Annotated in this window: 96 protein-coding genes and 2 pseudogenes (2 of these 98 cut by a window edge); 56 read left to right on the forward strand and 42 right to left on the reverse strand. The window is 71.6% G+C overall.

What is annotated here, in order from left to right; translation table 11 throughout:
• A protein-coding gene (locus ACFYM2_RS09905) for a tautomerase family protein (RefSeq protein WP_388834871.1) crosses the window boundary here: on the reverse strand, positions 1–386 show its 5' portion. It extends 25 nt beyond the left edge of the window; the window shows 386 of its 411 coding nt (coding positions 1–386); it begins with the start codon at positions 384–386; its stop codon lies off the left edge, out of view.
• A 98-nt stretch (positions 387–484) separates the two neighbouring features.
• On the opposite strand from ACFYM2_RS09905, the gene ACFYM2_RS09910 reads away from it, so the two are divergent.
• The gene (locus tag ACFYM2_RS09910) at positions 485–826 is read left to right on the forward strand and encodes an ArsR/SmtB family transcription factor (protein ID WP_388834874.1); all 342 of its coding nucleotides are present in this window, start codon (positions 485–487) and stop codon (positions 824–826) included.
• Positions 827–891: 65 nt separating this feature from the next.
• The gene (locus ACFYM2_RS09915) at positions 892–1,104 is read left to right on the forward strand and encodes a hypothetical protein (RefSeq protein ID WP_388834877.1); all 213 of its coding nucleotides are present in this window, start codon (positions 892–894) and stop codon (positions 1,102–1,104) included.
• A 28-nt stretch (positions 1,105–1,132) separates the two neighbouring features.
• Here ACFYM2_RS09915 and ACFYM2_RS09920 read toward each other — a convergent pair whose 3' ends face one another.
• Entirely contained in the window at positions 1,133–1,906 is a 774-nt protein-coding gene (locus ACFYM2_RS09920; protein WP_388834880.1) for a class I SAM-dependent methyltransferase, read from the reverse strand.
• Positions 1,907–2,186: 280 nt separating this feature from the next.
• Here ACFYM2_RS09920 and ACFYM2_RS09925 point away from each other — a divergent pair, with 280 nt between their 5' ends.
• Positions 2,187–3,830, forward strand: coding sequence for a tetratricopeptide repeat protein (locus ACFYM2_RS09925; RefSeq protein ID WP_388834883.1), 1,644 nt, complete (start codon positions 2,187–2,189; stop codon positions 3,828–3,830).
• Between the two features lie 603 nt (positions 3,831–4,433).
• Here ACFYM2_RS09925 and ACFYM2_RS09930 read toward each other — a convergent pair.
• From ACFYM2_RS09930 to ACFYM2_RS09940, 3 genes are read right to left on the reverse strand one after another with little or no spacing between them, the layout of a single operon-like run.
• Positions 4,434–4,727, reverse strand: coding sequence for a hypothetical protein (locus ACFYM2_RS09930; RefSeq protein ID WP_388834886.1), 294 nt, complete (start codon positions 4,725–4,727; stop codon positions 4,434–4,436).
• A gap of 19 nt (positions 4,728–4,746) precedes the next feature.
• Positions 4,747–5,268, reverse strand: coding sequence for an AAA family ATPase (locus ACFYM2_RS09935; RefSeq protein ID WP_388834889.1), 522 nt, complete (start codon positions 5,266–5,268; stop codon positions 4,747–4,749).
• Positions 5,265–5,510, reverse strand: a complete 246-nt coding sequence (locus ACFYM2_RS09940) for a histidine phosphatase family protein (protein WP_388834892.1) — start codon at positions 5,508–5,510, stop codon at positions 5,265–5,267. Before ACFYM2_RS09940 ends, ACFYM2_RS09935 begins: the two co-directional genes overlap by 4 nt.
• A 298-nt stretch (positions 5,511–5,808) precedes the next feature.
• Between ACFYM2_RS09940 and ACFYM2_RS09945 the strand changes: the two genes are divergently transcribed.
• Complete coding sequence (locus ACFYM2_RS09945; RefSeq protein WP_388834895.1) at positions 5,809–6,660, forward strand: DUF3592 domain-containing protein; 852 nt, start codon at positions 5,809–5,811, stop codon at positions 6,658–6,660.
• Positions 6,661–6,878: 218 nt separating this feature from the next.
• Here the strand turns inward: ACFYM2_RS09945 and ACFYM2_RS09950 are convergent, their stop codons facing one another.
• Positions 6,879–7,283 (reverse strand): hypothetical protein, encoded by a 405-nt coding sequence (locus ACFYM2_RS09950; protein ID WP_388834898.1) that lies wholly within the window; start codon positions 7,281–7,283, stop codon positions 6,879–6,881.
• Positions 7,284–7,429: 146 nt separating this feature from the next.
• On the opposite strand from ACFYM2_RS09950, the gene ACFYM2_RS09955 reads away from it, so the two are divergent.
• Together ACFYM2_RS09955 and ACFYM2_RS09960 are read left to right on the forward strand one after the other, a co-directional pair.
• Positions 7,430–7,873 carry a hypothetical protein gene (locus ACFYM2_RS09955; RefSeq protein WP_388834901.1) on the forward strand — a complete coding sequence of 148 codons (444 nt, stop codon included), beginning with the start codon at positions 7,430–7,432 and terminating at the stop codon, positions 7,871–7,873.
• Positions 7,851–10,820, forward strand: coding sequence for a M48 family metalloprotease (locus tag ACFYM2_RS09960; RefSeq protein WP_388834904.1), 2,970 nt, complete (start codon positions 7,851–7,853; stop codon positions 10,818–10,820). Before ACFYM2_RS09955 ends, ACFYM2_RS09960 begins: the two co-directional genes overlap by 23 nt.
• A gap of 272 nt (positions 10,821–11,092) precedes the next feature.
• Here the strand turns inward: ACFYM2_RS09960 and ACFYM2_RS09965 are convergent, their stop codons facing one another.
• The gene (locus tag ACFYM2_RS09965; RefSeq protein WP_388834907.1) at positions 11,093–11,677 is read right to left on the reverse strand and encodes a CGNR zinc finger domain-containing protein; all 585 of its coding nucleotides are present in this window, start codon (positions 11,675–11,677) and stop codon (positions 11,093–11,095) included.
• Positions 11,678–11,911: 234 nt separating this feature from the next.
• On the opposite strand from ACFYM2_RS09965, the gene ACFYM2_RS09970 reads away from it, so the two are divergent.
• Together ACFYM2_RS09970 and ACFYM2_RS09975 are read left to right on the forward strand one after the other, a co-directional pair.
• Entirely contained in the window at positions 11,912–13,033 is a 1,122-nt protein-coding gene (locus tag ACFYM2_RS09970) for an epoxide hydrolase family protein (RefSeq protein ID WP_358998961.1), read from the forward strand.
• 266 nt (positions 13,034–13,299) lie between these two features.
• Positions 13,300–14,333, forward strand: a pseudogene (locus ACFYM2_RS09975) (alpha/beta hydrolase).
• Positions 14,334–14,820: 487 nt separating this feature from the next.
• Here ACFYM2_RS09975 and ACFYM2_RS09980 read toward each other — a convergent pair.
• Positions 14,821–15,789: a LysR family transcriptional regulator gene (locus ACFYM2_RS09980; RefSeq protein WP_388459522.1), complete on the reverse strand. Its 969-nt coding sequence runs from the start codon at positions 15,787–15,789 to the stop codon at positions 14,821–14,823.
• 113 nt (positions 15,790–15,902) lie between these two features.
• On the opposite strand from ACFYM2_RS09980, the gene ACFYM2_RS09985 reads away from it, so the two are divergent.
• Positions 15,903–16,748: an alpha/beta fold hydrolase gene (locus ACFYM2_RS09985; RefSeq protein WP_358998969.1), complete on the forward strand. Its 846-nt coding sequence runs from the start codon at positions 15,903–15,905 to the stop codon at positions 16,746–16,748.
• A gap of 140 nt (positions 16,749–16,888) precedes the next feature.
• Here ACFYM2_RS09985 and ACFYM2_RS09990 read toward each other — a convergent pair whose 3' ends face one another.
• Complete coding sequence (locus ACFYM2_RS09990; RefSeq protein WP_358998972.1) at positions 16,889–17,407, reverse strand: MSMEG_6728 family protein; 519 nt, start codon at positions 17,405–17,407, stop codon at positions 16,889–16,891.
• Positions 17,408–17,482: 75 nt separating this feature from the next.
• On the opposite strand from ACFYM2_RS09990, the gene ACFYM2_RS09995 reads away from it, so the two are divergent.
• Positions 17,483–17,980, forward strand: a complete 498-nt coding sequence (locus ACFYM2_RS09995) for a hypothetical protein (RefSeq protein ID WP_388834910.1) — start codon at positions 17,483–17,485, stop codon at positions 17,978–17,980.
• Positions 17,981–18,139: 159 nt separating this feature from the next.
• Here the strand turns inward: ACFYM2_RS09995 and ACFYM2_RS10000 are convergent, their stop codons facing one another.
• The 3 genes from ACFYM2_RS10000 to ACFYM2_RS10010 form a co-directional block, all read right to left on the reverse strand.
• Positions 18,140–18,781 carry a polysaccharide deacetylase gene (locus tag ACFYM2_RS10000; protein WP_388834913.1) on the reverse strand — a complete coding sequence of 214 codons (642 nt, stop codon included), beginning with the start codon at positions 18,779–18,781 and terminating at the stop codon, positions 18,140–18,142.
• A 271-nt stretch (positions 18,782–19,052) separates the two neighbouring features.
• Positions 19,053–22,571 carry a carboxylic acid reductase gene (gene car, locus ACFYM2_RS10005; RefSeq protein ID WP_388834916.1) on the reverse strand — a complete coding sequence of 1,173 codons (3,519 nt, stop codon included), beginning with the start codon at positions 22,569–22,571 and terminating at the stop codon, positions 19,053–19,055.
• 62 nt (positions 22,572–22,633) lie between these two features.
• Positions 22,634–23,326, reverse strand: a complete 693-nt coding sequence (locus ACFYM2_RS10010; RefSeq protein WP_388834919.1) for a FadR/GntR family transcriptional regulator — start codon at positions 23,324–23,326, stop codon at positions 22,634–22,636.
• 215 nt (positions 23,327–23,541) lie between these two features.
• Between ACFYM2_RS10010 and ACFYM2_RS10015 the strand changes: the two genes are divergently transcribed.
• The 5 genes from ACFYM2_RS10015 to ACFYM2_RS10035 all read left to right on the forward strand — a co-directional run bounded on the left by ACFYM2_RS10015 (position 23,542) and on the right by ACFYM2_RS10035 (position 31,605).
• Entirely contained in the window at positions 23,542–24,522 is a 981-nt protein-coding gene (locus tag ACFYM2_RS10015) for a hypothetical protein (protein WP_388834922.1), read from the forward strand.
• A gap of 224 nt (positions 24,523–24,746) precedes the next feature.
• Complete coding sequence (locus tag ACFYM2_RS10020; RefSeq protein ID WP_358998977.1) at positions 24,747–26,609, forward strand: HSP90 family protein; 1,863 nt, start codon at positions 24,747–24,749, stop codon at positions 26,607–26,609.
• The gene (locus ACFYM2_RS10025) at positions 26,610–29,603 is read left to right on the forward strand and encodes a tetratricopeptide repeat protein (protein WP_388834925.1); all 2,994 of its coding nucleotides are present in this window, start codon (positions 26,610–26,612) and stop codon (positions 29,601–29,603) included.
• Positions 29,604–29,677: 74 nt separating this feature from the next.
• Positions 29,678–30,550, forward strand: a complete 873-nt coding sequence (locus ACFYM2_RS10030) for a uracil-DNA glycosylase (protein WP_388459531.1) — start codon at positions 29,678–29,680, stop codon at positions 30,548–30,550.
• 98 nt (positions 30,551–30,648) lie between these two features.
• Positions 30,649–31,605: an alpha/beta fold hydrolase gene (locus ACFYM2_RS10035; RefSeq protein WP_388834927.1), complete on the forward strand. Its 957-nt coding sequence runs from the start codon at positions 30,649–30,651 to the stop codon at positions 31,603–31,605.
• 257 nt (positions 31,606–31,862) lie between these two features.
• Here ACFYM2_RS10035 and rfbB read toward each other — a convergent pair whose 3' ends face one another.
• Both rfbB and ACFYM2_RS10045 read right to left on the reverse strand, forming a co-directional pair.
• Positions 31,863–32,900, reverse strand: a complete 1,038-nt coding sequence (rfbB, locus tag ACFYM2_RS10040; protein WP_388834930.1) for a dTDP-glucose 4,6-dehydratase — start codon at positions 32,898–32,900, stop codon at positions 31,863–31,865.
• A pseudogene (locus tag ACFYM2_RS10045) lies at positions 32,897–33,019 on the reverse strand (glucose-1-phosphate thymidylyltransferase); the annotation flags it as partial. The pseudogene ACFYM2_RS10045 and the gene rfbB, both read right to left, overlap by 4 nt.
• A gap of 96 nt (positions 33,020–33,115) precedes the next feature.
• Here ACFYM2_RS10045 and ACFYM2_RS10050 point away from each other — a divergent pair.
• Together ACFYM2_RS10050 and ACFYM2_RS10055 are read left to right on the forward strand one after the other, a co-directional pair.
• Positions 33,116–33,454 (forward strand): hypothetical protein, encoded by a 339-nt coding sequence (locus ACFYM2_RS10050; RefSeq protein ID WP_388834933.1) that lies wholly within the window; start codon positions 33,116–33,118, stop codon positions 33,452–33,454.
• 85 nt (positions 33,455–33,539) lie between these two features.
• The gene (locus tag ACFYM2_RS10055) at positions 33,540–35,120 is read left to right on the forward strand and encodes an AMP-binding protein (protein ID WP_388834935.1); all 1,581 of its coding nucleotides are present in this window, start codon (positions 33,540–33,542) and stop codon (positions 35,118–35,120) included.
• 70 nt (positions 35,121–35,190) lie between these two features.
• On the opposite strand, the gene ACFYM2_RS10060 is transcribed toward ACFYM2_RS10055, so the two are convergent.
• Entirely contained in the window at positions 35,191–36,735 is a 1,545-nt protein-coding gene (locus ACFYM2_RS10060; RefSeq protein ID WP_388834938.1) for an immunity 49 family protein, read from the reverse strand.
• A 139-nt stretch (positions 36,736–36,874) separates the two neighbouring features.
• Here ACFYM2_RS10060 and ACFYM2_RS10065 point away from each other — a divergent pair, with 139 nt between their 5' ends.
• A complete protein-coding gene (locus tag ACFYM2_RS10065; protein WP_388834941.1) occupies positions 36,875–37,804 on the forward strand; it encodes an aldo/keto reductase family oxidoreductase in 930 nt (309 codons plus the stop codon).
• Between the two features lie 172 nt (positions 37,805–37,976).
• Here the strand turns inward: ACFYM2_RS10065 and ACFYM2_RS10070 are convergent, their stop codons facing one another.
• The 5 genes from ACFYM2_RS10070 to ACFYM2_RS10090 all read right to left on the reverse strand — a co-directional run bounded on the left by ACFYM2_RS10070 (position 37,977) and on the right by ACFYM2_RS10090 (position 43,129).
• On the reverse strand, positions 37,977–40,157 hold the full coding sequence (locus tag ACFYM2_RS10070) for a hypothetical protein (protein WP_388834944.1): 2,181 nt from the start codon (positions 40,155–40,157) through the stop codon (positions 37,977–37,979).
• Positions 40,158–40,205: 48 nt separating this feature from the next.
• Positions 40,206–41,474, reverse strand: coding sequence for an APC family permease (locus tag ACFYM2_RS10075; RefSeq protein WP_388834947.1), 1,269 nt, complete (start codon positions 41,472–41,474; stop codon positions 40,206–40,208).
• Positions 41,475–41,604: 130 nt separating this feature from the next.
• A complete protein-coding gene (locus ACFYM2_RS10080) occupies positions 41,605–42,078 on the reverse strand; it encodes a hypothetical protein (RefSeq protein WP_388834950.1) in 474 nt (157 codons plus the stop codon).
• 53 nt (positions 42,079–42,131) lie between these two features.
• Positions 42,132–42,584 carry a hypothetical protein gene (locus ACFYM2_RS10085; protein ID WP_388834952.1) on the reverse strand — a complete coding sequence of 151 codons (453 nt, stop codon included), beginning with the start codon at positions 42,582–42,584 and terminating at the stop codon, positions 42,132–42,134.
• 62 nt (positions 42,585–42,646) lie between these two features.
• Positions 42,647–43,129, reverse strand: a complete 483-nt coding sequence (locus ACFYM2_RS10090; RefSeq protein WP_358999013.1) for a hemerythrin domain-containing protein — start codon at positions 43,127–43,129, stop codon at positions 42,647–42,649.
• Positions 43,130–43,334: 205 nt separating this feature from the next.
• On the opposite strand from ACFYM2_RS10090, the gene ACFYM2_RS10095 reads away from it, so the two are divergent.
• Positions 43,335–43,694 carry a hypothetical protein gene (locus ACFYM2_RS10095; protein WP_388459541.1) on the forward strand — a complete coding sequence of 120 codons (360 nt, stop codon included), beginning with the start codon at positions 43,335–43,337 and terminating at the stop codon, positions 43,692–43,694.
• Between the two features lie 137 nt (positions 43,695–43,831).
• A complete protein-coding gene (locus ACFYM2_RS10100) occupies positions 43,832–45,022 on the forward strand; it encodes an acetyl-CoA C-acetyltransferase (protein WP_358999019.1) in 1,191 nt (396 codons plus the stop codon).
• Positions 45,023–45,178: 156 nt separating this feature from the next.
• Here ACFYM2_RS10100 and ACFYM2_RS10105 read toward each other — a convergent pair whose 3' ends face one another.
• Entirely contained in the window at positions 45,179–46,651 is a 1,473-nt protein-coding gene (locus ACFYM2_RS10105; protein WP_388834955.1) for an MFS transporter, read from the reverse strand.
• A 634-nt stretch (positions 46,652–47,285) separates the two neighbouring features.
• Here ACFYM2_RS10105 and ACFYM2_RS10110 point away from each other — a divergent pair.
• From ACFYM2_RS10110 to ACFYM2_RS10140, 7 genes are all read left to right on the forward strand, one after another.
• The gene (locus ACFYM2_RS10110; protein ID WP_388834958.1) at positions 47,286–59,507 is read left to right on the forward strand and encodes an amino acid adenylation domain-containing protein; all 12,222 of its coding nucleotides are present in this window, start codon (positions 47,286–47,288) and stop codon (positions 59,505–59,507) included.
• The gene (locus tag ACFYM2_RS10115; RefSeq protein WP_358999028.1) at positions 59,504–60,847 is read left to right on the forward strand and encodes a hypothetical protein; all 1,344 of its coding nucleotides are present in this window, start codon (positions 59,504–59,506) and stop codon (positions 60,845–60,847) included. Before ACFYM2_RS10110 ends, ACFYM2_RS10115 begins: the two co-directional genes overlap by 4 nt.
• 74 nt (positions 60,848–60,921) lie before the next feature.
• Entirely contained in the window at positions 60,922–61,716 is a 795-nt protein-coding gene (locus tag ACFYM2_RS10120; protein ID WP_388834961.1) for an alpha/beta fold hydrolase, read from the forward strand.
• A gap of 98 nt (positions 61,717–61,814) precedes the next feature.
• Entirely contained in the window at positions 61,815–62,618 is an 804-nt protein-coding gene (locus tag ACFYM2_RS10125; protein WP_388459544.1) for an alpha/beta hydrolase, read from the forward strand.
• Positions 62,615–63,880, forward strand: coding sequence for a cation:proton antiporter (locus tag ACFYM2_RS10130; protein ID WP_388834964.1), 1,266 nt, complete (start codon positions 62,615–62,617; stop codon positions 63,878–63,880). The genes ACFYM2_RS10125 and ACFYM2_RS10130 overlap by 4 nt, the downstream gene beginning before the upstream one ends.
• Positions 63,881–64,025: 145 nt before the next feature.
• Positions 64,026–64,415: a cold shock domain-containing protein gene (locus ACFYM2_RS10135; protein WP_358999040.1), complete on the forward strand. Its 390-nt coding sequence runs from the start codon at positions 64,026–64,028 to the stop codon at positions 64,413–64,415.
• A 108-nt stretch (positions 64,416–64,523) separates the two neighbouring features.
• Positions 64,524–65,762, forward strand: a complete 1,239-nt coding sequence (locus ACFYM2_RS10140) for a nitrate/nitrite transporter (RefSeq protein ID WP_388834967.1) — start codon at positions 64,524–64,526, stop codon at positions 65,760–65,762.
• 45 nt (positions 65,763–65,807) lie between these two features.
• Here ACFYM2_RS10140 and ACFYM2_RS10145 read toward each other — a convergent pair whose 3' ends face one another.
• The 4 genes from ACFYM2_RS10145 to ACFYM2_RS10160 form a co-directional block, all read right to left on the reverse strand.
• Complete coding sequence (locus ACFYM2_RS10145; protein ID WP_388834970.1) at positions 65,808–67,865, reverse strand: HelD family protein; 2,058 nt, start codon at positions 67,863–67,865, stop codon at positions 65,808–65,810.
• Positions 67,866–67,987: 122 nt separating this feature from the next.
• Positions 67,988–68,623, reverse strand: coding sequence for a TetR/AcrR family transcriptional regulator (locus ACFYM2_RS10150; RefSeq protein WP_388459548.1), 636 nt, complete (start codon positions 68,621–68,623; stop codon positions 67,988–67,990).
• Between the two features lie 22 nt (positions 68,624–68,645).
• Positions 68,646–69,020, reverse strand: coding sequence for a toxin Doc (locus tag ACFYM2_RS10155; protein WP_350228818.1), 375 nt, complete (start codon positions 69,018–69,020; stop codon positions 68,646–68,648).
• Positions 69,020–69,259 carry a hypothetical protein gene (locus ACFYM2_RS10160; RefSeq protein ID WP_350228819.1) on the reverse strand — a complete coding sequence of 80 codons (240 nt, stop codon included), beginning with the start codon at positions 69,257–69,259 and terminating at the stop codon, positions 69,020–69,022. The genes ACFYM2_RS10155 and ACFYM2_RS10160 overlap by 1 nt, the downstream gene beginning before the upstream one ends.
• A 137-nt stretch (positions 69,260–69,396) precedes the next feature.
• Between ACFYM2_RS10160 and ACFYM2_RS10165 the strand changes: the two genes are divergently transcribed.
• The 7 genes from ACFYM2_RS10165 (at position 69,397) to ACFYM2_RS10195 (ending at position 76,705) form a co-directional block, all read left to right on the forward strand.
• Positions 69,397–69,909, forward strand: a complete 513-nt coding sequence (locus ACFYM2_RS10165; protein WP_388834972.1) for a carboxymuconolactone decarboxylase family protein — start codon at positions 69,397–69,399, stop codon at positions 69,907–69,909.
• A gap of 552 nt (positions 69,910–70,461) precedes the next feature.
• On the forward strand, positions 70,462–71,325 hold the full coding sequence (locus ACFYM2_RS10170; protein WP_388459549.1) for an ArpA protein: 864 nt from the start codon (positions 70,462–70,464) through the stop codon (positions 71,323–71,325).
• Positions 71,265–72,698, forward strand: coding sequence for an APC family permease (locus tag ACFYM2_RS10175; RefSeq protein ID WP_388834975.1), 1,434 nt, complete (start codon positions 71,265–71,267; stop codon positions 72,696–72,698). The genes ACFYM2_RS10170 and ACFYM2_RS10175 overlap by 61 nt, the downstream gene beginning before the upstream one ends.
• A 13-nt stretch (positions 72,699–72,711) precedes the next feature.
• Entirely contained in the window at positions 72,712–73,698 is a 987-nt protein-coding gene (locus ACFYM2_RS10180) for an ornithine carbamoyltransferase (RefSeq protein WP_388459551.1), read from the forward strand.
• Entirely contained in the window at positions 73,695–74,477 is a 783-nt protein-coding gene (locus ACFYM2_RS10185; RefSeq protein WP_388834978.1) for an SDR family NAD(P)-dependent oxidoreductase, read from the forward strand. The genes ACFYM2_RS10180 and ACFYM2_RS10185 overlap by 4 nt, the downstream gene beginning before the upstream one ends.
• A 397-nt stretch (positions 74,478–74,874) precedes the next feature.
• Positions 74,875–76,218 carry an efflux RND transporter periplasmic adaptor subunit gene (locus ACFYM2_RS10190; protein ID WP_388459553.1) on the forward strand — a complete coding sequence of 448 codons (1,344 nt, stop codon included), beginning with the start codon at positions 74,875–74,877 and terminating at the stop codon, positions 76,216–76,218.
• 73 nt (positions 76,219–76,291) lie between these two features.
• A complete protein-coding gene (locus ACFYM2_RS10195) occupies positions 76,292–76,705 on the forward strand; it encodes a hypothetical protein (protein WP_388834981.1) in 414 nt (137 codons plus the stop codon).
• Positions 76,706–76,769: 64 nt separating this feature from the next.
• On the opposite strand, the gene nadE is transcribed toward ACFYM2_RS10195, so the two are convergent.
• Together nadE and ACFYM2_RS10205 are read right to left on the reverse strand one after the other, a co-directional pair.
• Positions 76,770–77,600, reverse strand: a complete 831-nt coding sequence (gene nadE / locus ACFYM2_RS10200) for an ammonia-dependent NAD(+) synthetase (RefSeq protein WP_358999074.1) — start codon at positions 77,598–77,600, stop codon at positions 76,770–76,772.
• 139 nt (positions 77,601–77,739) lie between these two features.
• On the reverse strand, positions 77,740–78,321 hold the full coding sequence (locus ACFYM2_RS10205) for a PadR family transcriptional regulator (protein WP_388834985.1): 582 nt from the start codon (positions 78,319–78,321) through the stop codon (positions 77,740–77,742).
• 87 nt (positions 78,322–78,408) lie between these two features.
• Here ACFYM2_RS10205 and ACFYM2_RS10210 point away from each other — a divergent pair, with 87 nt between their 5' ends.
• The 7 genes from ACFYM2_RS10210 to ACFYM2_RS10240 all read left to right on the forward strand — a co-directional run bounded on the left by ACFYM2_RS10210 (position 78,409) and on the right by ACFYM2_RS10240 (position 85,175).
• The gene (locus ACFYM2_RS10210; protein WP_358999080.1) at positions 78,409–78,840 is read left to right on the forward strand and encodes a nuclear transport factor 2 family protein; all 432 of its coding nucleotides are present in this window, start codon (positions 78,409–78,411) and stop codon (positions 78,838–78,840) included.
• A 180-nt stretch (positions 78,841–79,020) separates the two neighbouring features.
• Complete coding sequence (locus ACFYM2_RS10215; protein WP_358999083.1) at positions 79,021–79,533, forward strand: 2Fe-2S iron-sulfur cluster-binding protein; 513 nt, start codon at positions 79,021–79,023, stop codon at positions 79,531–79,533.
• Positions 79,530–80,534, forward strand: coding sequence for a xanthine dehydrogenase family protein subunit M (locus tag ACFYM2_RS10220; protein ID WP_358999086.1), 1,005 nt, complete (start codon positions 79,530–79,532; stop codon positions 80,532–80,534). Before ACFYM2_RS10215 ends, ACFYM2_RS10220 begins: the two co-directional genes overlap by 4 nt.
• A gap of 162 nt (positions 80,535–80,696) precedes the next feature.
• Positions 80,697–80,945: a DUF5133 domain-containing protein gene (locus ACFYM2_RS10225; RefSeq protein WP_350228832.1), complete on the forward strand. Its 249-nt coding sequence runs from the start codon at positions 80,697–80,699 to the stop codon at positions 80,943–80,945.
• A gap of 207 nt (positions 80,946–81,152) precedes the next feature.
• Positions 81,153–82,703: an MFS transporter gene (locus ACFYM2_RS10230; protein ID WP_388834989.1), complete on the forward strand. Its 1,551-nt coding sequence runs from the start codon at positions 81,153–81,155 to the stop codon at positions 82,701–82,703.
• Between the two features lie 314 nt (positions 82,704–83,017).
• Positions 83,018–84,406, forward strand: coding sequence for an FtsW/RodA/SpoVE family cell cycle protein (locus ACFYM2_RS10235; protein ID WP_358999165.1), 1,389 nt, complete (start codon positions 83,018–83,020; stop codon positions 84,404–84,406).
• A gap of 118 nt (positions 84,407–84,524) precedes the next feature.
• Positions 84,525–85,175, forward strand: a complete 651-nt coding sequence (locus ACFYM2_RS10240) for a hypothetical protein (protein ID WP_388834992.1) — start codon at positions 84,525–84,527, stop codon at positions 85,173–85,175.
• Positions 85,176–85,217: 42 nt separating this feature from the next.
• Here ACFYM2_RS10240 and ACFYM2_RS10245 read toward each other — a convergent pair whose 3' ends face one another.
• From ACFYM2_RS10245 to ACFYM2_RS10260, 4 genes are all read right to left on the reverse strand, one after another.
• Positions 85,218–86,417, reverse strand: a complete 1,200-nt coding sequence (locus ACFYM2_RS10245) for a cytochrome P450 (RefSeq protein WP_358999095.1) — start codon at positions 86,415–86,417, stop codon at positions 85,218–85,220.
• The gene (locus ACFYM2_RS10250) at positions 86,410–87,480 is read right to left on the reverse strand and encodes a cytochrome P450 (protein WP_358999098.1); all 1,071 of its coding nucleotides are present in this window, start codon (positions 87,478–87,480) and stop codon (positions 86,410–86,412) included. Before ACFYM2_RS10250 ends, ACFYM2_RS10245 begins: the two co-directional genes overlap by 8 nt.
• A gap of 519 nt (positions 87,481–87,999) precedes the next feature.
• Entirely contained in the window at positions 88,000–89,475 is a 1,476-nt protein-coding gene (locus ACFYM2_RS10255; RefSeq protein ID WP_388834996.1) for a condensation domain-containing protein, read from the reverse strand.
• A gap of 412 nt (positions 89,476–89,887) precedes the next feature.
• Positions 89,888–90,295, reverse strand: a complete 408-nt coding sequence (locus ACFYM2_RS10260) for a hypothetical protein (protein WP_388834999.1) — start codon at positions 90,293–90,295, stop codon at positions 89,888–89,890.
• Positions 90,296–90,466: 171 nt separating this feature from the next.
• On the opposite strand from ACFYM2_RS10260, the gene ACFYM2_RS10265 reads away from it, so the two are divergent.
• Positions 90,467–90,961 carry an NUDIX domain-containing protein gene (locus ACFYM2_RS10265; protein ID WP_358999107.1) on the forward strand — a complete coding sequence of 165 codons (495 nt, stop codon included), beginning with the start codon at positions 90,467–90,469 and terminating at the stop codon, positions 90,959–90,961.
• A gap of 8 nt (positions 90,962–90,969) precedes the next feature.
• Here ACFYM2_RS10265 and ACFYM2_RS10270 read toward each other — a convergent pair whose 3' ends face one another.
• The 3 genes from ACFYM2_RS10270 to ACFYM2_RS10280 form a co-directional block, all read right to left on the reverse strand.
• Positions 90,970–91,257 carry a hypothetical protein gene (locus tag ACFYM2_RS10270; protein ID WP_358999110.1) on the reverse strand — a complete coding sequence of 96 codons (288 nt, stop codon included), beginning with the start codon at positions 91,255–91,257 and terminating at the stop codon, positions 90,970–90,972.
• 245 nt (positions 91,258–91,502) lie between these two features.
• Positions 91,503–92,216: a hypothetical protein gene (locus tag ACFYM2_RS10275; protein WP_358999113.1), complete on the reverse strand. Its 714-nt coding sequence runs from the start codon at positions 92,214–92,216 to the stop codon at positions 91,503–91,505.
• Positions 92,213–92,848, reverse strand: a complete 636-nt coding sequence (locus tag ACFYM2_RS10280) for a hypothetical protein (RefSeq protein WP_358999116.1) — start codon at positions 92,846–92,848, stop codon at positions 92,213–92,215. Before ACFYM2_RS10280 ends, ACFYM2_RS10275 begins: the two co-directional genes overlap by 4 nt.
• 301 nt (positions 92,849–93,149) lie before the next feature.
• Here ACFYM2_RS10280 and ACFYM2_RS10285 point away from each other — a divergent pair, with 301 nt between their 5' ends.
• Positions 93,150–93,389: a chaplin gene (locus tag ACFYM2_RS10285; RefSeq protein WP_350228843.1), complete on the forward strand. Its 240-nt coding sequence runs from the start codon at positions 93,150–93,152 to the stop codon at positions 93,387–93,389.
• Positions 93,390–93,510: 121 nt separating this feature from the next.
• Positions 93,511–95,394, forward strand: a complete 1,884-nt coding sequence (locus tag ACFYM2_RS10290; RefSeq protein WP_388835002.1) for an ABC transporter ATP-binding protein — start codon at positions 93,511–93,513, stop codon at positions 95,392–95,394.
• A 48-nt stretch (positions 95,395–95,442) separates the two neighbouring features.
• Here the strand turns inward: ACFYM2_RS10290 and ACFYM2_RS10295 are convergent, their stop codons facing one another.
• Positions 95,443–96,051, reverse strand: a complete 609-nt coding sequence (locus ACFYM2_RS10295) for a TetR/AcrR family transcriptional regulator (protein WP_388835005.1) — start codon at positions 96,049–96,051, stop codon at positions 95,443–95,445.
• Between the two features lie 88 nt (positions 96,052–96,139).
• On the opposite strand from ACFYM2_RS10295, the gene ACFYM2_RS10300 reads away from it, so the two are divergent.
• Positions 96,140–96,577, forward strand: a complete 438-nt coding sequence (locus ACFYM2_RS10300; protein WP_358999125.1) for a DUF4345 domain-containing protein — start codon at positions 96,140–96,142, stop codon at positions 96,575–96,577.
• Between the two features lie 205 nt (positions 96,578–96,782).
• Positions 96,783–97,895 (forward strand): alpha/beta hydrolase-fold protein, encoded by a 1,113-nt coding sequence (locus tag ACFYM2_RS10305; protein ID WP_358999127.1) that lies wholly within the window; start codon positions 96,783–96,785, stop codon positions 97,893–97,895.
• A 137-nt stretch (positions 97,896–98,032) separates the two neighbouring features.
• Here ACFYM2_RS10305 and ACFYM2_RS10310 read toward each other — a convergent pair whose 3' ends face one another.
• Positions 98,033–98,692, reverse strand: coding sequence for a peptidylprolyl isomerase (locus ACFYM2_RS10310; RefSeq protein ID WP_388835009.1), 660 nt, complete (start codon positions 98,690–98,692; stop codon positions 98,033–98,035).
• Positions 98,693–98,898: 206 nt separating this feature from the next.
• Between ACFYM2_RS10310 and ACFYM2_RS10315 the strand changes: the two genes are divergently transcribed.
• The 6 genes from ACFYM2_RS10315 to ACFYM2_RS10340 all read left to right on the forward strand — a co-directional run bounded on the left by ACFYM2_RS10315 (position 98,899) and on the right by ACFYM2_RS10340 (position 106,871).
• Positions 98,899–99,282, forward strand: coding sequence for an SH3 domain-containing protein (locus tag ACFYM2_RS10315; RefSeq protein WP_358999132.1), 384 nt, complete (start codon positions 98,899–98,901; stop codon positions 99,280–99,282).
• Positions 99,283–99,552: 270 nt separating this feature from the next.
• Positions 99,553–101,280 carry a TIGR03767 family metallophosphoesterase gene (locus tag ACFYM2_RS10320; RefSeq protein ID WP_388835013.1) on the forward strand — a complete coding sequence of 576 codons (1,728 nt, stop codon included), beginning with the start codon at positions 99,553–99,555 and terminating at the stop codon, positions 101,278–101,280.
• A 145-nt stretch (positions 101,281–101,425) separates the two neighbouring features.
• Positions 101,426–102,961 carry an FAD-dependent monooxygenase gene (locus ACFYM2_RS10325; protein WP_388835016.1) on the forward strand — a complete coding sequence of 512 codons (1,536 nt, stop codon included), beginning with the start codon at positions 101,426–101,428 and terminating at the stop codon, positions 102,959–102,961.
• 507 nt (positions 102,962–103,468) lie between these two features.
• Complete coding sequence (locus ACFYM2_RS10330) at positions 103,469–104,716, forward strand: alpha/beta hydrolase family protein (RefSeq protein WP_388835019.1); 1,248 nt, start codon at positions 103,469–103,471, stop codon at positions 104,714–104,716.
• A 273-nt stretch (positions 104,717–104,989) separates the two neighbouring features.
• On the forward strand, positions 104,990–106,165 hold the full coding sequence (locus tag ACFYM2_RS10335; RefSeq protein WP_388835022.1) for an alanine--tRNA ligase-related protein: 1,176 nt from the start codon (positions 104,990–104,992) through the stop codon (positions 106,163–106,165).
• A gap of 85 nt (positions 106,166–106,250) precedes the next feature.
• Positions 106,251–106,871 carry an L-threonylcarbamoyladenylate synthase gene (locus ACFYM2_RS10340; RefSeq protein ID WP_350228854.1) on the forward strand — a complete coding sequence of 207 codons (621 nt, stop codon included), beginning with the start codon at positions 106,251–106,253 and terminating at the stop codon, positions 106,869–106,871.
• A gap of 14 nt (positions 106,872–106,885) precedes the next feature.
• Here ACFYM2_RS10340 and ACFYM2_RS10345 read toward each other — a convergent pair whose 3' ends face one another.
• Together ACFYM2_RS10345 and ACFYM2_RS10350 are read right to left on the reverse strand one after the other, a co-directional pair.
• Positions 106,886–107,104 (reverse strand): ferredoxin, encoded by a 219-nt coding sequence (locus ACFYM2_RS10345; protein ID WP_358999147.1) that lies wholly within the window; start codon positions 107,102–107,104, stop codon positions 106,886–106,888.
• Between the two features lie 5 nt (positions 107,105–107,109).
• Complete coding sequence (locus ACFYM2_RS10350; protein WP_358999150.1) at positions 107,110–108,300, reverse strand: cytochrome P450; 1,191 nt, start codon at positions 108,298–108,300, stop codon at positions 107,110–107,112.
• 111 nt (positions 108,301–108,411) lie between these two features.
• On the opposite strand from ACFYM2_RS10350, the gene ACFYM2_RS10355 reads away from it, so the two are divergent.
• Positions 108,412–109,008, forward strand: coding sequence for a TetR/AcrR family transcriptional regulator (locus tag ACFYM2_RS10355; RefSeq protein WP_388835026.1), 597 nt, complete (start codon positions 108,412–108,414; stop codon positions 109,006–109,008).
• A 418-nt stretch (positions 109,009–109,426) separates the two neighbouring features.
• Here ACFYM2_RS10355 and ACFYM2_RS10360 read toward each other — a convergent pair whose 3' ends face one another.
• Both ACFYM2_RS10360 and ACFYM2_RS10365 read right to left on the reverse strand, forming a co-directional pair.
• The gene (locus tag ACFYM2_RS10360) at positions 109,427–109,618 is read right to left on the reverse strand and encodes a (4Fe-4S)-binding protein (protein WP_359006192.1); all 192 of its coding nucleotides are present in this window, start codon (positions 109,616–109,618) and stop codon (positions 109,427–109,429) included.
• Between the two features lie 20 nt (positions 109,619–109,638).
• Positions 109,639–110,859, reverse strand: a complete 1,221-nt coding sequence (locus ACFYM2_RS10365) for a cytochrome P450 (RefSeq protein WP_388835030.1) — start codon at positions 110,857–110,859, stop codon at positions 109,639–109,641.
• A gap of 124 nt (positions 110,860–110,983) precedes the next feature.
• Between ACFYM2_RS10365 and ACFYM2_RS10370 the strand changes: the two genes are divergently transcribed.
• The gene (locus tag ACFYM2_RS10370) at positions 110,984–111,649 is read left to right on the forward strand and encodes a TetR/AcrR family transcriptional regulator (protein ID WP_388835033.1); all 666 of its coding nucleotides are present in this window, start codon (positions 110,984–110,986) and stop codon (positions 111,647–111,649) included.
• 129 nt (positions 111,650–111,778) lie between these two features.
• Here ACFYM2_RS10370 and ACFYM2_RS10375 read toward each other — a convergent pair whose 3' ends face one another.
• Together ACFYM2_RS10375 and ACFYM2_RS10380 are read right to left on the reverse strand one after the other, a co-directional pair.
• Positions 111,779–112,495 carry a DUF305 domain-containing protein gene (locus tag ACFYM2_RS10375; protein WP_359006183.1) on the reverse strand — a complete coding sequence of 239 codons (717 nt, stop codon included), beginning with the start codon at positions 112,493–112,495 and terminating at the stop codon, positions 111,779–111,781.
• A gap of 97 nt (positions 112,496–112,592) precedes the next feature.
• A complete protein-coding gene (locus tag ACFYM2_RS10380) occupies positions 112,593–113,021 on the reverse strand; it encodes a hypothetical protein (protein ID WP_388459577.1) in 429 nt (142 codons plus the stop codon).
• Between the two features lie 328 nt (positions 113,022–113,349).
• Here ACFYM2_RS10380 and ACFYM2_RS10385 point away from each other — a divergent pair, with 328 nt between their 5' ends.
• Both ACFYM2_RS10385 and ACFYM2_RS10390 read left to right on the forward strand, forming a co-directional pair.
• A complete protein-coding gene (locus ACFYM2_RS10385) occupies positions 113,350–114,267 on the forward strand; it encodes a MurR/RpiR family transcriptional regulator (protein WP_388459578.1) in 918 nt (305 codons plus the stop codon).
• A 348-nt stretch (positions 114,268–114,615) separates the two neighbouring features.
• On the forward strand, positions 114,616–114,783 hold the 5' portion of the coding sequence (locus ACFYM2_RS10390) for a hypothetical protein (protein WP_350228868.1). 237 nt of this gene lie beyond the right edge of the window; only the first 168 of its 405 coding nucleotides appear in the window; the start codon lies at positions 114,616–114,618; its stop codon lies off the right edge, out of view.

The following is a 114,783-nucleotide window of genomic DNA, read 5'->3' on the forward strand; positions in this document are numbered from 1 at the left end:
ACGGCACCCAGTTCGACCAGCTGTGCCCTGCCGTTGCCCACCGACCAGTTGTCGAGGGCGTTCTCGATGAGCGTGACGAACACGTCCTCGGGCCGTACGCCGACGTCGGTCAGATTGGCTGTGATCTGGCGGTACAGGTCACGCTTGAGCTCCCGAGGCCGACCCGCCACCAGGGTGATCTGGACGTAGACGACGTCTCGGCGGGCCACGTCGAGGTAGTTCGGGTCGAAGATCAGCTCTTCGGGATCGTGCGGGGTGACGATCTGGAAGCGGTCACCGGCCGGGATGCCGATGGCGTCGACGAGGGCCTGATGCACGCCGTCGGCGATGGCGCGTCGGATGGCGGGCGGCCGGGTGGCGGACAGGTCGATGCGGACCAGAGGCATGAGAACGCTCGCTTTCCGGAAGGCTCAGGTACAGTGTTCGATGAGCATCGACCATATCAGTGTATGGCGATCGTCGAACACTCTGCAAAGGATCAACCGTGTCCGCCCGCACCCGCAGCCTCACCCATGCCCATCCGTCCGAGGTGTCGTTCCAGGACGCGCTCGACGCGGTCGGCGACCCTGTGCGACGCGCCATCCTCAGGGAGTTGGCCGACACCCCTGATTGGACCCGCGCCTGCGGTACGTTCGACCTTCCCGTGACCAAGGCGACGCGCAGCCACCACTTCGCCGTGCTGCGGGCCGCCGGCCTCATCGAGCAGCGCGACGAGGGACCACGCCGGCTCAACCGCCTCCGTCGCCCCGAATTCGACCGGCGGTTCCCCGGTCTCCTCGATCTGATCCTGGCCGAGCCCGCCACGGAAGAGTGCGGTTCCGCGTAGGTTCGCGTAGGGGTGTCGGCGAGCGCGACTTGCGGCCCGTCGTCTTCTTGGCCGCAGCCTTCTTGGTGGCTGTCTTCTTCACCGGGGCCTTCTTCGCGGCGCGCGTGTTCGGCAGGTCATGGGCGGTGGCGTCGCCGACCGCGCCTCGGGCCTTCTTCGCCGACTCCATGGACGCGGTCAACGCTGCCATCAGGTCGACGACCTTCCTGGCCTGCTCGGGCGCCGCGCCCTCTACCGGCTTCGGCCGCCGACGCTCCGCCTTGGGCTTGCGGCCCTGAGGTGACGGGGTGTTCGTTGGGTGTGCGGTCAGGCCACAGGCCGCGCGATCAACACCGGCTGGAAGAAGTGCGTCTCCTCGACACCGTGCCAGGTGACGTTGCCGAACCCGCCCTCTTCCACAAGTGCCGCCAGCTCCTCCAGCGCCCAGGCCCGCGACGTCGCGCGCCGGACCCGGACCTGCCAAGCGTCGCCATCCGGCAGCAGTTGCACGTGATCGAAGTCGTAGACGCCGTCGTCGTGCCAGTGCCACAGCTGGAACGTGACCACCTGCCCGGCGTCGCTGTTCGTCACTTGCGGAACCGTGGACTGCCGCCGAGCCTGTCGGGCGTCGCCGTAGTCCCTTGCCGAGAGCACCAGCAGGCCGCCGTCTCGCACGACTCGCCGCATATCGCCCACCGCGCGGCGGACATCGTCCTCGGTCAGCAGGTGCGCCAGCGAGTTGTCCGCACTCAGCACGACGTCGAACGAGGCGTCGGCGAACGGCAGCGAGCGCATGTCCGCCGCCAACGTCGCTACCGCCAACCCGCGACGCTGCGCTTCCGCAGCCGCTCGGACCGCGGCAACCGGACTCAGATCGCTGCCCACGATGCGGTGCCCGTGCTCGGCCAGGCCGATCGCCTGCGTCCCGATCCCACATGAGCAGTCCAGGACTTCCAGTGGCTCGGCACCGTCCAGATACCGGCGGACCAGCGCGTCCAGGGCATTTCCCTGCCGCGATACCGACAGCGACCAGTCCGCGTAGATCAGGTGGTAGTCCTCGGCAAGCTGATCGTAGAAGTCCAGCGCGGAGTGGGAGGCCATGGCGGAACGCTACTGCCGATGGTCTGTGAACTGGCCCCGAAGTGAGAGGCGCAGCAGGAATCGGCTCTAGCCCAGCGCCGTGGTGGCGATCGGCGGCGCGCCGAAGGGGCTGGCCCGAAACACCAGTTGGTGTTCCTGGATCGGCTGCTGGTGACGCTGGTGAAAGTACGCCATGTCCTGCCGGACGCCGCGCTCCCCCAGTCGTTAGCGATGCCATTTCAGTCCGGGCGCCTACAGCTCCGCCGTAGGCTGGCGGCCTCGCGACGAGGGGAGAGAAGCAGTGAGTGAGCACGACAGGCCAGAGGCGAAAGGCGGCATCGATGAGGGCGACGAGGCCGGCCGGAGGACGCTCGACAACGCAGCCCCCGCCCCGCGCAAGGACGGCAACCACATCACGGGCGGCCATTTAGGCAACGTCGTCATGGCAGACACAGTGCATGGCGGTGTGACCTTCCACCACGGTGGCGGCGACACTCCGAGTGACCTGGAGGACCCCGTCATCGCCTCCGTGCAGCTGAGGCCGGGCGGGACCCTCGCTGACTTGGTCGTGGACGCAGATCCGCCACGAGTGATGGTGCCCAGCGGCACGATTCACATCATCACTCTGGAGGCCAGAACGAGCCGGGCTGTGGTCCTTGACGCTGCGCGCCCTGTCGTTCTGGCTCGCAGGCCACCGCGCCCCGCCTGTCTGTCACTTCGCATCGGGGCGAAGGTCGAACCCCGCCGTTTCCTAACGGACTTGGACGTCCGGGTGCCGCAGATGCAGGCCCAGGGCGCCGACTTTCCGTTCTCCATCAGCGCAACCGACGTGGAACAGTTCTGGTTCGAGCCGATCGCCCGCACACACGAGATCTCGTGGCAGCTGGAACTCGACTGGACCTGCGCGGGTCGTCGCGGCTCCACCATCATCAACAACAACGGGGAACCGTTCGAGGTGTATCCCGTGGCCGCGTTGTACGACGGCCGGGAGCCCTCGGTTCTGAGTTCCGGCTGTAGCCTCGGCCATGCGCGGGGGTGCCCGTCCCTTCTTCTCAAAGAATCAGGGGCTCCCACATCTCTGTGGACGTCGGCTGTCTCGTCCTCGCTCCCGTCCTACCCTGCGGTGGGCGGACCGCGAACCGCCGACGCTTCAACCCCGCCACCGAACCGCTCCGAGGACGACGACCCGGAGGATCTCCAACGTCGCATCCTGGCTCTGCACGCCGGTCTTGCCGTCAGCGACCCCGAGCTTCCTGCCTCCTGGCCCGAGTACCGCAAGCTCGCCTCACTCGTACGGGTCCTGTTCAATCGCCCGGACTACCGCAGCCATGAACCACAGGAATTCCGGGCCCTGCTCGTCCAGGTGCTGCGCTACCTGTACGTGTCCGGCCAGCACGAACCCGGTGTGACTCTCGGCCGCATAATCAGAGCATCTTGGAGCGAAACGCTCGGGGAAGACCATCCGGACACGTTGGCGGCGACCAACAGGCTCGCTGGGTGCCTGCTTGGCCTCAGGAAATATGCGGAGGCAAGAGATCTGTTGGTGGATCTTCTCCCGCGCTGCGAGCGGGCGCTGGGCTGGGAGGACCCCCTGACCCTGACCGTCGCCAGCAACCTTTGCGGGGGCCTCTCCGCGCTAGGTGCTCACGAAGAGGCCCGGCAACGGTGCGAGGACGTTCTGCGTCGAAGCCGCATCGCGCTCGGCCCCGACGATCCCCGCACATTGCGCGCGGCATCCAATCTCGCGCTCTTCCTGCGGCGTCTCGACGATCATCAGGCTGCCCTTGCCGTCATGGAAGAGACCCTTCTGCGGTACAGGCGCGTGCTGGGCGAGGACCATCCCGACACCGAGCACGCCAAGCGTGATCTCGTCGCTCTTCTTCGCGAGCTGGGGGAGAACGACCGCGCCCAGGCCGTGACGGGGGATCCACCGGCCGGCCCCTGAGCAAACTTCGAGCACGGGCAGCCGGGAACCAGCCCAGTCAGGCGTGCCGCGCATTCTCACTGGGAGTGCGGGGCACGGTCTCCCTCTCCGTCCGGTGGTGAGCTGCTGCTGGAGGGGGGCGTCGTGAATGTGAGTCCACCGGAGATGTTCTCAGCCAGAACGGCGGGTCCGTGGAACGTGCCACCGCTGATGTGGTTGGTCGTCTTGCCCTCGCCGACGCGCAACGTCATGACCAGCTCGTGCCACTGGCTCAGGTCGGAGCGGAAGCCTCTGTCGGCCGTCGCTCGTGCGGCCAGGGCCTCGCTCAATGCCTGGGCACGCGACTGATCAGCGGGAGCCTCTTCCAACCGACTCAGCTCTCCTTCACCGGACGTTGCCGACGAACTTTCCGAAGTCTCTCCGACGCCGCGGAAGGGGCGCCGCACCAGGGTGCTCAGCCCTGCCCACGCCTGTCGCCCAGCCTCGCCCCCGGCGCCACCCGCCAACGCCATCAACAACCCCGCCGATACAGGATCCACCGCGTGCTCCCCGCGTCCACATACTGATTTCTGACACGAGACACGCTACGAGAAACGGCGGCTCCCCAAGGGGAAACCAGGAGCTTCAACCGGCCGGCTCTTTGGCGCACCGAGCCGGCCACGACACCCTCGCGGCAGCGACCTGAAGCTTCCCCCTCGTCGTCCGCACCATGTAGGCGGGGAGCCTGCCGGACATCCGGGTGCGCAGCGCTCGGGTGTTGACGTCGGCGCCGGGGGCGGGGACGACGTATCCGACCAGGCGCGAGTCGCCCGTGGAGTCGGGGTGGGCGGCCACGACGGCGTCACCACAGGCGCTTGCCTCGGCAGAGTTCGGCAGCCCGAGGATCTTCTCCTGGGTCACCAGCAGACTCAGTTTCATCGCACGCTCCCGTGCTCGGTCAGGACAGCCAGCCGCTCAGGTCGACGATTTCCTCAGCGATCTCGTCGAGTCCGCGGTCCGCGTCGATCAGGTGGTCCCCGATCCGGTTGCGGGCCATGGTCTCGGCGAGCTCCATCGCCCTGCTGAGGTTGCGGGCCAGGCCCCGTCCGCGTTCCCGTTCGCGCATGCGGTCTTCCAGGGTGGGGCCGGCCACGTGGAGTCGGTAGACCGTGATGTCGGCGCCGGGCACCGCCTCCTCGATGAGCCCGATGTCCTCGGCATGCTCCACGATGCCACTCAGGACGAGACGGTCGGCGCCGGCTTGTCGGAAGTTGGCCCACAGCGCGGCAAGGTTCCTGGCGCCGAGGGAGCGATTGAATCGGTCCTGGGAGCCGGGGACGTAGCACCACCGGATGTTGTCCATGTCGATCAGGGCGTGGGCCACCTTGCGTTCGCGCAGAATCTCGCGGATCTCCCAACAGGTGACGGTCTTCCCGGTCCCGGACGGCCCGGTGACCACGATGACGGGCACATGTGTCATGGCGTTGCGTTTCCCATCGACGACGTCCCGAGCGTGTCATCGTGACTCCGGGGCGGGTCTCCCCATTCCGGCGGCTCGGCGGTGTTCAGGGCGATTGTCTTCGTCAGTGACAGCTGGTCGTCCACCACCAACACATGGAAGCGTCCTTGGTCGTGTCGGAAGATCCTGCTGCGTCGCAGCGGTACGCCGAGCAGGTGGCACAGCAACCACCTCGACGGGCCGCCGTGTGAGACTGCGAGCACCCGCTCGCAACAGACCGACAGCAATGATCACAGCCACCGGATGGCCGGTCAGCGCCATGAGCCCGGTGCCAAGCGCGGACAACAGCAGACCGGCAATACGAGCCCGGCGGAGCGGTGCCGGTCTCCGTGACGCCCGGCGAGCCATCGGCGGTGGATCTGCCGGCCTTGCGCCTCACCGGCCCGACCCGGGTCCGCCACCACCTCTCGATCCTCCCGGAGACGAAGATCCGCGCGTCGAGCGCGTGAGGGCGCCAGGCACCGTGACGGACCGTCCTGCCATGGCCTAAGATCCGCCGATATGGGGGAATCACAACGTGGGACAGCCACCGGGGTCGTCCTGTCCGGCGGCCGCACCCGGACGTGGGTGGAGGGCGGCGCGCTGCACTGGAACCGGGGGCGTACGAGTGTCGTCGTGCCGGGGACGGGGATCCGCCGCGTCGAGGCGGCCGGGAAGTCGCTGACGGTGTTCCTCGTCGAGGACGCCGGTGACGGCTTGTCGATGACGGTCCGTCACCGCAACCAGGACATGATCAGCGCGCTCGGCGCGGAGATAGACGCGATCATCGCTGACGCCGGCCGGTCGGGTAAGCGGCACCAGCCGCAGCGGCACACGGTGCGGGTGTGGCCCGCGCGTGTGCTGACTCGCCTGCGCGACCGTGTTCTGCACGGCAGCCCGTGGTGGCGGCGCGCGCTCTGGTACACGGTCCTGGGCCTCCCCCTGGCCGTACTCCTGCCGGTCGACCCCGTCCAGGGCGTCGTCGCCTGGCTGCTCCTGCCCGCCGGGCTCGGCCTGCTGCTTTTGTGGGTGACGATGTCCCAATTGGACCGCAGGTGGATGGCGTGGCGGCGGGGCGTGACCGTCCACGCGCGGTACGAGTTCGACCTGACGACGCCCGCCGACTCGGGCGTCAGCTACATCGTCCATTTCCGCACGCTCGACGGGCAGGAGAGGGTGGAACCCACCTGGTCGCGAGGGACCCGTGACGAGATCACGTACGACCCCCGCGACCCCTCCCGCGTACACGCACGCACCCGGCTGGCCTGGCTGGGGCCCGCCGTGGTCGCCTTCCTCCTGGCCGGCGTGTGGGGCGTCCTGTGCTGCGTCCCGGCGGTCATCTGGCTCATTGCGCTGGTGTCCCTGCCGTTCTGAGGGCGGTGGTGGGGAAATCGCGACCCTGGACTACCGGGCGCCGCCCGGCACCACCGGCCTGTCCGGGGGTGGCCACGCCCGCCTGGATGGGCTCCGTGCTGGCGACTTCGGTGGGCCGCAGCTGGGCCCCCGCCGGTTCACGCGCACCCAGGACCATCCGCAGCTGGACCGGCTGGTCCGGCACGACCCACCCCACCGGTAGCCCGAGGCGGCACACCTCAAGGAAGCGGTGCGTGGTTTCCGTCTTGGTCCTCGTCGCGTCCCGCGACGGCGCCGCGAGTCCGATGATGTCGACCGGGCCTTCGGCCGTGTCCACGCTCACGCCGACCGCTCGGTACGGCAAGAACGTGACCGCCTGTGTCGAGCGGCCGGGTCACGAGACGGCTCACGACCATCGCGCCGGTCTCGCGGTACCCCTCGATCGTCGGGAACGTCACGTTGTGGCCCGCGTCATGGAGCGGCATGAAGTCGGTACCGCCGGTGTTGGCTGCTCCAGTGAGGACCAGGACGTGCTCGGGCCGACCCGCCAGGTGGGCGAGCTGATGCCGGGTCCGGTCGTAGCCCGGGCATCCCAGACGGAACGTCATCACGTCCAACGTGGGGCCCTGCTTGTCGTCGTGCACGTCGTTCTCTCTCTGCCGCCGGGAGGTGAACTTTGGTTCAATGGCCGTAGGTCCGGCGCGATTACGGCGGCGACCAACGGGGGAGAGCCATGGGTTCTGAGGCAATTGGTTCAGATCAGGTGACGCTTCGGGGCGTCGTTCGGGCGGTGGTCGCCGAATTGGAACCGGGCGAAGTGAAGGCCCTGGACGGGCTCCTGCGCCACGACGACGAAAAGGTCCGGCAGTGGCTGGGCGGCCGGGGGCGCGGTGGCGGAACGATCGGATTCGGACTCAACGACGTCGTCCTGGTGCTGACGCCGGTGGTATGGATGGCAGTTGATGAGGCCCTGCGCGAGGTCGTCGGCAAGGGAGTCGACGCGGGGACCAGAGGCATGAAGGTGACGTTCCGCCGCGTGCTACGACGCCGTGGCACGGCTGCCGGCGCTCCGGCCCCTCTCCCGTCCCTCAACGAGGACCAGCTGTCCCGCGTGCGGGGGATCGTCGAGCAGAGCGCCCGGCGGCGCGGGATCTCGCAGCGGCGCGCGACCGAGATCGCCGACCTCGTGACCAGTCGGCTGGAGCGCGGCGATGACCGGCCGGAGCGGCACTGACCCGGTGCCCGAGACCACGGACAGGTCTCATCTGAGAGTCGACGAGCGGACGTTGGTCGCGGGCACCAGCCTGCGCTTCGTGATGCTGGTGGTCCTGCTGCTCACGCTGAGCGCCTCGATGATGCTGCCGGTCGTCTCGCAGTTCCGTACCACGAAGCCGGACTACGTCGGCTGCGAGCTCGCCGCGGGTGTTGATCCCCGGCATGCCGGGGAGGCGTCCAGTTACGCTCAGGAGATGGCCCAGGAGGTGCCGTTCGCAGCGTGCCAGTCCAAGTACGCATCCGGACTGCCACTGTGGGCCCTGGCCGCCTGGCCGGTCGGGCTCGTGGTGGTCGCCGGAGGCGTGTTCGCGGTGCTGCCGGTGCTCATGCGCAGGCGGCGGTACATCGTGTCCCTGCCGCCACCCGACGAGGAGGGCCACCCGCAAGCCCTGCTCGAAGAGCTCGCGCTGGCCGCCGGCTTGAACGGTCCGCCGACGGTGGTGCTCGACATGGCAGCGAAGTCGCGCGGCGCGGAGGTGTTCGGCACCGACCGCCGGCCGGTCGTGTCCGTCCCCAACGGCCTGCTCGACGCCGAGGACCAGGACGGGGCACGGGCCGTGCTGCTGCACGAGTTCGCCCACATCAAGAACCGTGACATCACCCTCACCTACGCGACCGTCGCGCTCTGGCGGGTCTTCGTCGCCGTCATCCTGCTGCCCTACGCGGTGTGGGAAGGCGAGCAGATCTACCGGAACACCCACCTGTGGCACTGGCCGCCGACGGTGACGCCCGGTCTGGCCCGGGCCGTCCTGCTCCCTCTGGTCACCCTGGCACTGGTCTACCTCGCGCGCTCGGACGTGCTGCGGACCCGGGAGCTCTACGCCGACTTGGCCGCCGTGCGGCACGGCGCCACCACACGCAAATGGGAGGTGGGGCAACCTCCGCCGGAAGGCAGCAGGGCCCAAGCGGCTTGGGCGTCGTTCACCGAGCTGTGGCGGTCCCACCCGAGACTGGAACTGCGGCGGCACAACCTCGACGATCCCGCGCCGGTGTTCGGTGTCCAGGCGCTGCCGACGTTCCTCGTCGGCGTCGTGGCCATCCTCCTCTCCGTGGACCTGCTGACGTATCTGAGTCCGTTCATCTACCACATGAGCATGTGGCTGGAGCAGGCGGTGGCGCTGGTTCCGGCGCTGGTGGTGACCGGCGTCGTCGGCGTCGCGCTGTGGCGGTCGGTGGCCTTCGCCGCGTCGACGGAGCGGCCCGCTCCGTCGGGGATCCGGGTGGGCTTCTGGCTCGGCCTGGGGATGGCGGCGGGTGACCTGCTCACCGGGAACTCCTCTGGAAACGGCGCCCAATGGTGGCCGACGCGACCAGCGGCGCTTCTGCTGACGATCGGCGCGGGCGTGGCGGTCATGTGGTGGACCGCGCAGTGCGCGCGGCTGGCGGCCAGGACGTGGCGCGGCCGCGGCCTGCTGGTCCCGATGACGCTCGGCCTGAGCGCGACCTGTCTGATCCTGCTCGTCTGGTTCAGCTGGTGGGCGCTGATCGGGGTAGGTCTCGCCAATGGTTACTCGCCATCGATCGCCGGCGTCGAGGCCGGCCTGCGGGCCCTGTTCTCCGCATCAGGACTTGAGCACTCGGCAACCCTCACCGCGGCAGCGGAGGCGTTCTCCTGGCTGAACTTCCTGTTCTTGACACCGCTGGTCCCCGTGGCCGTGGCCCTCGTCTGGACGGTGCCCGCGGCGGCTTGGGCGGCCGGCCCGACCGACGGCGTCCCTCGGTGGATGGCCCGGGTGCGGACCGGCCCCGACGACGGGCGGCCACGGACTCTCACGCTGCCGCCGCTCCGGCGCGTCCTGGTCCCCGGCTTTTCCGGTGGCGCCATCGGGACCGTCATGGTCATCGGGGTCGAGGCGTATCTCCACCACTGGCAGTCGCGGCCGCCGCATTCCGGCCACTTCGCGTTGGCGCAGGTCGTGTGGATCCTGCTCGCCCTGGTGGCGAGCGCTCTGGGCGCCGCGGTGGCGGCCTTCGCCTCGGCCGGCCGGTTCCGGCTGCTTGCCACTTTGATCGCCGCCGAGACCGCGGCCCTGACGGGAATCCTCGGGATGTCCCTCGTCGTCACCACGGACGGGTGCCTCCCCGTGCTGAACACCTTGGGGAGGGGCTGCACTTGGCAGCCGCCCTGGGACCGATGGCACCACCAGATCTTTCCGTTCCTGTTGAGCAGTGTGGTCGTGACCACCGCGATCCTGTCCTTCGTCGTGGCCGGGGCCGGCTCCGTGGTGCTGAGGCTGCGCCGGCGCGGGGACGACCACCCTGCACCTGCGGGCTCCAGCCCGCCGCTCGCCCCGCCCAGGAGGCCGGGACGGCTGCGCTTCGGACTCTACGGCGTCGCCGCGACGGCCGTGGCGATCGTCGTGGGGCAGATGGCGTTCCTTGAGCGCACGTACGTCATGACCACCACACCCTCCGGCGTCCAGACGGCGACACGAGGGTTTGTCCATGTGCCCACCACACCGGTCGACCCCTCGCTCCTGGCCTCACAGGTCCACGCCTGGGGCCGCTTGGGCGGGCTGTGGATTGTGAACCATGCCACCACCGGCTCCGACCAGCTGATCAGCCAGATCAACGCCGCGGCCGCGAGCAAGAAGACGGCGTGGCGCGACATGGGCCCGATCGGCACCACCTGTGACCAGCTGGGCCTGCTGGCTCCCTGGGCGAACGGCAACTACTTCCGCGTTCCCGACGCGCAGGCCGGACTGTCGTGGACGCGGTTCGGGACCAACGCGGCGCAAGGCAGCCGGGATTGCCGTCAGGGTCTGAACCAGAAGAACGCCCGCCTCTTCGGCCAGGGACTGCGCGAGCTGGCCCAAGCCGGGAAGGACCTCAAGGCGGCGAAGACCCGGATGGCCACGGTGTTGCGCACGGGCGGTTATCAGGTTCCTCCCGACCTCGGAAAGTGAGGCGCGCTTGGCCGGACGTGCCGGCGCCCGGTCTCGTCGACGGGGAGGACGCGTACGCCGAAAAGGGGGAACTGTCCGGCCCTGACGGACACCGGCTGTGAGTCGTCGAGCGTCGCGCTGGTCCGCCCCTGGTCTGGATCTTGGCTGGTCGTCCCTGTGTGTTCCAGGGGCTCGAGTCGGGTGCCTGGAGGGAGCCTTACCGCTCTAGGCTCGCCGCGCTCGGGGAACCACGGCTCTCCCGGCGCCGGCCCGGCAGGGGCAGGTGGCGGCGCTCAACGTTGGCTGTGCCGGCTCCGGTAGGCCGCGACGCTGGCGCGGTGTGCGCAGGGTCGGGTGCAGTACTGCTTCGAGCCGTTGCGGGAGAGGTCCACGAAAGTGGCCCGGCAGGCCGTCCCGGCACATACGCCGAGACGAGTGGGACCAAGCGTGGCGATTACGGAGGCCAGCGCGCTGAGCGTAGTCGCGGCGAGGTGCGCCGAGCAGCGGTCGGTGTCGGAGGTCACCTCGGTCCACCAGCGGTCGTCCTCGTGGCGCAGTACGGGAGTGGCGCGGCTGCGACGAAGACCCTCGTTGATCAGGGCCTCGGCTTCGACCGCGTCCGCGGCCGCCCGTTCGAGCACCTGACGCACCGTCTCGCGCACCGCGCGCACCTCCGCCAGGTCGGTGCGGGTGAGACGCCGTGGACCGGTCCCTTGGTTCGCCGCCGCACTCGGAGGCGCCGCAGCAGGATGGTCGTCGAGGAAGTCCCGGAGCTGGTCCACGGTCTCGAGCGCGTCCTCTCCCTTGACCGGCCTCAAGGTGTTGGCCAGGTCTACGGCCGTCTGGACGACCGCTGGGCTGTAACACGCATCCCGCATGTGTTATATCTCCTCACCGCTCCGTAGCGTTACACTCAAAGGAGTTTTAGCATGTCACGCCATGTTCGGCAGGGGACGACGCCGCAATGACCCGGACTCGTCCTCAGCCCGGCCCGGCGCCCTGCCCCTGATCACCGTCTCCGGGCCCGACACCGGCCGATGGCACCCGCGATGACGGTCCAGCCGCATCTGATCCGATGACGCCCTGACTCGTAACTCGTAAGGAGATGTGCCGTGTCCGCCGAGCCGTTCGAGGTCAGTGTCACCGAAGCCGAGATCGTGGATCTGCGGGATCGATTGCGCCGGACCCGGTGGCCCGAGCGTGAGCCGGTGGACGACTGGTCGCAGGGTCTGCCGCTGGCGTACGCGCAGGAGCTCTGCCGCAGTTGGGCCGAGGATTACGACTTCGGGTTCGCCGCGCGGCTGAACGTGTTTCCGCAGTTCCGCGACACGATCGACGGGCTGGGCATTCATTTCCTGCATGTCCGCTCGCCGGAGCCGGACGCGTTCCCGCTCGTGCTCACGCACGGATGGCCGGGTTCGGTGCTCGAGTTCTTGGAGGTCCTTGGTCCGCTGACCGACCCGAGGGCGCACGGCGGTGACCCGGCGGACGCGTTCCACGTGGTCGCGCCGTCGTTGCCGGGTTACGGCTGGAGTGACAAGCCGTCGACGACCGGGTGGGGCGTCACGCGCACCGCGCGCGCCTGGGACACGCTGATGGTCTCGCTGGGTTACGAACGGTACGGCGCACAGGGCGGTGACTGGGGTTCGGCGGTCTCCGGGGCGTTGGGCGAGGTGGCGCCCGGGCGGGTCGTCGGCGTACACCTGAACCTGGGATCCGTGGCGGCGGGCGCGTTCGACGACCCGACGCCCGCGGAAATGGCCAATCTCGAGGCCGAGAAGGAGATGCGGCGCACCGGCCGGGGTTACTCGGCGATCCAGGCGACCCGGCCGCAGACGCTCGGATACGGTCTCACCGACTCCCCGGCGGGGCAGGCCGCCTGGATCGCCGAGAAGTTCTGGGCGTGGACGGACAACGACGGCCATCCCGAGGGCGCGTTGTCGCGGCAGACGATCCTCGACGAGATCTCGGTCTACTGGTTCACCGCGTCGGCCACGTCGTCGGCGCGCCTGTACTGGGAGAGCTTCGCCCACTTCCGCGACAAGGTGACCGCGCCATCGGGGCTGTCGATCTACCCGCGCGACATAACCCGCCCGTCGCGGCGGGAGGCCGAACTGCGCTTCACCGACCTGCGCTGGTTCGAGGAACTGCCCCATGGTGGCCACTTCGCCGCGCTGGAGCAGCCGGAGTCACTGGTCCAGCAGGTGCGCGGGTTCTTCCGCCTGTTCCGCTGACTGACCTGCCGCAGATTGTCCGTGCCGCCCCCTGGGAATCCCGCGCCCAGGAGCCCCCGAGTGCGAAACGGTTGCACGCTCCGGCCGGTGCTGCGTCCCGACCCGAGGCGAGCCCTGAAACCTTGTGGGGCGGCCGCGTTGGGCAAGATCTACACTGCCTCGGACGGCTGGACTCCCGCTTCCAGCGGTGGATCACGGGGCGCGCACGCGGAGCACACGATCGCCGTCCCCAGGGGTGGCGCGCGCAATCTCACGAAGGTGGACTGATGGTGTCAATACCTTTCGATGCGGCGCTGTTGGACGGATACCGCGCCGTACAGGAGGCCGGTTCGGGCCCGATGAGCATGGAGCGGCTGCCAAAAGTCAGGGCCGAGGACGCCGCAGAGGTGCCAACACTCGACGAGCTGCGGCAGGGCGGACGGTTCGAGGTGACTTCGCACTCGGTTCCCGGAGCGTCCGGCACATCGGAGGCCGAGCTGCTGATCTGTACGCCTGCCGCCGTTTCGGGCCCGGCGGCGTCGCGCCCGGTCATCTACTTCGTGCACGGCGGTGGCTACTTCAGCGGCGACCCGCGGCACCTGTTCTTCCTCGAACGGCTGCTGGACGAGGCCGAGCGGTTCGGGGCGTCGCTGATCTCGGCGGGGTACCGGCTCGCGCCGGAGCATCCGTATCCCGCACCCCTCGACGATGTCTACGCCGGACTGCTGTGGTCCGTCGAGCACGCGGCCGAACTCGGCCTGGACGCGGACCGGATCGTCGTCGCGGGGACGAGTGCCGGTGGTGGCCTGGCGGCCGCGCTGAGCTTGTCGGTGCGCGACAAGGGCGGGCCGCGGCTGGTCGGGCAGTTGCTGATGTGCCCGATGCTCGACGACCGTAACGACAGTGCTTCGGCCCGTCAGATGGACGGTGTCGACGTCTGGGACCGTGGTTGGAATGGCTTCGGCTGGAAGGCTCTGCTCGGTGCCGAGTGTGGGGCCCGGACGTGTCGCCGTACGCCGCGCCCGCCCGCGCCACGGATCTGTCCGGACTGCCGCCGGCGTTCATCGACGTCGGCTCCGCGGAGACTCTGCGCGACGAGGCCGTCGCCTACGCCGACCGGATCTGGCGGGCCGGCGGCTCGGCCGAGTTGCACGTGTGGTCCGGCGGCTATCACACCTTCGACCTGGTGGTCCCGGACGCGGTGATCAGCCGGGCGGCGTGGCAGGCCCGTCGCTCCTGGCTGGAGCGGGTGCTCCGCGGACTGACGTCCCGCCCGGGTCCTGAGCCATCCGATGTCGCGCGTGGTCGCCGACCTGCATGAACTCACCTTTCCACGATGCTGGTCAGCGGGGCGGGAAGGGCCACGAGGAGTGCGCCATGACGCTCTACGAAGGGGGGCCCGCACCTGCGGCCTTTCGAGCGATACGGACCGGACTCCGAGCGCGACGACCACTGACCGTCCCCGGGCCCTGGGCCTGGGCCCGAGCCCGATGTTGTAGGAAGCCGATTCTTCTGGCCAACTCCCGCACTGTGAGCCGGGGTTGGTTCTCTCTCGTCCGAGGTCTCCCAGCGTGCGTGGAGACAGTCCTCGATCAGGAAGTCTCCGCAGGGAGCCACACAGGCGGCCCGGCGCTCCTCGGACACAGGGGGCTGGGTGAACGCGTAGACGGACAAGGCCATTCGGGCCGGCATCGCGGCGGCCAGGACCTCGGCGGTCGGCGGCATGGTCGGGGTGGATCCCGTCTATCACTCCGGCCCAGCTCTGCGGCCGCGGCTACACCGGAGCTCGCTCGCCCCGCGAAGCGGCGTCAGGCAGGAATCGGGGCCCCGTCGTCGTCTTCATCGTGGTCCGAGGCGCCGATCCGGTGGTTGAGGGCGGCGCCGACCTCGGGGCAGTTCTGGCGGATGACGTCGAGGAAGGCGTTCAACGCCGGGGAGCGGTCGCGGGCTTGGAAGGACAGGATCAGGTCGGGCAGGGGGGTGCGCGGGGTCACCTCGCAGAACCAGGTGCCCCGTCGTGGGGCCGTCAGCATGCGCGAGGGGCCAAGACCGACGCCCACCCCGCAGGCGGCGAGGCCGATGATGGTGTGGATGTCCCGCGCGACGGTCGCGCCGGAGAGCGCCGGGGAGTCCTTGCCCAGCAGGGTCCGCAGGCCGGTGAGGACGGCGGGTTCGTCCTCACCCGGTGCCACGATCAGCGGCTGTCGCCGCAGTTGGTCCACGTCCACCGACGACTGCCCCGCGTACGGATGCGTACTGCTGACGACCGCGACGAGGTGATCGTGTCCGATCGGGACCGAAACCAACTGCTCGGCCCCGACGCCTCGTGGACGACCCAGGCCGATCGCCACGTCGAGTTCCCCGGCGACGAGCGCGGCCGTGCTGCGGTTGGTCGCCATCTCGTGCAGTTCCAGCCGTACGTCGGGCCGTTCGCGGCCGAACCTGCCGATGACGTCCGGCAGGGGTTCGAGCAGCGCCGATGCGATGAACCCCAGACGCAGCCGTCCCGTCTCGCCACGCGCCGCCCTGGCCGCGTCGACCGAGGCCGCCGTGATCTCGTCGAGCGCTCTGCGCGCCCGCAGGAGGAAGGCCGCGCCCGCAGGTGTCGGGAACACCCCCCGGCGGGTGCGGTCGAACAAAAGGGCGCCCACTTCTCGTTCGAGGTCGGCGATCTGCTTGGACAGCGGGGGCTGCGCGATGCCCAGCGCACCGGCGGCCCGGCCGAAGTGCGCGTGCTCGGCGAGGGCCAGTGCGTACCGCAGGTGCCGCGCCTCCATGCCGGACCGCCCCTTCATCTCTCGCGATATCTTTCGATATCTCACAGGTATCGTGCGCCAGCTTGTCAGATCTTTTGATGGATGGCCGGCGTCGGGTCGCGTGGAATGCGGTCATGACTGCTACTTCTCCCACAGACACCGTTTTCGTCTTCGTGCACGGGGCCTGGCACGGTTCGGCGCAGTGGGCGCCGACGCAGCGCGCACTCGCCGCACTCGGTGCCGCGAGCACGGCCGTCGACCTGCCGGGGCACGGCTTCGACGCGCCACTGCCCAGCGGATACCTCCAGCCGGGCCAGCCGGGCCTGCTGACCGAGAAGTCCGAGCTCGCCACCGTGACAATGGACGACAGCGCCGAGGCTGTCCTTGACACGCTGCACCAGGCCCGCCACCACCGTCGTGTCGTGCTCGTCGCGCACAGCGCGGGCGGCGGCCCCGCGTCGCTCGCCGCCGAGCGCGCACCCGGACTCGTCGACGAGATCGTCTACCTCTCGGCCTTCGTACCCGCCGGACGGCCCCGGTTCTTCGACTACCTCGGCGCCCCCGAGCAGGCCGCGGCACGAGGCGGGAGTCTGAATATCGGCGACCCCGGGGAACTGGGCGCCGTGCGGATCAACCCGCTCTCGCAGGACCCCGCCTACATCGAGGAGCTGCGGCAGACCCACTACCATGACACCCCCTTGGACCGCTTCGACCGCTGGCGCTCGGCGCTGAGCCCCGATCTGCCTCTGGCGATCCCCTCCACTCCGGTCATCGTGACTCCGGACCGGTGGGGGCGTATCCCTCGGACCTTCCTGCGCTGCGCGGACGACCGGGCCCTGCCTACGGCCGTGCAGGATCTGATGATCGCGGAAGCCGACCGGGCCATGCCCGGCGACCCGTTCACCGTGCGCACCCTCCCGGGCAGCCACAGCCCGTTCGCCGCCCGGCCCCATGAGCTCGCCGCGGCGCTGCTGCCGTGAGCGGCGGACGCCTGCTGCTGCCGGTGGTGCGCCCCGGACCGTCACGCCCTCGCGTCCGGTCAGTGAACGTGGTCATCAACTGGGCTGTGCAGCAGAGTAGTTGATGGCCGCCGCCCCGTGGGTGTTTCTGGTGCCCGCTGCTACGGTTCCTCCGTGCGCCGCTCCCGGTCCGACGCCGGCCACACATAGGGCAAGTCGTCCGGGACCTCGGGAAACAGGGGACGGTAGAAGTCGGGTTCCTTGCGCACCAGCGCCGACCGGTGGCTGCGGTGGAATTCCGGTGAACCGAGCCAGGGGGGAAGTTCCCCGGCGCGGGCAAGTTCCTCCTGGGTACGCACGGGCCGCGCGGGGCGGGTGTTGCGCATGGGTCGCGTGGCGCGAGTGTCGCGCCACCGTCGGTAGTCCTCCGTCAGCGTCCCCGCGCAGGTGTCCGCGCGGCCCGCCGCCGTCCACGCCGCGCAGATCACCAGGCCGTAGCAGACCAGGGCCTCCTCGTATCCGGACCACATCCGTACGGCGGGGTGGCGCCGCCATCCGTAGCCCGGCACGGTCAGGCCCCGGAACACCTGGAGGGCTTCGACCCGCTGTTTGCCCAGTCGGCGCCGGTCCAGGACCTCGGCGGAGTCCGCGAATCCGGCGCAGGGCAGAAATGTTTGCATACGGCCTGATATCACTCCCGGCTCATCCGCGCCCGGATTGACCGCCGTCGCCCTCCTCGTTTTCGGGACCACCTCGTGGGGGTCGCCGGCCTTGCCCGGGCAGCGGACCTGACCACCAAGGCCGCCACGAGCGCGCCCACGCAGGGCCGGGTGATGTACGCCGGGATGCGCGCGCTCCCCGTACCGGGCGACCCGGTCACCCGCCTGTCGCATGCGGCCACCATGCTGCGCGAACACCGCGGGGACGGGCACGTCGGCGCGCGCGTCGGTGGCACGGAGGCCCACGTGCTGGAGGCGCCGGCGCGCGGGATCTGTCCACCGGAGACGTTCGGGCGCATCCACCACCTGCCGAAGGAACGGTTGGCCGAAGTGGTGGACGGCTTGCGCGGGCGCGGGCTCGTCGACGCCGACGGCCGGTTCACCGACGCCGGGCGCCGGACCCAGCAGCGTGTCGAGGCCCTGACCGAGCTCGCCGCCGCGCCGTACGAAGCCCTCTCCCGCTACGCGTTCGACGAGCTGGTCGCGGAACTCGAACCGGTCAGCGCGAGGCTGGTGGCCACGGGGTCGCGGTAGCCGTCGGCTGCGGGGGTGACCCCGGCTCGATTCCCCGCCGCGCCGACACGGCCCCGGCGCACGCACGGGCACAGGGGTGGCACCCCGGTTCGGAGCACCACCCCTGCTCACCACCCCTGCCTTGCGATGTCGGCCGTCAGCGGCCGTCAGGCATCCGGGTCAGACCCAGATGCGTACGGCCTCCATGCGGCGGGACTGGCCCGTGGTTCCTACGTAGACCGGGTTGCCGCTGACGGCGCTGAGCCAGCCGTAACCCTCCACGTGCGCCTGCGCCCCGACGTTGCCCGAGCCGACCTGCACGCCCAGCGCCTCCATGCGGCGCGACTGTCCGGTGGTGCCGACCGTCACGACCTGTCCGTCCGAGCCGCACACCCAGCCCTGCCAGCCGATGTCGGCGAGGTGGGCGTTGGCGCACACGCCCCCGACACCGCTGGTCGAGATCGCCAAGGCCTCCATGCGGCGGCTCTGCCCGGTCGTGCCCGCCACCGCGCCGTCACAGACGGCGGACTGCCAGCCGATGTCCTGGACGTGGGCCGAGTAACAGATGACCCGGGCGTTGGGCGCGACCCGGGTGCGTGCCTTGTTCATCGCCGCCTTCAGTTCCGCGACGACCGAGGCGGGGGGCTGGGCGGCCGGAGCGGCGGTGGCCGGAGCGCCGACGGCCGGCGCCGGGGCCGGAGCCGCGACCGACGGCCGGCCCTGCGCCTCGGCCGAGCCCGCGGCCCCCAGCGCGCCCGCCAGCGCCAGGCCGAGGACGATACCGGCGGTCCTCCTCGTGGTCTCCTTCTTCGCCTTCTTCATGATTTTCCCCTCCTTGTACGGACTGGTCCCACCCATCTGTACCGGTACGGGCGGGCGGGGAACAACGGATCGCGACGCCTACGGCCGAGACCCGTCCCGGCATGGCCCACGGGGAGGCCTTGCGCCACCAGGACGAGGTATGCCTCGACTGCCCTGTTTTCAACTACCTTGCGCACGCGTGCAGTTGGTGCCCTGCTTTCACGGCCTGCCGCGTGGCGCCCGGTGCCTCAAGGTCTTCGCGATCACGTACACGCGCCGTATTACCCGTGACCTACAACAGCTCTCGCGTCCGCAGGTCCGCGACGTACTTGCTGATCAGGTCCCGCGTGAGGTGGGGGATGTCGCGCTCGGGGTCGAGGTCGGCCGCCCGCACCGCCGCGCGGAATGCCCGGGCGGGTAGGGCGGATCCGGGCAGGTGCGGCTGCGGCTGGGCGAAGGCGTGCAGCAGCGGGAGCACCGAGTGCTGCTTCTGGCGGTCGGGCAGGCGGAGCATGGCGGTCTCGAAACGCCGGAGCCAGGTGTCGTAGTCGGGGACGCGGGTCAGGGGGTGGCCGTCGGCCGCCAGCCAGTCGACGAAGGTGTCCAGGGAGATGCCGTCCTCATGCGGGTTGACCACGTTGAAGGTCTGGTGGCCCGCCCGCGCGGTGTCCCCCAGCGCGGTGATGGCCCGCGCGGTGAAGTCGACCGGGAGCGCGTCGTAGTGCGCGCCGGCGCCCGTGCTGTCCTCGGCGTAGAAGCTGCCGGGCGCCGTCCCGGTCGTCAGCACACTGAGGAGGAGCCGGGTGAAGACGTCCGGGATGTTGAGCTGGCCCCGGTAGCGCGGGTGGGCGAGGATCAGGTTCGAGCGGAACACGGCGACCGGCAGGCCGAAGGTGTCGTGGGCCTCGCGCAGCAGCACCTCGCCCGCCCATTTGCCGGCCGCGTAGCCGTTCGCGTAGGTGGCGTCGATGGCGTACGCGGGGCAGGCCGCGCGGATGTCCGACGACTCCTCGGCGGCCGCAGGGGCGTCGAGGGCGACGGCGACCGTGGAGATGAAGGTGAACTGTTTGAGCCGGGAGGTGACCGCCAGCTTGATCAGCTCTGCCGTGCCCAGGACGTTGGGGCCGAACAACTGGCTGTAGGGCAGGACATGGTTGACCAGCGCCGCCGAGTGGACGACCACGTCCACCGTGTCGGCGAGCCGCTGCCAGGTCGCCGGGTCGAGCCCGAGTGCGGGCTCGCTCGCTTCTCCCGCGATCACCTCCAGATGGTTCGCGGCCAACGCGCGGTAGCGGGCGAGCAGTTCGGGGTCGCCGCTGTCGAAGGCCGCGTCCAGCCGCGCGCGGGCCGCCTCGTCGGTCTTCCCGCGCACGAGGCACACCACGGTGCCTCGGCGCTCCGCGACGCGCTGGAGCCATTCCAGGCAGAGAAATCGCCCCAGGTAGCCGTTGGCGCCGGTCAGCAGGACGGTCTTCGCCTCGGGCAGCGGATCGGCCGGCCCGAGCGCGGGTGAGGCAGCGGCGTCGAAGAAGGCCTCCAAGCGCAGGTCTTCGGCGCGCAGTCGGGTCGCGCCCGGGCCGTGGACGGTGTCGGCCGTGGGCCGGGAGTGTTCCGTGGCCAGCGCCCGCTCGACGTACTCCCCCACCTGCCGGAGCGTGTTGACCGGGTTGATGACGACGTCGACGGGGACGTCGATGCCGTAGATGTCCTTGAGCAACTGGGCGTAGGAGACGGCGGAAAGGCTGTCCCCGCCGAGTTGCTGGAAGTGTGTGTCGGGCCGCGCGTCGTCCCGCCGGTGACCGAGCAGCGCCAGCGCCGCCCGCACAACCGTCTCGTGTACGGGGGCGTCCTTTCCGGCCCTGCGCAGGGCGCCGAGCTGGTCGGCCTCGCGGTCGGCGATCTCGGTGTACAGCGCCTCCAGACGCTCGCCGTAGCGGCCAGCCAGAGCGGGCCGCAGGGGCTTGCGCAGTCCGGAGAGCAGGCCGTTGTCCTGGCTGAACGGTTCGGTCTCGATGAGGAAGTCCCGTGGAATCTCATAGGAGTTGAGGCCGCTCTCCTCGGCTGTCCCTCGCAGCGCCTCGCGCAGGGCGGTTCGCAGGCGCTCCGTGTCCCCGTCGGCGTCGGCGAGCGCCTGGGGGGTCGGCACGACGACCGCGAGCAGGTAGGGGCGCGTGCTGTTGGCGTACAGGAAGACCTGCCGGACGAGGGGGCCGGTGGCGAAGAGGGTTTCCAGGCGGGTCACCGGCACGAATTCGCCCTGGGACAGCTTCAGGACGCCGGCCCGCCGGTCGACGTAGGTGAAGGTGTCGGCGGCGGTACGGGCCATGATGTCGCCCGTGCGGTAGAAGCCGTCCTCGTCGAAGACGGCGGCGGTGGCGTCCGGCCGTTGGTAGTAGCCGGGCACGAGCCGGTCCGACTTGATCAGCAGTTCGCCCCTCGGGTGGGGCAGATCGGTGCTCAGGTAGCCCAGTTCGGGCACGTCCGCCAGCTTGTACGCGGTCACCGGCGGGCACAGGACACGGCCGTCCAGGGTGACGATCCCGGCTTCCGTCGAGCCGTAGCCGTCGACCATCCTGACGTGCAGACAGTCCTCGATGAACGCCTTCCCATCGGCGCTGAGGGGTGCCGAGGCGTTGACGGCCCACAGGAGGCGGCCCCCTACGGTCTGCTCCCTCAGCTCTTCTTCGAGCCCCGCGACCGCGTCGGCGCTCCCCCGGTCCAGGCCAGCAAGGCCGGTCCGGTAGCGCCGTACGAGCATGTCGCAGATGCGCGGCACCATGATCAGTTCGGTGGGCCGGACCAGGCTCAGGTCTTCGATGAGCGTCGAGAGGTCGCTCGACGCCGTGAAGTAGGCGGTGCCGCCCCTGGCCAGCGTGCTGAACAGCACCCCGCGCCCCACCATGTGGCTCAACGGCATGAAGTTCAAGACGATGGCCGGCCACGCAGGCCGGCCGGGGACGAAGTCGACCCACAGCTGCTTCGCCAGACGCTCGGTGTACATCGCGCCCTTGGGGGTGCCCGTACTGCCCGAGGTGTAGAGCAGCGTGGTGAGCGGGTCGGGTTCCGGGGACGGGGGAAGGTGCGGCGGCGACGGCAGAGAGCTGCGGCGCGCCATGACGGATGCCAGCGTGTCCAGGGTGGCGCCGTGGTCCTGAGTGTCCAGCTCATCATGCGCCCGGGCCATCAACTCCCGGTGCTGAGCGTCCTCCTGACGGTGTCCCAGCACGAGGAGCCTGCGCAGGGACGGCGCGCGCGCCGCGAGGTGGAGGGCGACATCCAGCTGCGTCACGTCGACGGCCAGCACACACGGGGCGGCCTGCTCGACGATGGGGGCCAGCCGGTCGGCCGCGGAACCGGACGGCAGTGGTACGCACACGGCGCCCGACCGGACACACGCCAGATCCACGACGGCGTACTCGGCGCTCGGGGGACCCAGCAGCGCGACGAAGTCACCCGGGCTCAGGGGCCGCGTGGGGTGATGGACCCACTCCGAGGCGACGGCACCCACCCGTTCCCACAGTTCCCCGTAGGTGATCGTCTCGAAGCGTTCCAGCAGACGCGTCCCGGTGCGTCCCGTGTCCGGGTCGGTGACCGTCTCCACGGCGCGCTCGCCCATTGCGGGGCGGTCCGCGTAGGCGGCCATGACGGTGGACACGAGCTCGACGAGGGGCAGCCCCGGCTCCCGGAGCGCGTCGCTGACGGCGGCGAGGGGAGCGGCGGCACGGAACTGCGGGTCGCTCGCGTGCAGTTGCTCGGCGCGGCGTGCGGTGTGTGCGTCGAGTTCTCGCGGAAGGGCGGCGTGCGTGGACATGCCTAACAGGTCTCCTTGCGTGGCGATGGCGTGAGACGGACGGTTGTCGGGCTCCGGGCTCTTCATGAGCCGGCTTCGTCGGTGTCGTGGGTGAGGCACACGATGGCGGCCGCGGCGGCGCGGGCGCCGTCCCCGTCCCGTGCTTCGATCGCTTCGACGAGCCTGCGGTGCAGACCGGCGTGTTCGTGTGCGGCGGCCGCGTCCCAGGGCAGTCCCTCCTGGGTGGCGGTCAGGGCGGTGCCGAGGTAGTCGTACACCTCCATGAGGAGGTCGTTTCCACTGGCGCGCACGACGGCCCGGTGGAACAGGGCGTCGACATCCCTGGCCGCGGTGGGGTCCTCGCTCTCGCATGCCGCGTCCGCGTCGGCCAAGAGCTCGCGGAGCTGCGCCAGTTGGTCGTCACTGCGGCGCAGGGCGGCGGCCTTGGAGGCGAACTCCTCAAGGAGGGTGCGCAGTTCGAGGACATCGTCGCGTCCTGCGGCGCTCGCGCGCCGCACCATGACCGACTGGAGCTCACTGGACGCGCGGACATACGTGCCGTCCCCGATCCTCGCCTCGAGCAGCCCGAGATGCACGAGCGCGCCGATCGCTTCCCTCAGCGTGCTGCGCCCGACACCGAGCTCTTCCATCAGGGCCTGTTCCGACGGAATCCTCGTCCCCACCGGCCATCCGCCCGCCGCGATGTGTGCACGGAGGCTGTCCACGAGTTGCGCGGCCAGACTTGCCGACCTGCGCGGTGCGTTGATGCGTTTCATGTCCGCACTCTATACAGACATCAGACGTTTGAACATCACTCGGATGGCTGGGTGCATCGCATTCGGCCATCTCCGCCCGCGCGTTCCGGGCCGGGCGCCCCAACCGGTCGGAGCGGGGGAAAGAGTGTGCGATTGTCAGTCGTGCGTGATAGTCACTACCTTCACGAGGGAGTGACTTCTGACCTCCCCGTTGGGACACAACAAGGGGTGGGGACATGGCGGTGCTCCATGGATGGGGGCTCACGCTGGGGAAGCGGGTCGTTCGGCCCGTGGCGCGCGTGCAGCGGGACTCGGGGGATCCCGATGTGGGACGGGTGCGGGCGGCGGCCTCGGCCGGAGACTGGGCGACGGTCCGGCTGATACTCGAAGCGCGACCGGAGCGCGAGGACCGCACCGAACTGGTGCGGGCCGTCGGTGAGACGGCGGGGGTCGAGCGGTGGATCACCGGGGTCGTCGAGGCCGAGCCCGAAGCGGCGCTCGCGAAGCTGGTGGCGGGGTTCCGTTACATCGACTGGGCCTGGGAGGCACGGACGGGAGCGCGTGCGAAGCACGTCTCCCGCGAACAGTTCGCCCTGTTCCACTCCCGGCTGCGTACGGCCGAGGAGTGGCTGTACGAGGCGGCGGAGCGCGAGCCGGAATGGGCCCTGCCCTGGTTCGGACTACAGATCACGGGCCGGGGCCTGGAGGTCGGACAGCACATCGCGCGGCGCCGCTTCGAGGCCACCGTACGCCGCGATCCGTACCATCTGGGCGCCCACCAGCAGCGGTTGCAGCAGGTGTGCGACAAGTGGGGCGGATCGCACGAGGAGATGCACGCCTTCGCACGGGAATCGGCGCTCGGCGCGCCCGGCGGCACGGCTCTCGGCCAGCTCGTCCCCATGGCGCACATCGAGCACTGGCTCGCCCTCGACGGGGGGTTCTCGGGCGGCGCGTACATGCGCCGGCCCGAGGTGGTGGCGTCGCTGCGGGAAGCCGCCGACCACTCCTTCCGCCACCCGGACTTCGTCCGCTCGGGCGGATGGCTACAGGTCCTCAACACCTTCGCCATGGCTTTCTCGCTCGCCGAGGACCAGGCCGGGGCCCGTGAGTGCTTCGTCGGCTCGGAAGGGCGCGTCACCGAGTCCCCCTGGCACTACATCGACGCCTCCGATCCCGCCGCTGCCTATAAGGAGCATCGCTCGTCGGCCGGGCGTTGAGCATCGTTTCGGTGCTCCTGTGACGGTCCGTCATGAACCGCTGTGGCAGCCCACATTGGGCTGTCACGGCGGCGTTCCATAGCTCCGCGTGGCGACCTTGGCATCCGTCGGATCCGACGACGGTTCGCCGTCCTCACACACTCCGTTTCCCCTTCCGTTCCGTCCCCTGCCGGCGCCGCGTCACCGCGCCGCGCGGGGACGCGTCCACCGAAAGACTTCGCCCGGTGCCTCAATCCGAGTCCTCCCACACCTTCCAGGTCGACCTGCGCGGCCTGGTCGACCTGCTCTCCCACCACCTCTACTCCAGCCCCCGCGTCTACCTGCGTGAACTGATGCAGAACGCCGTGGACGCCATCACCGCACGCCAGTCGCTCGAGCCGGGTGCGGCCGGCGCCATCACCGTGCGCACCGGCGACACCCTCACCGTGACCGACACGGGGATCGGTCTGAGCGAGGCCGACGTCCACCGTTTCCTCGCGACCATCGGGCGCAGCTCCAAGCGCACCACCGAGGGGGCGCTCGACGGGGCCGGACTCGACGCGGCGCGGGGGGACTTCATCGGCCAGTTCGGCATCGGTCTGCTCGCGTGCTTCGTCGTGGCGGACGAGATCACGGTGCTCAGCCGCAGCGCCGCCGATCCATCGGCGCCCGCCGTCGAATGGCGCGGCCACTCCGACGGCCGCTACACCATCCGCACGCTGCCCGCGTCGGCCGTGCCGGAGCCGGGCACCACCGTCCGGCTGGTTCCCCGGGCCGACACCGCGGAGTGGACGCAGCCGGAACGGGTCGTCTCCCTGGCCCGGCACTACGGCGGCCTGCTGCGGCACCAGGTGACGGTCGTCGAGCCGAGCGGCGAGACCCACCAGGTCAACGAGGCTCCCCCGTGGGAGCGCGGCCACCGCTCACCACTGGCCCGCCGCGAGGCGTTGACGGCGTACTGCCGCGACCTGTTCGACTTCACCCCGCTGGACACGATCGAGCTCGACCTGCCTGCGGCTGGTCTGCGGGGCGTCGCCTACGTCCTGCCCACGGCCATGAGCCCGGCCCAGCGCGCCGGGCACCGGGTGCATCTCAAGGGCATGCTGCTCACCGACCAGGCGCCCCAACTGCTCCCCGACTGGGCCTTCTTCGTGCGCTGCGTGGTCGACACCACCAGCCTGCGGCCGACCGCGTCCCGTGAGGCGCTGTACGAGGACGGCACCCTGTCCGCGGTGCGCGACGCCCTCGGCGAGCGCATCCGTGACTGGCTGACCGGTCTGGCGGCCAGCGACCCGTCGCTGCTGCACCGCTTCATCGACACCCACCATCTCGCGGTCAAGGCGCTGGCCCGCTACGACGACGAGCTCCTGCGCATCGTGCTGCCGTGGCTGCCGTTCGAGACCACGGACGGCAACGTCACGCTCGAGGAGTTCGCGCGCAAGCACCCCACCGTGCTCGTCGCCCGCAGTGTCGAGGAGTTCCGCCAAGTCGCTCCCATCGCGTCGGCCGCCGGCCTCGGCGTCGTCAACGGCGGTTACACCTACGACCGCGACCTCGTGCACCGGCTGCCCGAGATCCGCCCCGGCACGGCGGTCACCGACCTCGACCCGGCCACCGTCACCGCGCACCTCGACGCCGTGGACCCGGCGGCCGAGCTGCGCGCCGCCGCCTTCCTCGCCGTCGCCCGGGACACCGTGGGCGCGCACGACTGCGACGTGGTCCTGCGCGACTTCCAGCCCGTCACCGCTCCGGCGCTGCTCCTGGACAACCGGGAGGCGCGCCACGAACGGACGCGTTCGACGCTCGCCGCCGACAGCGACGGCCTGTGGGCGGACATCCTCGGCTCGCTGCGCCGTGAGTCCCCGCGCGCCCAGCTCGTCCTGAACCACCTCAACCCGTTGGTGCGCCAGGCCATCACCATCACCGAGCAAGAGCTCGCGGTCACAGCCGCCGAGGCGCTGTACGGGCAGGCCCTGCTGCTCAGCCGCCGCCCGCTGCGGGCGAGCGAGAGCGCTCTGCTCAACCGGGCCTTCATCAACCTGCTCACGCACGCCATGCACCACTCCGGCACGGCGGCACCCGGCTCCGAGCCCCGGAAGGAACTGTAGATGCTGGACACCCCCGAGGCCGTCGTCGAGGCGCTGCGTGAGAACAACGGCCGCCCCCACGGTCTGCCGCGCACCATCACCGCGGAAGAGCTCGTCGAGGCCGCCGAGTCCTTCGAGGAGCCCGACGTCCTCGTCACGGCCCTGCTCGAACTGATGTCGGCCTACGAGTTCACCGGCGAGCACCGCAAGTCGCCCGTCGCCTTCGCCCGGCTGCTCAAGCTGTGGGACACCGCTCCGGGGTCCTTCAGCCAGTGGGAGGCCAACCAGGTCTTCTGGCGGTTCAAGTGGGTGACCACGTCCCTGTTGCAGGTGCCCGAGGTGCCCCTGGCGGCCGTGCACGGCTGGATCGACCAGATGCGCACCCGCTATCAGGACGCCGGGCACGGCATGCAGCCGGTGGCCGCGATGCGCTACCACGTGGCGCGCCACACGGGCACCGGTGTGGCCGGCGCGTACGACCTGTGGGCCACCCGCCCCCGTACCGAGCTCAGTGACTGCGAGGCCTGTGAGACCCGGCACTTCGCCGTGCACCAAGTGGCGGCCGGTGACGACGCCGGGGCACTCGACACCTGGCGGCCGGTGCTCACCGAGGACAAGGGCTGCACCGAAGAGCCCCAGATGAGCCAGGCACGCGCCCTGCTGCCGCTGCTGCGCACCGGCCGCTTCGACGAGGCCCGCTCGCACCATCTCACCGGCTACCGCCGGGTGCGGGGGAATCCGGGGACGCAGGAGGAGGTGGGTCTGCACCTGGAGTTCTGCGCGCTGTCACGCAACGAGGGCCGGGGTCTTGAGATCCTTGCCGAGAACCGCCCCCTGTTCGAGGCGAGCGGTGCTCCGCTGGCCCATCTCTCCTTCCTGACCGGCGCCGAGGTGCTGCTCACCCGGCTGGTGGCGGACGGCCACCTCGACACCGCCGTCGCGGGCCCGCCCGGACGGAAGTGGACCACGGGCACGCTCCTCACCCACCTGCGCGCCGAGGCGGACCGGCTCAGCCACGCCTTCGACGTACGCAACGGCTCCACGGCCGTCAGCGACGGGCGTCAACTGCGTCTGCGCCAAACGCCGTTGACCGATGAGCCCCTGCCGCTCGGGCTGCGGGCCGCCGTCACCCGTCCCGTCGCGTCCGTGGATACGGGCCCGGACCTCGCCCCGGCGGCCGCGCTGGACATGCCCGAGGATTTCGTCCCGCTGGTGAGCGAGGCCCGGCGCATGTCCGCCGTCGGTCATCCAGGGAGCGCGAGGCTGTGGGCCGTCGTCGCCGAACGCCTCGCCGACGGCACGGGGGCGCACGACGAACGTCTGGGTCCCGAGGACCTGCTGCGCGCGGAGCTCGCCGAGCAGCGCGCCCAACGGCTCACGCGGAAGGACGACGACGCGGCGAGTGTCGCCGAACTGCGGCGGGCCGCCGCTCTGTTCGCGGATCTCGGCATGGCCTGGCACGCGCTGTCCGCCCGCACCCGGGCCCTCGCCTGGACACCCTCCCCTGACGACGACGCGCCCGACGACACGTGCGGAGCCGCCGCGATCCGGACCGGCATCGACGAGGCGCTACGCGAGGCGGCGCGGCTCAGGACGGAGGCGCCCTTCACGGGCGACTCCCCGGCGGCGGGTGAGATCGCCTCGTCCGATGACGTCGGGGCGCAGCGGGCGCTGGAATATCTCGCCGTGCTGTACTCCTGCGTCTTCGCCGCCTACAAGGAGCTGGTGGGCGAGCTGCCCGAGCCTTCGGACTCCGCCGTCGAGCGGTTCGAGGAGTTCACCCACATGCTGCGCACCGAGGCGGAGCACCTGTCCGTCCCTCACCAGGTCGCCGGCGCGCGGCAGTTCGTGGCGGACGTGGCGGCCCGCCGGGGCGACACGGCCCGCGCCGAGGCGGAACTGCGTGCGGCGCTCAAGGACGTGGAAGCCGCCGGGCAGCCCTGGCGCGGGACCCGTCCGCGCGCCCTGCTCGCCCAGACCCTGCTGACCCTCGACCAGCCGGCCGAGGCGGTGGAGCTGCTGCACCGGGTGCTCGCGGACGCGGTGCGCTACGACGACACCCACTTCGCACTGGCTCCCACATACGCGATGCTCGGCCATGCCGCGTCCCACCTCGGTGACACGGGCGGCGCCGTACGTCACCTCTCGGAGGCGGCCGCCCGTTTCGACCAGGACGGCGAGGCGGAAGAGGCGGCCGGTCTGCGTCTCCAGCTCGCCGATGTCCTGGCGCGCGCCGGGCAGCAGGCGGACGCCGTGGCCGTACTGGAGTCCGTCCTGTCCGACGACGCGGTCTCCTCGCTCGACGAACGTCTGGTCGCCCAGGCCAGGTTGACGCTGGCGCGCGGGCTGCGGGAACTGGATGAGTTCCTGCCCGCGTCCGAGGAGTTCCTGCGGCTCGCGTCCTCCGTCGCCGCCTGGGAGGACGAGCCCCGGCTCCAGACGCTGGTGGCGGCCGAGGCTGCCACGACGCTGGCGATGGCCGACCGGTGGGACGCGGCGGGCACGGCGTACGAACGCGCCGTCGCCGCGCACGCCGTGGCTCCGAACCCGTCCCTGCTGATGCACATGATGTGCGAGTTCGCGCGTCTGACCATGCTGTTCAAGGGGCCCGACGGTCTGGAGGCGGCGCTGGGGCACCTTGCGCGGGCCGACGCGGTCGCGGGCGAGGTCGCGGACGGCGCCGACGGCGCCGACGGCTTCGTCCCCTGGTACGAGCGGGGCGCTGTGCACTACCGCCGCGCCCGCGTCCTGGCGGAGGCCGAGTCCTTCGCCCAGGCGCTGGCCGAGGCGGAGACCGCCGCGGCGCTCTACGAGCGGGGCGGGGAGCACGGCGAGGCGCCACGCGCCGAGGCCCAGCGGATGGCCGCCCTGATCGAGGGCAACGGCCTCGGTCGCTTCCCCGCGGCCATCGCCCGGCTCGGCGAGGCGGCGGCGCGCGCCCGCGCGGCGGACCTGCCCGAGGCCGTCCAGATTCTGGAGGCGCTGCGGCAGGAGTACCGACGACGCGAGAGCTGAGCGCCGGGCTCCGCCGAGGTGGTCCCGGCGGAGCCCCAGGTCCGGTGGTTCGGGCCACCAGGTAGCGTGGCCCCATGGACGAGGTCGGCAGCACAAGTCCGGGGCCCTCTGCCCGAGATCGCGGCTTCCCCCTGTTCCACGCGGAGCGCTGCGGCGGGATCGGGGAGCTGGATCGCCGGCTGGTCGGATGCCGGGCGTGTCCTCGTCTGGTGGCCTGGCGCGAGACGGTTGCCGCGACGAAACGAGCCGGCTTCAAGGACTGGGAGTACTGGGGCAGGCCGGTGCCGGGGTTCGGTCCACAGGACGCACCGCTGGCGGTGGTCGGGCTCGCTCCGGCCGCGCACGGCGCCAACCGGACGGGCCGGATGTTCACCGGCGACGCCTCGGGCGACTTCCTCTTCGCCGCCCTGCACGCCGTGGGACTCGCCTCACAGCCCACCGCCACCACCGCCGACGACGGCCTCGAACTGTACGGGGTGCGGATCACCTCCCCCGTCCACTGCGCCCCTCCCGCGAACAAGCCGACGCCTGAGGAGCGGGACACGTGCCGGCCGTGGCTCGCGGCCGAGATCTCGCTGCTGCGGCCGCGTGCGATCGTCGTACTCGGAGCCTTCGGCTGGCAGACGCTGCTGCCGGTCCTCGCCGAGGCGGGGTGGCGGCTGCCGCGCCCCCGGCCCCGGTTCGCGCACGGCACCGTGGTGACGCTGCGCCGCGCGGAGCCGGACGCGGCGCGGCCGGCGGGAGCGGACGCGAGTGGTCACGACGACCGCGCCGGGAACGAGGAACTGAAGGTGATCGGCTGTTACCACCCCAGCCAGCGCAACACCTTCACGGGCCGTTTGACCTCGCCCATGCTCATCACCCTGCTCCACCAGGCCGCCAACCTCGCGGGTCTGCCCACCGGCCGGCCCGGCGCCGTGCCGGACCCGCCGAAGACCCGACCGTGAAACGGTGTCGGCCACGGGCCGGCTGACGGCACGTCACCACGCGGCCGGATGCCACCCGGCCACCCGCCGGTGCGGGCACACCGCGTAGGCTCGGAGCCATGGTTGAGCATCGGATGATCGACGTGAACGGGATCCGGCTGCACATTGCCGAGGAGGGCGAGGGCCCCCTGGTGGTGCTTCTGCACGGGTTCCCCGAGTCCTGGCACTCCTGGCGCCATCAGTTCGGCCCGCTGGCCGCCGCCGGCTTCCGGGTGGTCGCCCCCGACCAGCGGGGGTACGGCCGCAGCGACCATCCCACCGACGTGGCGGCGTACAGCATCCTGCATCTGGTCGGCGACGTCGTCGCTCTGGTCCGGGCGCTGGGCGAGGAGAAGGCGTACGTCGTCGGGCACGACTGGGGCGCGCCGGTCGCCTGGCACACCGCGCTGCTGCGGCCGGATCTGGTGCTCGGGGTGGCCGGTCTGAGCGTGCCGCCACCGGTCCGGGGCCCCCACCCGCCACTGGCCGCCATGGAGAAGGCGTTCGGCGGGCGGTTCTACTGGAACTACTTCGACCGGCCCGGTGTCGCCGACGCCGAGTTCGCACGGGACCCGCGTACGACGCTGCGGAAGTTCTTCTACGCGGCGTCCGGTGACAGGCCCGGGGAGATCGTCCAGCCGCTGGTCGACCCGGAACGGGGCTGGCTCGCCGCCCTCGAAGACCCCGAGGAGCTGCCGGGCTGGTTCACCGAGGGCGATCTCGATGTGCTCACGGAGAGCTTTTCCCGGGGCTTCACCGGCGGCCTCAACTGGTACCGCAACATGGACCGCAACTGGGAGCTGACCGCGCCCTGGCAGGACGCCGTCATCACCCCGCCCGCCCTGTACGTCTACGGCGAGCGCGACCTCGTTCCCGCGTTCCCCGGCACCCCGGAATTCATCGCGAGCCTGCCCGAGCGCATGCCCAGCCTGCACCGCGAGCCCGTGGAGCTGCCGGGCTGCGGGCACTGGACCCAGCAGGAGCGCCCGGACGAGGTCAACGCCGCGCTCGTCGAATTCCTCAGGGCGTACTCCTGACCGGGGCGGCGCCTCAGCTGAGGACGGCCGTGGAAGCAGGCGGGCACCTGCGGCGCCCAACAGGGCGCCGCTGTACGCCCGTTGGGCCGTGATGAGCCGCGGAGTGCGCGGCGCGGCGGGCACGCGGTAGGCGAGCGGTGGGCACGCGGCCACGGTCGCGCGGAGGGATGGCGGCGATGGTGACGATGGCGATGGCGATGACCTGACGGTTCATCAGGTTCGGGTGAGCCTGCTTCTGACTGGTCGTCATCGGCCTCTCAGCCGTGGGGTTGCCCGTCCGCATCCCCAATGCGCCCGGCCGCTCGGGCCGGAGTGCCCGGCCCGTCGGCGGCCAATGGCCGCCACCACGACGCATGATCCCGGTACCAGGCCACCGTGGCGGCCAGCGCCTCCTCGAAGTCCCGGCGGGGGCGGTAACCCAGTTCGGCACTGATCTTGCCGTGGTCCACCGCGTAACGGCGGTCGTGGCCCGGGCGGTCCTGGACGTGCGTGATGCGATCGGCGTCCGCGCCGCACAGGCGGACCAGACGGCCGGCGAGGTCCCGGTTGGTCAGCGAGGTCCCGCCCCCGATGTTGTAGATCTCGCCGGGCCGCCCCGCCGTCCGCACCAGCTCGACCGCCCGGACGTGGTCGTCCACGTGCAGCCAGTCGCGCACCTGGCTCCCGTCGCCGTACAGCGGCAGGCGCGCGCCGGTCAGGAGCGCGGTCGCGAAGCGCGGGACGGCCTTCTCCGGATGCTGGAAGGGGCCGAAGTTGTTGGAGCACCGGGTGACCCGCACGTCCAGGCCGTGGGTGTGGTGCTGGGCCAGCGCCATGAGATCGGCCGCGGCCTTCGAGGCGGCGTACGGGGAACTCGGCCTGAGCGGGTCCTGCTCGCGTGCGGCGCCCTCGGGCAGTGAGCCGTAGACCTCGTCGGTGGAGATGTGGACGAACCGGCGCACCTCGTGGCGCAACGCGGCGTCCAGCAGGAGCTGTGTGCCCAGCACATTGGTGCGGGTGAAGTCCGACGCGTCCTCGATGGAGCGGTCCACGTGTGACTCCGCCGCGAAGTGGACGATGTCGTCGTGCCCGGCCGCGAGGCGGCGCACGGTGGGGGCGTCACAGATGTCGCCGCGCACGAAGGTGAACCGGGGGTGGCCCGCGACCTGGTCGAGGCGGGTGAGGCTGCCCGCGTAGGTGAGTTTGTCCAGGACGGTGACCGTGACGTCGGGCGGGCCCCAGGGGCCGAGGAGCGCGCGGACGTAGGCGGAGCCGATGAAGCCGGCCCCGCCGGTGACGAGGATGCGAGAAGTCATGATGTGAGCTGTACCTTGCTGTGGTCGCCGATGACGAGTCGATGAGCCCCCGGCAGGCGGGGCGCGGCGGTGACGACGGCCTCGCGGCCGATGAGCGAGCCCTCGATGCGCGCGGCGCCCTCCTGGCAGAGTTGACCGGCCCCGTCGATCCGGTACCGGCGCTCACGCTGTCCGACGCGGGCCTGCGCGCACGGGTCGGGACCTACTGGCACCCCGTGGGGACCTGCGCCATGGGTCCGGCGGACGAGCCGGGGTCGGTGACCGACGGGCAGGGGCGGTGCACGGCGTGCGGGGCCTGCGGGGCCTGCGGGGCCTGCGGGGCCTGCGGGGCCTGCGGGGCCTGCGGGGCCTGCGGGGCCTGCGGGGCGCCGACGCCTCCGTGCTGCCGACCGTTCCCGCCGCCAACACCCAACTCCCGGTCCTGGCCGTCGCGGAGATGCTGGCCGGCACCCTGCGCGCCCGACCCGACAGCCCACCCCGAGCGGGCCCGACGACCACTCAAATCAAGCCATCGGGCCCCAGTTGGAGATGTCGATCCGCCGCCACTACGCTAGCTTTGGTTGCCTGTAGCAACCAAGAGTTAAGGCGGCCCGTGCCGCTCCGCGTGACCGGCGTGCCCAGCGCCAGAAGGAATGCACCATGTCATCACAGACCCAGGCCTTCCGTCCGTACGTAACGGAGAATCTTCAAGCGCTGGAGACGGATCCCCGGCGGGAAGTCCTCTTCCATCAGGGGCGCCGGGTCACGGCTGGCGAGTTCCGCGACCTCGTCCACCGCATGGCACGGGCGCTGCGCGCGCACGGCATCGACCGGGGGCAGACCGTCACGCTGCTGTGCGGCAACCTGCCGGAGACCATCGCCGTGCGGTACGCGGCCCATCTCATCGGGTGCCGGGTGAACCACCTCTACAACAAGCTTTCGGCCGAATCGCAGGCCGCCATCGTGCGCGACGTGGAGACCCGTGCCTTGGTCGTCGACCCCCGCCACGTGGAACGGGCCGCCGAGATCACCGCGTTGGCGCCGGTGCCGGCCGTCCTCGTGCTCGGCCCGGTGAAGCCGGGGGCCCCGGGCGCGGCGGACGCGGTGGACGCGGTGGGCGTGGACCTTTTGGAGCTCGCGGCCGGGCAGCCGGCCGAGGCGGTGGTCAGCACGGCGCGGCCCGACGACGTGTGCACGATCCGCCACACGGGCGGCACCACCGGCCACCCCAAGGGCATCTGCACCACCTATGAGCAGGTCCGCGCCTTCCGGAAGACGACGGCGGACTCCGAGGAGCAGCCCCCGAGGCTGCTGGTGTGCACCACCCTCGCGCACGCCGCGGGAATGATCACCGACTCCGTCCTGCGCGACGGCGGATGCGTCGTCCTGCTCGAGGACTTCGACGCCGCCGCCGTTCTCGAGGCCATCGAGCGCGAGCGCATCACGCATCTCTTTTTGCTGCCGCCCCTGCTGTACCAGCTGATGGACCACCCCGACTCGGCCGTGCGCGACACGTCGTCCCTGCGCGGCATCTCCTACGGGGGCTGCCAGTCCTCCCCCGCCCGCATCGCCGACGCCATTCGCCGCTTCGGCCCGGTGCTCGTGCAGTTCTACGGCCAGAACGAGGCCGGCGGCATCAGTCTGCTCACGCCCGAGGACCACGACCTCGATCGCCCGGACCGGCTGCGCTCGGCGGGCAAGGTGCTGCCCGGGGTCGAGGTGGCCATCCGCGACGAGAGCGGCCGCGACCTCCCGGTGGGTGAGCACGGCGAGATCTGCGTACGCTCCGCCATGCTGATGAAGGAGTACTGGAAGCAGCCCGAGCTGACCGCGCGGGTGCTGCGGGACGGCTGGCTGCACACCGGGGACATCGGATTCCTCGACCCCGAGGGGTACTTGACGGTCGTCGACCGCATCAAGGACATGATCGTGGTGGTCGGCGGCCATGTGTACACCACCGAGCTCGAGGACCTGCTCAACTCGCATCCCGAGGTCCAGCAGAGCGCCGTCTTCGGGGTCCGGGACGCCGACCGCATGGAGCGGGTGCACGCCGCGGTGGTCCCGGTGCCCGGCAGCGCCCTCGACGCGCGGCAGCTGCGCGATCTTGTCCGTGCGCAACGCGGCGCGATGTACGAGCCCGCCGCCATCACCTTCGTCGACGCGCTGCCGTTGACCGACGCCGGCAAGCCCGACAAGAAGCAGCTGCGCGCCGTGGCCGAACGGGAGTTCAGCGAGGTCTGACCCTCTGGGTTTCGTGGGCGCCGGACGAGCCGGAGCGGTCGGGCCGCGCCGGCCGCCGGGCGCGGCCCGCTCACAGGATGTCCTCGACCCGTTCCCGGTTGAGCAGGTACGTGGGCAGGTACGGCAGGCCGGGGGCGAGCGGGAAGTCGTAGTCGTGGGCGAGGCTCGCCATCGCGAGCGGGCCGAGTGCCACCACCGCGCGCGGCGCCCTGGAGTCGCCCCAGTGGGCGGCGTGCTGTTCGACGGCTTCGGCGAGCGTCCGGGTGAACGCGTCGTGGTCGGCCGCGATGACGGCGTGGAAGAGGGCGACGGGCGCGTAGTCGATCCGGTGCACATAGTCCATCGGCGCGTGCGTCACCGCGTCCGGCGCGGCGGCCCGCATGGTGTCGAGCAGTCTGCCCACCGTGTCGTCCATGGGCCGGCCCGAGAAGAACGATTGCAGGGTGTCGACCCAGTGCAGGACGTACTCGTCCACCGAGTCGTCCTCACGCAGCCTATCGAGGGGCACGTGACACAGGCGGCCGATCCGCTCCCACTGGCGGCACACCAGCGCCAGATACAGGGCGTCGAGCCAGGCCCTGGCGTCAGCGGGCGGTTCGGCGGGCAGGGCGGGCAGCGGCGCGACGAGGTCTTCGCCGAGGTGGCACTCCTGCGCTTGCGCGCCGGTGAACCACGCGGATCCCAGCCGCACCGAAGTGGCCCAGGCGTTCCAGGTCTCCGGGAGCGCCGCGTGCGGGTCGGCCGCGCACTGGGTGAGCGCCAGGGCCATGGCCGCGCCGAACGCCTCACCGGGCCGCGCCTCGTCCTGCCCCAGATCCGCGATCAACTGGGTTGTCGTACGGGCCAGTTCGGCGCTCGATGGCGGCATCGCCCGGGCCGACGCGCGGGTGGCGAGGCGTCCTGAGCGGTCCAGGCGGAGCAGACCCGTCATCACGGCGAGCAGGTGCTCCGGCGGATCGAGGGAGAACGTCCGCGCGTCGTGATCGATCCTGGAGAGCGAGACCATGCGGCCCCGGTGCCACCAGTGGACCCGTGGCGAAAGCGCGGCCTCGCCGCTGTCCTCGTACGCGCCGAGGGCGTACGCGGCCAGGCTGTTGAGGGCGTCGACCACGGATCCGTCGGCCAGGGGGTGGTAGACGAAATGGTGCCGGCTCGGCATCGCCACCAGTGCGCCCTCGTCGGGGAGCGGGTCGCCGGTGAGGTCGCGGACGGTCTCCGGCAGGTAGAGGACCTTGCTCGCGACGAAGTGCGAGTCACCATGGACGGAGTGCAGCACCGCCCCCGACTCCACGGCCACTTCCTCGTGTTCGGCGGGGACAGCCATCAAGTTCCGGTACGCCGCCGCGCCCAGCGTCTGGGGATCCACCCGTTGGACGTCCGGGTCGGTCAGGACGCGTACGGCGTCCGGCAGGTCCAGGGCGTAGACGAAGACGAGGCCGTCCGTCACCATCCGCGCGTAGGTGAGCACGCCGGCCAGCTCGGGGGTGACCGAATCCACGGACAGCAGCCGGGGGTGCGCGCCGCCCAGCAGCTCCTCGACGCTCTGCCCGCCGAGGTGTTCCTCGCCCTCGCCGTACTCGCGCGGACCGAGACCGTGGACGTGCTGTGATGTCATCCCGGCAACTTTACGAGACGTCCGCGCGGCGGGGCGGGGCAGGGCCGGGCGGCCACGGAACGTCGGTGCCGCACCGCGCGCGGGACTTGCCGGCACGCCTCGGGGGGTGGCGGCGCGCGGAGTCGGAGAGGATGGGCCCATGAAGACCATCGCCTTCCCCCAGACCGAGCTGCGGGCCTCCAATGTCGTCCTGGGCCTGATGCGCATCGCCGGACTTGAGGACGAGGACATCCGCACCCTGTACGGCAGTGCGCGGGACGCCGGGATCAACACCTTCGACCACGCCGACATCTACGGACCCACGCGCCACGCGTGCGAGGAGCGCTTCGGCGGGGCCCTCACGCTCTCCCCCGCCGAACGCGAGTCGATCGTCATCCAGAGCAAGGTCGGCATCCGGCCCGGGTTCTTCGACTTCTCCAAGGAGCACATCGTGCGGACCGCCGAGGAGTCGCTTGCCGCCCTCGGCACCGACTACCTCGATGTGCTGCTCCTGCACCGCCCCGACACCCTCGTGGAGCCCGAGGAGGTGGCAGCGGCCTTCGACGAACTGCACGCGGCCGGCAAGGTCGTCAACTTCGGCGTCTCCAACCACACACCCGGCCAGATCGAACTGCTCAAGACGGCCGTCAGCCGTCCGCTGGTGGCCAACCAGGTTCAACTGAGCATCACACACTGCCCGTTGATCGCCTCGGGGGTCGCGGCGAACATGGGCGGTCTCGACCAGTCCATCGACCGCGACCACGGTCTCCTTGACTACGCGCGGCTCCACGGCATCACGCTCCAGGCATGGTCACCGTTCCAGAAGGGCTTCTTCGACGGGGTCTTCATCGGCGACCGGGACAACTACCCGGAGCTCAACCTGGTCCTGGACGAACTGGCCGCGAAGTACGGGGTGACACCGACAGGCATCGCCGTCGCGTGGATCACGCGTCACCCGGCGAACATGCAGGTGGTGCTCGGCACCACCAACCCGGCCCGGGTCGCGCAGTCCGCGGCGGGCTCGGACCTCCCCCTCACCCGCGAGGAGTGGTACCGCCTCTTCCGCGCCGCGGGCCACACACTCCCGTAGCCGGCACAGCGCAGTGTGGCTCGGACTCCCGCTCCGGTCCCCCTACGCGACGACGCCGGGTGCCTGGTGGCATCCGGCGTGTTGTCGTGCGGGCGAGGAAAGCGGAGGGACTAGTTCATTGCAAGAGGAGAAGGAAGCCCCTCCATGGCCTCGCCGTGGCTCACGTTAACAGTCAGGCCGGGATCATGTCGCGCAGGTTTTCCGGTGTGAAGACGCGGGAGTCCGGGTGGAGGCCGTCCGGGCGTTCCAGGCCGATGTAGGTGACTGGTTCGGATGGCGGCGTGGTGCCGTCCCACAGGGTCGTGGCGGTGGCGCGGTCGGCCAGCAGGTCCGTGAGGTGGCGGACGGTCAGCGGTCGGCGCTCGACGATGCCCCGCAGCAGGGTCGCCACCGACACCCGGTTCGCCTCGACCCGGTTGGCGCTCGGGTTTCCCCTGAGGTACAGGTGCAGCCACTTGGCGTGCCAGCCGCCGTCGGCGTCCCGTATGAACGCCAGCGGCAACGCCACCCGGCCCGGGCCGCGCAGGTCCGACTTCGCGCGCACCGTGCGGGGCTCGAAGGGGCGCCCACCCTGGTCGCCGTCGCGTGTCATGAAGCCGAAGAACGACTCCTCGGTCTCCTCGAAACCCTCGCCCGCGAAGATGTTGACCTGCGGGACGATGTAGGTGCCGCGCGCGGCGCCCAAACGCAGATCGATGAACTCCGACGCGCCGTCGGGCGCGGCGGTGATGTCACCGGAGTGTGTGCCTTCGAGCTCGGTGAGCGCGGTGTAGGAGAGCCACGCCACGGTCTGGTACTCGGCGTCCAGGAGCAGGGCCGAGAGGTCGTAGTCCGTGGTGTGGTGGGCCTGCTTCCAGTACACGAAGAACCGCAGCAACTCGCCGCTGACCGGGGAGAGGGAGCCCCGGGGCAGCACGCCGAGGCCGGCCGTCGTCGCCCTGCCGCTCAACGGGAGCGCGACGTCCAGGGCGGCCGGGTCGATCAGGAGATGGCCCGGCTGCGGCAGACGCCGGCTCAGTTCGGCGTCCAGGGCACGGGCCAGGCGGTCGCGTTCGGCGGCGGGCACAGCGGCCCGGGTGTCCTCGGTCACCCACGCCTGCCCGCGCCGGTTGACGAACACCCGGCTCCTGCCGTCCGCGTGCTGCCCACCACGGTTGTGCAGGTGCTCGCGCACGGACAGCAGAACTCGCCCCGCCACCTGCGGGGCGACCCGCTCGGCGGCCTCGGCCACCGCGTCGCGCTCGTCCTGGGTGGCGCAGACCCGCAGCAGCCGGTCGAGGGAGCGGAACAGTTTGCCGGGCGCGGCCGTGAGCAGCCGTGCGGCCCCGGTGACATCGCCCGCCGCGAGCAGTTCCTCGACCCGGCCGTCGATACCGGAGACGCGCGACTCGCCCCGGGCGACGGCGAACACGTCGGCGGCGTGCGGCCAGCGCGCCCGGTACTCGTGCGCGTGCAGACGCTCACCGAGCCGCTTGAACGCCTCCCGGTGCGCGGCCACATCGGCCAGCTTGGCCCGGGACGACGCGACGACGGCGTCGAGGCCCGCGAGCAGGGCGCGCCGCACGCGCCGCGAGGGTGAGCGCAGACGCGTCGGCGTGGTGAGCGTCACGTCACCGTCGGACAGCGCGCACGCCAGGCGCAGCACATCGGTCACCGTGTCGAGAAGGAGTTCGGCGCCGGCTTCGATACGGGCCCGGTTGATCACGGCGCGGTTCTCCCGCACGGCGATCGTCCCGGGCTGGGGGCCGTCCACGCAGTGCCGGGCGAGCACGCCCAGGTCGAGCAGGTCCTCGTCGCCCAGCGGCGTGGTGCTCGTGGCCAGGGCCAGGTACAGGGCGCCGACCTCCTCCTGCGGAGCGCCGCCCAGACGCAGCACCGTCACACGGTCCCCCGCCGAGGCGATCAGCTCGTCGTGCGCGGCGAGCAGGTCGGCGTACGTGTGCTGGTACGTGCCGTACGAGGGCAGCGTCAGCAAGTCGACGGCCCCGGCGCGGAGTTGACCGAGCGTGGCCTCGCGTGTGGTGTCGTCGGCGAGTGCCTGCGCGACGCACCGCTGCCAGAACTCATGGGTGTCCGGCACCTTGTCCGGGAAGTCGATGAAGTACGTGTTGTGCCGGACGTGGTCACCGGTCATCGCCCGGACCGTGTCCAGCGTCCGCCCCGCGATGTCGAGGACCGTCTCCTCGGACAGCGCCGCCAGGTGTCGCAGCAGGTCCGCCGAGAGCTTGAAGCCGACGGACATCAACGCCACGTCGAACTGCCGCGCCGCGGCGGCCCCGTCCCCGAGGGGGCCGGAGGGGACGGGAAGACGCCGGGTGTGCCGGACGACCAGGGATTCAAGGGGGTGGACCATCCGGACATGCTCGCAGAGCGGCAGGGCCGGGCGCACCGGGGTTTCGGCTCAGCCGGCGCTCTCCTCCGCGCCGTGCGCCCGTCGCGCCCGCAGCCGGGTCACGGCGGCGGTCACCAGCAGGACGACGGCGAACAGGGCCCAGCACATCCACAGGGGCGGCCCCGCCAGCACGGTCACCGCGACCACCGTGACCGCGCACAGCACGGCGACGACCCGGGGCGGCCCCTGCCCGGCCAGTTTGGTGTACGCCGCCGCGCCCAGCCCGTACAGGACGAAGTAGATCCCGCCGGACAGGACGAAGAGCGACTGGAACGACATGATCCCGGCCGCGCCGAGGAACGCGATCACCGTCAGGACCGCGCCCACCGCCACGACGGCCGTGACCGGATTGCCGTCGCGGTCCCGTACGCGGTTCAGGGTGCCGGGGAGGTAGCCGCTGCGTGCCATGCCGAACACGAGCCGGGACAGGGCGAGTACGGAGGCGCACACGTTGGCGGCGATGGCGGCCACGACCAGGGCGAGCGTCACGGGCCTGCCGAGGTCGCCGAGCGAGCGTTCGGCGAGGAGCAGGAGCGGGGCCCGGTCGAGCGCCTTGTCGGTGGGGTCCACCGCGCTGAACAGACCGAGCAGCACGAGGCCGTACAGCGCCACCACGATCACGTAGGAGGCGGCGAAGACACGCGGGATGACGTCGGGGCGCTTGTGTTCCTCGAAGGTGAAGGCCACGGTCTCCCAGCCGGTGAACGCGACGTAGACGGCGGTCAGGACGCCGCCCAGCTCGCCGGGCGCCGGCACGGCCGCGCTCGGCGCCCGTACGCCGTGCACACCGAGGGCGGCCAGGGCGGTGCACGTCACCAGGGTGAACAGGGCCAGCACGAGGACCACTTGGACCCGGCCCGAGACGTCCGCGCCCCGGCATCCGATGACCGTGGCCACGGCCAGGACGGCGACGGGGAAGACCCACGCCAGGCTCGGAACGCCGGAGAATTGCGCGACGTAACGCCCACCGGTGATGGCGGTGGCCGGGATCCCGGCCACCAGCGCGAGCGTGGCGAGCAGCCCGGCCGACCGTCCCGTCGTCGCCCCGAAGGCGACCTCGCCGTAGCGGGCCACCCCGGAGGCCGAGGGGTGGCGCCGGCCGAGCCACGCGTAGCAGTACAGGAGCGGGATCACCGACACCGCCGCGACCGCCCAGGCCAGCCAGGCCGAACGGCCCAGCTGCTGGTAGCTGGTGCCGGGAAGGATCATCATGCCGCTGCCGAGAATGGTGGAGAGCGCGAGGAAGGTGCCCACGGCTCCGCCGAGCGACTTGCGCATCGTCAGCTCCGTCCTGAGGGGGCCGAGGGGCCCGGCGGCTCAGAGGTACGCGTCTCCCCTACCCCCGTCCGCGCGATGATCCCTTCGTGAACCGCGCCCCATGCGCGCCCAGTTGGGCCGCCCGGCCCGTTCAGGAGCGAGACGCGGGCGGCGGGGGACGGACGCCGCACACCGCGCAGAGGGCCGCTCCTGCCAGGGAGAGCAGGGTCAGCGGGGCGACCCAGGACGGGACCAGTTCGACCGTGCCGCCGTCGGGCCAGCGGCACACCGTCGAGGGGAGGAAGGCCCGGGATTCGATGGTGATGCCCGCGTTCGCGCCGTCCCGGTAGGAGAGCGCGCCGTCCCGCTCGGCGCGGGCTGCGGCGCAGGGCCGGGTGGGCCGGGTGTCGAACCCGCTCATGTCCCCCACGGCGACGGCGATCGCCCCCACGCACAGGCACAGCACCGCCGCCTCACCGAAGCGGCCGGAGCGGGTCCGCGCGTACGCCACCCTGCGGGTCGCGAGGAGGTGGAGGGCCTTGGCGACGAGGAGGACGCAGGCGGCGAGGGACGAGAGGATGACGGCGGCGAAGATGACGGGCTCCCACGATGGCCCCGGCGACACCCGGCCGGTGGGTCCGGTACCGGGGCCTTCGCCGGGTCGGTTCGGCCGCCAACCTACCGGGTGGGTCGCCCGCGCCGACCAACTCCATGCGCCCGCAGGCGCGTTGACGCCTGCCCGTCCGATGCGGAGGCGATGGCGAAGGGGCGGGAGGTGGCAAGGAGCCGGGCGCCGCAGGACGCCTGGATCCAGTACGTCCCCCGGGGCACGTGCGGCACGGTCACGGTCGTACCGCCTCGGTGCGCGTCGACCTCGGCGGCCAACTGCGAGACGGCGCCGCGCCATTGGCACGCGGTGACCAGCTTGAGGCTGACCGAGGGATGCTCGTGCCCCGGAAAACGCAGCCGCCACAGGACGGGTCGCCGGGTGCCGGGGACCCATGCGGCGGAGCCGGCGGGCGCGTACACGTCCAGGAACTCCGGCTCGGCCGACGGGGCCCACTCGGGCACGTCGTCGGGGCTCGTCGCCGCCTCCCAGGCCCGGTCCAGGTCATGACGCGCGGGTGCCATCCCGCTCCTTTCGCTCTGCTCGGCCCCCCGCGCCCGCCGGCCCTTCGGGGGCGGACGGGAATTCACGCGGCCACCGTGTCCCACTCGCCGCGCCGGCTCGGGCGCTGCGGCCGCTGCGGCGCCCGTTCGGCGAGCATCGCCATCCACGCGCCGATCTCCCGCAGCTCCTTGCGCCCCACGACGCTCCTGACGTGCGGGAACCACGCCTCGTCCTCGGCGTCCATGTGCCGTTCCACCAGGTCCATCATGAGACGGGCCTTGGCGTCGAAGGCGATGTCCTCGGGGCGCATCTCATGCAGCTCCGCCGCGAGCACTTCGATGATGTGGTGCTCCTCGCGCAGGGTGAGGATGGTCCGCTCGGTCTCGGGAGCGAGGACGGACACCCGGGGGTACATGCCCTCGCACTCGATGTACGCGTACACCGCCTGCACCCGCACGAGTCGGCGGACCACGTCGGGGTCCTGGCAGGCGCGGTAGGAGCGGATCAGCCGCCTGATCTCCTTGTGGCCTTCCCGCAGCATCACGATCGCGTCAGTGGTGGGCATGCACAGCTCCCCAGGGGCTCAGGACTCACTTCCGTACCAGCGCGATACCCGACAAACCGGGCAGTCACACGTATGGGCGCCTTGCACTACATGGTGTCGCCGGATGGACACGGTGCGTGGCCGTCGACTCAGTGGGTGCGGCCGCGCTCGGGTCCGGTGCCGCCGCCGGGGCCCGCCGGGGAGGCGACGACTAGAATCCCTTGCCATGTCGAAGCCTGACGAACTGCTTGTTGACGTCGCCGCTCTGGTGGAGTCCGGGCACAGCAATCAGATGTCCTTGACCGTGGTCGCCGGTGGCGCCGTCCTCACGGGGCGGCTGGCCCCCGAAGCCGTCTGGCGCCAGCGCGTGTCGGAGGTGCTTGCGGACTCCGACGCCCTCGGTGACTTCTCCGCCGTCTTCACCGGCCCCCCGAACCAGGAAGGACCGCCCCGGTATCTGCACTTCCACGTGGCGCGGATCCTCCAGGGACCGGTGGGGATCCCGGAGACGGGCGGGATGTACCGCGTGGCGATCGAGGACGTCAGCGCCTGGAGCATGGGGGACGTCAGCTACTTCGACCACTGAGCGGTGACCGGCCGGGCGGGCCGCCCGCCCGCCCGGCTGTGCCCTCGCTCACACCCTCGAGCGGCGCACTTCACGGGCCCAACTCGTGGGTAATGTAGCCGTGTTGTGGTCCACAACTCCTACCCTCGGAGGACATCGTGTCCGGTTCCGTCATCCTCGCTGGGGCCCGCACCCCCACCGGTCGCCTGCTCGGGGCTCTGAAGGACTTCTCCGGTGCTCAGCTCGGAGCCGTCGCGATCAAGGCGGCCCTGGAGCGGGCCGGGGTGGCACCCGAGCAGGTGGAGTACACGATCATGGGGCAGGTGCTGACGGCGGGCGCCGGCCAGATCCCGGCCCGCCAGGCCGCCGTGGGCGCCGGCATCCCGATGAGCGTCCCGGCGCTGACCGTCAACAAGGTGTGCCTCTCGGGGATCGACTCCATCGCCCTGGCCGACCAGCTGATCAGGGCCGGCGAGTTCGACCTGGTGGTGGCGGGCGGCCAGGAGTCCATGTCGCAGGCGCCGCACGTGCTTCCCCACTCGCGTGCGGGCTTCAAGGCCGGCGACGTGCAGATGATCGACCACATGATCCACGACGGTCTGTTCTGCCCGTTCGACCAGGTGGGCATGGGCGTCTCGACCGAGAAGTACAACAGCCGCTACCCCGGGGTGACCCGCGAGAAGCAGGACGCCTTCGCCGCGGCCTCGCACCAGCGGGCCGCCGCGGCGGCCGCCGCGGGGCGCTTCGCCGAGGAGATGGCGCCGGTCACGGTCCCCCAGCGCAAGGGCGACCCCGTGGTGTGCGACGCCGACGAGGGGGTGCGCCCGGACACCACCACGGAGGTCCTGGCGAAGCTGCGCCCCGTCTACGCCGCCGACGGCACCATCACGGCGGGCACCGCCTCCCAGATCTCCGACGGCGCGGCCGCCGTGGTCGTGGCGAGCCGGGCCAAGGCCGAGGAGCTGGGTCTGCCCTGGATCGCCGAGATCGGCGCCCACGGCGTGGTGGCGGGGCCGGACGCGAGCCTGCACGAGCAGCCGTCGAACGCGATCAGGGCGGCGCTGGCCAAGGCCAAGCTTGAGGTGTCCGACCTGGACCTGGTGGAGATCAACGAGGCGTTCTCCGCCGTGGGCATCGTCTCCACCGAGCAGCTGGGCCTCAGCCCGGACATCGTCAACGTCGACGGCGGCGCCATCGCGCTCGGCCACCCGATCGGTGCTTCCGGCGCCCGGCTCGTCGTGCACCTGGCGTACGAGCTGCGCCGGCGCGGCGGCGGTCTCGGCGCGGCGGCGCTGTGCGGTGGCGGCGGGCAGGGCGACGCCCTCCTGATCCGCGTGCCGTCCGCCTGACCCGCGTGCCGTCCGCCTGACCCGCGACCGCTTGATCCGCGTGCCGTCCGCCTGACGGACCGGACTTCGCGATCCCGACACACCGGAGCCCCCAACTCCCCTGATCCGTCAGGGACGTTGGGGGCTCTCGGCGTCGCACTCCGCCCCACTCGACGGTTACGGGGCGGGCGTGGCCCCGCTGTCCTGCGGGGCCGGGGTCGGGGTCGAGCCCGCAGGCGCGGGCTTCGGCCGCAGCACGATGAGCATCGTGCACACCACCGCCGCGCACAGGATGTTCACGACCATCGCGGCGTCGTAGACGTGGTGGAAGGACGGGATGCCGCCGGGGGCCGAGCCCGACGCCATGATCGAGGCGAACCCGGCGACGCCGACCGAACCGCCGACCTGGCGCACCGTCAGCGTCATGCCGAGCCCGCCGGCGAACTTGGCCGGCGGCACCGTCCCGGCCGCGAGCGAGGACAGACAGGTGATGGCGAGGCCGAGACCGCCACCGCCCAGGATCGACGCGGGCAGCCAGCCGCCCAGGAAGTTGGGGGTGGCGCCGAAGAGACTCGACGCCCAGATGGCGTTGCTGCCGGTGAAGGACAGGGCGCCGAGGACGGCCACCTTCACCTGGATCGTGGGCCGGCTGAGCCGGCCGGCGGCCAGGGAGCCGGCCATCGAGGAGACGGCCCCGACACTCAGGGCGCCGGCCGTCGTGAGGACCGACCAGTGCCAGATGTCGGCCGCGAACAGCGGAGCGGCCAGCATCCAGGCGAACATGGTCATGTTGAGCAGGCCGAGGCCGAGGTTGGCGGTGCGGAAGACGGGGCTGCGCCAGACCGTCATCTCCAGGGCCGGCGCCGGATGGGTGCGCGAGCGCAGCACGGTCACGCCGACCAGCGCGAGGCCGACGACGCCGAGCCCGATGGTGCGGGCGTCCGTCCAGCCCCAGGTGTCTCCCTCGGTGAGCGCGCTGACCACGCCACCGATGCCGAGCGCGAGCGCGACGCTGCCCACCGCGTCCGGCAGCCGGTCGCCGGTCCCGCGCCAGCGCTGCTTCGGCAGCATCACCACGGCGGCGATCAGCATCGCGCCGCACAGCGGCAGGTTGATGTAGAACACCGAGCGCCAGCCGAAGGCGCGCAGCAACAGGCCGCCGGCGGCCGGTCCGATGACGGCGGAGAAGCCGGCCACTGCCGACCAGGTGCCGACTGCGCGGGCGATGCGTTCGCGCGGCGTCGTCGCGAGGATCAGGCCGAGGGCGGCCGGGATCATGCCGCCGGCCGCCGCGCCCTGCACGACGCGCGCCGCGATGAGCCACCAGATGGACGGGGCCACGGCGCAGACGAGGGAGGCGGCGGTGAAGGCGGCGAGGGACCAGAGGAAGACGGTGCGCCGGCCCACGCTGTCGGCGATCCTCCCGGCGGGCGTGAGCACGGCCGCGAGCAGGATCGTATAGCCGCTGAGGACCCACGTCATGGTGTTGAGCGACGTGCTCGGGAAGTCGGCCAGGATGTCGGGGAAGGCGATGCTGATGATCGAGAGGTCGAGGAAGGCCATGAAGCTCGCGCCGCTGCACAGCGCCAGGACGCGGGCGGGGCTGACCTCCTGCGATGCGCGTATGGGCTCAGCCTGCTCGTCGGGCATTGCGGTCCCCTCGGTTCGTGTGCGACGTCGAACTCGCCTGCGGTCCAACTCCGCGCGTGGGGAGCTTGGTTGCGGCGCAGCAGCCGAAGCAAGTGTGCCCGCGTCCTTGTCGGGGGCGGGCCGAATCATGTGACTGCCGCATGTGACGACCATCACTCGGCATTCACTCGAAGATCTTTCCCACCATGCCTTGCGGTGGCTCTCGGGGCAGGCCAATGATGGGTGGGCCCGGTGGACGACCGGACCGACGGCGGGGGCGTCATCTCCCCCACACCCACAGCAGCACACGCGGGCCGTCACCTCCACCGACGCACGCCCGCACTCACGCACCGCACGTTTCCGTGGCACCACACCGTTCGAGTACGACAGCACCAGCGCGATTTCGGCTACTCAGCAATTGGCGTACTGACATACCTGACAGCGCGGACGACTCACACGCATACGACTGCTCGTGAGGCGGACGCCGCTCGATCTCGGGGGGATCGGCACGGGTGCACCGGGGGACCGACCTCGTGCGCTCGCTTGCATCCGGCACCTGGAGGCCCTGAACAGGGGCTGTTCCGGGCGCCGTTGCCCCCTGCCCCGGGACGGGCGGCGCGCACGCGCCGCGGGACATCACGGGGGAGACATGGCTTTGAGTTCTTTCAGTTCCGTCCTGATCGGCGGCGGGAGCGTGCTCACCCGCTGCGGCGACATACTCCTGGCCAAGGGGCACCGGATCGCGGCCGTGGTGACCAGCGACGCGACCGCGCGGTCCTGGGCGGTCAAGGCGGGCATCGCCCCTTACGAACTGGCCGAGGCCGTCACCCGCGCACCGGAGCTGTCCTGCGACCTCCTGCTGAGCGCCGGCAACTACGCGGTGGTGCCCGACGTGCTCCTGGGTTGTGCCGCGCGCGCCGCCGTCAACTACCACTACGGCCCGCTCCCCGAGTACTCCGGCCTGCACACCCCCTCCTGGGCCATCGCCGAGGGCGCGCGCGAGTACGGCATCACCTGGCACCGGATGGGCGCCGTGGTCGACGGCGGCGAGGTGCTGGCGCGCGGATCGGTGACGATCGACGCCGAGGAGACCGCGCTGTCCCTCGGCCTGAAGTGCGACGAGGCGGCCGTCGCCACTCTGGCACCGCTGATCGACGAGATCGCGGAGGGCCGCGAGAGCGCGACCGCGCAGAACGTCGCGGCACGACGCTACTTCTCACGGCACACCCAGTTCGCCGCCGAGGGCCTGATCGACTGGCACCTTCCGGCCGAGCGCGTCGCCGCCCTGGTCCGGGCCACCGACTACGGACCGTTCGCGAGTCCGCTGGTGTGGCCCAAGATCCGGCTCGGCGGGCACTTCTACGCCGTCCGGGAAGCGCGAAGGGGCGGTGTCGCGTCCGGCGCCGAAGCGGCGCCCGGCACGGTCCTGTCCTGTGACGACGCGTCGGGCCTGCGGGTGGCGACCGGCGCGGGCAGCGTCACCCTGACCCGGCTTGTCACCCTGGAGGGCGAGGAGACAACCGCCGGGTCCGTCGCGGCCGCCCACGGGATCCGGCCCGGTAGCGTCCTTGACTCCCCCGGTGAGGAGGCCGGCGCGCGACTGACCGAGGCGGGCGTGGGCGCCTCCAAGGCCGCCGCGCGCTGGCGCGAGCGCCTGCTCGCGGCCGCCGACCACCCCTGCCGACTGCCCTTCCCCCAGCCCCGCCCTGCGGCCGACGGGAGCGGAGGACGTCCGGAGCCTGTCGCCGTACGCTGTCTCCTGCCTCAACACATCGACGCGGCGGACGAGTTGGCAGCGGCCGCCCAAGTGGCCGGTGCGCTGGGCGTCTTCCTCGGCCGGGCGGGCGGCCGTCCCGAGGTCGCCCTCGCGATGACGGCGCCCCGTGAGAGCGTCGAGGCCGCGCACCGCGATCTGTTCACCGCCTGGCTTCCCCTGCTGTGCCGCATCGACGCCGATGCGACGGTGGCGGAGAACCTGAGGGCGGTGGCCGGGGAGTTCACCCGGGGCCAGGAGCGCGGGTGGATCCGCCGCGACGCCATCGGCCGTGACGACGCGCTGCGCGAGCACTGGCACAGCGGCGCGCTCACCCCGGACGTCCTCATCTCCTGGGGCCCCCGCGAGGAGACCGCCCAGGACGCCGGCGACGGGAGCGCCCGGCCGAAGCTGGAACTCCACGTCCGGCACGACGGGTCACCCGAGGGCGCGCTCGTCACCTTCCACCACGACGCGGCCCGCCTCACCGCCCGTGACGTCGTCCGCCTCGGGGAGCAGTTCGCCGCGTGGTGCGGCCGCCTGCCAGCCGTGGCGGAGCGGCCCGCGGCCGCCGCCGGTCTGCTCACCGAGGGCGAACGCATGCTCCTCATCGAGGAGTTCAACGACACCGAGTCCGCCGCCGGGCCTTTCGCGCCCGGTCTGCACCGGCTCTTCGAGCAGACCGCGCGCGGCCATGCCCTGGACACCGCGCTGATCTGCGGAGCCGAAAGCCTGACCTACGCGGAGCTCAACACCCGCGCCAACCGTCTTGCCCACGCGCTGGCCGGCCGCGGCGTGGGCGGCGGCGACCTGGTGGGGGTGGCCCTCGACCGCTCGATCGACCTCGTGGTGGCCCTCCTCGCGGTCGTCAAGACGGGCGCCGCCTACGTTCCCGTCGACCCCCGCTTCCCGGCGGAGCGCGTCCGCCAGATGATCGAGGACGCCGACCCGAGGCTCATCGTCACCCCCGCCGCCGCACCCGCCGCCCTCGCCGCCTGGGAGACCCGCTGCGTGAGCGTCGGCCTCGGCGCCGGCGAACCGGGCGCGGAGGGCGACCTCGCCGTGGAGGCGGGCGCCGACGACCTGGCGTACGTCATCTACACCTCCGGCTCCACGGGCCGCCCCAAGGGCGTCGAGATCACCCACGGGGCGCTGAGCAACTTCCTCACCGCCATGCGCGAACGCCCCGGGTGCGGCGCGGGCGACCGGCTGCTCGCGGTCACCACCGTGTCGTTCGACATCTCCGTACTCGAACTGTTCCTGCCCCTGCTCTGCGGCGCGACGGCGGTCATCGCGCAGGCCCGGGAAACCCTGGACGCCAAGGCACTGAGCGGGCTGCTCGAACGTCACGCGGTCACGATGATGCAAGGCACCCCCGCCACCTGGCAGTTGCTCCTCGAGGGAGGGTGGCGGGGCACCTCCACTCTGAACAAGATCCTCTGCGGCGGTGAGGCGCTCTCCCGCGATCTCGCGGACCGGCTCCTGGCCACCGGAGCGGGTGTCACGGTGTGGAACATGTACGGACCCACCGAGACCACCGTGTGGTCCACCCTGTGGCGGGTGCGGGACCGCGCCGAGGAGGAGGCCGTCCTCATCGGCGGCCCGATCGACCGCACCCAGGTCTACGTCCTCGACGAGAACCTGGCGCCGGTACCGCTCGGATTCCCCGGCGAACTGTGCGTCGGCGGCGCCGGAGTGGCCCGTGGCTACCGGGGTGACCCGGAGCAGACCGCGCTGCGCTTCGCGGACAACCCCTTCCACCCCGGCACCCTGTACCGCACCGGCGACCTGGCGCGCTTCGAGGAGCCGGGCCGGCTGGTCCTGCTGGGACGCAACGACCGCCAGGTCAAGCTGCGCGGCCACCGCATCGAGCTCGCCGAGGTGGAGGCCGCCGTCACCCGCCACCAGGAGGTCAGGCGCGCCGTGGTGGTGGGCCGCGACGAGCACCTGGTCGCCTACTGCGTCCGCGAGGCGGCGCCGGCCGGCCAGGCGGCGCCCGCGCCGGCGGACCAGAGCACCGCGCTCGCCGAGTGGGCCTCGGCCTGGGACCGCGCCTACGAGGCCGGCGCCGACGCCGCGCCCGGCGACTCCATGGCCGCCGACGCCACCTTCAACCTGGCCGGCTGGCGCAACAGTTACGACGGTCTGCCCTTCTCCAACGGTGAGATGCGCGACTGGCAGCGCGCCTCGGTGCGGCGCGTCCTCGCGCACGCGCCCGAGAACGTCTTCGAGATCGGTTCCGGCAGCGGCCTGATGCTGTTCGGCCTGGCACCGCACTGCCGCACCTACCACGCCGTGGACACCTCCGCGGCGGCCGTCGAGATGACCCGGCGGCACCTGGCCTCCCTGCCGCACGTGACCTGCGAACAGGCCGCCGCCCACGCGCTGCCCGACGTGGCCGAGGGCGCCTTCGACACCGTGGTCATCAACTCGGTGGCGCAGTACTTCCCGAACGTCGACTACCTGACCTCGGTCCTCGCCTGGGCGACCAAGGCGGTCGCCCGGGGCCGGATCTTCCTCGGTGACGTACGCGACCTGTCGCTCCTGGACGTCTTCCACGCCGACGTGGCGCACTTCCGCGCGGACGGGGACGCCGAGGAGATCACGGCCGAGGAACTGGCCCGCCGGACCGAGCGCGGGGTGCGCGCGGAGCGCGAACTGGTGCTCAGCCGCGACTACTTCGCGCACCTGCCCCAGCTGTTCCCGGCGATCGCCCGCGTCGACATCACCCTGCGCGAGGGCCGCTATGTCAACGAGATGACGCGGTACCGCTACGACGTCACCCTGCACATCGGCGACGACGTCCCGGACGTCACGCCCGCGACGGAGCAGGACTGGGGGGCCGACGGCTTCGAGGCGGCCGCGCTCCGCGCCGAGCTGGGCGCGGTCACCGACCGGCCGCTGCGGCTCCGGGGCGTTCCCAACGGCCGGCTGAGCGAGGTGTGCGGCCGGGTCACGGCCGCCCTGGAGATCAGGGGAACGGGCAGCCCGGCTCCCACGTCCTGGGCCGACCCCGTCGCTCTGGCCGACCTCGCCCACGAGGCGGGCCTCGAAATGGCGCTGCTGCCCGGCCGCGCCGGTGACATCTGGCGCTGCGACGCCCTGTTCTGGCGGCCGGGCCAGACCCCCGACCTCGGCCCGCGCCCCGCCACAACCGGCTCCGCCTCCCCCGGCCCCGCCGCGTACGCCAATACACCCGCCGTCGGCGAACCCGTCAGGACGCCGCTGCACCGCGTGCTGCGCCCCTGGCTCGCCGAGCGGCTGCCGGAGTACATGGTGCCCGCGTTCATCGTGGAGCTGGACGAACTTCCGCTGACCCCGAACGGCAAGGTGGACGAGCGGGCCCTGCCGGACCCGGTGGTGGAGGTCGAGGCCGCCGCCAGGCCCGCCACCGAGCTTGAGCGGGACATCATGGCCATCTGGGCGGACGTGCTCGGCCACGACCGGATCGGCGTCAACCAGAACTTCTTCGAGATCGGCGGCAACTCGCTGCGGGTCGTCCGCGTCCAGACGCGCCTCGAAGAGCTCCTGGGGCGCCCGGTCTTCGGCGCCAAGCTCTTCGAGCACTTCACCGTGAAGTCCCTGGCCGCGTATCTGGCCGGCGGCACGAAGGCGAGCCGCGAGGTCGTGCCCGACCGCGGGCGCGCCGTCCAGGACGAGCCCATCGCCGTCATCGGCATGGCCTGCCGGCTACCCGGAGACGCCAACACCCCCGAGGAGTACTGGGAGTTGCTGGAGCGCGGCGGCGACGGGATCGTCGACGTCCCCAAGGACCGCTGGGACGCCGAGGCCCTGTACAACCCCGACCCCGAGGTGCCCGGCACCTCGTACTGCAACCGGGGCGGATTCGTGGGGCGGCCCATCGACCTGTTCGACGCCCCCTTCTTCGGCATATCGCCGCGCGAGGCACGCTCCCTCGAACCCATGCAGCGCATGGTCCTGGAAACCACCTGGGAGGCGTTCGAGCGGGCCGGGTACACCCTGGACCAGCTGCGCGGCAGCCAGACGGGCGCGTTCATCGGCGTCGGCAAGAGCTCGGCGTACCACGAGTACGGGCTCACCATGGCCGGCACCCTCACCGACCTCGACGGCTATGTGGGACCCGGCTCGGCGGGCGGCACCATGTCCGGCCGGGTGTCGTACGTGTTCGGCCTCGAAGGCCCCACGCTCACCCTGGACACCGCCTGCTCCTCCTCGCTCGTCACCACCCATCTGGCCTGCAACGCGCTGCGCAACAACGAGTGCGACCTCGCGGTGTCGGCCGGGGTGAGCCTGATGCTCACGCCCGAACTGCACGTCGAGTTCAGCCGGTTGCGCGGCATGTCGGCGGACGGCCGCTGCCGTTCGTTCTCCTCCGACACCGACGGCACCGGCTGGAGCGAGGGCTCGGCCGCGGTCGTCCTCAAACGGCTCTCCGACGCCCAGCGGGACGGTGACCCGATCCTGGCCGTGCTGCGCGGCACCGCCGTCAACCACGACGGCCACGCCGCGAGCCTGACCACGCCCAGCGGCCCCGCCCAGCAGCGCGTCATCCGCGCGGCGCTTGCCGCGTCCGGGCTCCAGCCGGACGACATCGACTACCTGGAGGCGCACGGCACCGGCACCAAGCTGGGCGACCCCATCGAGGGGACCGCGCTCGCCGAGGTGTTCGGCGCGAGCCATTCACCGGACGAACCGCTGTGGGTGGGTTCGGCCAAGTCCAACCTCGGCCACACCCAGGCGGCCGCCGGTCTGGCCGGTGTGATGAAGGTCGTCCTGGCCATGCGCCACGACACGCTCCCCCGGACGCTGCACGTCGCCGAGCCGACCCCGGCCGTGGACTGGCAGGGCGCCGGCATGGCGCTGGTCCAGGAGCAGCGACCCTGGCCGGTCAAGGACACGCCGCGCCGCGCGGGCGTCAGCTCGTTCGGCATCGGCGGCACCAACGCCCATGTGATCGTCGAGGAGCCGCCGCGCGCGGTGGGGCGGCCCGTCGAGCAGGCCGCGCCCGCGCCGCTGCCGCCCACCGTGCCGTTCGTGATCTCCGGGCACAGCGACGCCGCCCTGCGCCAGCAGGTGGAGAACCTGCATCTGCGCCTGGGCATGAACATCCAGGACCGCCTCGGCGACGTGGCCAGGTCCCTGGCGACCACCCGCAGCCACTTCCGCCGCCGTCTGGTGCTCCCGGCCAAGGACAAGGCCGAACTGCTGGACAAGCTGGCCTCGTTCGCCCGCACCGGAGAGCTTCCGGCGGACTCGGTGCGCACCGAGAACCATGCGGAGGAGCCCCGGCTCGCCCTGCTCTTCACCGGGCAGGGCAGCCAGGTCGCGGGGATGGGCAAGGACATCTACGACGTCCATCCCTCGTTCCGTGCGGCTCTTGACGAGGTCGCCGCCCGCTTCACCGGCCTGGAACGCCCCCTTCTGGACGTGATGTGGGCCGCCCCGGGCAGCGAGGAGGAGGCGCTGCTGCACCGCACCGACTTCACCCAGCCCGCCCTGTTCGCCCTCCAGGTGGCGCTGTGGCGGCTGTGGGAGAGCTGGGGCGTGCGCCCGGAGCTGCTGCTCGGGCACAGCATCGGCGAGTACGCGGCCGCCCATGTGGCGGGGGTGTTCGACCTGGACGACGCCTGCCGTCTGGTCGAGGCCCGTGGCTCTCTCATGCGGGCGCTGCCCGCGCGTGGCGCCATGGTGTCCGTCGAGTGCGCGGCCGAGGAGGCGCGGGCCGCCATCGACGTAGTCGGTCTGCGCGGCACACTGGACGTCGCGGGACTCAACACGCCCACGCAGACCGTGCTTTCCGGTGACACCGACGCCGTCGAGGCGATCGCCGCGCACTTCACCGAGCGGGGCCGCAGGGCCAAGCGCCTCACGGTGTCCCACGCCTTCCACTCGCACCACATGGACGCCATGCTCGACGCGTTCCGTGACGTGGCGCGCGGTGTACGGTTCGGGCCCGCCCAGATCCCGCTCGTCAGCAGTCTCACCGGTGAGCTCGCCGCGCCGGGTGAACTGGAGCGGGCCGACTACTGGGTGCGCCAGGCGCGCGGGGCGGTCCGCTTCAGCGACGGCATGCGCCTGCTGCGCCGCGAGGGCGCCAACACCTTCCTCGAACTCGGCCCCCGAGCCGTCCTGTCCGGCCTCGGCGCGACCTGCCTGGCCGATGAGGGACCGGTGACGTGGGTGCCCTCGTGCACGCCGGGCAAGAACGGCGCGACGGTGATCCAGCGAGGCCTGGCCGAGCTGCACGTACGGGGCGTGACGGTGGACTGGGACGGCTACTTCGCGCCGTTCGGCGGCGGCCGGGTCGCGCTGCCCACCTACGCCTTCCAGCGGGAGCGGTTCTGGTTCGAGCCGCCGGTAACGCCCCAGATCGGCGCCGGGCTCAACCCCACGGGGCACGCGCTGCTCGGCGGCGGGGTGGAGATCGCAGGCACCGACCTTTCGCTGTTCACCAGCGTGGTGGCGACGGACCGGCCGGTGTGGGTGCGTGAGCACCGGGTGATGGACGCCGTCCTGATGCCGGGCACGGCGTTCTTCGAGGCCATGCGGGCGGCGGGGGACGCCGCGCACGAGGGCGAGTGGGACCTGGCGGACGTGGTCATCGCCTCACCGCTCGTGCTGGCCCCCGGGGTTTCGGCGCGGCTCCAGGTCACGGTGGGCCCGAAGGCGGGCGAGAGCCGCACCGTCCAGGTCCACAGCGCTCCGGAGGGCGAGGACGGTGCCTGGCGGCTGCACGCCGAGGGCCGCGTGTCGCCCGCGCGGGAGGGCGGCGCCGGCGCTTCGGTGACGGTTCCCCCGCTCGGCGCCGAGCCGTTGGACGCCTCCGCCCTCTACCGCGACCTGGACGCGCTCGGCTACGGCTACGGGCCGACCTTCCAGGGCATCAAGGAGGCCTGGCACGTGGGCGGGGAGGTGTGGGCGAGGGCCGCGCTGCCCCAGGACGCCGAGCAGTCCGCCGGCGGTTACGTCCTGCACCCGGCCCTGCTCGACTCGGCGATGCACTCGCTGCTGCTGACCCAGCGGTTGCAGAACCGTACCGGTGACGATCTCTTCGTACCGTTCGAGGCCGAGCGTCTGTCGCTGCGCGTGAAGGGCCTGTCGGAGATCTGGGTCCACGTCGCCGAATTCGAGCTCGGCGAGGGCGAGTTCTGGGCCTCGCTCGACATCTACGACCATGAGGGCGCCCACGTCGGCCGACTGCACCGGCTGCACGCCCGCAGGGTGGACCGGGCGGTGCTGCGCCGGCTGGCGGCGGCCGGCGTGGACCGGTTCCAGTTCGACGTCGACTGGCGCCCCGTGGACACCTCGGGGGTCGAACTGGGCGGATCCTGGGGCCTGTTGACGCCGGCGGGTGATGTGCCATGGGCTCGTGAGGCCCGGGCCGCCCTGGCCCGGGCCGGCATCCAGGTGATCAAGGTGCGGGAGCTCGCGGACGCCGAGGACCTGGACGGCCTGATCTGTCTGTGGGACTCCGACGCCGATGTGCCCGCCCAGGCCCACGCGTTCGCGGCCAGAGGACTGACCCAGCTTCAGGAAGCGGTGGACACCGGGTTCCGGGCCCCGCTGGTGTGGGTGACCCGCCGCGCGGTGGGCACCGGCGCCGACGACGTGGTCTCGGGGCTCGGCGCGGGCCCGCTGTGGGGCCTGATGCGCACCGCCCGCAATGAACACCCCGAGCTGGGCCTGCGCCTGATCGACCTGGGAGCGGAGGAGGCCGACCGCGCGGCGCTGCCCGCCGCGCTGATGCTGGAGGGCGAGCCGGAGTGCGCGCTGCGCCGCGGCGAGGTGCTGGTGCCGCAGCTGCTGCGGGTGGGCTCCGCCCAGGACCTGGAACTGCCGGCCGAGGGACGCTGGCAGCTGGAGATCGCCGCCAAGGGCCGCCTCGACGAACCGCTGAAGGTCAAGCCGCTGCCGGAGCGGGCCCTCGCGCCGGGTGAGATCCGTGCCGAGGTGCGGGCGAGCGGAGTGAACTTCCTCGATGTGCTCAACGCGCTCGGAATGGTGGAGATCCCCGCGTTCGGCCTGGAGTTCGCCGGCGTGGTCACCGAAGTCGGCGCCAGCGTCGACCAGGTGAAGGTGGGGGACGCCGTCCTCGGCCTGGCCAGGGGCTCCTTCGCCTCCGAGGTGACAACGGACGCCCGGCAAGTGGTGCGGATGCCCGAACACCTCACGTTCGAGGAGGCCGCCACCATCCCGATGACCTTCCTCACCGCCTGGTACGGCCTGCACGAGCTGGGCGGGCTGCGGGCGGGCGAGCGGGTACTGATCCATGCCGCCGCCGGTGGTGTCGGCATGGCGGCGGTGCAGCTGGCGCGGCTGCACGGCGCGGAGGTCTACGGCACCGCGAGCGAGCCCAAGTGGGGCGCGCTGCGCGAACTCGGCCTGAACGACGCCCACATGGCGTCCTCGCGCGACCTGGGCTTCGTCGAGCACTTCGGGGGCTCGGGCGACCACGGGCGTCGTGGCACCTTCGACGTGGTGCTGAACTCGCTGGCCACGGAGTTCATCGACGCCAGCCTTGGCCTGCTGGACAGCGGCGGCCGGTTCCTGGAGATGGGCAAGATCGATGTGCGGGAGCAGGACGCCATCGACCGCAGCCACCCCGGCGTGACGTACACCGTCTACAACCTGCCCGAGGCAGGACCCGACCTCATCCAGCGGATGCTGGTGTCGATCGCCGAGCTCTTCACGCAGGGCAGGCTCACGCCGCTGCCGCTGCGCGCCTTCCCCATGACCCACACCTCCGACGGTCTGCGCTTCATCGCGCAGGCGCGGCACGTGGGCAAGGTGGTGCTGGTCCCGGCGCGGCGACGGCAGTTCGTCAGGACGGACGGGGCGGTGCTCGTGTCGGGCGGCGCGGGCGACCTCGGCCGGCGCGTGGCCAAGTGGCTCGCGAGCACACACGGCGTACGCGATCTGGTGCTGACCTCCCGTCGCGGGATGGAGAGCCCCGGGGCGCCGGCCCTGGTGGCGGAGCTCGCCGAGCTGGGCGCCCGTGCCACCGTGCTGGCCTGTGACGCGGCCGACCGCGACGACGTCGCCGCGGTGATGGCCCTGTTCGGCGAGGGGCGTCCGCTGCGCGGCGTGGTCCACGCGGCCGGTGTGCTGGACGACGGCGCGCTGAGCGATCTGACGCCGGAGCGCTTCGACGCGGTCTTTTTGCCCAAGGTGGACGGCCTCTGGCACCTGCACGAGCTGACGCAGGACAGGGAGCTGGACCTCTTCATGATGTTCTCCTCCATCGCGAGCGTCATGGGAGCACCGGGCCAGGGCAACTACGCCGCCGCCAACGCCTTCCTCGACGCGCTGGCCCACCTGCGCCGGGCCAAGGGCCTGCCCGCCACCTCGGTGGCCTTCGGTCCCTGGGAGGGCGAGGGCATGGCGGCCGGGCTCAGTGAGTTCGACCGGGCCCGCTTCGCCCAGCTCGGCCTCGATCAGCTCGCCCCGGACGAGGGTCTTGAGCTCTTCGAGCTCGCCGTCAGGAGCGGCCGCGCGCTGACCATGTCCGCCGCGCTCGACCTGAACCGTGTCCAGCACTACTACGAGAGCCGGGGCGGCATACCGCCGCTGTTCCGCGCCCTGCTCAGCGCCGGCTCCGGCCCGCGCTCGGGGGCCGGCGGCACGGCTGATCTGCGCAAGCTTCTGAGCGAGGCCACGCCCGATGAGTACGCGGATGTGGTGCTCGGCGTGGTGCGCGCGGAGGTGGCCAAGACGCTGGGCTTCGCCTCGCCCGACGCCGTCGATGTCAGCGTGTCGCTCCAGGACATCGGCATCGACTCGCTCACCGCGGTCCTGATGCGCAACCAGCTCGCGGACCTGACCGGACTCGCCCTGCCCGCGAAGATCGCCTTCGACCACCCCAACCTCACCTCGCTGGGCGACTTCCTGCTGCGCAAGCTGCTGGAGGCCGGCCTCGACACGGCGCCCGCGTCCGGCGCGGAGACACCGGCCGACGTGGCCGCCGACGCCTCGCCCGACGCCGTCGACCTCTCCACGGCCCGCAAGGGCTGCCTCCACCCCGATCTGCGCTTCGACAACGCCGCCTCGGCGCCGGTCCGTCCCGAGGCGGTGTTCGTCACCGGCGCCACCGGGTTCGTCGGGGCCTGGCTGCTGCACGAACTGCTCGCGTCCGACGTGGTCGCCTACTGCCTGGTGCGGGCGGACGACGCCCGCCGGGGCATGGACCGCCTGGTCGGCGCGCTGGACGCGTACGGCCTGTGGAGGCAGGAGTTCGCGCCGCTGCTCAACCCGGTGGTGGGCGACCTCGCCCGGCCGCTGTTCGGCCTGGACGAGGAGGACTTCGACGACCTGGCCGACCAGGTGGACGCGGTGTGCCACTGTGGCGCCCTGGTGGACTGGATGCGGCCGCTCGACGACTACATCGGCCCCAACGTCGTCGGCACGCACGAGGCGCTGCGGCTCGCCTCGCGCGGTCGCGGCAAGGCGTTCCACTTCGTCTCGACCTTCGCCACGCTGCCCAAGTACCTCGGGTACGAAGTCACCGAGGACGACCGGGAGTTCGGCTATCTGACCTCCAAGTGGCAGGCGGAGCAGATGGTGGCGGCGGCCCGCTGGCGGGGCGCGAAGGCGTCCGCCTACCGGCTGCCGTTCGTGGCCGCATCGACCGGCACCGGGCACTTCCGGCTCGACCGGGGCGACTTCCTGCACAACCTGATCACCGGCGGTCTGGAGCTGGGCAGCTTCCCGTCCCTTGACGCCGACCTCACGACGGTGCTGCCGGTCGACTACCTGTGCCGGACCATCGCGCGGGCGATGACCGACGACCTGGCGCGCATCGGCCGTGACTACGACTTCGTCAACTCCGGCGCTCCGGCCTTCGACCGCTTCTTCGAGATGGTCGCGGCCGCCGGCGGCGGGGCGAAGATCGTGCCTTTCGACGCCTGGCGCCGTGCGGCGCTCGCGTTCGCCGCGGAGCACCCGGCGAGCCCGCTCGCCCGCATCGCGGCCCTGGTGGACGGCCTCACCGAGCGGGGTCTGGCGGACATGTTCGCGGCGCTGCCCGTGGGCGGTGACGTGTTCGGGGCGCACGACTACCCGTCCCCGCCCGTCGACGAGGACTTCGTCCGCACCTATGTCCAGCGCATCACCACTTCGGACCGAGCGGAGAACCAGACGTCATGAGCGAGGCGACCCAAGCGCCGGGTACCACGGCGGACGACGACGCCACCGTCACCGGCACCTACCAGAAGACCGGCACCTTCCTGCACTCCTCGGCCGCGACGCACGCCGAGCAGCTGTCCCCCGTCCTGGACAAGTACCGGGTGGACAAGGGGGAGTTGGAGCTCAGGCTGCCGCCGCACCGGACGCTGAACACGAGCTGCTTCGAACCCGAGCCGCACCCCACGCATGTCGTCGCGATGAACCTGGACGACGGCCTCGCGGAGAACCTGGCGCGCCAGCTGCGCTGTCAGGCGGTGATCCAGGAGAGCTTCGCGGCCGCCTCGATCGGCAGCTACTTCCCCGTCTCCACCATGTTCGAGAACTGCGTCCTGTTCGTGCCGTCGGCGAAGCGGTTCTACGACCTGAACCAGGACATCGTCCACGAGCACTTCCCCGAGGTCGAGACGGCGGTGGTGAACGCCTTCATCGTGCCGGCCGAGAAGCGGCCGTACGGCACCCACGCGGCCAGCTCGATCGCCCTGCAAATCCCGTCCCTGGTGAAGAAGCAGCTCGGCTTCCCCACCGAGTACCGCAGCTTCCACACCGCGCTGACCCCCACCCCGCTCAGCCGGCAGCCCTTCGTGATCTTCGAGGAGGCGGAGCTGGAGGCGCCCAACCTGCCCTACGTCTACGAGAGGATGCTGGAAGCCGGCCTGGAGGGCGAGGAGAAGGAAGCCGTCGACAAGGCCCTCTACCTGTTCCTCGAAGGCAAGCTCTCCGAGCTCGACCTGCCCTCGGTGCGGGACTTCCTCATGGCGATGTACTGGGCCAAGACGTACGCCGACACGCCCTCGCCCGGCTACTACTGCGACAGCCGGGTGGGCGACGCCCTGGTCTTCGACAACTACCGGGCGCACGCCGACAGCACGCTGCCACGGACCACCAAGGACCGGCTCACCATCGACCTGCGCTGTTTCAACAAGGTGCACTACCCCAAGGGCATGACCAGCGGTCTCGACTTCATCGTCGATCCCGATGAGCGCGCCCATCAGATCCGGCGCAAGTGGGCGTCCATCGACTTCCTTCTCGCCACGCTCGGCTACGAGAGCGTCGACGAGTTCCTGCGCCTGGTCTTCGGCGGGTCGCGGCACGCATCGGACATCGATCCGTTCGGCCTGATGACCGACCTCCAGTTCGGCATCTACAACAAGTCCGACTACCACCTCCTCGACCAGAACCTCGACGCCCACTACGAGCGGGTCGAGGCCCTGTACGAGCGCATCGCCAAGGAGGGCGAGTACGTCCTGCCGGAGCGGGCGAGGCGGTGCCTGGCCGCGCTGAGCGAACAGCCCGGCGCCTGAGCGAGAACGCCCGCGAGAGGCGTTGCCCCTCTCCCCCACCGACATCCCCACCGACACCGATCGAGGAACGCGCCGTGAGCACGACCGAATCCGTGGACGACCTCGTGGAGCGTTATTACGCGGTCGTGAAGCTGCCCCACGACCCGTTCGCGAAGGCGTTCCTCGGCCGGTGCCGTTCGCGCACCATCAAGGTGGACGGCCGGTTCTACAAGTACTTCCAGAGCGGCAGCGGCCCTGCCGTGCTGCTCGTCCACGGCCTGAACACCAATCTGGGCAGCATGGTGACCCTCGCCGACGACCTCCTCGCGCAGGGCTACCGCGTGGTGCTCCTCGATGTGCCGCCGCACGGCGAAACACTCGGCACCGCGGGCGATCCCGCCGAGATACGGTCCTTGCTGCGCGCCCTGTACGCCCAGCTGACCGGTCTGTACGCGGTGGTCTGTCACTCCCTGGGCGGCCTGTGGGCCCTGACGGCGTGGCAGGCCGGCACCCCCGCCCGGGCCCTGGTGTCGGTCTCCGCCCCGGTCACCACCCGGTTCCTGGTCGAGAAGTTCGCCGAGATGAACGGTCTCGACGACGACCGGAGCCGGGAACTGACCGGGGAGATCGAGCGGCGGCTCGGCCCTGCGGTGTGGCAGGAGTACTCGGCCCTCGAAGCGGCCCGGACGCTCGACGTGCCCGGGCTCGTCGTGCACGGCACGGCCGACGACTACGTGCCGCCGGACCACGCGCACCGGCTGCACGCGCACTGGCGGGGCTCCACCCTCGAACTCCTCGAAGGGGCAGGCCACTTCGACATCATGGAGACGCCAGAGCTCCGCGAGACCGTTGGGGCGTATCTGCGGGGCCTGGACGCGACTGGGCCCTGAGCGGCCGCCGTTGTGAGCAACACCGTCTTGACGCGCACCCGGCTCGCGGCACGAGTCTTGGCGCAAGCATCCGGAGAAAGAAAGTAAGGGGCGATCCAATGGACACCGACACCACGGAGAAGCTGCGCCGGCTGGCCTTCACGCCGATGCGGACGCAGCCTCCGAACGCCACCCGGCCGATCCTGGAACAGGCCGCCAAGGAGATCGAGGTCGTCGACGGCGACAAGGTGGTCCACTACCTCTGGGGCGAGGGCGAGCGGCGGATCCTGCTGGTCCACGGCTGGGCCGGCAACGCGGGACATCTGACGGTGCTCGCGGACGCGCTGGCCCGGGCGGGCTGCGCGGTGGTCGTGGCCGATCTGCCCGGCCACGGCGAGTCGGAGGGGACGGAGTCCTCGGTCATCCACTTCGCGCGGGCCGTCGAGGCGGCCCATGAGCGGTTCGGCCCCTTCCACGCCGTCGTCGCCCACTCGATGGGCGCCGCCGCCACTACGTACGCGATGTCACGCGGCGTCGCGCTGGAGCAGGCGGTGTTCGTGAACCCCGTCAGCAGCTACACCAGTCTGTGGCGGCGCTCGGGAGAGGTGATGCGGGTGACGCCCGAGGCCATCGGGCTGGTCCGCTCGCGCGCCGAGGACTGGCTGGGCGTCTCCTTCGACGCCATCGAACCGGCGCTTGCGGCACGGGAGTTCACCAGCGGCCTGCTCGTGGTCCACGACGAGAACGACCCGGAGTCGCCGATCACCGACAGCGAGGCGCTGGTGGCGGCGTGGGGCCGGGCGGAGCTGATGCGGGTACGAGACCTCGGCCACACCAAGGTGCTGCGCGACGAGGCCGTGGTGGGCCGGGTCGTCGGCTTCCTCACGGCGCGCGAAGCGGACGAGCAAGCGCCGACCCGGTGACGCCCGCCGTGGCCGCGCACGCGACCGCCGCGCTCGGGGTCTTCCTGGCCGTGGGATTCCTGGGGCGCGGCCTCGCCCGCCGGATCGGGCAGCCCGGTGTCGTCGGCGAGATCGCCTTCGGCATGCTGCTCGGTCCCGCGATCCTCGGCCTGGCCGGGCCGGGCGCGCGGTCGGTCCTGTTGCCGGACGACGTGCTGGCGTTGCTGCGCGACCTCGGCCACGCCGGTCTTGTGCTGTTCCTCGTGGGCGTGGCCCACGAACTGCGCCTGGACGCGGCCCGGTTGCGGGACCGGGCCATCGGCTGGACGGTGCTCGGCACCCTGGTGCCCTCACTCGTGGCGGGCGCGGCACTCGGCGGCTGGCTCGTCCGGTACGGGCCGCCCTCGTTGCGCGGCACCGCGCCCGCCGGGGCCTTCGTGCTGCTCATCGCGCTCTCCCTCGCGGTCTCCGCGGTGCCGGTGCTCGCCCGGATCCTCGCCGACCGGAACCTGACCACCACGCGCGCCGGGCGGCTCTCACTCACGTCGGCCGCGCTCGTGGACGCCGTCGCCTGGCTGCTGCTGGCCGTGGTGGTCGCCGTCGCCACGCCCGGCTCGGGCGGTGTGGTGAGCGCGGTGGTGGTCCTGGTTGCCGGAACGCTCGCGGCCACCCTGGGCCGACGACTGCTGAAGTCGGCGCGGGCCGAGCGGCTGTGTGCGCGGTGGCCCTGGGCGGTGGCGGTCGTCCTCGGCGTGGGGGTGCTCCAGGCGGCGGACGTGGCGGAGTCCGAAGGGCTCACCGCGATCTTCGGGGCGTTCGTGGTCGGGCTGATGATCCCGCCCACCTCGCCGCACTGGGACGCGCCGGTGCGCCGCGTCTCCACGCTGGGCCTGTGGCTGGTGCCGGTCTTCTTCATCGCCACCGGGCTGACGATATGGAGGGCTTCGGGCGGCATACCGTGGCTGCTCGCGCTGGTGGCGACGGCGCTCGCGGTGCTCTCCAAGATCGGCGGCGGTTATGTGTCGGGCCGCCTGGGCGGTGAGGAGCGCGCCGAGGCACTTCGTGTCGGCGTCATGCTCAACACCCGGGGCCTGACCGAGATCGTCCTGCTCCAGGTCGGCTACAGCGCGGGGGTGCTCACCTCGGGCCTGTATCTGGCGCTCCTTGTGACGGCGGTGGTGACGACCTCGATGACCGGCCCGCTCCTGTCGCTGATCGACCGCCGCCGAAGGACGGCGCCGGCGCCGGCGCCCACGAAGGACGAGCGGATCGGGGCGGGATGACCGCCCGGGCCGGTGATCGCGTCCGGGGCGGGCCTGTTCATGAGGGGGCCTCGCCCGGACGGCGTGGTCACCGATACGCTCTCCAGCGGAATGGGCGGGCAAGGGGTCCGCGTGGGCGATGGGCCCGGTTCCGCTGGGAGATGTCATGGCTGTTGGTCGTGTGGTGCACTTCGACAGTGTGCGGGGTTTTGGATTCATCGCCCCTGAGGGCGGCGGGGACGATGTGTTCCTGCACGTGAACGACATGCAGGTGGCCGAGGAGCTGGTACGGCCGGGCGTCGAGGTGGAGTTCGACGTCGAAACCGGGGAGCGCGGGCCGAAGGCCTCCTCCGTCCGTCTCGCCCCCGGGGCGCAGGACAAGCCGTCGGCGCCGTACGACGACTCCCTCTGCGATGTGCTCAGCGCGGACGAATTCCTGCGCGAGGTCACCGAGGTCCTGCTGTCGTCGGCGCCCTCGCTGACGGGCGAGCAGATCCTTCAGGCCCGCGCCGCGCTGGTCCAGTTCGCGAAGAAGCACAGCTGGACGGAGGGCTGATCCACCGCGCGGCCCCGCCCGGGGTCTGACCTGCCGGGGCCCGCCGGGCTACCCCGTACGGGTCAGCCCGGCGGGCCCCCGCAGGTCGGGAGGCCTTGACTTGAGGACGTGGACACCTCGAAGCCCTCCGCCGCCGCGTACCGGAATCTGGTGACGGCCACGGTCGGGTTCACGCTCACCTTCTGGGCGTGGGACCTGGTCGCTCCGCTGGCCGGTGACTACAAGGACCGGCTGGGTCTCAGTTCGTTCCAGGAGTCGTTGCTCGTCGCGGTCCCGGTGCTCGTCGGGTCGCTGGGGCGGATTCCGGTGGGCGCGCTCACCGACCGCTACGGCGCCAGACTGATGTTCCCGCTGATGTCCGCCCTGACCATCGTGCCCGTGCTCCTGTTGATCCCGGCGCGTGACAGCTACGGCCTGATGCTGGTGGTCGGGTTCCTGCTGGGGCTCGGCGGCACGACCTTCGCCATCGGCATCCCCCTGGTCAACTCCTGGTTCCCGCCGCACAAAAGAGGGTTCGCGCTCGGCGTGTTCGGCATGGGCATGGGCGGCGTGGCGCTCTCGGGATACCTCACGCCCCGCATCGCGAAGCACGGCTATCACGTGCCGTTCCTCGTGGTGGCGATCGCCCTCGCCGGGTACGCCGTCCTCGCGGCGCTGCTGATCACCGACCGCCCCGGCCGGCCCGTCCCCACGGCGACGCTGGGGGCCCGGCTCGGGCGGGCGGGGCGGCTGCGGGTGACGTGGGAGCTGTCCGCGCTGTACGCGATCGGGTTCGGCGGGATCGTCGCGTTCGGCGTGTATCTGCCGACCTACCTCAAGAGCTGGTACGCCCTCTCACCGACCGACGCGGGCACGAAGGCGGCCGGGTTCGCGCTGGCCACGGTCGTCTTCCGCCCGGTCGGCGGCTGGCTGTCGGACCGGATCCACCCGGCCGTGGTCACCTCGGCCGCGCTCGGCGGCGTGGCCCTGCTCGCGATCGTGCAGGCCTTCGACCCCCCGCTTTACCCCGGCGGCACCACGGCTCTGCTGCTCATGGGCGCCAGTCTGGGAACGGCGAGCGGCAGCGTCTTCGCCCTCGTCTCGCAGGTGACACCGCAGCCACAGGTGGGCAGCGTCACCGGCATCGTCGGGGCCACGGGCGGCCTCGGCGGCTTCGTGCCGCCGCTGGTCATGGGGGCGATCTACAGCGCCAAGGGCTCGTACTCGATCGGCTTCATGCTCCTGTCCGACCTGGCGCTCGCGGGCTGCGTCTATGCCTACGCCCGCATGCGCACGAGCCGTCCCGACGAGCCGGGCCCCCGCGAAGGCCCGCTGGTCGAGGCGCACGGCCGCGCCCCCGCCGGCTGACGTCCGGGCCCGCCTCGCCCGGCGCGGGCATGCGGGCCCGCGTGCTCAGGCGAGCTCTCCCAACTGCGCGGGCAGCGGCCTGCTGTGGACGATCTCGAGGCCCGAGACCGCGCGCGTCAGGACCACGTACAGCCGGTGCAGACCGCGTTCCTCGGACGCCGCGATCGCGGCCGGCTCCACGGCCACGACATGGTCGTACTCCAGCCCCTTGGCCAGCGTCGCGGGCAGCAGCGTGACCCGTGCCCCGGCCGAAGCGTCGAGGCCCGCCGCCGCGACGGCCTCCCTCAGGGCGGGCACCTCGTGGTCGGCCGCGATGACACCCACCGACCCCTGCCGGCCCAGCGCCGCCCGCACCGCGTCCACGACGGCCGCCGCCAGCTCCTGCGGCCCCACCCGCCGATGACCCAGCCGGCCGTCCCGGCGCAGGGACCGGCCCGCCGGTACGTCCACGTCGAGGGCGGGGAGCAGCCGGTTGGCCAGCTCCACGAGCGCGGCCGGCACGCGAAATCCCGTCGTCAGCGGGACCACGGCGGCGTCCGGCTTGCCCAGGTGGGCCAGCTGTCCCGGCCAGTCGCGCGCCGCCCAGGCGGTGGTGCCCTGGGCCAGATCGCCGAGCACGGTGAGCGAGCCGAACGCCGCGCGGCGCGCGATCGCCCGGCACTGCATCGGCGACAGGTCCTGCGCTTCGTCCACGACGATGTGTCCGTACTGCTCCGGGTGTTCGATGAGGCCCGACACCTCGTCCAGCAGCACGAGATCGGCCGCCGACCACTTCGCGGACTTCCACGACCTCGGCGGCTTCGCCCACAGCAGCGCCTTCTGCTCGACGGGATCGAGCAGCCTGCCGGCGGCCGCGGCCAGCGCGTCGGGGTCGGTGAACAGGTGGGCCAGCACTTCCTCGGGCTTCACCCGGGGCCACACCGTGTCCACGTACTCCGTCACCGGACGAGCCCGGGTGATCTTCTGGAGCCAGGTGTTGTTCATGGGCCCGGACCGCCGCTCCGCCTGGAGCTGGATGGCCCGGACGGCGCGGCTGCGCACCCGCTCGCGCCCGACGGCGTAGGGCGGCGCCTCGGCCCGTACCGCATCGACGATCGCGGCGAGCTCGTGTCGCGGCACCCGCCAGGTGCTCGAACCCTCGCGCAGGGCAAGGGAGTTGACCGGTGGCGCGATCCGCCCGTACAACGCGCGCCGGAGCACGTCCGCCATGCGCACGTCGTGTTTGACGAGCGCCGCGCGCGCCTCGTCGACGGCGCGCACCTCACGGCCGCGCGTCTCGCGGACGATCTCGTCCTCCACGGTGGACTGACGGATGTCGTTCTCGCCGAGCGCGGGCAGGACTTCGCAGACGTAGCCGAGGAAGGTGCGGTTGGGGCCGAGCACCAGCAGGCCCCGGCGCTGGACGCGCTGGGGGTAGGTGTAGAGCAGGTAGGCCGCACGGTGCAGGCCGACGGCGGTCTTGCCGGTGCCCGGGGCGCCCTGGACACATACGGACCTGGCGAGTTCGCACCGTACGAGGTCGTCCTGGTCGGGCTGGATGGTCGCCGCGATGTCGCGCATGGGGCCTACGCGGGGGCGCTCGATCTCGCCGGTGAGGATCGCGCCCGGCCCGCTCGTCTCGCCCGCCGTCAGGTGTTCGTCCTCCAGGCTTGTCAGGTCCTCGGCGGCGCCCCGGCTCCCCTGCGCCCAGCCGAAGCGGCGGCGGACCGCGACGCCCTGGGGGTCGCGGGCGCCGGCCTGGTAGAAGCGGCGCGACACGGGGGCGCGCCAGTCGACGACGAGGGGCGGGGCCGAGGGGTGTTCGCTGATGCGGCGCCGGCCGATGTGGTAGCTCTGGCCGGCGTGACCGGCGTCGGCCGACGCGTCGAAGTCGAGCCGCCCGAAGAACAGCGGCCCCTGCGGCATCTCCGCCAACTCCTTGGCCCAGCTGCGGAGTTGATATCCGAGGACTTCGGCGTCGGCGCCGGACGCGAAGGCGTTCTCGCCGATCACGACCCGGTGCCCGGCACCCTCGGTCATGGCGGCGAGGGCCGCTCGGCAGGTGGCGTGGTGGGCCCGCTCCTGGTCGAGTTCCCGATCGAGTTCCCGGTCGAGTGACGTCATGCCGACCAGAGTACAGCAACTCGGTCACATATTTAACTCGGTAACGATCAGCGGGTCGCCCCGCTGCCGGGCCCGGCAGCCGCGCCCGGCACCGCCGCCGGCCCCGCCCCGCGCGAACCGGCTCAGCGGCGCGGCTCGCCGTACTGGGCGCCAAGACCCTCCCTCAGCTGCGCGAACGCCCGGTCCGCCGCGTCGGCCGCCTGCGGGTACAGCGCGTCGGCGCTCTCACCCGCCGCGATCCGGCTCCAGTTCTCCATCGCGAGGATCCGCTGGGTCGCGGCGATCTGGCCGGCCGCGAGACGCGCGCCGAGCCCGTCGCCCAGTTCGGCGGCCAGCGCCCGCTCCGACCGGTCCTGGTAGCCGTACAGCCGGGCCACCAGGCTCGGGGTGCCGTACAGCAGGCCGTGGTAGGCGAGCACATGCGGGTTGTCGCTCAGGCCGGTCACCGGGTCACGGCGCTCAAGACCCCGGCGGAAGTGGGCGTGCAGGGCGCCGAGCGGCGCGAGCCCTTCGGCGCGGCCGGCCGCCACCACGCGCGCCGCCTCGTCCTCGTGGTCCGCGAACCGGTACAGGACCAGGTCCTCCTTGGCCGGGAAGTACCGGAACAGGGTCGGCTTGGAGATCCCGGCGGCCGCCGCGACCTCCGCGACCGACACTCCGTCGAAGCCCCGCTCGAGGAACAGCGCGACCGCCGTGTCCGACACGGACTGGTACGTCTGCTGCCTCTTGCGCTCCCGCAAACCCATCTCACCGCTCATGGCAGGAGCGTACGTCGGGCGGTCAGATGCGCCAGGCGCGGATGCGCTCGGCGGCCTGGTACACGCTGACCTTGCCTTCCTGGATGTCGCGTACGAGGTCGACCATGGCGCCGTACGGCGGGTCGATGCCCTCGCCCGACGCGTACATGTACGCGGCCGTGACCTGGCAGGCGTACAGGCTGTTGCGGTGCGGCAGCGGCTGGAGGCGCACCAGGGTGTGCAGCAGCGCCGCCGCGCGCCAGGAAGGCTCGGGGTCGGCGGTGGCGGGGCGCGGGATGCGGGTCCTGTGGCGGGCGACGGCGGCGACGAGCGCGGAGTAGTCGGCGACGCTCACGTCTTCGGGGACGGCCTGCTCCTGCACGTCGAGCAGCCAGGGGACGTCGATGTAGAGAGCCATCAGGCGGCATCCGCCCCCTGGTCGCGGGCGGCGGGTGGCGCCTCGTCGGGAAACGCCTCGTCGAACTCGGCGCGCTGGCGCTCACCCCAGGACAGCGCGTAGCGGACGAACTGGATGCGCTGCTGTTCACGCAGCGGCAGGTCGTGGACGTACTGCTTGAGGGACTTGCCCTCGGCGGCCGCGGCGGCACGCACCGCTTCCAGTTCCTCTTCGGTGAAGGTGATGTTCAAAGACGGCATGAAAGCGATGGTACCTAGTTGGTACCTGCTCGGCCATCGGGGCGTCGCGTGGAGAACTTTCCGCCGCGCTGTCACATCGGTCGCCGGCGCGGTGTCAGGGCAGGGAAGGCAACACGAACAGCACTGAGGAGAAGGCCATGACCACGCGAACGCACTCGATCACCACCGGGACCCCGATGGCCCCGCGCATGTCCGACGACCCCGCACGGCTGGTGCCCGAGCTGGCGGAGGTGTCGGCGGCGCTGTTCAAGGCCACCGGCAACGGCTCCGTGCCCCGCACCACGATCAGCCTGGTCCAGCTGCGGGCCGGGCAGATCGTCGCCAGCACCTATCTGGCCGTTCTGCACACGGGCTTCCTGCGCAAGGCCGGGGAGTCGGACGAGCGGATCACCTCGGTGGCGACCTGGCAGGACTCGCCGTACTTCACCGGCGCGGAGCGGGCCGCCCTCGCGCTCGTGGAGGCCGTGCTCCAGCCGGCCGGGGAGGGCGAGCGGGTCACGGACGCGCTGTACGCCGAGGCCTCCCGCCACTACGAGCCCAAGGCGCTCGCCACGTTGATGTTCGCGATCGGTCAGGTCAACTTCTTCATTCCCGTGGCGCTCATCGCCAAGCCGGTACCGGGGCGGCCCTTGAACGCCCCCTGGAACTGACCCCCGGCATGCGCTCCCGTCCGGGCCGCGACCGGCCCGGACGGACCGGCGCGCCCCCGCGCGCCCCGGTGACGCCTGTTCGCCCTGCCCGCCCCGCACTACCGTTGCGGACGTGGATCTCATCTCCCATCCGGCCGCGACGGGCGGCCGAGTGGCCACAGTGCGCCAAGTACGCGGCGACGGGGGCGGCCGGGACCCCGCGCGCTCCCGGGGTCCAGAACGGGCGGGCGCCGGAGGGGGCCGGGCCGGGGCTCATGGTAGGGACCCGGCGGGCGCGGGAGACTCAATTCCCCTGGCCCGTGCGGATTTTCGCGACAGAACAGAGAAGAATGTCAACGCGATCGGCCGTCGATCTTTTCCTCGCCGTAGAAACGTCGCGGAAAAAGGGAGACATCCAAGCCATCGGGCGGTGGCGTGAATTGTTCCTCCCCGCCGCGACTCGCGGGTGGCGCACTGTTCACTGGTGAATGACCAAAGCCTCCCGGACCGTGCGAGCCCGTGGCCCGGGCCTTGACGGCGGCCGTGCCGGGAAGATCGGGGAACGGATTTGTCATGATCGAAGAAAGCGCACGCACCGACAGCGTCGTCGGCGCCCTGGAGCACCATCTCGTCCACGAGGTCTCCCCTCTGCGCCTGCAACGGGCCCGGCCCGCCTTCCTCACCCAGGGCTTCGTGAAGGCGGGCTTTCTGGCGCCGCACGACGTCAAGAAACTCGTCGCCGAGGAGACGGAGGCCCTGATCGGCGGGCACGCGGTGCGGCGGGACGAGAGGTTCGCCGAGACCGGTGGCACACCCCGGCGGATGCACAACGTGCGCCGCGCCGAGATAGCCGAGCACGGCCGGATCCTGCCCGGCGTGTACCGCTCCGCCGGCCTCAGGGAAGCGCTGTCCGTCATCGCGGGCGAGGACGTGCTCGAATGCCCTTACGCTCCCGAGCAATTCGTCATTACCGAACTCACCCGGTCCGGCGACACCCACGGCTGGCATTGGGACGACTACAGCTTCGCCCTTGTCTGGGTGATCGACTGCCCACCGCTGGAACAGGGCGGTTTCATTCAGTGCGTACCGCGCACGGAGTGGGACAAGGAAAATCCGCAGCTGCACCGCAGCTTCGTGTCACGGCCCATTCATTCGGCCGAACTCCGCCCCGGTGACCTGTATTTCCTGCGCTCCGACACGACCCTGCACCGCGTGTACCCGGTCACCGGCGGCAGGCGGCTCATTGTGAACATGGGGTACGCCGCGCGCCGTGATCTGGTCAAGCCCCTGTCCCACGAGACCATGGACGCCCTGTGGGCGGATCCGGAGCAGACCCGGGACACGCCCTCCCCCGGAACCGGACAGGAGAGTTCCCAGTGGCGGCGAACGTCCTGCGGCGGCACATCGGAGTCCCCGGGCTCGTCGTCCACTATCTGACCTCCGTCCTGGGCGTGGGGCTCCTGGTCATCCCGGTCCTCGCGTGGACCACGGCGGGGCCCCTGTCGCTGCTGGCCTGGGCCATCCTGATCGTCTACAGCTACCCGTTCGCGCTCGTCTTCGCGAAGCTGTCGACGCTGCACCCCACGAGCAAGGGAATCGCGCGGTTCGTCGAGGTCGCCTTCGGCCGACGGGCGGGCCGCGTCGCCGCGCTCTATCTGCTGATGACGCTGCTCGCGGCCAACCCGGTCCTCGGCCTGATCGCGGGACGCTACCTCCTGGCCGCGCTCGCGCCGGGCGCCTCCAACCGGGCCTCGCTGGCGGCCGGCGCGGCGGTCATCCTCGCCTGCGTCGCGCTGAACCTGCTCGGCGTCAAGGTCAGCGGACGGGTCCAGCTCGCCGTGCTGGTCGTCGTCACGGCGCTGCTGTGCGCCGTCATCGTCCTGGCGCTGCCCCGGGGCAGCACGGCCCATCTCACCCCCCTCGCGCCGCACGGCTGGTCCGCCCTCGGCGACTGCCTGCTGATCTGCTTCTTCGGCTTCATCGGGTGGGAGAACGCGGCGCCCATCGCGGAGGAGGTGCGCGATCCGGCCCGTACCTTTCCCCGGGGCATCCTGTACGCCGTCTGCGCGGTGGGGGTCCTCTACTTCGTCATGGCCCTCACCGTGGCGCTCACGCTGCCGGGCGAGCGCGGCGGCGCGGGTCAACTCGCCGGATTCACCGAGCTGTTGAGGGCCGCCACGGGTGCCGGCCACGCCACCGCCGGGTATCTGGTGGCGGCCGTCCTGCTGGTGCTCACCACGAACGCCTGGTGTTTCGGTACGTCGCGGGTCGTCTTCGCGCTGGCCCGCGAGGGCATCGTCCCGCGCGCTCTGAGCCGGATCTCGCCCCGCACCGGCGCCCCGGCCCGCGCCGTGCTCGCCCTGGTGCCCGGCTACAGCCTCACCCTCGGCCTCCTGGTGGCCACCGACTCCAACGAGTCGGTGCTCATCAAGGCGTCCTCCGCCGCCTACCTCCTGGTCTTCCTGCTCGCCTTCCTCTCCGCCGTACGCCTCGTGCGGACCGGGCCGATGCGCTGGACGAACTACCTGGTCACGGCCGTGACGGTGCTGATGCTGCCCTTCATGGGCGTCAGCGTGGGATACGCGGCGGCCATGTTCGCCGCCGCGGCGCTCATCGAGTCGTGGCGCGCCAGGAAGGGGCGGGCGCAGCGGGAACGGGCCGGCGGGGAGCAGGGCGGGCCGGAGCGGGCCGGCCGGGAGCGCGAGCGGCCTCGCCCGGCCACCGCGCCCGGCCCGGGCAGCGCGAGCACCCCCGCACACGACCCCGACCGCACCACGCCACACCACCACCATCCGCGGCACGACCCATGAGAGAGGTGACGCCGTGTTAGGCCGCCACATATTGGGAATGACCGACTTCTCCGCCGCCGAGCTGCACGACCTGCTCGCCCTCGCCGCACGCATGAAGCGCGGCGAGGACACCCATCCCTATCTCACCGGAAGCGACGTCGGGCTCCTCTTCCACGTCCCGTCCACCAGGACCCGGGTCTCCTTCCAGGTGGCCGCCGCCCAACTGGGCGGACGCAGCTACACCTACGGCCCCGACGAACTGCGCCTGGCCAACAACGAGACCGTCGAGGACACCGCCGCAGTCCTCAGCCGCTATCTGAGCGCCCTGGTGGTGCGCTGGTACGACATGGCCGACTACGGCGCGGGACACCGCAGGCTGCGCACCATGACCGAGCACGCCTCCATCCCGGTCATCAACGCCCTGGACGACGAGGAGCACCCCTGTCAGGTGCTCGCCGATCTGCTGACGCTGCGCGAGCGGTTCGGCGCGCAACTGCCCGAGCGCCGCGTCGTCTACACCTGGGCCTACTCCTCGCGCCAGAAGACCCCCGGCGTCCTGCACTCCTCACTGCTCGCCGCCGCGCTGCTCGGCCACCACGTCACGTTCGCCCATCCGCCCGGCTTCGACCTCGACGAGCGGTACGTCAAGGAGGCCCACGCGCTGGCCGCCGCCTCCGGGGCACGGCTGGACTTCTGCGACGACATGGAGGAGGCGGTGCGGGGCGCGGACGCCGTGTACGTACAGAGCTGGAAGTCGCTCCAGCTGACCGGCCAGGACGAGTGGCAGGCCAGGACCAGGCTCGCCGACCGCTGGCGGGTCACCGAGCCGCTGATGGCCCTGGCCGCGCCCGGGGCCCCGTTCCTCGACTGCATGCCGAGCAATCGCGGTGAGGAGATGGACGCCGAGGTCAAGGACGGGCCGCGCTCGCTGATCCTGGAGCAGGCCGAGAACCGCCTGCACGCGCAGAAGGCGCTGCTCGCCCTGGTGCTCGGCGCCACGGCCGAAAGGAGCGCGCGGTGAACGGGGCGCGGGAGGGGGCGGCTTCGGAGGCCGACCGTGTCGTGCTCGTCACCGGCGGCGCCGGCGGCATCGGCGCCGCCGTCTGCCGGCGCCTCGCCGACCACCGCACCGCGCTGGCGGTGGCCGACCGTGAGGTGGAGGCCGCCCGCGAGGTCGCCCTGGAGGTGCGGTCGGCCGGCGGCAGGGCCGAGCCGTTCGGCTGCGATCTGTCGCGGCCCAAGGACGTCGAGGTGCTGCTCGACTCCGTCGTCGGGCGCTTCGGCGCGCTGCACGGCCTGTGCACGGTGGCGGGCAGCATCCGACGCGGCGACGTCACGGAACTGACGCCCGCCGACTGGCGCGCCACCTTCCAGGACAACCTGGACTCGGTGTTCCTGACCTGCCGGGCCGCGATCCCCCATCTGACGCGGGCGGGCGGGGGCGCCATCGTCACCATCGCCTCCGGCTGGGGTCTGCGCGCGGGCCGCAGGGCGGCCGCCTACTGCGCGGCGAAGGCGGGGGTGGTGATGCTGACCCAGGCCATGGCGCTCGACCACGCGCCGGCCGGCATCCGTGCCAACTGCGTGGCGCCGGGAGACGTGCGCACCCCCATGCTGGAACGCGAGGCGCGTCAACTGGGCTGTCCTGTCGGCGAGTTCTACGCGGAGGCGGCCGACCGGCCGCTGGGACGCATCGGGGAGCCGAACGAGATAGCCGACGCGGTGAGCTACTTCCTCGGCGATGAGGCCTCCTTCGTCACGGGCGCGGTCTTGACCGTGGACGGCGGCGGAACGCTGTAGCGACCGAAGTGGCCGCGCCCCCGGGCGCGGGCCGGCGTGAGCGGCGCGGGCCCGCGCCCGGGTGCAGTGTGCCGCGCCCGGGCCGCCCGCGCCGACGCGAGCCGGCCACACCGGGGAGGGGAAGCCTGACGTGGCCAGGCCCGCAGGGCAAGCCTGCACCCGCATGCCCTTGCTGCCAAGGCGTGTTGACGACACCGGGTAAGAAAAATCCTTCGCTTCGGGACGCCCGTGAGGCAGAGTGGAGGGTGCGGCCGTTGTGACTACGCAGAGCCATCGCCTCCCTCCGGAGCGCATGCCCCAACGGACATGCCCTCATGATCATTCGCGTAAGTTACTAGTCCGTAAGCTTGGCCAGCGGGTCATGGCGGCCCGGTGGAGCGGCTGCGAGGCTCCCCGTATGAAGGTCCTTCCACGGCTGAGCAAAGCCGTCCTGTTGAACTCGGCGCTCGGTGCAGTGCTCATCGCGGCCGTGGGTGGCGCCTACGCGGTGGTGGACAGCGGCAGCGGTTCCGCCCCCTCCCGCACGGACACCCGGACCGCCGCCGTCTCCACGGGAAAGGTGCAGGCGAACGTCGCCGGGGCCGGGCTGCTGACATCGCCCAGTGACGCCGGGGTCAACTTCACCACCGGCGGCCAGCTGACCAAGGTCGAGGTCAAGCCGGGTGACAAGGTCACCAAGGGCCAGGAGCTCGCGCGGGTGGACGACAAGGCGGCCCGCCTCGTGCTCGCGCAGTCCAAGACGTCGCTGGCCGCGGCCAAGGCGTACCTCGACAAGGTCGCCCAGGGCCAGCCCGCGAGTCCGCCGCCGAGCGGCAATGCGACGGCCGGCCCGACCCACCCCGCGGACCCCTCGCCCAAGCCGAGCCCGTCGGCCGGCCTCCCGACGCCGTCGCCCTCCTCGTCCAGCAAGGACCCGGCGCCGTCGCCCAGCCAATCCACCCGGGACACCGTGTCCGGCGTGGCCTTCGTCCAGAAGGTCTCGCGCGCCGTTCCCGTCGCGGCCGCGTCCGTCGACCCCACCCAGCTCCTCCAGGCCCAGACGCAGGTGGCTCAGGCGCAGAGCGCCGTGGAGACCGCGCAGCGCACCCTGGACGGGACGATCCTGACCGCGCCCGTCGACGGCACGGTCGCCTCGGTGGGCGCGTCGGTCGGCCAGACGGTGACCGGGACGACGTACACGGCCGGAACGGGCGCGGTCCCGGGCACGGCGCCCGCGCCAGGCCCCACCGGCAACCCCGCCCCGGGCGGCGCCCCGGCCGCGCCGAGCGGCTTCATCGTCCTGACCAACCCGACCGGCATGCAGGTCAGGGCGAACGTCTCGGAGACCGACGCGCTGCGTCTCAAGCCGGGCCAGGCCGCCACCGTCACCCTGACCGCGCAGTCCACCACCACGCTCAACGCGAAGGTTCTCTCGGTCGGCACGCTCGCGGTCAACGGCGGGGCCCCGGCGGGCGCCGCGCAGTACCCCGTCACGCTCGACATCATGGGTCCGACCAAGGATCTGCACACCGGACAGGGCGTCACCGTCCAGATCGTCGCGGGCGAGGCGTCCGACGCGCTGTTCGTGCCGACGGCGGCGCTCAGCGGCAGCGGCCCCAAGCGCACCGTGACGGTCGTCGGACCGGACGGCTCGGCGCACCCCACGCAGGTCACGGTGGGGGTCGAGTCGGACACCAACACCCAGATCACCGGCGGCCTGACGCAGGGTCAGCGCGTGCGGATCACCACCGTCGCGCCGTGAGGCGAGGGCGGCCCGCCGCGTCATGACCCACCCACACACGGACCCCGCACGGGGACGAGGGAGTACCGAAGACATGGTCCGAGACCGTGACCCGTTCACGAAGGCCGAAGGCCAGGACCCCCGGCCGCCCGTGCCGACGACGACCGAGGCGCCGGGCGCCGGCACGACCCCCGCGCCGGCGCGGGAAACCGCGGCCGAGGCGCTTGACACCACGACCGTGCTGCCCGCGACGGGACCGGCGGCGGCCCGCACGGCAGAGGTGCCCCGGACGGCAGAGGCGCCCCGGACGGCAGGCGTACCCCAGGCGGCCGGTGTAGCCCAGGCGGCCGAGATGGCCCCGGCGCCCGGCACGGCGGACGGTCCGAAGGGTTCCGGCGCCTCGCGCCGGCTCGAAGTGCCGTGGCTGACGCTGCTCCTGGCCGTCGCCATCGTGGCGACGCTCGCCTTCATCGCGGGCGTTCTGGTGGAACGCCACCAGCTCTCATAGGCGTACGGACGCCGCCGCACGCACCTGCCCAGGAGAGGCCCCCGGTCACCCGGGGGCCCAACGGTCAGGGAGCGATGGGCAGTTGGCGCTTGTGCTCGGTCAGGCGGTAGCGGCCAACGATGATCTCGAAGACCCGCCGGTCCACCGGCTTGCCCTCAAGGAAGTCGTCGATGTCGTCGTAGGTGACGCCCAGCGCGTCCTCGTCCGCCTTGCCCGGCGCGAGCGTTTCCAGATCGGCGGTCGGGACCTTCCACACCAGCTCGGTGGGGGCGCCCAGCGCGTCGGCGACGGCGCGGACCCGGCGCTTGGTCAGGCCGGTCAGGGGGACGAGGTCGGCGGCGCCGTCACCGAACTTGGTGAAGAAGCCCGAGACCGCCTCGGCCGCGTGGTCGGTGCCGACGACCAGGCCGTTGTGCGCGCCGGCCACCGCGTACTGGGCGACCATGCGCTGACGGGCCTTGATGTTGCCGAGCACGAAGTCCTGGTGGCCCTCGTCCCGGAACGCCACGTCGGCGCTCAGCGCGGCCTGGAGCGCGGCGTCACTCGCCGGCTTCACATCCACGGTCAGGACGTGGTCGGCCCGGATGAAGGAGAGCGCGACCTGCGCGTCGTGCTCGTCCGCCTGGACCCCGTAGGGCAGCCGCATCGCGTAGAAGCGCGCCTCGTGCCCGGCGGCCCTGGCGCGCTCGACGGCCAGCTGGCACAGCCGGCCCGCTGTGGTGGAGTCGACCCCGCCGCTGATGCCGAGGACCAGCGCCCGCAGGCCGGTGGAGGTCAGCCGTTCGGCGAGGAAGGCCACCCTGCGCTCGATCTCCCGCTCGGCATCGAAGGCCGAGGCGACCTGGAGATCCCGCGCGATCTCCTGTTGCAGGGCGATGGACGCCGTCTCGCTCACGTCTGCTCCTTGTTCCGGTACCTGAGGTGATGTTCTTGAGGGGGTGTTCCTGACGTGATGTCCCGCCCACCCTAACCAAGGCGCGTACCGGCAGGTCGGGCGCGGATGCGTGGACGCACTTCCCTGCCCGCCCGCGCGTTCACCGCTCGGCGCCGGCACCGGCTCCCGCACCGGCCCTGCGCCGCAGGACGGCGGCGATCCGCCGGCACCAGTCACGGTTTTCCCGCTCGAAGGCCAGACCGCGCAGACACGTGAGGTACGGTCCGATCCGTTCGCCGCGCAGCAGGAATTCCTCCTCGTCGCTCTCGCCCCTCAACTGCCGCAGCAGCGCGTCCAGCAGCTCGATCCTGGCGTCGGCCGCCAGGGCCCGCTCCTCCAGCTGGCCGATCACCGCCGTGGTGCCGACGCGGTCCGCGCTGTGGACCTTGACGAGCAGGTCGTCACGGATGAACGAGGGTTTGGCCGGGGCTGCGGCGAACGTCTCCAGCTCGGCGCGGCCGGCGTCGGTGACCCGGAAGACGCGTTTGTTGGGGCGGGTCTCCTGGACCACCTGCCGCCCGGCCACCAGGCCGTCCTTCTCCAGTCTCGCGAGCTCCGCGTAGAGCTGCTGGGGCAGGGCGTGCCAGAAGTTCGCCACGCCGATGTCGAACGCCTTGGCCAGCTGGTAGCCGCTGTACTCGCCGTCGAGCAGCGCGGCAAGGACCGCGTGTCGCAGAGCCATCCTCGTAACCCCTTCCCTTTTGCCTGCCCCTGCGGGCATCCTACTCAACAATCTGACTAGTCACATTGTTGAGTATCAGGAGGAGCCATGGAGACTGCCGAGCGATTCCGCGCCGCCGTGGAGAAGCGTGATCTGGCCGCCCTAGAGGGCCTGTTCACCGAGGACATCCGGTTCTACAGCCCGGTGAAGTTCACGCCCTTCGAGGGCAAGGACATGGTGCTGGGGCTCTTCGGAGTGCTGGTACGCACCTTCGAGGACCTGCGCTACATCGGACACTTCGAGGGCGCGGCCGAGACCAGCGCCAGTGGCGAGGAGGCCCCTTCGGTGATCCTGCCGTTCCGTGCCGTGGTGGAGGGCCGCCAGATCCACGGGATCGACCTGCTGCACTTCGACGCGGACGGGCTCATCAAGGAGTTCACGGTGATGGTGCGTCCGCAGTCCGCCGTGCTGACCCTCGGCCGCGCGGTCATGGCGGGCCTCGTCGCCGACGGACTCGTGCCCGCGCCCGCCGCGCCCTAGGAGCGGCGCTCAAGATGCCGGGGCCGGGGAGCTGTACGAGGGTGGGTACGCGGTCAGGCTGCTGACTGTCCGGATCGAGGAGCCCACACGATGGAACCTAGACACGGCCCGAGCGACGGGGGCCCGGGACCGGGCCCGGCGACCGACCCTGATGCGACCGAGTCACAGGTGACCCTGCGGGTGAACGAGACCACCCACCGGGTCGAACTGGACCATCGCCTCACCCTCCTGGAGTGCCTGCGCGAGAATCTGGCCCTGACCCGCTCGAACCACGGCTGCGACGACGGCCGGTGCGGCTCGTGCACCGTGCTGCTCGACGGCCGCCGCGTGAGCAGTTGTCTGCTGCTGGCCGTCGCGCAGGAGGGGCGCGAGATCACCACGATCGAAGGCCTCGCGGTCGCACCCGGCGCGGAGGAGGACCACCACCCCCTCAGACGGCCCTCCCTCGAACGGGAGGCCGTCCGGTGCGGCTACTGCGCGCCGGGCCAGTCGTCGGCGGCCGCCGGCACGCCCGCCGACACGGCGGCGGGCCAGTCCGCCGTCGTCAGCGAACTGGACCTGCCGGCCGACCCGGCCCGGCTGACCGCCGTCGAGATCATGGAACAGCTCAGCGGAAACCTCTGCCGTTGCGGTGCCTACCCGGGTGCGGCCGAGGTCCTTGAGGACACGGTCCCGCAGGAGGTGACGCGATGAAGCCGGTCGCCTATGTGTGTCCCAGCACCGTGGCGGAGGCAGCCGCCGCCCACGGCGGGCGTCCCGAGGCGCGGTATCTGGGCGGCGGCACCAACCTCGTCGACCTGATGCGTCGCGGCGTCGAACGCCCGGACGTCCTCATCGACATCACCCGGCTGGACCTCGACCGGATCGAGGAGTTGCCGGACGGCTCGATACGCGTGGGGGCGACGGCACGCAACAGTGACCTCGCCGCCCATCCCGCCGTCCGCGAGCGCTACCCCGTCCTGACCCAGGCGCTGCTCAGCGGCGCTTCGGGACAGCTGCGCAACATGGCCACCACGGCGGGAAATCTCCTCCAGCGCACCCGGTGCGGCTACTTCCAGGACCTGTCGAGGCCCTGCAACAAGCGGGTGCCGGGCAGCGGCTGCGGAGCGATCGAGGGCGTCAACCGCGATCACGCGGTCTTCGGCCATTCGCCCCACTGCGTGGCCACCCACGCCTCCGACCTGGCCGTGGCGTTCGCCGCTCTGGACGCGGTGGTCGAGCTGGCGTGCGCGACGGGCGTACGCGGTGTCCCGGTGTCGGAGTTCCTGCGGCTGCCGCAGGACAGACCCGAGCAGGACACCGTGCTCAGGCCCGGCGAGCTCATCACGGGCGTCCTGCTCCCGCCCCTGCCGCCCGGCGCCCGCTCCCGCTACCGCAAGGCCCGGGACCGGGCGGGGCACACGTTCGCGCTGACCTCGGTGGCGGTCGTGGTCCATCTGGAGCGGGACGTGGTGGACCATGTCGCCGTCGCGTTCGGCGGGCTCGCCCACCGGCCCTGGCGCGCCCGGCGCATGGAGGCCGCGCTCGTCGGCGCCGCGCCGACCCCCGAAACGGTCGCGCGGGCGGTGGAGGCCGAGCTGGCCGACGCCGTCCCCCTGCGGCACAACGCCTACAAGATCGAGCTCGCCCGGGGCATGGCACGCGAAGTGCTGGGCTCACTGACCGCCCGCACGGGGGGCCGGGGCTCCCGCTGAGGGGAGCGCCGACGGCAGGGGCGCCGCGCGGGTGCTCGGCGCCGGCGGCGCCGGCCCGCACACCCGTTTTCCCGACTGATTTCCGGTGGATACGTGTGGGGTGAAAGAAGCGGGGCACAAGAGGAAACACATCGTGACCATGTCGACTGGAGGTTTCCCCTCATGCTGATGGCGCATCCGGCAGTGCTCCGCGATCTGCTCGACGAGTACGAAGCCCTCCTGGTGCTGAACGCCGCCGACGGCAGCGAGGCCACCCGACAGCGACTGGACGATGTGTCCTACACGCTGTGCGTGTCGACCGGCACTCGGGACATCGACGCCGCCGTGGTCGCCGCCCGGCACCGACTGCCCGGCGCACGCACCTTCGACGACTCGGTGCTGAGCACCGAGGGCGCGGTGCTCACCGCCTGACACGCCCCTCCTCTCGCGCGTGGGCCGAAGCTCCCCCCGACCGCTTCGGCCCACGCGCGCTCGCCCCACTCGGCCTCTGCCCGCCGCTCTGCGCACCGGCCGGCGCTCCACTGGTGGCTCCCAGGACCCGGGCCTACGGTTGAACAGTGGACGTCTGAACAGTGGACGTCCCAGTCCACGGTCCCTCGTACGAGGGCAGGGTCCACCATGACGAGTCCGCAGCCGGCACCCACGACCGAGCCCGCGGCCCCCGGCAGACGGGAAGGCGGCGGCAAGGGGATCGCACTCCTCGTCATCGCCTCGTGCCAGTTGATGGTGGTGCTCGACGTCACCATCGTGAACATCGCGCTCCCGCACATCCAGAGCGCGCTGCACTTCTCCACCACCGGCCTCGCCTGGGTGGTGAGCGCCTACACCCTCACCTTCGGCGGCCTGCTCCTGCTCGGCGGCCGCACCGGTGACATCCTCGGCCGGCGCCGGGTCTTCATGTGCGGCGTGCTCCTCTTCGCACTCGCCTCACTGCTCGGCGGACTGTCGGGCAGTTCCGGGCAGTTGCTCGCGGCGCGCGCCGTGCAGGGTGTGGGCGGTGCCATCGCCTCGCCGACCGCGCTCGCGCTGATCACCACGACGTTCACCGAGGGCCTTGAGCGCAACCGCGCCTTCGGTGTCTTCGCCGCGGTCTCCGCCGGCGGCGGCGCCATCGGCCTGCTCGCCGGCGGAGTCCTGGTCGAATGGCTCGACTGGCGGTGGGTGCTGTTCGTGAACGTGCCCATCGCCGCCCTCATCCTGGTCGCCACCCCCCGGCACATCAAGGAGTCCGAGCGGCATGCGGGCCACTTCGATCTCGCCGGCGCCCTCACTTCCACGCTCGGCATGGTGGCGCTGGTCTACGGCTTCATCCGGGCCGCCCAGGAAGGCTGGCGCGACCCGTTCACGCTGGGGTCGTTCGCGGCGGCGGTCGTCCTGCTCGGGGCGTTCGTCCTGGTGGAGCGCCGCTCGCAGCAGCCCATCACGCCGCTGCACATGTTCGCCGACCGCAACCGGGCGGGCACCTACGGCATCATGCTGAGCCTCGCCGCCTCGATCTTCGGGATGTTCTTCTTCCTCACCCTGTTCGTGCAGAACGTGCTCGGGTTCTCCCCGCTGCGGGCCGGCCTCGCCTTCCTGCCGGTCAGCGCGATCATCGCGGTGGGCGCGGGCCTGGCCTCCCAACTGCTGCCGAGGTACGGCCCGAAGCCCTTCATGGTGACGGGCGCGCTGCTCGCCGCGGCGGGGCTCGCCTGGCTCAGCCGGACCGACGTCCACTCCTCGTACGCGGGCAGCATCCTCGGCCCGCTCCTCGTCTTCGGATTCGGCATGGGTCTGAACTTCGTCTCGCTGACCCTGATGGCCGTCTCCGGTGTGCCCCCGCACGAGGCGGGCGCGGCCTCCGGGATGCTCAACGCGACCCAGCAGGTGGGCGGTTCACTCGGCCTGTCCATTCTGGTGACGGTCTTCGGCACCGCGAGCAGGAACGAGGCGTCCGATCAGATTCCCCGCTTCCTCGGCCAGGCGGACCCGGCTCAGCGGCTGATGTTCCGGCGCACCGGCACCCTGCCCCGGCCCTGGAGCGACCAGGTGCTCACCTCGGGCGTCTCCACCGCGTTCGTCGTGGCCACGGCCTTCGCTCTGGTGGCGGGCCTGATCGCGGTGTTCGCCATCCAGGTGCGCCCCTCCGACCTCGAACGCCTCCAGGGCGCACAGCCGACCGCCCCCTGAAAGGCCCCAGGTGGCCGGCCGCTCCTGGGCCACGCCTGGCCGGGCGCAACCATGACCGTCCAGGTCCGTGGCACGCTCGGCCCCGGCCCGCTGATGATGACCTGCCACCCTCGCGGCGGGTCCGGCGAGTCCGGTGGGGGCTGAGGGGAACCACCTCCGCCTTCGCGCCGTCTTCCGGCGCGTGATCACCGCGAGCAGTGGCGACATGAGGAACCCGGGCCGCCGGCTCCGGGGGGTGGAGGCTTTCCGTGCGGGGACCCAGGAGCGCTGACTGGCGGACGGCCGGTCAGCCGCAGGACGCCTTCGGGCACACGATGACGTTCGCGGCGTTCTCGCGGGCGCCGAACCGGCGGCGTACGGAAGCCTGGCTGCTGTGCGGTGTCGTCGTGATCACGCTCGGCGGCTACGCGTGCACGGGACTGTCGATGCAGGACCGGCTGCCCGCCGGGTTCACCGGATTCGCGCTCGGCATCGTGCTGCTCGCCGCGGTCGCCCACCTCGCCGTGCGGCGCTGGGCGGCGCGGGCCGATCCGCTGCTGCTGCCGCTGGCCCTGCTGCTCACCGGGCTCGGCCTGGTCCTCATGCACCGCCTGGACATCACCTACATCGCCGAACCGCGGCTGCGCATCGCCCCGGCGGGCAACGGCCAGCTGGTGTGGACGGCCATCGGTGTGGCCGCGTGTGTGGGGCTGCTCCTCGTGCTGCGCGACCACCGATGGCTCCAGCGATACCTCTACCTGATGATGGCCGTGGCGCTGGTGCTCCTGATGGCTCCGGCGTTCTCCAGCGCGGACCAGTTCGGCGCCAAGCGGTGGATCATGCTGGGGCCGCTGTCCATACAGCCGGGCGAATTCGTGAAGATCATGATCGCGGTGTTCTTCGCCGGCTACCTCACCATGAGCCGCGACGCGCTCGCCCTGTCCGGCCGCCGCGTCCTCGGCGTGCGGCTGCCGCCGGGCCGTCAGCTGGGGCCGATCGCCACGATCTGGATGCTCAGTCTCCTGGTGCTGATCTTCGAGCGCGACCTCGGCACCTCGCTGATCTTCTTCGGGCTCTTCGTGATCATGCTGTACATGGCCACGGAACGCATCAGTTGGGTGGTGTGCGGCCTGCTGATGGCGGTGGTCGGCGCCATGGTGGTCGGCTCCCTCGAACCGCATGTCCACGGCCGGGTGGTGGCGTGGCAGCACCCCATGGACGCCTTCACCCAGGCCGGCCGCGCCGCCGGCCAGTCCCAGCAGCTGGGCCAGGCCCTGTTCAGCTTCGGCAGCGGAGGCATCGCCGGAACCGGCCTCGGCCAGGGCCACCCGGAGCTCGTGGGCTTCGCCGGCAACAGCGACTTCATCCTGACCACCGTCGGCGAGGAGCTGGGGCTTGCCGGGGTGATGGCGGTCCTGCTCCTGTACGGGCTGCTGGCGCAGCGCGGTTTCCACATCGCGCTGCTGGCCCGCGACCCCTTCGGCAAACTGCTCGCCGCGGGCCTTGCGGGCGCCCTGGTCCTCCAGGTGTTCGTCGTCACCGGGGGCGTCACCGGTCTGATCCCGCTGACCGGCAAGGCGCTGCCGTTCCTGGCCAAGGGCGGTTCCTCCATGGTGGCCAACTGGCTGATGGTCGCCCTCCTCATCCGTATCAGCGACACCGCGCAGCGACGACACGAGCCGGTGGCGCCCCAACAGGGCCTCGCGTCAAGCGTGTTCCCCTGAGCCACGGGCGCCGCAGGTGGGGGCCCGGTTCCGCCGGCTGCGGGCGGAACCGTGAGGTGTCCATGTCGCGTCCACCCCTGTGGCCACGACATACATCACCTTCAGGAGGAGCCCCACCATGGTCCACCCGGGCAGCAACGTCCCCCCTGCCCCGCGCCGAGGAGGACGGAGGATCCTCCCCCGCCTGATCATTCTCGCGGTGATCCTGGGCCTCGGCTTCGCCGCGTCCCAGCTCTTCCGGCACGGCTCGTCCTCCTCCTCATCCTCCTCAAGCCCCTCGCACAAGAGCGGGGAGTGGAAGGTGGGCGACTGCGGCGGTCCCGACCCCGATGACAGACCGAACGGCTACACGGCGTTCGACTGCGGCGCCTCGGGCGCCACGTTCACGGCGCTCGACGTCCAGGCCGCCAGTTTCATGCCCGACGCCATCCAGTGCCCGGCCGGCACGGACCTCATCATTCAGGTGAGCATCAGCTACGGCTCCAAGAAGAGCTCGGGCGGCGGCATTCCCAGCAAGACGGTCTGCGGACGCAACCTCTCCTCCAGCCACCCCGGCGATCCCGGGGCCGGCGGCGGTCAGTTGGTCAAGGACGACTGTGTGACCTCCACGGCCAAGGAGGTGCCCTGCGCGTCCTCGGGCTCCGGCGCGTACAAGGTGCTCGCCCTCGTCAAGGAGACGTCGCAGTGCCCGTCGGGCACCACCGAGCCCATGCGCCTGACCATGGCCATCGGACGCCCCTACGACGTGATCTGCGCCGCCAAGCAGTAAACCCCCGGCCTGAAGGCGGGCCCAACTCTCCTACTGTGGCGGCTACTTCAGCCGCACGTGCAGCGAGAGCAGGCCGCGGTGGCGGGGGTTGGCCTGCCACCGGGCCTCGTGCTCCTCGCTCGGGCGCAGGGCCGGATAGCGGGTCAGGATCTGGGTGAAGGCGATCTCCGCCTGGAGCCGGGCGAGCGGGGCACCGAGGCAGTGGTGGATCCCGTGGCCGAACGCCAGGTGCCTGGCCGCTTCCTCGCGGCGGATGTCGAACCGGTCGGGATCGGGAAAGACACCTGGGTCCCGGTTGGCGCCGAGCAGTGCCATCTGGACGAACTCGCCCTGCTCCACGGTCCCTTCGGCCACCTCGACGGGTTCGGTGGCGTAACGGAGCGAGGCGAGGCCCGAGGGGGACTCGTACCGCAGGATCTCCTCCACCGCGCCGGGCATGAGCGTCATGTCCCGCTGGAGCGCGGCGAGTTGACCGGGGTGGCCGAGCAGAGTGTGGACGCCGTTGGCGATCAGGTTGACCGTCGTCTGGTGTCCGGCGATGAACAGGAGGAAGGCCATCGAGGTGAGTTCGTCCTCGCTCAGCGCGTCCTCGCCGCCGTCGCCGGCCCCGAGCAGCGCCGACAGCAGGCCGCTGTCGGGCCGCTCGCGTTTGAGGGCGATGAGCGCGCGCAGGTAGCCGAGCATGGACTCGGCGGTGAACACCGACACCTCGCCATCCCCTTGGCCTCCGTCGAGGCTGTTGCCCCGCACCTGAAGCAGCTCGTGGTCGGCGTCACTGGCGCCGAAGAGGGCGAACATGACGGCCACCGGCAGGGGCAGGGCGAACTCGCTGATCAGCTCGGCCTCCTCCCGCCCCTCCCACGCGTCCAGCAGATCCGACACATGGCCTTCGATCATCGGGCGCAGGGCCGCCGTGCGACGCGCCGTGAACACCTGCTGGACGATCCTGCGCAGCCGGGTGTGGTGCGGCGGATCGGAGTTGAGCATGTGCGTGAACAGCGCGCCGCCGGGGCCCCGGGTGAGCCCGACGTGGCGTCCGAACCGCTCCGCCGCGCCGTCCTTGGAAAGCCTCGGATCGGCGAGCAGCGCTCTGGCCTGCGCGTAGGAGGTCACGACCCATCCCTCGACGGCGGCCGGCCCCGGATAGCGGGCCCTGCGCGCCCCGCCCTCCTCGCGCCAGCGCCGGTAGGTGGCGTGGGGGCCATCGAAGAACGAGTCGTCCAGGATCTCCAGGTCAGACATGACGCACCTTGTTCCGGTGGCCGACGTGGACGGTCTTGACCCCCAGGAGCCCCACCAGCGGTACGTCGGCGGTGCGTTGGCCCGGGGCTACGACGAGACCGGTCCGCCGGATGTGGTCCAAGAGGAGTTCGGCGAGCGGCATGACCATGTGGCGCCCCCAGCACCGTTCGGACATGTGCCCGAACGGCAGGTAGCCGGGGGTGTCGTCCGGGTCGAGGCCGTCCCAGCGCTCGGGCCGGAACTCGTGCGGAGCGTCCCACAGGGCGGGGTCGCGGTGGCTGAGGAGCGGCAGCATGAGGAGGTCGTCGCCGTGCCCTATGCGGGCGTCGATCGCGGGGTATTCCGGCGACCTGTTGCGCAGCAGGTTCCACGACGGCGGCAGCAGACGCATCGCCTCGTGCAGGATGGCGCTGTTGGAGACGTCGTCGTCGAACGGCGAGCCGAGCCACAGGGCGTTGGCGACGAGGGTGGAGACGGTGAAACAGACCGGGGCGGCCGCGCGGCGGTAGATGCCCATCGCGTAGCGCCGGTCGTGGTAACTGCCCGCCTCGGCGAACAAGTTGGCCAGGTGGGTCAGCCGGGGTCCCGGCGCGGGGCGCAGGGGCAGGGCCGCACCGGCCACGATGGTGGTCCAGGTGAGCCGGGGGTCGATCTCCAGGGTGCGCGACATCAGCACGCGCAGCCGGAGCGGGTCGTCGCGCAGCACCAGGTCGCGCAGGAACCGGTGCCCGGTGATCGGCCAGGGTCCCGACAGATCGGTCCGCTCCGGCAGGGGGTCGGGCTGTTCCAGGGCGGCGCGGACGTCCTTGCCGATCGTCCGCATCACCGACGAGGCCTCGGTCTTGGTGATCGACCGGCCGTGCAACGGCTTGAAGGTGGGCCGTTCGGTCTCCGTCGCCCGCCGCGCACTCAGAATGCGGTCGGAGAGTTCCGCGCCCGCTATGCCGATGGTGTCGGGTTCAAGGCGGACGAGGTCCTTACCGAGGTGGTCGTCCAACAAGGCTTGCAGACGAGGAGCGAAAACCGTGGTGCGGTTACGGTTGCGCGTTATGACGGATGGCATACGGAGAGCTCCGAAAAATGAAATGCGGAGGGCCCGCACACGCGGCTGACCGAAATTCAGTCGGCCTGCGTTGTGTGCGGGCCCAGGATTGGCCTTCGGCTTAGTACCAGAAGTACCAGGCGGCCTGCTTCAGGCTCGGCTCGGTCTTCTTGAGCTGCGGCAGGCTGATCGGACCACGGGCGCGCAGGGCAGCAATCATCTTCGCCATGTCAGTCACTTCCTCTCATGAATTAATCGGCTGTGAACTGCACGGCCGACTCACACCGATTCGCACATCCGCTGGATGCCGAATGATCGTCGCCGACCGATGAGGGGAAGTGAAGCGGCAGCCACAAGCGTTGTCAATGCTTCCGGTTTTCTTTGCGGGAGCGACCATTCGTTCACCGGGACGCCCCCGCAAACATTCATTCCGGCCCGACGGAAAAGCGTGCCCGAACGGACATCGGCGCTTGCCCGTGCATACCTTTCCCTTTCCGCGCCGGCCCTGCTAATAAAGATTCCACCCGTTTTCGCACGGGCTCACAGCGACAGCTGGGACGCCTCGCTGCTCAGCCTCGGCGCGGGGAGCGCGTGCTGCCCGCGCGACCACGCGGGCGGCGGCGCGAGCGCACCGCCCCGGGCGACCGAGGTGATGAGCTCCCGCAACTGCTCCACGTAGCGGTGGATGTTCTTGTGGGCGATCGCGGTGTCGGGGTAGCGGATGGCGAGTTGCAGTCCGCCGTGCAGCCGGGTGAACCACGCGCACACCTGGTCCCCGTAGGACACCCGCAGCATGGCGTACGCCCGCTGCTCGGCCCACTGCCGAGATCCCGGGATGTCCCGCGCGTCGACGAACGAGACGATCGAGTAGAGATCGGGGGAGGTGGGGCGGAAGTCCGAGCCGAGCAGACGCAGCACGCGGGCGATCGGCAGGTGCGCCAGGGACTTGTTGGCGCGCAGCGCGGACCGCACCATCGTCAGCGCGTCGTCGAAGCCCAGCGCCCCGGCGACCGGGATCTCGATCGGCGCCCCGCCGACGTACCACCCCACCGAGTCCGCCCAACGGGACTTGGCCCGGGTGTGCAGCGGGACCACGGTGCGGTAGACCGGGTCGCCGCCGATGTCGTGGACGATGAGGCTGGTGGCCGCCAGGACCCCGATCTGCCCGCCGCCGTAGGGCCGGCAGTACGCGGAGAACGCGGCGGCGTCGGCGTCGTCCACCAGCATCTCGTACAGCAGCTTCTGTTCGGGCAGCCGCCCGCCCGGTTCGAGGCCGAGGTCCACCGGGAAGGCGGGCAGCCGGCCGTCGCAGCGGGCGATGAACTCCCGCCAGCGCGCCACGATGGCGTGGGTGTCGTCGACCTGGTCCGCGCTGGCCCGCTCGATCTCGCAGAAGTCGACATAGCTGCCGACGGGGGCCGCCTCCTGGGCACGCTCCTGGGCGCCCGCCGCGTAGAGCTCGGAGATCTCGGCGGGGATGCGCTGGAGCGAGTACGCGTCGACGTTGCTGTGGTCGAACGCCATGTACACGCTGGCGCAGTCGTCCCTGACCACCGCCGTGTACAGGAAGTTGGGCCAGCGCAACGCGTCCGCCACGACGTCGAAGCGGTGCTGTAGGTGGAGGCTCAGTTCCTGGGCGTCGGGGAAGTCGCCCACCGTCTCCCGGCGCAGCGCCACCGCGTCGGAGGCCGCGGTGAAGCGGCGCATGTCATCACCGACCCAGCGGAAACCGCTGCGCAGCGTCTCGTGGCGCAGGGTCCAGGTGCGCAGCGCCGCTTCGAGCCGGTCGAGGTCGACGAGCCCCGGGATGTCGAAAGCGGCGCCCAGCCACGTGGGCACGAAAAGTCCGTCCTCCCGCACCGAACGGGCCGTGCGGATGTGTGACTCCTGCACGTAGGCGGGGGGACGGGAGTCGTCGGGCTGGCTGGTCGCGGCCTCGACCATGACCGGGTCCAGGGTCCATTCCACCAGCCGCCCGGGACGGACCTCGCAGCCGTGAATGTCGGTAATTCGCACGGGAGTCTTCCATTCACACGCTGTCGGGGAACACGAACGAGCTGCGGGCCTCACGGGGCCGGCGCCGACCGGGGACACGCGGCTGAACGCCCACGTCCAGCGGCCGCCGTCCGTGTGCGCGGTCCCCAACGCCCGCGGAAGGGGCTTCCGTTCGGGGTGCCAGGGGGCCGAGGGCGGCATCCGCACACCTCAGCTCAGGAAATACGGTCATGCGGTGACCAACGCGCCATGAGCGCTCTCAGGCACGCGGGACCACCCCAACGAGTCGTGTCCGTGGGGGCATACGTCATCGCGCCCCGCGCGCGACCCGGCGTGCGCGCCCGCTCCGCGCCGCGCGCGACAACGCCCGGCGCCCCGGCGCGGGGGCGGGCCGGGGCGCGGAAAATGCCGGGTGGGGGCGGTCGCGTCAGCCTCAGCCGATCCGCGGCATCGGCTTCAGCACCGCGAGGAATACGGGTGCGGGCGCGGGCGCGGGCGCCGACGCTGGCGCGGGCGCCGGCCTTGACTGCCCCGGCGCGTCCTTGCCCAGGGCGGAGAACTCCTTCGCCATCCGTGCCGCGTCGGCCTTCGCCTCGGTGGCCTCGGCCTTCGCCTCCGCGACATCGGCGGCCGCGTCCTTCTTCTCGCGGGCGACCAGCTCGTCGATGTCCCCCAGCACCCGCGCGAGCCAGGTCCTGACGGAGTCGTCGCCGGCCTTGGGGTCCGGCGCGCCGGGGGCCGGCACGGCGGGCGGGCGCGGGGCGGCATGAGCGGGCGCGGCCGTTCCCGTGGCGAGAGCGCCACACAGAACGATCGCGGCAGCGGTGGCACATCGGCGCATGGAGCGCTCCTCTTCAGGTTGACGGGATCCTCGGTCACCCCACTCTTGATCCACTGTTCGTCACCGCCGCCCCGAGGGCCACCCGGCCTCGCCGAACGAGTGAGGCCCGCCCCCACCGCCGCGAACGGGGCCGCCCGCCACTCCACCGGCGCAATCGTGGAGGATCGGACCATGGGCGAACTTGTGGAGCGGGTCGACGAACAGGACCGCGTCATCGGCGTGGTCGAGCGGAATCGGGCCGTGCGCGAGGGGTGGCTGTACCGGATGGCCATGGTGCTGTGCCGCGACGCGCGGGGACGCTACCTGGTGCACCGGCGCCCCGACACCAGCTCACGGTTCCCGGGCCAGTACAGCTGGCTGGTGGCGGGCGCGGTGGGGGTGGGCGAGTCCTACGAGGACGCGGCGCGCCGGGAACTGCACGAGGAGCTGGGGGTCGAGGCGGAGGTGCGGCCGTTGTTCCGATTCCTGTGCGAGGGCGAGCTGGGTCCCTACTGGTTCGCGGTGCACGAAGCGCTGGTGGAGGAGGGCGACGTGGCCCCCGACCCGGCCGAGGTCGCCTGGCACGGGTGGCTGACCGGCCACGAACTGCGGGAATCCATGGGGGCCTTGACGTTCGTCTCGGACAGCCGGGACGCCTATGGCCGTTACCTCGCCCTCACCGGCTGAGCGGAGCGTCAGGAGCGGTTGACCCGGCCGGCCACCGCGTGGCCGATCAGCAGGTAGACCACTGCGGGCAGGCCGTAGTTGACGATCGTGCGCCAGGTGTCGGACCTGATGTGGAACATGTCCCGCGACCAGCCCGAGAGCCAGTCGGCGGCGCTGCGGACCCACGACACGACGTCGTTGGCCGTGTTGGCGTCGACGAGGAAGAAGGCGATCCACAGGACCAGTATCAGGGCCATGATGTCCGCGATGACCAGGATGCCGGTCGCCGCGGGATTTCCGCCATAGCGTCTTGCCATGTCCAACTCCTCGGTGGGGTGCGGTGGTTGTGGCTGTGGTTGCTGTTGTAGGGGTGAGGTGGATGGGGTGTCGTGGACGGGTCTGACCGTTCAGGGACGCGGGTCGCCGTGCTGTGCGGTGCCGGGGACGGCACCGCACAGCACAGCGGGGTGTCCGGTGGGCGCCTCGCCCTGTCCGGTGTGCGCTCGCCGGAAGCCGGGAGCCGGAAGCCGGGAGGCGGAACCCGGGAGGCGGAACCCAGGAGTCAGAAATCGAGCAGGCGCTCGGCGAGCCGGCGGTATTCGCGCAGGGCCATGCGCAGGTCCTCGGTGGCCGCCCCGCCGGAGGCGTCCTGCCACTGTGCGCGCAGGGCGCCGCGCCGTTCGCCAAGGGACTCGATGATCTGCTCGGCGAGCGAGTCGACCGCAGAGGCGGCCTCCTCCACGGCCGCGCGCGGCTCGTCCACGAAGGTGCCGACCGCCTGCTGGAGGCTGTGCCGCAGCTTGTCGCGCTCGCCCGGCCGCAGCACGTCGGCCTCCCCGGCCCCGGCTCCGTACGCGCCCTCGTACCCCGGCGCCCCCTGCTCGGGCACGGTCCGGCCAGGGGCCACCCCCTCGCGGAGGTCCTGGCCGGCGGCGAACTCCTCGCGCGGGCCCTGCCCAGGGGCGGACCCCTCGCGGATGTCCTGGCCGACGGCGGGCGGCTCGCTCACTCCTCCCCCGTGAGCGCCCCGGTCGGCGCCCGGCCGGCCGGGCGCGGGCTCCTCGGGCGCGCCTGCCCCGGGCGGCCCTGCCGGGTCCGCCACGGCCGGGCCGACACCGGACCTCGGGTCACCCACGGCTGTGCCGGACGCGGACGGCTCGGACGCGCCCCGGTCGAATCCGGCCTGACCGGTCAGGGGCCGCTCGGGTATGGGCCCTGCGGGCGCGGACCGGTCCGACGCGGGACGCTCGGGTACGGGCTGATCGGCGTGAGTCATGATTCGCTCCCTCGGGCGATGTCACGGTGTCGCATTGCTTCCGGGGACGCGTGCCGGCCGCTTCGCGGCGGCAGCCCCCCGGCCTTGTTCCCACGGCGCTCCCCGGCGAGTACGGCGAAGAACTCATGGGCCCCTACGAGAGCTTCGCGCAGCTCTTCCGTACTGCGGCGGCGCCCATCGGCGTTGTGGGCCGCGCCCTGGATCCTGCGGTAACTGTCGAGGTGGTCGGGGTGGTGCACCGAGAGCGCCGCGAAGCGCTCCTCCGACGAGCCGTCCGGAAAGCCCCGCTCCTGGGCGAGCCGGCCGAGCAGCGCCTCCGCGTCGGCGACCGCCCGCGCGGGCGAGTCGACGAACTCCTCCTGGATCCTGGCCCATTCGGCGGCGTACCGGGCACGGTCCGCGGCCGACGGCGGCTCGACCTTGAGGCCGCCGTACCGGCGGACACGCTCATCAAGGTCCTTCTCCGCGGCCTTGACGTCGCCGTGGTGCTGGGCGACGGTCCGCTCGTACTCGGGCCCGAACCGGCGGCGCAGTCCGCCACCGCCCCGGCGTGCGCGGAGCACACCGATGACCACCGCCGCGACAACGATCACCACGATCGCTATCAGGATGATGACGACACCACTGGACATGGCCTGCCTTCCCGTCGGTGAACGGCCCCCTCTCCAGGGGGTCTCTCTACGTGTGGGCGCTGCGCGGCCGAATAAACCCCGGGTAAGGCAGGGGACTTCGGACCGGTGCGGCCAACTTCCCTGCGGGGCCGTCCCGGACACCCCGCGCCGCTCCCCTGCCGGGTCCGGACCGAGTGATCAACCTACGTACCGGTAACACATGATTCGCTCGCCCCCTCACCCCAACGGGTCACGCGACTTTCGCCGGACGGCAACCCCGGTGAGGCTTTCCATAAGCATTCCCCACAAACTGGAGGAAATCGTGCGTATCCGTTCCGCACTCGCCGCAACGTTCCTGGCTGCCACCGCCGTAATGGGCGCCGCGGGCGCCGCGTCCGCCGCCGACCCGGATCCGATCGGCGTCACCGGCAACTCCCCCGGCGTGCTGTCCGGTGACAACATCCAGATCCCCGTCGACGTCGACCTTCCCATCTGCGGCAACACCATCGACATCATCGGGCTGCTCAACCCGGACAGCGGCAACACCTGCAAGACCAACTGACCGGACCGACCGCGTCGCTCCGCCCCGGAACCGCATGCCCGGTTCCGGGGCACAGTCGCGCCCCGGCCGCACGCCGCGCACACGTTGACCTCAAGCGTGGTCGAGGTCGTACGTTCCTCGTATGAGTATGGAAGCCACCGCGTGGACACAGCTCCACAACGTCATGAACGCGCAGCAGGACAAGCGCCCCTTCAACCGGGCCACCCTGCGCCGCATCGCCGCGTTCGCCCGCCCGCACCGGCGGCGCATCGTCTACTTCCTGGTCGTGAGCGTCGCCACGGCCCTGCTCGCGGTGGCCACTCCGCTGCTCGCGGGACGGGTGGTCGACGCGATCGTGGGCGGCAAACAGAGCGGGACCGTCACCCGCCTCGCCCTGCTCATCGCCGTGATCGCCGTGGCCGAGGCAGCGCTCGGCATCGTGAGCCGGTGGCTCTCCTCCACCCTGGGTGAGGGTCTGATCCTCGGCCTGCGCACCGCCGTCTTCGACCATGTGCAGCGGATGCCGGTGGCGTTCTTCACGCGGACCCGGACCGGCGCGCTGGTCAGCCGTCTGAACAACGACGTGATCGGCGCCCAGCGGGCGTTCAGCAACACCTTGTCGGGTGTGGTCAGCAATCTGGTCACGCTGCTGCTCACGCTCGCCGTGATGCTCGGCATCTCCTGGCAGATCACCCTCCTCGCGCTGGTGCTGCTGCCCGTGTTCGTGCTGCCCGCGCGGCGCATGGGCACGCGGATGGCGCGGCTGCAACGGGAGGCGGCGGAGCACAACGCCGCGATGGGCACCCGGATGACCGAGCGGTTCTCGGCGCCGGGCGCGACCTTGATCAAGCTGTTCGGGCGCCCGGCCGACGAGTCCGCCGAATTCGCCGCGCGGGCGCGCCGGGTGCGCGACATCGGGGTCCGTACGGCGATGGCGCAGTCCGCGTTCATCACCGCCCTCACCCTCGTGTCGGCCCTCGCTCTCGCCCTGGTGTACGGGCTCGGCGGGTACTACGCGCTGCGCGGCACCCTCGAAGCGGGCTCGGTCGTCTCCCTCGCGCTCCTCCTGACCCGGCTCTACGCGCCGCTCACCTCGCTGGCCGGGGCGCGGGTTGAGGTGATGAGCGCGCTGGTCAGCTTCGAGCGGGTCTTCGAGGTGCTGGACCTGAAACCGCTCATCGCCGAGAAGCCGGGCGCGCGGGCGGTTCCCCCGGGGCCGGTGTCCGTGGAGTTCCACGAGGTGCGCTTCGGTTACCCGTCGGCCGACAAGGTCTCGCTCGCCTCGCTCGAAGAGGTATCGAGCCTGGACACCCGGGGCGGCACCGAGGTGCTGCACGGCGTCTCCTTCCGGGCCGAGCCGGGACAGATGGTGGCCCTGGTCGGCTCGTCGGGCGCGGGCAAGTCGACGGTGGCCCAGCTCCTGCCGAGGCTGTACGACGCCGACGCGGGCACGGTGCGCCTCGGTGGCATCGACGTACGGGACCTGACCGCCGACTCCATCCGGGACACGATCGGCATGGTGACCCAGGACGGCCACCTCTTCCACGAGTCGGTCCGCGCCAACCTGCTGCTCGCCCGGCCCGACGCGGTCGAGGACGACCTGTGGGACGCGCTGCGCCGCGCCCGTCTCGACGGCCTGGTCGCCTCCCTGCCCGACGGACTCGACACCGTGGTCGGTGAGCGCGGCTACCGGCTCTCGGGCGGCGAACGCCAGCGGCTCACCATCGCGCGTCTGCTCCTGGCCCGCCAGCGCGTCGTCATCCTCGACGAGGCCACGGCCCACCTCGACAACACATCCGAGGCGGCCGTCCAGGAAGCGCTCGGCGAGGCCCTTGAAGGGCGCACGGCGGTGGTCATCGCGCACCGGCTCTCCACGGTGCGCTCCGCCGATCTCATCCTGGTCGTCGAGGACGGCCGGATCGTGGAGCGCGGCACGCACGGCTCCCTGCTCGAACTGGGCGGCCGCTACCAGGAGTTGTACCGCACCCAGTTCGAACGTCCCGGCGGTGCGCCCGCGCTCGGCTGAGCGTGCGGCGCGCGGCCCGGGCCCGGCACATCCGCCGGGCCTCGCGGGTCAGCCGTCCCTGCCCCCAAGCAGCCGGTCGACGTCGGTGACGGCGCCCAGCGCCCCGCGCAGGGCGCCCACCGACATCGCGTGCAGCTCGGCCCGGGTGAACGGCTCGCCGTCCAGCCACTCCACGCACAGCGCGCGCACGAAGACCAGCCAGCTCGTCAGCGTGGCGAACACCGCCTTCCTCGCGGCGCCCTCAAGGCCTGTGGCGTCGAGTACGCGCCGGCTGAGCTCGGCGAGTTCGTCGTTGATGATCGCCTGGATCACCGGGTCGCCCGCGAGCACCCTGTTCGCGGCCAGCACCGTGTTCCTGTTCGCGGCGAAGTAGTCGAAGTGCAGATCGAGCCCGGCGGACAGCTGCTCCACGAGGGAGCCCGCCGGGTCGATCCGGGTTTCGGCCAGGAGCCGGTCGGATGCCTCCTGGAAGATCGCGGCGAACAGAGCGGTCTTGTTGGGGAAGTACCGGTAGAGCAACGCCCGGGAGATACCGGCCTGTTCGGCGACGTCCTCCATCCGGACGTCCGGGTAGGGGCCGGCCGCGAACAGGCGGGCTCCGACGTCGAGCAGCTGTCTGCGGCGCTCATCGGGGTTCATCCTGCGGCGCGCGGTCACCGGCCCCAGATTACTTGACGCGTGTCTACTGGCGAACTTATCGTCGCCTTAGTAGACACTTGCCTACTAAGGCGGAAGGGGACCGCACATGGCCAGGCTCCTGAAGTGGCTTTCCTGGGCGATGGGCATCGCCGACGTGGCGATCGGCGCCACCCATCTGGTGTTCGGCATGCGCACAGTGCCCGGAGCCGGCTCTCCGGGCCCCACCGTGGACAGCCTCATGCGCTTCTTCGCCGCGATCTTCCTCGGGTACGGACTGGCGTGGATCTGGGTGGCACGGCAGTCGCCGATCCCCTCGAAGGCCGTACGCCTGCTCGCCGGTGTCTTCTTCCTCGGCGGCGCGAGCAGGCTGGTGTCCTGGGCGGCCCTGGGGCGCCCCGACTGGTTCCAGCTCGTCCTGATGGGCGTCGAACTGGGCCTGCCGCCGCTCTACTTCTGGCTGGCGCCCGCCGACGAGCGGGCCGCCGCAGCCCGCCTCCACAAGGCCGAGCCGGCGGCTCGCACCGGCACCGGATCCACGCCGTAACGGGCGGCCCGCGCCGCCTGCGCCACCGAAGACGTGCCGCAAATCCACCCGATTCCGTACGCGAGTGAAAGGTGGACGATCGCAAGGGAACGGATCACGCCCGATCGCGGTCTACTTCGGTGCGCACCGCGAGGCGGTGCACCTGGACGACGCCCCCGGGGCGCCGCGTCCAGGACGACCTTTTGCAGAGAGTGTTCTGGATCCCATGGGGCTGACAAGTACCACCGCTCTGGCAACGGCCGTGCTCGCCACGGTCCTGCTGTCCCTCCTCGTCGTATGGCAGTGGCCACGGCTGGCGGGGCGCGGATGGCGGCCGGTGCTCGGCCGGGTGGGCATGATGTGCGCCGTCCAGCTGCTGCTCTTCTCCTCCGTGGGTCTCGCGGCCAACAAGACGTTCCTCTTCTACGACTCGTGGGCAGACCTGTTCGGCCGGCAGGACGGCGTGGGGGTCCTCGACGCGAAGGCGACCGCGAGCCCGGGGATAACGGTCGCCGGGAAGCAGAAGGTCGATGTGCCGGGCGCCGGGAAGCCGAGCATAGGCGGTGAGGTGCAGAAGGTCTCGGTGCAGGGAGAGCGCTCCCGCATCGTCACCCCGGCCTACGTCTATCTGCCGCCGGAGTACTTCCAGAAGGGCTACGAGCACACCTCGTTCCCGGCGACCGTGGTGCTGACCGGTTTTCCCGGCACCGCCGAGAACCTGATCAAGGGGCTGCACTACCCGAAGACGGCGTGGACCCTGTCCAAGCAGAAGAAGTCGCAGCCCATGATCCTGGTGATGATGCGGCCGACCGTCGCACCGCCGCGCAACACCCAGTGCGTCGACATCCCTGGCGGCCCCCAGACGGAGACGTTCTTCGCCGACGACCTGCGCAAGGCGATCTCCGGTACGTACCGCGTCGGCACCAAGGCCCGCAACTGGGGCTTCATCGGGGACTCGACAGGCGGCTACTGCGCCCTGAAGATCGCCCTGGAGCACCCCGAGGCGTACGCGGCCGGCGTCGGCCTCTCCGCCGACTACAAGCCGGACGTGGACATGCAGTCCGGTGACCTCTTCCACGGCAACAAGCGCGAGGAGAATCGTTCCGATCTCCTGTGGGCGCTCGACCACCTGCCGCAGGGCAACTCCTCCTTCCTGCTCACCACATCGCACCAGGGCGAGGGCAATTTCCGCGAGACGCAGAAGTTCATCGCGAAGGTCAAGCACCCCGCGCACGTCTCCTCGATCACGCTCGCGTCCGGCGGCCACAACTTCAACACGTGGCTGCGGGAGATCCCGCCGTCGCTGCAATGGCTGAGTGACCGCCTCGCCGCCGACTAGCGGCCGCGGAAAACACCGTTCCGAGCACCCCAGGGGCCGGGCGGCGAGCGACTTTCACGCCGCTCACCGCCCGGCCCCGTGCGTGGTGCGCGCGGGCCTGCGCCACGCACGAAGCCGCACCACGCACCGGGCCTCGATCACATCTTCTTGATCTGGACGCGCTTGATGTTCACCGGCAGCGTGGGGTAGCCGTCGCCGGGCCCGTTCTGGTCGTCCTCGCCGCCTGCCGCGATCTTCTGCAGCACGTCGAGCCCCGCCGTGACCTTGCCGAACGGGGTGTAGGCGGGCGAGAGCTTGGTGTCCTTCCAGACGAAGAAGAACTGGCTGCCATTGGTGTTGGGTCCCGCGTTGGCCATCGCCACCGTCCCGGCCGGATAGGTGGCCCCGGTCAGGTTCTCGTCCGGGAAGGAGTAGCCGGGCCCGCCGCTGCCCGTGCCGGTCGGGTCGCCGCACTGAAGGACGTACAGGCGCGCGGTGGTGAGCCGGTGGCAGTGCGTGCCGTCGAAGTAGTGCCGCTGGGCGAGGAAGCGGAAGGAGTTGGTGGTGCACGGCGCCTTGTCGGTGAGCGCCTTGAAGGTGATGGCGCCCTGGCTGGTGCGCAAGGTGGCGCTGAACGGCCTGGCCGCCTTGACCGGGTCGAAGTCCGGTATCCCCTTGTAGTTGTCGGCGGGGACGGCCGGAGTGTAGGCGCAGGCGGCCGCCGGCGCGGGGGCGGCGGCGGCCGCGCCGGCCTGCGTGGCCGTGGCGAGCGGGATCAGGACGACAGCGGCGAGCAACGCGCCTCTTCTACCGAGCATGTGACGGCATCCTTCCGAAGCAAGGGTGGTGACAGGGCCGCATCATTCCCTGCCGGGACGGCGCGCGCCCCACGAAAAGGCACATCAACTGCCCCGCGCGGAAAGGAAGTTCTTGGATCCGGGTGGAACGGATCGGTGCGATCGACTGTCTTACAGGGCGTACATCCCAAAGGGAATGAAAGGGGAACAGCGTGTACGTATCTGGCATGCGCCGCGTTGCCGTCGCGGGCGCCGTGGCGGCCCTCGCCGGCTCGGGAATCCTGCTCGGCGCCGGCGGCGCGTCGGCGGCACCGAAGGACTCCGCACCCTCCGTCCGGCAGGCACCCGCGCCCGCGTCCGCGCCCGCACCGGCCGCCGAACCCAAGGGCCGGGTCGTCGCCAACGGCGGCCTGTGGGTCCACCAGGAGGCGAACACCACCTCCAAGCGGATCACCCTGCTGCCCAACGGCACGGTCACCGCGCTCCAGTGCAAGAAGACCGGCCAGAACGTGGACGGGAACAGCCTCTGGTACCGGCTCGGAGCGGGCAGGGCCGGCTGGGTCGCCGCACGCTATGTGCAGAACCTGGCGCCCGTTCCGTACTGCAAGTGAGCCCGCCCGAGGCCTCAACGTGTCTCAACAGCCGCCTGACCAGCGGGCGTTGAGGCCTCGGTACGGCCGTTCCGCACCGTCGGCCGGTGGCGACGGCACCCCGTGCGGGGCGTCGTCGCCACCGGCCGCGCCGTCGCGCCGTCCTCTCTTGTTTCCCCCAAGTTTCCCCCCGGTGCCCGCACCGGCGAATACTCGCCAGTAGTGTGTGGCCGCGCGCCGTGCCCGAGGGCCGCGCGCCATCGACTGTCAGCACCAGCAGGGGGATTGCAGATGCGCGGGATGAGCCGCCGTCAGTTCGTTACGCGGATGTCCGCGGCGGCCGCGGGAGCCGCGTTGTGGTCGGCGACCGCGCAGGACCGGGCCATGGCGGTCACCGCCGCGCGTGCGGTGCGCACCGGCGGCACGACCCTGGAGCAGGCCGCGGCGCCCGTGGGCACCGGGGCGTACAAGCGCCTGGTGGCGGGGCCCGGCTGGCCGCTGGTGGTCCGGGGCGAGCTGGCGGGCGCCGTGACCGGGCGCGACGACCGCCGCACCGGGCTCGCCTCCTTCGTCCAGTTCACCGATCTGCACCTGGCCGACACCGAGTCGCCGGTGCGCTTCGAGTACTTGGCGCAGTACAACGACAGCGCCTACCGCCCGCAGGAAGCCCTCACGGTGCGCGGCGCGTCCTCTCTGGTGGAGCGCGTCAACGCGGTGCGCCAGGGGCCGTACACCGGACTGCCCTTCAGCACGGTGATGGCCACCGGCGACAACACCGACAACCACGAACTCATCGAACTCGACTGGTACTTGACGGTCATGAGCGGCGGCCGCGTCACCCCGAGCAGCGGTGACGCCACCCGGTACGAGGGTGTGCAGGATTCCGGCAGCGCCTCCTACTGGAACCCCGAGCTGTCCTTCCAGGACACCTACAAGGCCAAGGGACTCCCTCAGATCCCCGGCTTCCTGACGGGCGCCACCCGTCCCTTCGACGCGCCGGGGCTCGACATGCCCTGGTACACGACCGTCGGCAACCACGACGACAGCATCGAGGGCAGCCTGCCCGACCTCGGCCTCCTGAACGATCTGTACACCGGCGACCGGAAGATCGAGGGTTGCGACGACGCCACCGCGGCGAAGCTCGCCTACGCCCTGCGCCACGACCCGGCCCAGGCGGTGCTCCTGCTCGGCAAGCTGCTCGGCAACGGCGGCGCGATACGCAAGGTGACCCCCGACGAGCGCCGCCGGCCCTTCAGCCCGGCCGAGTTCGCCAAGGCACACCTGAACCCGGCGTACGCCGGAGCCGGGCCGGTCGGCCACGGTTTCACCTCCGACGCCGCGAGCAGCGGCCACCTGTACTACACCTTCCCGCTCGCCGATGGGGTGCTCGGCATCAGCCTGGACACCACCAACAGGGCCGGTTTCGCGGACGGTTCGCTCGGCACCGCTCAGCTCAACTGGCTCGAATCGGTCCTCAAGTCCCACAGCGGCCACTGGTACGACAGCGACGGGCACGTGGTGCGCGGCGGGTCGGGCGACTCGCTCATCGTGCTGTTCAGCCACCACACCAGCACCACGATGGGCAACCTGCTGCCGGACCCGTACCACCCGTTCGAGGGGCGTCACGACGGCAACGCCCTGGTCTCGCTGCTCCAGCGCTACCCGAACGTGGTGGCCTGGGTGAACGGACACACCCACGAGAACCGGATCACCCCGCACGGCCACGCGGTCCCCGAGCGCGCCTTCTGGGAGATCAACACCGCGTCGCACGTCGACTTTCCCCAGCATGCCCGGATCATCGAGATCGCGGACAACGGCGACGGCACGCTCTCCTTGTTCACGACCCTCATCGAGTCCGCCGCGCCCTACACGACGGATTTCGCCGACACCTCCGACCGCGGACTCGCCGCGCTGTACCGCGAGTTGGCGTACAACGATCCCTGTGCGACCCCGGCCGCCCGGCTCGGCGCCTCCATCGACCACAACACCGAGCTCCTGCTGGCGCGCCCTGGCAAGTGAGCCACGGCCGCACCGGGCCCACGGTCCACCCGCCCGCCCGTGTCGGCGGGGTGTCGGCGGTTGTCGGTCCGGTGTCGGCGGGGGCCGGCACCTTCAAAGGGGTCAGGCCGGGGGTCCACCCGGCCGTCGGTGAAGGGGACCCCTCATGCATGACGTAGTGATCGTGGGCGCAGGCCCGGTCGGCCTGTTCCTCGCCTGCGAACTCGGCCTCGCGGGCTGTTCCGTCCTGGTCCTGGAGCGGGAGCCCCAGGGCCGTTCCCCGCTCAAGGCGAAGCCGCTCGGGCTGCGGGGTCTGTCCGCCGCGTCGGTCGAGGGGTTCTACCGCCGCGGAATGCTGGACGACCTGGTGGCGGCCTCCGGTACGCACGAGGTCTTCGGCCCCGTCGCAGGACCGGGCACCTCCCCCGGCGCGGACACCCCCGGGGCCCCGCGCGCCGGGGGCCATTTCGCGGGCATGCTGCTCGACCCGGCGAAGGTCGATGTCACCGCCCTGCCGTTCTGGCTGCCGAGCCCGGCGCCGCTGCGCATGCCGACCGACCTCGAAGCGGTCGAGACCCTGCTGGCCGAGCGGGCCGCCCGGCTCGGTGTGGAGGTCCGGTACGGCGTCGCGGTGTCCGGCCTCACCCAGGACGACGAGGGTGTGGTGGCCCGGGCCGGCGAGGACGAGTACGCGGCGCGCTGGCTGGTCGGCTGCGACGGCGGCCGCAGCACGGTGCGCGGTCTCGCCGGCTTCGAATTCGCCGGCACCGGGCCGCAGTTGACGGGATACGTCCTTGAGGGCACGATCGCCGACTCCGAGGAGCTGAGCTTCGGGTTCGTCCCCACCCCCCGGGGCATGTACCTGCGGCTCGGGCAGGGATACATCGCCATGATGGACTTCGACGGCGGCGCGTTCGACCGCTCGCGGCCGCCGACCCGGGACCACCTCCAGGAGGTCCTGCGCCGCATATCGGGCACCGACGTGACCTTGAGCGACGTCCGCCTCGCCTCCAGTTTCACCGATCGCTCGATGCAGGTGCCGAGCTACCGGCGCGGGCGCGTCCTGCTGGCGGGGGACGCCGCCCACATCCACTCCCCGCTCGGCGGGCAGGGGCTCAACCTCGGCATCGGCGACGCCATGAACCTCGGGTGGAAGCTCGCGGCGACCGTGCGCAAGGACGCGCCGGATGGGCTGCTGGACACGTACAGCGCTGAGCGCCATCCGGTCGGGGCGGCCGTGCTCGACTGGTCGCGCGCCCAGGTGGCGGTCATGCAGCCCGGCCCGATCGGCCAGGCACTCAAGGGCGTGGTGCGCGACCTCATCGGGACCGGCGACGGCACCGCCTATGTGTTCACGCGGCTTTCGGGGACGTGGGTCCGCTACGACCTCGGCGACGAACACCCCCTGGCGGGGCGCAGCGTCCCGGACTTCCGCCTCAAGGACGGCAGGCACATCGGCGACCTGTTGCGGGACGGACGCGCGGTCGCGCTCGACTTCAGCACCGATCACCGTCTGAGCGGTTCGGCCAAGGACCGCGAGGGCCGGATCCGGTACGTGGCGGGCCCGGTTGACGACGACCTCGGCCTCGGCGCCGTCCTTGTCCGGCCCGACGGCGTGGTCGCCTGGGCGGGCGAGCGCGTCCCGGACCCCGTCGCGTTCGAGCGCGCGGCCGACCGCTGGCTCGGCGGGCCGGAAATCTGAGACCGGGCCCCAACACGTTTGGTGCGTACGGGAGTTGAAGCGCCGCCCGGCGTGCTGCGGATTCCGTACGTCGGCGTCCAGAATCCATCTGTACAGGGCCCCCGGGCGCTGCGAGGGTAAGGACGTACCGGACGGGGGCCCTCCTGAACGCCGGGGCGGGACCGCCCGATCCATCCGCACGGCACGCACCACCACGTACTCCCGGTGGGCAGGCGCATCCGGCAGGGCGACCGCGGGAGTTCCAGGCCGGCCTCGCCGCCACCGGGGAGGCGCCCGGCGAGGGGGTACGGCCGCCCCCTGGTACTCCCCCCATCAGGGAGCCGCCCCCTCGCCGGGTCCGCTGCCGTACGCCCCTCGCGTGAGCGGTCTGCGCCGGCGCGGTATACGGCGGGGCGGTCTGTGCCGGGGCGGTCTGCGCCGGGGCGCGCGGGGGTTCGGGAAATCCGAACCCCTCGCGCGGGGGGCTCCACGATGGTGTGGAGGCGGCCGCTGAGCCAGCCTTGCCTCATGACCAGTTCACTCCCCCGCAAGGCATTCCTGTCCGCCGTCGCACTGACCGCCGCCGCGTGCCTGGGCTGCGTCGCTCCGGCTGTCGGTGGAGCCCCGTCGTCGGCGCGGGCGCGGGTGACACTGCCCGCGCCGACGGGACCGTATCCGGTCGGCACGACAGCACTGCACCTCACCGATGACAGCCGCCCCGACCCGTGGGTGGGCTCGCGTCCCCACCGGGAGCTGATGGTGAGTGTCCGCTACCCCGCACGTGATGTCGCCGGCCATTCAAGGGCGCCGCAGATGTCGCCGGGCGAGGCGGCCGGGTTCGACGCGCTGAACAATCTCACGGACATACCGAAGGGCCGGGTCGACTGGGCGGCCACGCGAAGCCATGCGTATGAGGGGGCGCCGATCGCGGCGCACGGCGCACACGGATTCCCCGTGGTGCTGTATTCGCCCGGCGCCGCGGATCCACGGAGCCTGGGCACGACCCTGTGCGACGATCTCGCGTCACGGGGTTATGTGGTGGTGATGATCGACCACACCTACGACGCGACGGCGGTCGAGTTCCCGGGCGGGCGTGTGGAGAAGTCCGTGCTGCCGCAGGAGTTCGACAAGGCGGCCAAGGGCGGCGACGAGCAGGTCACCGCGCTGTTGAAGAAGACCATGGCGGTGCGCGTGGCGGACACGCGGTTCGTCCTGGACCGGCTGGGGCAGCTTCCCGGTCAGCTGCGCGGGGCGCTCGACCTCGCCACCGTGGGGATGTTCGGGCAGTCCGCAGGCGGGTTCACGGCCGCGCAGAGCCTGCACGACGACCGGCGCGTCAAGGCGGCGGCCGACCTGGACGGTGTCCTTGGTTACACCCAGCGCGACGACGACCGGGCGAACCCGTCCTCGGTCGGAGTGGACGGCGTCGACCGGCCCCTGCTGCTGATGGGCAAGGAAGGGGACAATCACCACACGGTCGCGTCCTGGGACGCGGCGTGGCGGCACAGCAGCGGGTGGCTGAGGGACCTGACTCTCACCGGCGCCGAGCATGCGAGCTATACCGACCTCCAGTCCGAAATACCGCAGCTGGCCGGCCCGTTGGGGCTTTCCGGGAAGACCGTCGCCGCCAACATAGGCACCGTTGAGCCGGGGCGTTCGGTGGCCGCACAGGAGGCATATGTGTCGGCCTTCTTCGACCGCTGGCTGAGGGGCCAGGACCGCCCTCTGCTCGACGGTCCCTCCGAGCGCTTCCCGCAGGTGCGGTTCGTGAAGTGACCAAGGACGCGGGGCCCTGGGGGCGAGCGCAATTCGGATGCGGACCGGCCGCCCGCCGCAGTACCGTGGAGGGCATGAAGGTCATCATCTGTATCGGCGCCCCGACCGCGCGAGCGACCAGCTCGCCGGTTGCCGCCGTCTGACCTCACCCCTCTCCCCCGGCGACCGGAAACGGCCCGTCGGTGGATGGTCGGATTCTCCTTGTGGATCCCTGTCACGCGTCCCCTGCCGCGGTGCCGCTCCCGGCCGCCCCGCACCAAAGGATCCGCGGACATGGACACCGAGCGCGTCATCGCCACCTTCGTCGAGTACTTCCAGGACCGGGGCCACCGGCGCATCACGGGATCGGACCTGCTGCCGCCTCCGCAGGACCCCGTGCTGTTCACCACCTCCGGCATGCATCCGCTCACCCCGTATCTGGAGGGCCGCTCCCACCCGTCCGGCGGGCGGCTGGTCAATGTGCAGCGCTGTCTGCGCACCACCGATCTGGACGAGGTGGGCGACACCACGCATCTGACGGTCTTCGAGATGCTGGGCACCTGGTCGCTCGGCGACTACGACGGCTCGCAGAGCATCGCCTGGGGCCACGACCTGCTCGTCGACGGCTTCGGCGTGGACCCGAAGCTGCTGCACGCCACGGTCTTCGGCGGAGACCAGGACGCCGGACCCGACACCGCTTCCCTGCGGACCTGGGAGGAGCGCGGGGTGCCGGTCGAGCTGACCACGCGGGAGAACTGGTGGTCCAACGGGCCGACCGGTCCCTGCGGGCCCGACTCGGAGATCTTCATCTGGACGGGAGACACCCCGCCCCGGTCGACACCGATGGGCGACGAGCGATGGGTGGAGGTATGGAACCACGTGATGATGCGCTACCGGCGCGGCGACGACGGCACCCTCGGCCCGCTGCCCCGGCCGAACGTCGACACCGGTCTCGGCCTGGAACGGCTCGCCGCCGTCCTCCAGGGCAAGAGGTCGGTCTTCGAGATCGACCTGTTCGAGCCGTGGATGCGTACGGTGCCATCGCTGTGGCCGCTGGAGAAACCGTCGCTGCGTCTGGTCGTCGACCATGTGCGGTCGGCCATCGTGGTGATCGGCGACGGCGTGCCGCCGTCCAACACCGGGCGCGGGTACGTCCTGCGCCGGCTGATCCGGCGAGTGCTCACCACGCTGTGGGAGGCCGATCCCTCCCGGACACTCGGGGATCTGCCCGGGGAGCTGTTCCAGCACACGCTCGGCCACTTCGGTCAGAGCCGGCTCCCTGGCGAGGTCCGTGAGGTGCTGCTCGACGAGGAGCGGCGCTTCACCCGGCTCCTTGAGCGGGGCAGGCGCGTCCTGTCCCAGCCCCGTTTCTCCCACGGCCTCGACGAGGAGGACTACCACTATCTGCACGACACCCACGGCCTGCCCCGCGACCTGGTGCGCGGCCTTCGCGGGGGCTCGCCGGGGTGAGGCCGGGCCCCGGCAGGCGGGGCGCGCGGGGCGCCCCGCCCCCGGTGGGCGGGCCGCTCAGCAGCCGGGACCTTAGACTCGGCGGATGGCAAAGTACTTCGACGTGCACCCCGACAACCCTCAGCGGCGCACCATCAGCAGTGTGGCGGACAGCATCCGTTCCGGCGCGCTCGTCGCCTACCCGACCGACTCCTGCTATGCGTTGGGCTGCCAGCTGGGCAGCCGCGACGGCATCAACCGGATCCGGTCGATCCGCGCCCTGGACGACCGCCATCACTTCACTCTGGTGTGCCAGAACTTTGCCCAGCTGGGTCAGTTCGTGCAGATCGACAATGACGTGTTCCGCGCGATCAAGGCGGCCACGCCCGGCAGTTACACGTTCATCCTGCCCGCGACCCGGGAGGTGCCGCGTCAGCTGCTGCACCCGAAGAAGAAGACCGTCGGCGTGCGGATCCCCGACCACGCCGTGGCTCAGGCCCTCCTCGAGGAGCTGGGCGAACCCCTGCTCTCCAGCACCCTGCTGCTGCCCGACGAGGACGAGCCGATGACGCAGGGCTGGGAGATCAAGGAGCGCCTTGAGCACGTGGTGGACGCCGTCCTCGACTCCGGTGACTGCGGTACCGAGCCGACCACGGTGCTCGACTTCTCCAGCGGCGAGCTGGAGATCGTACGCCGAGGAGCGGGCGACACCTCCCGTTTCGAGTAGCCGCGTGCTTGGTGTCAGTCGCGGCGGGGTCCGATGACGCCGCTCGCGTCGGACACCGTGATCGCCTGGGCGGGGCAGGCGTCGGCGATGTCCAGAAGCAGCTCGTCCGGTTCCACGCCGTCCGGCAGCACCCGCGCGTGCCCGCCGTCCAGCGCGAACACGCCGGGGGCCGCTCCCGCACACATGCCCGAGGCCAGACACAGCTGCGGATCCACGCGTACGGTCCAGGTCATGGCGCTCACCACGCGACCGGCATGACACGCGGTCCACGGACCAGCATCTCGGACTTCCAGGTCACGTCGCCGGCCAGTTTCAGGCCGGGGAAGCGGGTGATGAGGGCGCTCAGCGCCTCCTGGAGTTCCAGCCGGGCCAGCGGGGCACCGAGGCAGTGGTGCACTCCGTGGCCGAAACCGAGGTGCTGGTTGCCGTCCCGGGTGATGTCGAGCACGCCGGGGGCGCTGAATCGCAACGCGTCGCGGTTGGCGGCGCCGGCGGCGACCAGGACCGGGGTGCCGGCCCGCACCAGGGTGCCGCCCACTTCGATGTCCTCGGTGGCATAGCGGGCCTGGCCCGCACCGCTTCCCAGGGGGACGAAGCGCAACAGCTCCTCCACGGCGTTCACGACGAGTTCGGGCCGGGCCCGCAGCCGCGCCAGCTGATCGGGGTTCTCCAGCAGGGTGAGGGTGAAGTTGGGGATCTGGGAGGCGGTGGTCTCGTGGCCCGCCACCAGGATCGTCACGCACAGATCGACGAGTTCGAGCTCCGAGAGGCGGTCGCGGCCGTCGCGCGCCTCGATGAGCGCCGTCATCAGGTCGTCCTGAGGGTCCTCGCGGTGCACGGCGATCAACTCGCGCATATAGGCGCGTAGTTCCTCCCGGTTGGCCTCGAACTCCTCCGCCGTCAGGGAGCTCGTCGACAGGGCCGCGTCGCTCCAGACCCGGAAGCGGGGGCGGTCCTCGGTGGGCACGCCGAGCAGTTGGCAGATCACCGCCACCGGCAGGGGCAGCGCGTAGGTGTCCACCAGGTCGGCGGGCGGCCCCGCCTCCTCCAGGTCGTCGAGCAGGCTGGTGATGAGTTCGCGGACCTGGGGACGGAGCTTTTCGACCTGGCGGACGGTGAACGCCCGCGCCACCAGGGAGCGCAGCCGGGTGTGGTCCGGCGGGTCCATGCCGAGGATCCCGCTGACGGTACGCCCTTCGGACTGGCGGGGCTCGTCGTGCAGGGCGGCCTCGGCTCGGCTGAAGCGCTGGTCGCCGAGGACGAGCCGGGCGTCGGCGTAGCGGGTGACGAGCCAGGCCGGCTCGCCGTACGGCAGCTGGACCCTCAACAGGCCGGGCAGCTCGCGGGCGCGCTCGTACGCGTCGGCGAGCTGGAGTCCGTCGGCGGTGTTGAAGGGATAGGCGAGGGGGGTGATGTCGGCTGTCGTCACTGCGGCCTCCCAGATGTAAGCAGCTGCTTACAACGGTAGGGCCGGCCCTCGGGGCGGTCAACGGCGCATTGTGGCCGTTATCCTGACGGGCCGTCTGAGAGGAATGTCCCCATGGATCAAGCCCCCGGCCCGGCCACCGGCGAGCGCCGCCGCGACGCCGGAGCCACCCGGCGCCGACTGCTCGACGCCGCCCGCGATCTGTTCGCGGAGCGCGGCTACGAGGGGGTGACCGTCCGCGAGATCGCCGAGCGGGCCGGGGCCAACCAGGCCCTGCTGTTCCGTTACTTCGGGTCCAAGCAGGGGCTGCTCACGGAGGTCGTCGCGCGGGGCGGCCTGGAACAACTGCGTGCCACGCCACCGGAAGAGCTCTTCGAGACGGCCTTGCGCTCGATGCTGTCCAGCAGCGCGGCCGGCTCGGCCGACCGCTCGCTCGAGGTGTATCTGCGCTCCATCGGCCGGGGCGACGAGGCGACCGGGACGCTGCGGGAGCTGGGCGAGCAGTACCAGAGCGCCCTGGCCGCGCTCTCGGGCGCCAAGGACGGGGCCCTGCGCGCCGATCTGGCCATGGCCTGGCTGCTCGGCATCGGGCTCATGCGGACGGTCGTGGCCCGGGAGCCGCTGGCGAGCGCCGACCCGGACACCGTCTGCCGCCTCGTGGTGGACACGCTCGACCATCTCTGGGCGAACCCCGAGGAGGGGCCGGCCTAGCGGGGCCGTAGGTGGTCAACCCCCTTGGCGCTGGGGGTGGTTACCCCGGTACTGGGGGTGGTTACCCCGGTGCGCCACGGCGGCACGCGGTTCGGGCCGAGCCGGGGCGGAGCCGGGGCCGAGCCAGGTCGGCGGGGCCGAGCCTGGTCGGGGTTGAGCTGGCCCGGGCTCGGTCGGGGTTGAGCCGGGCTGGGCTGGGCTCGGCCAAGCTGGGCCGGGCGGGCCCGGGCCGAGCGAGCGGGCCCGGGCTGGGCCGGGCTGGGCCGAGCCAGGGCCCGGGCCCGGGCCGAGAACCGGGCCGCCCCGGGAGCCGCGGGAGCCGCGGCCGCGAGGCAGGGTGGGACCGCGCCGGATGCCGTGGCGCTATTGCGTGACCCGGACCGCGCCGCGCGGCACCCCGCCGGACCGGACCGCGCCGCTACTGCGTGACCCGGACCGCGCCCGACGGGCAGAGGGTTCCGGCCTGGCGGGCCGCAGCCTGCTCCGCGCCTTCGGGTTCGGGCGTGATCACCTCGACGAGGCCGTCGTCGTCCTGGTCGAAGACGCCGGGCGCGGTCAGCGCGCAGAGTCCGGCGCCGACGCAGACGTTCCGGTCGGCGATGACGCGCATGGCACCACCTTTCTCCCCGGTCACCAGGTGACCGGGAGTTCGTTGACGCCCTGGATCGTCGAGCCCGGGCGCAGCGTCAGCCGCTCCACGGGCACCGCGAGGCGCAGGGTCGGAATCCGGTCGAACAGCGTGGTGAGGATGACCTCCAGTTCCAGGCGGGCCAGGTTCTGGCCCAGGCACTGGTGCACCCCGTACCCGAAGGACAGGTGGTGGCGGGCCGAGCGACGCACGTCTAGCGTGTCCGGGTCCTCGAAGACCGAAGCGTCGCGGTTGGCAATGGAGTTGGTGACGATCACGCCTTCGCCCGCGCGGATCACCTGCCCGTCGATCTCGATGTCGGCGGTGGCCAGCCGCCCGCCCGCGATGTCGGCGATGGCCAGAACGCGCAGCAGTTCCTCGACCGCCCCCGGCACCAGGGACGGATCGGCCCGCAGGGCGGCGTGCTGGTCGGGGTGTTCGAGCAGGGTGATCACGCTGAGCGAGGTCATCGAGGCGGTGGTCTCGTGGCCGGCGACGAGCAGCAGCAGCGCGGAGGAGATCAGCTCCTCGCGGTCGATCCCGCCCTCCGCCAACTGGTGCGTGACCAGCTTGTTCAGAAGGCCGGGGCCGGGTTCGGACTGCATCTTGGTGATCAGTCCGTCCAGGTAGTGCTGGAGGTCGTCGCGCGCGGCGGACGCGCCCTCGACGTCCTCGGCCTGCAACAGACGCCGGCTCGCGTCCTGGAAGAAGTCGTGATCGGCGTACGGCACACCGAGCAGTCGGCAGATCACCATCGAGGGGACGGGCAGCGCGAACTGACTGACCAGATCGGCCGGTGGACCGGATGCGAGCATGTCGTCGATGAAGCCGTGCACGATGCGCTCGATGTCGGGGCGCATGCCCTTGATGCGCTTGACGGTGAACTCGCTGATCATCATCCGCCGGCGCGGCCCGTGCTCGGGCGGGTCCAAGCCGATGAAGGCCTGGCGGTTCTGCCGGATGGCCTTGAAGCGCGGGGAAGTGGCGGGAAAGTCGTCGTGCGTGCGGTCGGAGGACAGCCGGGGGTCGGCGAGCAGGGCGCGCGCCGTCTCGTGCTTGGTCACCACCCAGGCACGTCGGCCGTCGTAGAGCGTCACGGGACGCAGCGAGTCCGGGGCGTCCCTCAACTGACGGTAGGTGGCGGGCAGTTGATAGGGACAGGTGCGGTCCGCCGGGAAGGCCGGAGCTTCGGGCGCGGGAATGGTCGTGGTCTTCTCTGTCATCTCGGTCATCGAATCCCTCGAAACCTCAGACGCTTTTAAAGAACGGACAGTTCTCTAATCGGGAGGCTAGGCTGTCCCCCCTGGAGAACGCAACGGCCCCTATGGGACAGACGCGGGAGGCAAGGTGCCCCACAGCGCCGAATCGGCCACCGAGACACCCCTTGACCACCGCAAAGGCCCCCGCCGCCGGGGCGAGGAACTGGAACGCGCCATTTTGCTGGCGACCTTGGACGAGCTCACCGAGGCGGGTTATGCCTCGCTGACCATGGAGCGGGTGGCGGCCCGGGCCAGGACCGGCAAGGCGGCCGTCTACCGGCGCTGGCCGAGCCGGGCCCAACTGGTCGTGGACGCATGCAAGTTGGGCAAGCTCTCCGACGACGACCTCCCCGACACCGGCGACCTCAGAGGCGACGTACTGGAGCTGCTGCGGCGCATGGCGGCGAGGATGGCCAGTCCGCTCGGCGACATCATGCGCGGGCTCCTCGCGGAGATGACCCGCGATCAGGAACTGGCCGAGCTGATCCGCCAGCGGATCCACACCGTCCGGCCCGCCGCCGTGCGGGTCGTCCTCGAACGGGCCGTCCAGCGGGGCGAGGTGGATTCTTCGGTACTGAACTCCCGCCGGGCCACGGTCGCGACCGACCTGCTGCGTGACCAGTTCCTGCTGTTCGGCTCCCCCGTGACGGACGACGTCATCACCGACATCGTCGACGAGGTGTATCTGCCGCTCATTTTGAGCCCGGCCCCTCCCCGGCACCGTGCGGGGCAACCCCCGGACGCCAAAGCCTAGTTGGCGCATGACGTACCGCCGTACGTGGATGCCGTCCGTGGATGCCGTACGCGGGTGGCACAGGTGGGTGTCGTGCGTGGGTGCCGGCCCCTCCCAGGGGCGAGGCCGGCGCCCACGCGCGCGCTCGTCCTACTTCAGGCGGGCCAGGATCTTGTTCATCTGCTCGATCTCGGCGTTCTGCGCCGCGATGACGTTGCCGGCGAGCCGCTTCGCGTCGGGGTTGTCGCCGTTCTTCTGCTCGTCCTTGGCCATGGTGACCGCGCCCTGGTGGTGGCCGATCATCAGCCGGGTGAACCGCTTGTCGAAGTCCTTGCCCTTGGCGGCGGTGAGGTCGGCCATGTCCCGGTCGGACATCATCCCGGGCATCCCGGACGCGCCGCTCGAACCGTGGTCCATCCCGGGCATGTCCCCCATCGGCGAGGACGAGGGCAACGGCTTGCCCCAGGACGTCAGCCAGCCCTTCATCGTGGCGATCTCGGGGTCCTGGGTCTTCTGGATCGCGGCCGCGAGGTTCTTGACCTCGCCGTCGGCCGCGCGCCCGTCGGCGAGCCGGGCCATCTCCAGGGCCTGCTGGTGGTGCGGGATCATCTGCTGAGCGAACGTCACATCGGCGCTGTTGAACGGACCGCCGGCCGCCGAGGTCCCGGCGGACGGCGTGGTGGCGGGGCCGTGGTGCGTGCCGGGCGTGGCCGGGTGGCCGGACTCGGAGCCGCCGGAGGAACCGCAGGCGGTCAGCGTCAGAGCCAGGACGGCGGCCGCGCCGAGGGCCGCGAGCGCGCGGCCGGGCGCCGGACGGGCCGGACGTGACGCGAACGGGTGGGCGGTCGAGGCGTGGGAAACGGTCATCGAAGCGTTCTTTCCAGGTGGGCGCGCCCTTGCCGGGGCGCGAAGACGGGCAGGACGGACGGCCGGACCGGCGGGGGGCCGGGCCGGTCGGTTCCTGTCATGTCCGTGCGACGCACACCTGGAGAAGCAGACCTCTGCCGCCGCGCGGTGGACCGCGCCGCGCCGTCGCGAGCCCCGACGACCACGGCCCGGCGGGCTTGCCGACCACCAGAACCACCAGGGCGAGGAGGGCGAGCAGGCCGGTGGCGGCCAGCGGCAGCCGCTCCCGGGCGCCGGTCGACACACACGTCTCCCCGTGCGCCCCGGTGACCACCGGCGCGGCCCGCGCGACCTGCCGCTCGGCCGCGACCGTCGCGTGCGTCATGCTCATGGAGGCGGCGGACGGGGGAGGCGCCATAGCCATCTCGCCGTGGCAGCCGCCCGCCGCGCTCGCGGGAGCGCCGTGCATGGAGAAGAGCCCGAGCAGGACGGCACACAGGACGAACAGCCGGGCTGTCCCCGTCCCGCTCGCACGCCCTCGGCCCATGACTGCCCCGGTCTCCTTACGTATGGACGGATCCTCTTGTGTACGGAACGCCGTGCGTACGGATCCTCTTATGTACGGAACCTCGTGCGTACGCATCCTGCGTTCTGGGGCCCGACCATACCCCCACCGGGTGTGCGTCCTGCGCCCCCACCCCGGCGCGCCTCCCGGCGTGGCCCGCGGAGCCGAGCGACCTGGCCGACTCCACTCCGGTCTCCGAAGAATCCGCGTACGCGCCCGAAGTGGCCAGGTCAGTGGGTGAGATGTGGCCTGGTCCGCACCAGGGGTGGGTTATGTTTTGAGCACACATGGCTCGCGAAGGAGGCCGTCGGTGTCATCGGGGCAGCAGGTACGCGCCCAGTCGGCTGCGATCACGCCGAGCGGGCAGCCCTCGGACCACGAGCGCGTCCCGTCCGACCGCGTCCGGGCCCTGTTCGACGGCCGCCGCCTCTCCCCCGGCCAACGGCGCATCGCCCAGTACCTCATCGACCACCTCACCGACGCCGCCTTCCTTTCCATCACGGAACTCGCGGAACGAGTCGGCGTGAGCCAGCCCTCCGTGACGCGCTTCGCGGCCTCGCTCGGCTACAGCGGTTATCCCGCGCTGCGTGAGGCCCTGCAACCGATCGCCCTGAGCGCGGTCGCGGGCACACCCGAGGGCCGCGACGAGAGCCGGCACAACGAGCTCCAGGCGGCGGTAGACGCCGAGATCGAGAACCTGGAGCAGGTGCGCCGCCTGGTCGCCAACACCTCCCAGGTCCTGGAGATCGGCCACGAGCTGGCGCTGTCGGTCCCGCTGACCGTCCTCGGCCTGCGCATCTCGGTGTCCCTCGCGGAGTACTTCGCGTACGCGGCGCGGCGCATCCACCCCGATGTGCGGCTGGTGACGCGCGGCGGCAGCGTCGCCTATGACGCGCTGCTGCAATCCCGCTCGGCGGGCGGCACCTGGGTCCTGGCGTTCGCGATGCCCCGGCACGCCAAGGAGACGCTGGCGGCGCTGCGAGCCGCGCGGAGCGCGGGTCTGCGCGTCGCGCTGGTCACGGACACCACCCTCGGTCCGCTGGTCGACGAGGCCGATGTGGCCCTGACCGCGGGCACCGGCTCCCGGTTGGTGTTCGACTCCTACGCGGCCCCGGGCGTCCTGGCCGCCGCGATCCTCCAGGCGATGGCGGACGCCGATCCGGAACGCACGCAGGCGCGGCTGGAGGAGTACGAGCAGGCCGCCGACAAACACGGATTCTTCCTCTAGCGGGCCTCTCAGCCTTCCGATTCCTCCCTCACGGGCCGATTCGCCCCGCGAGTCCCCAGGATCTTCACACCCTGGCAGCGCATGAATTTTTTCATACCCTTGTTTACTCAACGGTATATATGTTTACTGAGGCGTGGCGGCCATCGATCCCCCCACGCCAGGAAGAGCGACCCCCAGTCCCTCTGTGAACGAACACCCCGCGTGACGCCCCCCTCCTCACGTCGCGCCGGATGTCCGTTCCGGCCAGTCGGATCCGTCGGCCCGCCCGTGGCGGCCCCGGTCAACCCCTGGGCCGGGGCCGCCCATCACCTCTCGATCAGAGTTCGCCACCCATCGGAAGCGACGAGCATGCCTCCTACGGCCCCCACCACCACGCTCAGCCCGGACTGGCCCTGTCAGGTCAAGCCACCGGGGAGCCGTGACTGGGAACGCACCGCCACGCGCTGGCTGCGCGACCTGCTGCCGGCCCGCTACGCCGGCTACTCCCCCCTCGTACGTCACCACGTCCTGCTGGCC

The organism is Streptomyces sp. NPDC006711 (genome assembly GCF_042869775.1).
In the GTDB taxonomy this organism is placed as follows: domain Bacteria; phylum Actinomycetota; class Actinomycetes; order Streptomycetales; family Streptomycetaceae; genus Streptomyces.

Excerpts from the sequence above, each read along its gene's own strand:
- ACFYM2_RS09920 (WP_388834880.1), bottom strand. The coding sequence starts at position 1,906 with ATGGCCTCCCACTCCGCGCTGGACTTCTACGATCAGCTTGCCGAGGAC.
- ACFYM2_RS09930 (WP_388834886.1), bottom strand. The coding sequence starts at position 4,727 with ATGAAACTGAGTCTGCTGGTGACCCAGGAGAAGATCCTCGGGCTGCCG.
- ACFYM2_RS09935 (WP_388834889.1), bottom strand. The coding sequence starts at position 5,268 with ATGACACATGTGCCCGTCATCGTGGTCACCGGGCCGTCCGGGACCGGG.
- ACFYM2_RS09945 (WP_388834895.1), top strand. The coding sequence starts at position 5,809 with ATGGGGGAATCACAACGTGGGACAGCCACCGGGGTCGTCCTGTCCGGC.
- ACFYM2_RS09960 (WP_388834904.1), top strand. The coding sequence starts at position 7,851 with ATGACCGGCCGGAGCGGCACTGACCCGGTGCCCGAGACCACGGACAGG.
- ACFYM2_RS09965 (WP_388834907.1), bottom strand. The coding sequence starts at position 11,677 with ATGCGGGATGCGTGTTACAGCCCAGCGGTCGTCCAGACGGCCGTAGAC.
- ACFYM2_RS09980 (WP_388459522.1), bottom strand. The coding sequence starts at position 15,789 with ATGGAGGCGCGGCACCTGCGGTACGCACTGGCCCTCGCCGAGCACGCG.
- ACFYM2_RS09985 (WP_358998969.1), top strand. The coding sequence starts at position 15,903 with ATGACTGCTACTTCTCCCACAGACACCGTTTTCGTCTTCGTGCACGGG.
- ACFYM2_RS09990 (WP_358998972.1), bottom strand. The coding sequence starts at position 17,407 with ATGCAAACATTTCTGCCCTGCGCCGGATTCGCGGACTCCGCCGAGGTC.
- ACFYM2_RS10000 (WP_388834913.1), bottom strand. The coding sequence starts at position 18,781 with ATGAAGAAGGCGAAGAAGGAGACCACGAGGAGGACCGCCGGTATCGTC.
- car (WP_388834916.1), bottom strand. The coding sequence starts at position 22,571 with ATGTCCACGCACGCCGCCCTTCCGCGAGAACTCGACGCACACACCGCA.
- ACFYM2_RS10010 (WP_388834919.1), bottom strand. The coding sequence starts at position 23,326 with ATGAAACGCATCAACGCACCGCGCAGGTCGGCAAGTCTGGCCGCGCAA.
- ACFYM2_RS10015 (WP_388834922.1), top strand. The coding sequence starts at position 23,542 with ATGGCGGTGCTCCATGGATGGGGGCTCACGCTGGGGAAGCGGGTCGTT.
- ACFYM2_RS10025 (WP_388834925.1), top strand. The coding sequence starts at position 26,610 with ATGCTGGACACCCCCGAGGCCGTCGTCGAGGCGCTGCGTGAGAACAAC.
- ACFYM2_RS10030 (WP_388459531.1), top strand. The coding sequence starts at position 29,678 with ATGGACGAGGTCGGCAGCACAAGTCCGGGGCCCTCTGCCCGAGATCGC.
- ACFYM2_RS10035 (WP_388834927.1), top strand. The coding sequence starts at position 30,649 with ATGGTTGAGCATCGGATGATCGACGTGAACGGGATCCGGCTGCACATT.
- rfbB (WP_388834930.1), bottom strand. The coding sequence starts at position 32,900 with ATGACTTCTCGCATCCTCGTCACCGGCGGGGCCGGCTTCATCGGCTCC.
- ACFYM2_RS10055 (WP_388834935.1), top strand. The coding sequence starts at position 33,540 with ATGTCATCACAGACCCAGGCCTTCCGTCCGTACGTAACGGAGAATCTT.
- ACFYM2_RS10060 (WP_388834938.1), bottom strand. The coding sequence starts at position 36,735 with ATGACATCACAGCACGTCCACGGTCTCGGTCCGCGCGAGTACGGCGAG.
- ACFYM2_RS10065 (WP_388834941.1), top strand. The coding sequence starts at position 36,875 with ATGAAGACCATCGCCTTCCCCCAGACCGAGCTGCGGGCCTCCAATGTC.
- ACFYM2_RS10070 (WP_388834944.1), bottom strand. The coding sequence starts at position 40,157 with ATGGTCCACCCCCTTGAATCCCTGGTCGTCCGGCACACCCGGCGTCTT.
- ACFYM2_RS10075 (WP_388834947.1), bottom strand. The coding sequence starts at position 41,474 with ATGCGCAAGTCGCTCGGCGGAGCCGTGGGCACCTTCCTCGCGCTCTCC.
- ACFYM2_RS10085 (WP_388834952.1), bottom strand. The coding sequence starts at position 42,584 with ATGGCACCCGCGCGTCATGACCTGGACCGGGCCTGGGAGGCGGCGACG.
- ACFYM2_RS10090 (WP_358999013.1), bottom strand. The coding sequence starts at position 43,129 with ATGCCCACCACTGACGCGATCGTGATGCTGCGGGAAGGCCACAAGGAG.
- ACFYM2_RS10095 (WP_388459541.1), top strand. The coding sequence starts at position 43,335 with ATGTCGAAGCCTGACGAACTGCTTGTTGACGTCGCCGCTCTGGTGGAG.
- ACFYM2_RS10105 (WP_388834955.1), bottom strand. The coding sequence starts at position 46,651 with ATGCCCGACGAGCAGGCTGAGCCCATACGCGCATCGCAGGAGGTCAGC.
- ACFYM2_RS10115 (WP_358999028.1), top strand. The coding sequence starts at position 59,504 with ATGAGCGAGGCGACCCAAGCGCCGGGTACCACGGCGGACGACGACGCC.
- ACFYM2_RS10125 (WP_388459544.1), top strand. The coding sequence starts at position 61,815 with ATGGACACCGACACCACGGAGAAGCTGCGCCGGCTGGCCTTCACGCCG.
- ACFYM2_RS10135 (WP_358999040.1), top strand. The coding sequence starts at position 64,026 with ATGGCTGTTGGTCGTGTGGTGCACTTCGACAGTGTGCGGGGTTTTGGA.
- ACFYM2_RS10145 (WP_388834970.1), bottom strand. The coding sequence starts at position 67,865 with ATGACGTCACTCGACCGGGAACTCGATCGGGAACTCGACCAGGAGCGG.
- ACFYM2_RS10150 (WP_388459548.1), bottom strand. The coding sequence starts at position 68,623 with ATGAGCGGTGAGATGGGTTTGCGGGAGCGCAAGAGGCAGCAGACGTAC.
- ACFYM2_RS10155 (WP_350228818.1), bottom strand. The coding sequence starts at position 69,020 with ATGGCTCTCTACATCGACGTCCCCTGGCTGCTCGACGTGCAGGAGCAG.
- ACFYM2_RS10160 (WP_350228819.1), bottom strand. The coding sequence starts at position 69,259 with ATGCCGTCTTTGAACATCACCTTCACCGAAGAGGAACTGGAAGCGGTG.
- ACFYM2_RS10165 (WP_388834972.1), top strand. The coding sequence starts at position 69,397 with ATGACCACGCGAACGCACTCGATCACCACCGGGACCCCGATGGCCCCG.
- ACFYM2_RS10170 (WP_388459549.1), top strand. The coding sequence starts at position 70,462 with ATGATCGAAGAAAGCGCACGCACCGACAGCGTCGTCGGCGCCCTGGAG.
- ACFYM2_RS10190 (WP_388459553.1), top strand. The coding sequence starts at position 74,875 with ATGAAGGTCCTTCCACGGCTGAGCAAAGCCGTCCTGTTGAACTCGGCG.
- ACFYM2_RS10195 (WP_388834981.1), top strand. The coding sequence starts at position 76,292 with ATGGTCCGAGACCGTGACCCGTTCACGAAGGCCGAAGGCCAGGACCCC.
- ACFYM2_RS10205 (WP_388834985.1), bottom strand. The coding sequence starts at position 78,321 with ATGGCTCTGCGACACGCGGTCCTTGCCGCGCTGCTCGACGGCGAGTAC.
- ACFYM2_RS10210 (WP_358999080.1), top strand. The coding sequence starts at position 78,409 with ATGGAGACTGCCGAGCGATTCCGCGCCGCCGTGGAGAAGCGTGATCTG.
- ACFYM2_RS10220 (WP_358999086.1), top strand. The coding sequence starts at position 79,530 with ATGAAGCCGGTCGCCTATGTGTGTCCCAGCACCGTGGCGGAGGCAGCC.
- ACFYM2_RS10225 (WP_350228832.1), top strand. The coding sequence starts at position 80,697 with ATGCTGATGGCGCATCCGGCAGTGCTCCGCGATCTGCTCGACGAGTAC.
- ACFYM2_RS10230 (WP_388834989.1), top strand. The coding sequence starts at position 81,153 with ATGACGAGTCCGCAGCCGGCACCCACGACCGAGCCCGCGGCCCCCGGC.
- ACFYM2_RS10235 (WP_358999165.1), top strand. The coding sequence starts at position 83,018 with ATGACGTTCGCGGCGTTCTCGCGGGCGCCGAACCGGCGGCGTACGGAA.
- ACFYM2_RS10240 (WP_388834992.1), top strand. The coding sequence starts at position 84,525 with ATGGTCCACCCGGGCAGCAACGTCCCCCCTGCCCCGCGCCGAGGAGGA.
- ACFYM2_RS10245 (WP_358999095.1), bottom strand. The coding sequence starts at position 86,417 with ATGTCTGACCTGGAGATCCTGGACGACTCGTTCTTCGATGGCCCCCAC.
- ACFYM2_RS10250 (WP_358999098.1), bottom strand. The coding sequence starts at position 87,480 with ATGCCATCCGTCATAACGCGCAACCGTAACCGCACCACGGTTTTCGCT.
- ACFYM2_RS10260 (WP_388834999.1), bottom strand. The coding sequence starts at position 90,295 with ATGCGCCGATGTGCCACCGCTGCCGCGATCGTTCTGTGTGGCGCTCTC.
- ACFYM2_RS10265 (WP_358999107.1), top strand. The coding sequence starts at position 90,467 with ATGGGCGAACTTGTGGAGCGGGTCGACGAACAGGACCGCGTCATCGGC.
- ACFYM2_RS10270 (WP_358999110.1), bottom strand. The coding sequence starts at position 91,257 with ATGGCAAGACGCTATGGCGGAAATCCCGCGGCGACCGGCATCCTGGTC.
- ACFYM2_RS10275 (WP_358999113.1), bottom strand. The coding sequence starts at position 92,216 with ATGACTCACGCCGATCAGCCCGTACCCGAGCGTCCCGCGTCGGACCGG.
- ACFYM2_RS10280 (WP_358999116.1), bottom strand. The coding sequence starts at position 92,848 with ATGTCCAGTGGTGTCGTCATCATCCTGATAGCGATCGTGGTGATCGTT.
- ACFYM2_RS10290 (WP_388835002.1), top strand. The coding sequence starts at position 93,511 with ATGAGTATGGAAGCCACCGCGTGGACACAGCTCCACAACGTCATGAAC.
- ACFYM2_RS10300 (WP_358999125.1), top strand. The coding sequence starts at position 96,140 with ATGGCCAGGCTCCTGAAGTGGCTTTCCTGGGCGATGGGCATCGCCGAC.
- ACFYM2_RS10305 (WP_358999127.1), top strand. The coding sequence starts at position 96,783 with ATGGGGCTGACAAGTACCACCGCTCTGGCAACGGCCGTGCTCGCCACG.
- ACFYM2_RS10310 (WP_388835009.1), bottom strand. The coding sequence starts at position 98,692 with ATGCTCGGTAGAAGAGGCGCGTTGCTCGCCGCTGTCGTCCTGATCCCG.
- ACFYM2_RS10315 (WP_358999132.1), top strand. The coding sequence starts at position 98,899 with ATGCGCCGCGTTGCCGTCGCGGGCGCCGTGGCGGCCCTCGCCGGCTCG.
- ACFYM2_RS10320 (WP_388835013.1), top strand. The coding sequence starts at position 99,553 with ATGCGCGGGATGAGCCGCCGTCAGTTCGTTACGCGGATGTCCGCGGCG.
- ACFYM2_RS10325 (WP_388835016.1), top strand. The coding sequence starts at position 101,426 with ATGCATGACGTAGTGATCGTGGGCGCAGGCCCGGTCGGCCTGTTCCTC.
- ACFYM2_RS10330 (WP_388835019.1), top strand. The coding sequence starts at position 103,469 with ATGACCAGTTCACTCCCCCGCAAGGCATTCCTGTCCGCCGTCGCACTG.
- ACFYM2_RS10335 (WP_388835022.1), top strand. The coding sequence starts at position 104,990 with ATGGACACCGAGCGCGTCATCGCCACCTTCGTCGAGTACTTCCAGGAC.
- ACFYM2_RS10340 (WP_350228854.1), top strand. The coding sequence starts at position 106,251 with ATGGCAAAGTACTTCGACGTGCACCCCGACAACCCTCAGCGGCGCACC.
- ACFYM2_RS10345 (WP_358999147.1), bottom strand. The coding sequence starts at position 107,104 with ATGACCTGGACCGTACGCGTGGATCCGCAGCTGTGTCTGGCCTCGGGC.
- ACFYM2_RS10355 (WP_388835026.1), top strand. The coding sequence starts at position 108,412 with ATGGATCAAGCCCCCGGCCCGGCCACCGGCGAGCGCCGCCGCGACGCC.
- ACFYM2_RS10360 (WP_359006192.1), bottom strand. The coding sequence starts at position 109,618 with ATGCGCGTCATCGCCGACCGGAACGTCTGCGTCGGCGCCGGACTCTGC.
- ACFYM2_RS10365 (WP_388835030.1), bottom strand. The coding sequence starts at position 110,859 with ATGACAGAGAAGACCACGACCATTCCCGCGCCCGAAGCTCCGGCCTTC.
- ACFYM2_RS10375 (WP_359006183.1), bottom strand. The coding sequence starts at position 112,495 with ATGACCGTTTCCCACGCCTCGACCGCCCACCCGTTCGCGTCACGTCCG.
- ACFYM2_RS10380 (WP_388459577.1), bottom strand. The coding sequence starts at position 113,021 with ATGGGCCGAGGGCGTGCGAGCGGGACGGGGACAGCCCGGCTGTTCGTC.